Genomic DNA, 115,343 nt, shown 5'->3' with positions numbered 1-115,343 from the left:
CGGGTTCTTTTAAATTTCGAGGTGCATTTAATAAAATGTCACAGCTAACAGATCAGGAAAAAGAGAGAGGAGTAATTGCTTGTTCCGCTGGTAATCATGCACAAGGAATTGCTTTATCAGCTCATTTACTTGGTATTAAGAGTAAAATTGTGATGCCAATTTCTGCACCTCAGGCGAAAGTTGAAGCAACTAGAGGCTATGGATCAGAAGTGATTTTATATGGTGAAACTTTTGATGATGCGAAGGCAAAATGTGAGGAGATTATTAAGAAAACAGGTGAAACATACTTACATCCATATGACGATATAGAAGTAATGGCTGGTCAAGGTACAATTGGTTTGGACATTCTTGATGATATGTGGGATGTTGATACTGTCATTGTACCAATTGGCGGAGGTGGAATTATTTCTGGAATTGCTGTTGCATTAAAATCTTTTAATCCATCCATTAATATAATTGGTGTCCAAGCAGATAATGTTCATGGGATGAAAGCATCTTATGACAAAGGTACGATTGTAGAACATTATGAGGCACCTACTATAGCAGATGGTTGCGCAGTTAAAATACCAGGCGATTTAACTTTTGAAGTAGTAAAAGAATTAGTAGATGATATTGTAACTGTATCAGAAGGTGAATTAGAAGTAGCGATGAAAGACTTATTACAACGTGGTAAAGCTGTTGTAGAAGGGGCTGGCGCATTAGCTACTGCTGCTCTACTTGCAGGGAAAGTGGATCCATATATTAAAGGGAAAAAGGTAGTCGCGGTTATATCTGGTGGAAACGTAGACTTGCAGCGCATTTCCAGTGTTTGTGAGCAATTTTTTGTAGCTAATGAAGTGAAATAATCTTTAAAAAACATAAATTTTATGAAAGAAGAGCTAAGAAAACTAGTCTTAGCTCTTACTTTTTGTCTAATGTGTAGTACAAGTTTTAATACACATGCCTTATTTTCCGTAAAGTGAATTATTTTATTTAAGCGTCTATTTTCATTGATAACTCAAATAATTATATCAATATTGTCGAAACGGAAACATAAATTTAATATAATGGTCTTAACGTATGAATGAGCGGTTAGGAGGATAGACCATGAATAAGGAAGAACAGGTCATGAACGGTTTCAGGGAATTATATAATAAGATGGTTTGGCTTAATAAGGATAAGATGGAAGAAGGTCTTAAAGGTTTTAAGTCTTCTGAAGTACATTGCATTGAATATATTGAAAACAATGCAGATTCTAACGTGACACAACTTGCAGAGGCTTTTTATGTGACTCGCGGTGCAATAAGTAGAATGACTAAGAAGCTCATAAAAAAAGGCCTTATCGAAAGTTACCAGAAATCAGAGAATAAAAAAGAAATCTATTTTAGGCTTACTGAACAAGGGAAAGAAATATATAAAATTCACGAAGAGTTGCACAAGGAGTTTCAAGAGCGGGATAAAGCTGTATTTGAGCAAGTAACCGAGTCAGAATTCGACAGTATAATTAGCTTCGTGGAAAAGTATAGTAGGCATTTGGATGCAGAAATAAAGAAACAAGGTATACATATTAAGTCGTAATAAAGTTGAAGCATTCGGGCATTAACGGGTAGTTAATCCCGAAAACGAACTTAATTGCTCGTTAATCCGGGATACATTCAAATAATAAAAAGGTAGCCTGCTCACAGTAAGGCTACCTTTTTATTATTGTATTTTTGTTGACTAATCAACAAAACGGAGTTATTATTTTGTTGACAAAGCAACAAAATATTTTAAGAGGAGAAGTTAAATGTCTATATTTAGATCACAAAATGAAAGTGAAACTGAAAAAAATATTGATAAACATGCTTTAATATTCGGCCTTATTTCTGTATTTCTTTGTGGAATAGGTTTCAGTATCATACTGCCTGTTGTTCCATTCTTAGTGCAGCCTTATATAAGTAGTACAGAAGAACAAGCTCTAGTTGTTACCCTACTGACCTCTGTTTATGCGGTTTGCGTATTTTTCGCTGCTCCTGCACTCGGAGCTTTAAGCGATAAATATGGCCGTCGTCCATTACTTTTAATATGCCTTTTCGGTTCTGCAATTGGGTACTTAGTTTTTGGTGTAGGAGGTGCTTTATGGGTACTATTTGCTGGACGCATAATTGAAGGTATAACAGGCGGGAGTATAAGTACAATTTTTGCATATTTTGCAGATATCATTCCTCCAGAACAGAGAACGAAGTATTTTGGGTGGGTGAGTGCAGTGGTAGGTGCAGGAACCATTATCGGACCAACTCTTGGGGGATTGCTTGCAAAGTTTGGTCATTCTGTACCTTTATATTTCGGAGCGTTCATAACTTTATTAAATGTCTTATATGGGATGAAATATATGCCTGAGAGTCTTGACAAAAATAATAGGTTAAAAGAAATTACTTTTGTAAGGTTAAATCCTTTTGCTCAGCTGGCAAACATACTTTCCATGAAAAACTTAAAATGGTTACTTGTCTCAGCGTTTTTACTTTGGATACCTAACGGATCTTTACAAGCAATTTTTACACAATTTACGATGGATACTTTTAGCTGGAAACCTGCACTAATCGGACTTATGTTTTCAATTATGGGATTTCAAGATATCATTTCACAAGCTTTTATAATGCCAAAGCTATTAATCAAGCTTACTGATAAACAAATAGCTATACTTGGAATGGTTTCGGAAATTATTGGCTATAGTTTTATTGCAGCATCTGCTTTATTTTCCCTATTTCCTCTTCTAATCGTTGGGATGTTACTGTTTGGTTTTGGTGACTCAATTTTCGGGCCTTCATTCACTGGGATGCTTTCAAAGTCTGTCGATTCTAGTGAACAAGGAAGGATTCAAGGCGGTAGCCAATCTATTCAAGCTTTGGCAAGAATGATTGGTCCAATTATTGGAGGGCAAATCTATGTATTACTTGGTCATGCTGCACCTGCTTTTATGGGGATGATTCTTATAGTAGTGGCAATAGCAGTTTTGTATAGGGGGACGCATGTAACTGTATAAACTACATGCACTAATATGGTCTTTCTTTATATAAGGATGTCTCTAGGGGAATCTTTCCTGAATGAATTGAATAACAGATAAATATAAGAACAAATAATAGGGTGTCAGAACTTAGGAACAAGTACTGGCCCCTATTTGTTTACGGCTTGAGAGCTACGAGAAATTAAGAATTTATTCTGTAATGCTCTCATGATGAAGGTTAAATAGAACTATCAATAATTAAAGTTAGCTTTTTTGAAAGTAAAAAGCTAGGTAAATGACTAGATAGTTTCATTATGCTCGTGCTGAAGTAAATAATGACTCCATTTTTACTTTGCTCTTCTCTCGAATTTCAGCGTCCGCATGGCGCATTACAAATTTATGCGCTATAGCAATTGCCAAAACATCATCTAATAAACCAATCCCAATAATAGCAGCTATATCTGGAATGAAGTCGATTGTTAATACGTAATAGGATAAAGCGGCTAATATTATGAATTTTGCTTTAGTAGGTAACCCTTTTTTTCTCATTGTGTAGTATAAAATAATGCTTTCATATACGCTTGATTTCCCAAGGTTTGCTGAGCTTTTTTTGAATTTTTTCCAAAGTGTCTGTTTCTCCATATAAACACTCCTTTTACAAAAACATAGACTTTTTAAAAGGATAGACAAAAAAGTGAAGAAGTAATCAATTTTATTATTTATCTTATTGTATATTTCCATAAAAATAAGGAATTACCTGTTCAAAATAATAGAATGTTTGTTATGTAACGACTCATAGTGTTTCGTTACATAAGTATGTACAGTAAAATGTATGTGGATGATTTATTAGCAAACATCTAATAAAGGGTATGGGGGAAAAAAGGTGAAGATAATAGAACTACCAATTGAATTTGAATTTAATGGGGCAAAACAATGTATATATCCGAGCTTACTTATATTAAACAAGGGATTAACTTTAGTAGATACAGGTTATATAAACTTTTTACCTTTAATTGAAGATGCAATTGTAAAACATGGGTATGAGATGAAAAACTTAAAAAATATAATTATTACTCATTATGATAACGATCATATAGGATCTTTATATGATTTCAAAGTGAAATATCCTCACATTAATATTATTGCTAGTGAAATAGAATCTAACTACATTAGTGGTGAAATAAAATCGGAGAGACTAGTTCAAGCTGAAGAAATGTTAGAACATATGCCAATTGAAGAGAAAGAATTTGGTAAATGGTTTATACAGCAATTAAAAAATATAAGACATATTTGCGTCGATGAAAAAGTAAGTGATGGTCAAATGATTTTAAATGATGAATGTCAAATAGTAGCGACGCCAGGACATACTTCGGGGCATATTTCATTATATTTTCCGGACTTAGAGTGTGTAATCACAGGGGATGCGGCAGTTCAAGATAATTGTGAATTAGTAATAGCTAATCCGAATTTTTGTTTAAATATAGAAAAAGCGGAAGAATCTTTAAAGAGAATAAAAAACCTTAAAGCAGCAACGTATTATTGTTATCATGGAGGAAAGCTTACTGTATAAAATAATAAAAAACCGATCTTTCCTATATCGAAAAGATCGGTTTTTTTAATTCATAGATTCTGCAATTTGAATTAAATCCTTTACGTTATATTTTCCTTTTATATAGCGTTTGTTACCAATTGCAATTGTATATTGAAAACCATTCTGCTGAAAGATAAGCTCATATGCTGAATCAAAATGAGGATTATATAATGCTTTTATATTATTTTTTAAGCTGTAGAACTTAGCTCCCCTAAGTGAATAGAAGTATAATTTGTTTTGAACTGGTGAAACAGTGATTTTAAAAATCCCATTAATATCTTCATTGTAGTATTGGAGGTTTAAGTAATCGTTATAGATGTACCCTTGAAATTCGTGAATTTCGAACGGGAATTTTGTAGGAGTAAGTATATGTTCCTTACACTTGATTTCATATTCTTTTACAATAGTAGCTTCTTTCATAAGAGGATTCGTTCCATCATAAATTTGATTAATTTGAGATATTTTATTGTTTTTTGTTACAATTTCTAAAATGTAACCGAGAGTAAATCCATCATCAGTGTCTTTGAAATAAGAAATAAGAATTGTAGTATCTTCTTTTGGAGACGGTACTATTTTAATTTCATGAATATGTTTATTTGTTTGGAAAGTAGGTAGTTCAATCCCTTCTGTTACATATGACCGCATTAATTTTTTATCATTTTTGAGTAAAGCTTGTTTGAATTCACTTATTACATCTGTTTGAGATTTCGCCATTATAATTTTGGTGGATTGAAAATATAGTAAGAAAAATAAGCAAAAAATTTTTATGAATGTAGTAGTTAATTTTATTATCATATAACTATCTTTCCATAAATTTGAAATGTATATGTATAGGAGGAGAGAATATGAGTTTATTGCTTGATTTAATAACGGATATAATTTTATTTTACCCTCGAAATGACATGAAATTAAAGCATCATATTGCTAAATTAAGTGAATTTGAGTGGTTTCGAAATCTACATGAAGATCCGAAGTATACAAGATTAATTTGGAGTAATAGAAAAATTAAAAAGTTCATTTTGTCTACTACTAACATGGAAGCATTAATAAAATCAGAGAAAAAACAAAAAGAATTTGTCCAACTAGTACACGATGAATATAAAAAAAGAAGATAAGAATTTTTTTATTTTTCATATTTGGCGAAACAAATGGTACAATGAAAGCTAATGTGAAAAATAAGGAAAAGAAGTGGTCTATTTGAAAAACTTTTTAGAATTAGGAATTAGTGAAACTTTTAATCATACATTACGTGAAAATGGAATTACAGAAGCAACACCAATTCAAGAGCAGGCAATTCCAGTTATTATGTCAGGTAAAGATATTATTGGGCAGGCGAAAACAGGAACAGGTAAAACGTTAGCATTCGTGTTACCGATTTTAGAAAAAATCGATCCAGAGTCTAGTGATGTTCAAGCTTTAATTGTTGCACCAACAAGGGAACTAGCACTGCAAATTACAACTGAAATTAAAAAAATGCTTGTTCAAAGAGAAGATATTAATGTACTAGCGATTTATGGCGGGCAAGATGTAGCACAACAATTGAGAAAATTAAAAGGCAATACACATATTGTTGTTGCGACACCAGGACGATTATTAGATCATATACGTCGTGAAACAATTGATTTAAGTAATCTTTCAACAATTGTACTAGATGAAGCGGATCAAATGCTTTATTTCGGTTTCTTATACGATATTGAAGATATTTTAGATGAGACACCTGATAGTAAACAAACGATGTTATTCTCAGCAACGATGCCAAAAGATATTAAAAAATTGGCGAAACGTTATATGGATGAGCCGCAAATGATTCAAGTACAAAGTGAAGAAGTAACGGTAAATACAATTGAGCAGCGTGTCATTGAGACGACAGATCGTGCAAAGCCAGATGCACTTCGTTTTGTTATGGATCGTGATCAGCCATTTTTAGCTGTTATTTTCTGTCGTACAAAGGTTAGAGCAAGTAAGCTTTATGATAATTTAAAAGGACTAGGTTATAATTGTGCTGAACTTCATGGTGATATACCTCAAGCGAAACGTGAAAGAGTCATGAAGAGTTTCCGCGAAGCTAAAATTCAGTACTTAATTGCGACTGATGTAGCAGCTCGTGGACTTGATGTAGATGGTGTAACGCACGTATTTAACTTTGATATTCCTGAAGATGTGGAAAGTTATATTCACCGCATTGGCCGAACAGGACGTGCAGGTGGATCAGGTCTTGCAATTACGTTCGTTGCAGCGAAAGATGAAAAACATTTAGAAGAAATTGAAAAAACGCTTGGTGCACCAATACAAAGAGAAATAATCGAACAACCAAAGATAAAACGTGTAGATGAAAATGGAAAACCGGTACCAAAGCCGGCTCCGAAGAAATCAGGTCAAAATCGTCAAAGAGATAGCCGTGAAGGTTCAAGACGTGATTCGAGAAATAGCTCAAGAAGTGATTCAAGAAATAGTTCGAGAAATGAAAATAATCGATCATTTAATAAGCCAAGTAATAAAAAAGGTAGTACAAAACAAGGTCAGCAAAGACTTGGCCGTTAAATGGTTATAATTGTAAAAGAGTCGCAAAATATTGCGGCTCTTTTTTTGTTTGTATACAACAAGGATGATGGCAAGAAAAAAACAAAAATTTCATTCACCGTATTTAAAAGTGATAAAGGAAATTTTATAGTCCAAGACCAGTAGAGCAAGGGGATTACTACCATGTGGCAATTCAAGAACAAGTGCAACTTACATATGAACAATATTTAATCGAAAAAAATCGAGAGAAAGCAATTCGTACTAGCTCCCCTGATGATGATACGGATTATGAAAAAATCAATTGGTATAACGATATGAAAACATCTTTTGCAAACAAAGAATTGGACGATGGGGTGAAAGAAATTCGTAACACATCCAAATGGTACGGGAATGTTATGCTGCAGCAAAAAGAGAACGGAACTTATTATGTCTACTATTTAGGTAGAACACTTTTGTTGAAAGAAAAGGTATTGAAGCGAGCGAATATTTTTATTATACATTCCGCAATTATTGAAATGGAACAAGAGAAGTTTATGAAGGATTTAACTCATATTGGTAGATGGAAAAAATAAGGGCGGGCGAAGATTGAGCTTTCTTATTTACAAATTTTAAATTAACAACCATTTTCGAACATTGGCCGAACGAGAAAATTATTGTTGCTGAAATGGAAAGTAAAGCAAGTTATCTGTATTGGCAGCAAGTTCAGAACAAAAATGTATAACAATGTTGATAGCGGAATTTATGAAGTTTGTAAAGTGCGAGAATGAAGATGTTTTTGACATCAAGCGTATGTACAGAGCAGGGTTTCAAGAAAATGTAAAATTATCGTAACCTCCATTTCGCCTACACGGGTATGCGAGCAAATGTAGCTGACATGTGGGGTACGATCATCGGGAACTGGAAAACTCATTTGTTCGTTTTGTTCGATGGAGAAATTACTTATTACGATGATAAGGGTAATGTGGTTCGAAGCTACCAGAAGGGGAATTATGCGGTATAAGAAAAAAGGACTAGCAGTCGTATCTGCTGTCCTTTAATAGGAGAAAAATTATTCTGGATTAGAACTACGAATAACCAGAAAACGCGCTTTAAATCAGTGTTGTCAAAGATGTAATAATCTATGCAACAAAAAGCTTAGTCGGAATTCAAAACACCAAAATGGCTTGCATTGGTAACAGGCTCAAAACTAGTATATGTAAAATGAAAAATCTTATACAAAAAGCAGACAACAATTTTGGTTGTCTGCCAATGTGTTCAATGAGTTAGCTAATTGTGATAATTTGCATCCCCATTATGAGAAGAGTGAAGCTGCTAGTTCAAACAGCTTGTTGGTATTATTATCGATTTCATAAAAAATATACAGAGAAAGCAGATAAGTGAAGAACCTACCTGCTTCTGCTGTAACAAAAGAAAGAAGTATTAGCCGTGGACACGGCGGCTTGAAAATAGTATGTATTTTTATTTCAAAAATATTCAAGGGGTGAAGAAACATGGGATGTTTAATAAAAGGGGTTTGTGAAATTAATCAGCTAATTAGTAAAACAAAAGAGAAAAACAATGAGCAAATATAACAATAAAAGGATAAATGTTCAAAAGAGCGATGAGTATAAAGTAAAACAAAATAGTTATATTAAAGCTTGATTTTCATGAAAAATAAAGCACGCATATAAGTGTGCTCTTATGAACGCTTTAGATTAGTATGACTAGATAGTCACCATACAATAAAATATGCTTGTTTGATATAAATGTGTGTTAAATCTATAACATATATTTTGGGGTGTATAAGGAATATTAAATGTTAATTTGCCAAGCATATTGTTTTTATTAACGAATTTGTGCAACTGTTAAAGTGGCAGAACGAATATCTACTGTACCAATTACTTCAACCGGTACAATTTGAATTAAATCACCAGGGTTTTAGTTTATTAGAATGACACCGCTGGATACATCTACTTGACCAGTGCCAATGATATTAGAACGGACTGCGGTTCCAGATCCTGCAATAATATTAGTTGATGAGTTTAGTGTCAAGAAAAAGCGCGCTGCTTCCGGGGCTACTGGAACGTTATCGAGGCTGATTGTTAATGTATAACTGATTTGATAAATACCAGCTACTTGAATTCTAATTCCAGTTCCAGTACTAATTGTATCATTTATTACAGGGACAGTAATATTAGGGTTTGGGCCCGTACTAGGTAATAGTAATGGCGTGAATAGTGTTGCAAATTGAGGTGAAGTAGCATTGAAAGCAAAACCGAGAGCTGGTAGCGTACTAGGGGCTTGTGCTCCACAATTAAAGTTTGTGTGCTTACGACAAGATGAACGCATATTTTCACTCCTTTCTTTCATTTAGATTGCGTGAGTAATAACCTCACGTTTTGGACAAGCACAATACAATATATGAAAATTTATAATGAATAGTGCAGACGTGTACTGTTATGAATAAAACTAACTGTCTGTTGTACAAAAGGAAACACTATGCTTACAGAAATAGTTTGTAACCTAAAGTTGAAAAATAGTATGAACAGGGTTAAAAATGTTATTCAGAAATGAAAGGAAAAAAATAAAAAAGAGCACGCATATAAGCATGCTCTTTGGCAAGAAAGGTAGATTTTTATGAGTGGATTCCTCCATACAATAATATATACTTGTCCGGTTAATAGTTGAGAAAGGGAGAATGAATATGGAACAAATTGAAGCGTATAACAAAATAAAAATTTCATTTTGTAAAAAAGGGGAATGGATATTTGTACTTATTGGGAAAACGCAGTTAAAGAATTCTTAAAGAAGTAAGAGCAGGAACGAAATAAAAGAGCAGCTAGCAAAAGCTAACTGCTCAATACAAGGAGATACAGAGAAGACCACTTTAAATGAATGTTGGCATACAGCCTACATTCAATATGGACCAAATATTTATTTTAAATCCAATTTATCATCCCAACAGATAAAATGGCTGCGCCTGCTGCAGAACCTAGCCAGTCTCTCCAGCCTAATGTATTTAAAGATGCATCTGTTAAATCCATAATTAAGAAGATAGCAAACATTAATACACCAAATGCTAAGCATCCCCAAAATATTTGCAAATATTTAATCATCTTCTTTCGGAACTTGCTCATATAAATCACCCTTATTAATAATTTATATTTTTACAAATAAATTATCGCATGTGCAAAAATTAAACGTACAAAATATGCAATATTACATATTGGAACTCAAAAAAATAATCCATTCATAAGTACATAGATCGAACAGGGGGAACCGTATCGTATGAACCAATTTTCATTTTTTGAAATCATCGATGTAAAGGAGATGCGCTGACTTGTGGTGAAGGAGCTGAAAAACTACAAAGTATTGTGCGTCTGGATGAAGAATCGAGAAAATAGGATCAAGCGGAGGGCATCGTTCTTTTCCTAAAATGAAAGGTGACGATAAGAAACATGAGATACGTTTTAAACAAATTGAGCGGACGTTAAAAAATAAAAATTTATAAAGGAAATAGAAAGTAGGATGTTGTATATACAATAATAGGAAACTTTTTACTAATTAAACATATAATTAAAATAGACCGACAGTCGGTCTGGTGGGAAGGAGAACGTGAATGCGAATAATTAAGGAGTATGAGGAGCGTAGAAAAGAAATTTTAGAAACGGCTGAACGATTATTTGTTACGAAAGGTTATACGAAAACAACAGTAAATGACATTTTAAAAGAGATAGGGATAGCAAAGGGGACGTTTTATCATTATTTTAAGTCGAAAGAAGAAGTGATGGATGAAATCATTATGAGGATCATTAAAGATGATGTTGCTCAAGCGAAAGCAATCGTCTCTAATCCAAATATCCCAGTTTTAGAAAAGTTATTTCGAGTTTTAATGGCGCAATCACCAAAATCAGGAGATGTTAAAGATAAAATGATTGAACAATTTCATCAGCCAAATAATGCGGAAATGCATCAAAAAAGTATAGTGCAATCCATTATTCATTTATCTCCTGTTTTAGCAGAGATTTTAGAACAAGGAATCGATGAAGGCATATTTTCTACACCATACCCACAAGAAACGATTGAATTATTACTCTCTTCAGCACAAGTCATATTTGATGAAGGTTTATTCCAGTGGAAGCCGGAAGAAATGATTAGAAGAGCTAAAGCGTATATTAAAATGATGGAAGTATCTGTTGGAGCGAAAGAAGGATCTTTTGATTATATGGTTGAGGTTTTAATGAAACAGAAATAATGTTTTTCTGTTTGTTTATTATAGACCGACAGTCGGTCTAAATTAAAGGAAGGGTGTGATTATGATGTCTATTAGTATAAAACCTTCGATGAAAGATTTTTATTTAATGGTGAGTGGGCAAATTATTACTATTTTAGGTTCAACACTTTTACGTTTTGCTCTGTCGTTATATGTGCTAGATATAACAGGGCGTGCTGATATATTCGCAGGATTATATGCGGTTACGAGTATTCCGTTTTTGTTAGCTCCTGTTGGCGGAGCGATAGCAGATCGTTTCAATCGTCGTAATTTAATGGTTATTTTTGATTTTATAAACGCTGTGATTGTATTAAGCTTTATAGTTTTATTATTTACTGGATCTGTATCTATTATATTGATTGGAACTATTATGTTTTTACTTGCAGTCATTAGTGCAATGTACTCACCAGTTGTAATGGCGAGTATTCCTCAATTAGTTCCAGAGAAAAAGTTAGAACAAGCGAACGGTATCGTAAATGGTGTGCAAGCATTATCTAATATAGTAGCTCCTGTATTAGGAGGAATGTTGTACGGCATAATTGGTTTGAAAATACTTGTAATAATAAGTTGCCTTGCTTTCTTTTTATCTGCGATTTTAGAAATGTTTATTACAATACCTTTTATAAAAAGAGCAAAAGAAAACCATATTATACCGACAATTGTAAAGGATATGAAAGATGGCTTCGTATTCGTTTTAAAACAACCATTTATTTTGAAATCTATGCTTTTAGCTGCATTACTAAATTTAATACTAACACCGCTATTTGTAGTTGGTGCTCCAATTATTATACGAGTAACGATGGAAAGTAGCGACACGTTATACGGAATTGGAATGGGATTGATCGATTTTGCTACTATTTTAGGTGCATTATCAATAGGTTTTTTTGCGAAAAAGCTACAGATGAAAACATTGTATTATTGGATGCTGTTAATAGCTTTATTAGTAATACCGATGGCACTATCAGTTACGCCAGTTATTCTTAATTTAGGATACTATCCACCATTTATCCTCTTTATACTCTCTTCTATTCTAATTGCAATGATCATGACAATTGTATCTATTTATGTAATTACTGTAGTCCAAAAGAAAACACCGAATGAAAACCTAGGGAAAGTAATGGCAATTATAACAGCGGTATCTCAATGTATGGCACCAATTGGGCAAGTCATTTATGGTTTTATGTTTGAAGAATTCAATATGAAAATTTATTTACCTATATTAGCTATTAGTTTCATAATGATAATAATAGCGATAGTGACGAAGAAAATATTATGGAATGAGGGGAACTAGCTTAATATGATTAGGAGAATGTTAAAAAGAGATTTCTCTCAAAATAAAATGATGATTACCATCTTATTTATGTTTATCATGTTATCAAGCCTTTTAATGGCAAGTGCTTCAAGTAACGTTATAAATCTATTGAACTCGATGGATCAATTGTTTAAAGTATCAAACGCACCGCACTTCGTACAAATGCATGCCGGAGAAATAAATCAAAAGTCAATCGATTCATTTGTAGCGAAAACTCCTTTTGTAAAAAAACAGCAAACGGCTGAGATGGTTCAAATAGGCGGGTCTAACATTTTTATAAAGAAGAAAAATCAAGCGGAACATAATAGTGTAATGGACATTAGCTTCGTTAAACAAAATAGTAATTTTGACTTTTTATTAGATTTAAATAATGAAGTGATCGATGTTAGGAAAGGGGAAATAGGTGTACCAATTTATTATATGCAAAAATATAATTTGCGAATTGGAGATAAAATATGGGTTGTTAAAAATAATAATGAACTAGCATTGGCTATTTCGGCATTTGTTCGTGATGTTCAAATGAACCCATCACTTGTTAGTTCAAAACGATTTGTAATAAGCGATGAAGACTTCGAAAGAATAAAGGGGAATTTTGGAGAAAGTGAATATCTTATTGAATTCCAGCTAACAGATGTAAATAAAATAAAAGAATTTGAAAATCTATACCAGTCATCGAATTTACCTCAAAAAGGTCCCTCTATTACGTATTCACTCTTTAAAACACTCAATTCATTAACAGATGGAATAATAGCTGCAGTACTTATCATAATAAGTGCATTATTAATGTTAATCGCAATTTTATGTATAAGATTTACGATTATGACTTCTATGGAAGAAGATTATCGGGAAATTGGTGTTATGAAAGCTATCGGCATTACAAGCAAAGAGATCCAAAAATTATATGTAACAAAATATGTTGTTATTGCTGCTAGCGGGTGTATATGTGGATATATTCTTTCGTTATTTGTTACAAAAATATTTACCTCTAATATCTCACTTTATATGGGAACAGCAAATACAAGTGTTTTACATTTTATTGTACCATTAATAGTCACAACTCTGTTATTTCTAGCCGTTATCCTTTTCTGTCGTATTATTTTGCGGAATTTCAGGAGAATTACAGCAATAGATGCTTTACGATCAAGAGGTAATCTAGGAAAGGGAAAGGTGAAAAGTTCTTTTTCTCTCTCTCAAACTAAAATTACAAATGTAAATATATTTATTGGTATACAAGATGTCGTAAAACGCTTTAAGTTATATCGCGTATTAAGTATCGTTTTAATCATAGCCGTGTTCATGATTGTTGTACCTGTTAACTTTTTGTATACGATTCAGTCACCGAAGTTTGTAAATTACATGGGAACAGGAAAAAGTGATATTCGAATAGATTTACAGCAATCTGAAAATATAGAGAAACGATTTAAGGACGTAATTTCATATATACGAAATGATGAAGACGTAGAAAAATATGCAGCATTTGTAACGAGTACATTTAAAATGGTGAACGCTGAAGGTACACATGAAAACTTAAATGTAGAAGTAGGAGACTTCACTCAATTTCCATTAGATTACGTTCAAGGAATAGCACCAAAAAATGAAAAAGAGATTGCTCTATCTTATATGAATGCAAATGAATTAAAAAAGAATGTAGGGGATGAAATCGTTTTATTTGTAGAAGGAAAAGAAAAAGCACTAACTATTAGTGGGATATATCAAGATGTAACGAATGGTGGGAAAACAGCTAAAGCGAGCTTCTCTTATAATAGCGAAAATATATTATGGTATGTAGTAAACGTAGATATGAAGCCTACTGTGAATTTACAAGAAAAAGTGAAGAAGTATAAACATAATTTTAGTTCTGCAAAAATAACAGATACAGATGATTATTTAACGCAAACTTTAGGAGAGACAATTAAACAATTAAGACTCGTGACGCAAGTGGCAATTTTGATTGCTATATTGATATCAGTTTTAATTACTGCGATGTTTTTTAAAATGTTATTGGCAAAAGACTCTTCACAAATATTAATTATGAAAAGTATTGGTTTTTCTAACAAAGATATTCGTATACAGTATATAACTCGTTCTATTGTCATTGTATTAATAGGCATTGTAACAGGGACATTACTAGCTGCTACGTTTGGTGAAATGTTAGTAAGTTGGTTAGGCTCATTTATGGGAGCAGCTCATATAAAGTTTGTCGTGAATCCTATCGTTTCTTATGTAATATGTCCAGCTATATTATTTATATCTGTGGCCGCAACAACACTTTTCAGTAGTTTTACTATGAAACAAACAAACGATGTAAAGCCAAATGGAGAGTAGGGGTGTGTAACTTGAACAAAATTTTAGAAGTTAAACAATTAAACAAAAAATATTCAATAGATGGAAATACAGTTTATCAAGTACTAAAAAATATAGATTTAGATATTTATGAGGGAGAGTTTGTATCGGTCATGGGGCCTTCTGGTTCTGGGAAATCGACGTTACTATATAATATTAGTGGAATGGATCAAATGTCATCAGGAAGTGTGAAAGTTGATAGTAAAGAAATATCATGTATGAAAGAAGAAGCGTTAGCCAAATTGCGCCTTACTGAAATAGGATTTATTTTTCAGCAGAGCAACCTTCTTAGAAACTTGAATCTATTTGATAATATCATCTTGTCAGCATATTTAGCGAAATGTGAGAGTAAGAAAATAGTAAATCAACGTGCTCTGGAGCTAATGGGGAAAATGGGGATTAGTGATATAGCATCTCATTATATAACCGAAGCATCTGGAGGGCAATTACAAAGAGTTTCTATTTGTAGAGCGCTCATCAATAATCCAAATGTTATTTTTGCTGATGAGCCAACTGGTGCTCTAAATTTAAAATCAACAGAAGAGGTAATGCAAATATTATTAAATATTAACCGTGATGGAACGACCATTATGTTAGTGACTCATGATGTAAAAGTAGCAGCGAAAACAGAAAGAGTTCTTTTTATGGTGGATGGAGAAATTGTTAGCGAAATTCAGTTAGGTAAGCTTAGGAATAATGAGTTGAAAGTGCGAGAAGAGAAGCTGTTAAAATGGTTAGCTGTACTTGGATTTTAAAGAAAAAAACTCCTATTAAATGTAGGAGTTTTTTTCTTTGTCTGAAAGCTTAAAAAGATATATAATAATTTTCTGATTATTTAAAAATGGAGGAGTACAAATGAAAAATGAAACGTTGCACACGCAAGAAGATATTATTAAAATGCTTGATTCATTATTAAGACCAGCAGAACCATTTTGGAATGAATTTTATGAGAATAGGGAAAAGGATGTTCCGTTTTTTGCAAATGTTCCAGATGAAAATCTAGTTTCATATATAGAAACAGGATGGATTTCCAGAGGGAAAGTGCTGGAACTTGGATGCGGTCCAGGAAGAAATGCAATTTATTTAGCGAATGAAGGATTTGAAGTAACAGCAGTGGATTTATCGATAGAGGGTATTAATTGGGCGAAAGAGAGAGCGTTAGCAAAAGGAATAGAAATCGATTTTATTTGTGATTCGATTTTTAATTTAGATTGTCAAAATGATTTTGATTTTGTGTACGATTCAGGCTGTTTACATCATATTCCACCACATAGAAGGCTACATTATGTGGATTTAATTAAAAAATCATTGAAACCGGGTGGTTATTTTGGATTAACATGTTTTGCAGCAGGCGATTTAGATGAGCGAAATGGATCAGAAATAACGGATTGGGACGTATATAGAGGGTGGAGTTTACAAGGTGGACTTGCATATTCTGAAGAAAAATTAAGAGAGATATTTAAAGAATTTGAAGTGATTGAAATTAGAAAGATGAAGCAAATTGACCAACCAAATACTATGTTTGGAGAATCATTTCTTTGGACAGCATTATTTAAGAAGAAATAAACAGGGATTTAATTGACAAACTCATCTTTTTTATAGACAATACATTTATAAGAATGTACGTTCGGTTCTGGCTGGCCGATGTATGTTTTACATAAATACATAACAAGGGGCGGTCTCTATATGAGTAACACAAATCAAAAAATCACTACGTTTTTAATGTTCGAAGGTAAAGCTGAGGAAGCAATGAACTTTTACACGTCGCTATTCGATCAATCAGAAATTGTAAGTATCTCTCGCTACGATGAAAACGGACCAGGTAAAGAGGGTTCTGTCATTCATGCAACTTTTACGTTAAATGGTCAAGAATTCATGTGCATTGATAGTTATGTAAAGCATGGTTTTACATTTACACCATCTATGTCTCTTTATGTAAATTGTGAGACAGAAGAAGAAATTGAAGCGGTCTTTCATAAGTTAGCGCAGGATGGATCTGTACTAATGCCTTTAGGTTCTTATCCATTTAGTAAAAAATTTGGCTGGTTAAATGATAAATATGGTGTGTCTTGGCAGTTAACGCTTGCGGAATAAAAAATGTAATTTATTTGTTTAATGGGTTTAGTTCAGAGGGTGAAAATTTAAATAATATATAAAAAGGTGTTCCAACCGTCAACAGGTTTGGAATGCCTTTTTATATGTAATTGATTTGCTTAAATGAATTTATATTTTTTCTATTCAGAATATTTTATTTTTCTTACTACTTTTTTATCTGTTAATATAAATATAGAAAAATATGTATTAATTATTGGTTAGGTTAATAGAAAAAGGAAAGCATAAATAGTAAATGATCTTACACTTAAAATGTAACAAGATAGCTAGGGGGAATAGTTATAATGGATACAACTCAACAAAACAGTAATGCATGGGATAAAAAGGTTGAAGAAGGTTCTAGATATACGCAACCTGTAAGTAGCGAGGTTATTGAAAGAAGTAAATCAGGTGAATGGGAAATCACAGTTACCACAGAAAAATCAGTTCCTAGAGATTGGTTTCCAAAGTCATTAGAAGGATTAAAAATACTGTGCTTAGCATCAGGTGGAGGGCAACAAGCACCAGTTCTAGCTGCTGCTGGGGCGGATGTAACAGTTACTGATATATCAAGAAAGCAGTTGGAACAAGATAAAAAGGTGGCAGAACGGGATGGGTTAACTTTAAAAACAGTGCAAGGAGATATGTCAGACCTTAGTGATTTTGAAGATGAATATTTTGATATTGTCGTAAATCCCGTTTCTAATTTGTTTGTAAAAGATGTTCATCTTGTATGGAATGAGGTATCAAGGGTACTAAAGAATAGAGGTATTCTTATTTCTGGATTTACAAATCCATTACTATGGATTTTTGATGACAATCAAGAGCAAAAGGGTATTCTAGATGTTAAACATTCAATACCATCATCAACACTAGATTATTTACCAGAGAATGAAGTTCAAGATTATGTAAATTCTAATCAAACAATAGAATATGCACATACTCTTGAAGACCAAATTCAAGGTCAAGTTGAAGCTGGTTTAGTTATAACTGGTTTTTTTGAGGATGATTTTGGTGGAACTAGAATATTAGATAAGTATATTAAAACTTTTATTGCTACAAGAGCTGTAAAGTTAAAGCTAGATTGAAAGTTTTTGCTTGTTATACTGGGGTTAGTTGAAGAATGGTCTTAAAAATAGGGAAAGTTCAATATATATCAAAAAGGATGGCACTTGCCATCCTTTTCCTTGTGTATTTTGAGTATATAAACAAGTTTCATATCTCTTAGTTGAAGTTGTCATTATTTATAGTTACTCTTTTCTTTTTAAGAATTTTGCATGCCGAATCTTTCACCGAGTTTAGCTAACAATTCAGGCTGATCCCCTTGACTCATTACAACTTCAATAAAGATAAGTTGATTCTTATTTAAAGTTATATTAGTTAAGACTTCTGCTAACTCTATTTCATTTTCCACTTTATATGTTAGACTTTTTTCTTCTGATCCAAATACGTTTGCTAGTTTCGTGTAATCCCACATTTGTATGTCATTATACGGTTGATTTTCGCCGTGAATTGCACGTTCAACAGTGTATCCATTGTTATTAATTAAAAATATAATCGGTTTTAAATTTTGACGAAGTATAGTCGATAACTCTTGAACAGTTAATTGGAAAGAACCATCACCAATAATTAAAATATTACGTCGCGATAAATCAGCGAGCTGTGTACCGAGTAGAGCAGGTAATGTATAACCAATTGATCCCCATAATGGTTGTGCTACATATGTAGTGTTATTTGGTAAAGGGATAGCAGCACTACCGAAGAAAGGTGTTCCTTGCTCAGCAATTAAAACATCGTTTTCTTGTAAGAAATGGTATATTTGTTGCCAAAAACGTTTTTGTGTAACCATTTGAGCTTTTGGATTGAACTCTTCTGTCATAGATAGTAATTCTGAAATAAAGGGCTTAATTTCAAGTGTTTCCTCGTTGCGATGTTCGATTAAATCACTTAACTGTTGTAAAACATCTTTCATTACAACGGGTCCATATTTTTTATCTATAATTTTCACAGTATAGGGATGGAGTTCTATAACTTGCTCTTTCATAAAGCCTTGTGTAAAGCCACCAGTAATAGTATCAGTTAATTTCACGCCAATACTAATAATACAGTCAGATTCATCAATTCTTTTTCGTAAGTATGGAGAACTAACATCACCAGTATAAATTCCTATAAATTGAGGGTGTTGTTCAGGGAATATTCCTTTTCCCATACTTAATGTTGCGATAGGAAACCCAGTTTTTTCTACGAATTGATGCAAATATTCTTCCGCATGAAAACGAGCTACTTCAAAATCAGCTAAAATAACTGGTTTTTTGGCACTGTTTATTTTTGAAGTAGCATGTAGAAGCATTTTATCCAACGCATCTTTATTACTTAGAACTGGTCTATGTAAAATTGGTTCTGTAGGTTTATTAATTGGTTTATTATACACATCAATCGGTAATTGAATATGAACAGGGCGTTTCTCACTCCAACATGCACGTAACACACGATCGATTTCTTCAGCGGCATGCTCAGGTGTTAATTTTGATTGTGCCACCGTGATTTCTCTATACATATTGGAAAAATGATCGAACTTTCCATCACCTAACGTATGATGAACGAGTGCTCCATTTTCCATTACTGTTGTTGGTGGTGTCCCCGTGATTTTTATAACAGGTACGTTTTCTGCGTATGACCCAGCAACACCGTTAAGGGCGCTTAATTCTCCAACGCCAAAGGTCGTAATAAGAGCTGCAATTCCTTTTATACGAGCATATCCATCAGCGGTATATGCCGCATTTAATTCATTACAATTACCAATCCACTTTAGCTTTTCATGTGCTAGTACGTCATCTAAAAAAGCCAAATTATAATCACCAGGAACACCAAATATATGCTCAATTCCTAATTCGCTTAGTCGATCTAATAAATATGTACTTACAGTATATTGCGATTTCAAATGAATCATCTCCTAATTGTGCAATGTATATTTCAATAAATTAAAGAAGTTCTAATACGTTGATTAAAATATTGATTACTGGATTGTGGTATAATTTACATACAGGGGGAACGCAGATGACACAACATAAAGAAGAACAGATGAATGAAGCATTAGCATTATTTTACTTTGCATATAAAACATTTACTGAAAAGCCAGATGAAATTATAAAAGAGTATGGCATACAACGAGTACATCACCGAATTTTATTTTTTATCGCACGATTTCCAGGGATAAGTGTAAATGAGTTATTATCACTGTTAGAAATAAGTAAACAAGCTCTTCACGGACCACTACGACAACTTGTGGAAAAAGGCTTAATTGAGAGTAATGAAGCTACACATGATCGCCGTGTGAAACAGTTATCTTTAACAGAAATAGGTGTAGATTTAGAGAAAAAATTGAGCGATGTTCAAAGACAACAGATGAGTGCTATTTTTTCAAAATTTGGTGAATCATGTGAAGAAAATTGGCATCAAGTTATGAATGAAATGGCAAATAGTCGATCAGGTTTTGATGCTTGGATATCAAAACGAGCAGTTGTAATCGATCAGAAATAATAAGAAATATATCTGTTTTTATAGTTTGAAAAAGAACAAATTTTATCCATACATTTGGCAACTATGGATTGGTCATAGAGTGAATGGATAAAAAGATACATTACTAGATACTTTATACGTGTACGCAATGGAACAATAAAATTCACATTTCCGAGAGGGGAATTATTATGATAAAACTTGTACTTATTCGTCACGGACAAAGTTTATGGAATCTTGAAAATCGCTTTACAGGATGGACAGATGTAGATTTATCAGAGAATGGATTAAGTGAAGCGAGAGAAGCAGGAGGGATTTTAAAGAAAAATGGATATACTTTTGATGTCGCGTATACATCTGTATTAAAACGAGCAATCCGGACGTTATGGATTGTACTTCATGAGATGGATCTTGCTTGGGTACCAGTACATAAATCTTGGAAGCTAAATGAAAGACATTACGGTGCATTGCAAGGGTTGAATAAAGATGAAACTGCGAAAAAGTATGGTGAGGAGCAAGTTCATATTTGGAGAAGAAGTATTGATGTAAGACCACCTGCTCTTACTGAGGATGATCCTAGATATGAAATGAATGATCCAAAATATAAAACACTTAAAAAAGGTGAGTTTCCATTGACTGAATGTTTAGTGGATACGGAGAAAAGAGTACTTGATTATTGGCATTCAGAAATCGCGCCATCATTAAAAAGTGGTGAAAAGGTAATTATTTCATCACACGGTAATACGATTCGTTCGCTAGTGAAATACTTAGATAACCTTTCAAGCGATGGTGTTGTTTCATTAAATATTCCAACGAGCATTCCACTCGTTTATGAATTAGACGATGATTTACGTCCGATTCGTCATTATTACTTAAGTATGGACGGAGAAGTACCAAAAGGGAAAATTCCGAAACATATTTCTTTTTAACATGAAAATTTGAAACGCATGCTTGTCTACATATACAATGTAGATTCATGATAAAAGACGTGGTACCTTCTAATGTATATGCGATATTGCTAAATTTAGAAGCTTGTCCACGTCTTTTGTCATAAAGAGGGCTGCTTGTGCATGTAATGATATCGTGAGTAGTTTTTGAATGGAGGGTGATGTCATTGGTGATCTCTAACATTCGAATCGGCTTATTTATTTTAGCAATCGTTTTTCTCGTTCTTGTGTTCTTTTACTGGAGAAACGAAGAGTTGTACGAGGAGAAAAAGCAACGTATTAGAAAGACTTGGTATGGGTTGTTTATAATATCAGTCACTGTGTATTTCATGATAAAAGGAATTGATTTAACCCTCTGGAAAAACCTATTAATGTTCACTGCAATGGTTATTTTCGTTGATATCGCATTTATTTTAACACCTAATATTTCCGAAATATGGGGAGCGAAATTTAGCGATATCGGCAAGACTGTTCAATCGATAAAACGGTCTTTAATTGCTTCTAAAGCAAGAGGGGAAATATATACAACAATTATTCAAAATGTCAATCCAGCAATGTTCGGTACAATGGAATGGCATACGGAAGAAGAGTATACAAAAAGCTTAAACGCATTTTTAGATTCGTATGGGGAAAAGATTGGTGCGAAAATTGTCGTATTTGAAGCGGCAAAGGAATTAAATACTAACTTTCGCGGTATCCGTTCTCAATTTAGTATTATCGTTCCGTTTGAACACATTGAGCAGTTGAATGAGCAGAAAGCGGTACAAGTAGAAAATGTCGGCATTATACCAGCAAAAATTGTGAGTGATGTTTTCATTGTTATTGATGGGAAGAAAAATAATCTGCAAGATCGAGATTTTGAAAATGTATATAATTTAACAATACATCATAGTTATTTTAGTAAATAAGGACAGGATTTTCTTCTGTCCTTTTCACTTATACATAAAGGTAAAGCAAATTTAGACAAACTTGTATAAAATCGGACAATCATTCCTACACTAGCACGTAGAGGTGATTGTAGTGATAAAAGATTATGACAATGATTTTTTTAAAGAAGATAATGAAGATACAACAGATTTCTCGTTAATAAAAGGAGATACATTACAGCAAGTAGAAGAGTTAGAAGAAGAATTAAAAAGAAAATGATACGTGTACATGCTGTCTACATTTGCGATATAATATAAATAGAAGATTGTATCTTTTTGAAAAGGGGGAGAAGAGATGGCTGAAATAAATGTACAAAAGTCTTCATTTTTTAAAGAAAAAAAAGAGGAACCAAATACAGATTTCTCTCTTGTGAAAGGTGCATTAACAGAAAATATAAATCGTTTAGAGAAACTGATGAATAATAGCGGTTCAAAATATATACGAGTGAAAAAAACAAAAGAAAATGCATAGTGCATTTTCTTTTGTTTTTTATTTAGCATTTAACTTTTCTTTTACTTTTGCAGGTAAGTCAGCTTCCTGAACCTCTTCATATGACTTCACTTCAATTGATGATATTTCATTTTTACTCTTATCATCTTGATCTACATAAAGACATAAAAATGCATTTTCATTTAATTTATGTTCGTTTGATGCTTTCTTACTTCTAAATGTAATTTGTTTTTTTACTCCGTCTTCGTCATAAGCAGGCAGTGTGTAGTTTCTTAAGTTTTTACCTTCAACTTTTTCGATAGTTCCTTCGCCTTGTATCTGTACGTAATATACATCTTTACCAATTCGATTTAATGATGCTCTTTCACATCCAATAGTAAAACTAGAAAATAATAAACATAGTGTAATAATCGCTAAAAACCTTTTCATTTTCTTTATCTCCTTCAATTTGTTTCTTTACACAGTATACGGCTATTATGAAATGAGAAAAATCGATTTAGATTACAACCCCCTTACAATGTTGTAAGAGTGTTGTCCATAAAATGAACAATATATTAAAAAGTTAAAAGAAAGGTAAAATAATGAATCATGGTATAATGATAAAAGACTTACATATTATTTTGTCATTTTGAGAGGAGCTTAAAAATGTATTCTACTTTAGAACAATTAACAAAGCACCCTGTATTTTATCATTTTGCAGAAATTTCAAAGATTCCTAGAGGATCGGGTAATGAAAAAGAAATTAGTGATTATTTAGTGTGGTTTGCAAAAGAGCGTAACTTAGAAGTGATTCAAGATGAAGCAATGAATGTCATTATTAAAAAAGACGCAACTGCTGGCTATGAAAATGTACCAGCTATTATCATTCAAGGTCATATGGATATGGTATGTGAAAAAAATCAAGCAACCGTACATGATTTTGAAAAAGATCCAATTGAATTACGAATTATTGGGGACATGTTATATGCAAATCAAACGACTTTAGGAGCGGATAATGGTATTGCAGTTGCGTATGCAATGGCTTTATTAGATGCATCAAACATTTCGCATCCAGCACTTGAAGTAGTTATTACTACTGAAGAAGAAACGACAATGGGCGGGGCTTTCGCTGTTGATGCAAATCACTTTGAAGGAAAGATTTTTATAAATATCGATTCTGAAGAAGATCATAAATTACTTGTAAGTAGCGCAGGTGGTGCGAAAGCTGTAGAAACAATTCCAGTAATATGGGATGAAGCGCCAGCTAATACGGATGCATACCGTCTATATGTTGGTGGTTTAAAAGGCGGACATTCTGGTATGGAAATTGATAAACAACGTGGTAATGCGAACAAAGTATTAGGACGAGTATTACGTGATTTATTAGCAAATATTCAATTTGAAATAAGTGAAGTTCACGGCGGATTAAAAACAAATGCAATTCCGCGTGAAAGTGTAGCTACAATTGTATTAGCTACAGAAGATGTAGAGAAAGTAGAAGAAAAACTAGACTCATGGACAAGAGTATTACAAGAAGAAATGCGTGCTGTTGATCCAGATGTTCATGTTACAATTACAAAATTGGATGAAAAAGTAGAAAAAGTATTTGCTAAAGAGACACAAAAGCAACTTATTTCATCATTATTCTTAATTCCAAACGGCATTCAAAGTATGAGCATGGATATTAAAGGTCTTGTAGAAAGTTCAACAAATTTAGGCGTTATTGAAACGTTGCAAGATGAAATTAAATTACGTAACGAAGTGAGAAGTTCTGTCAGTAGTTTAAAACAACATGTTGCAGATGAGATTAAATGTATTGCCGAATTAGTTGGTGCAACATTTGAAATAGAGTCAGAGTATCCAGAATGGCCATACAATCCGAATTCACAAATTCGTAATTTGTTTGAAAAAGTGCATCAAGAAAAATACAACAAGGATGCTGAAATCTTCGCTGTACATGCAGGTATTGAATGTAGTGCATTCGTTCAAAAGATGCCTGACTTAGATGCGATTTCATTTGGTCCAGACATTTTTAACGTTCATACACCAGATGAACATATTAGTATTTCTTCTGTTGTGAATAACTGGGGATTCTTCGTTGATGTAATGAAGGGTACGAAAGAATTAGCTAAATAATATGGATGAAATGAAAAGTAGCCAATAAAACTTTATAGGCTACTTTTTTGTATAGAATTTTATTAGAAATTCTTTTTTACGTTAGTATTTAATTTTTACTTTTATTTCTAGAGGATATTGTACCAAAGATTGCTCCGGATACTGCTCCGATTAAAGTCATAAAAATTGCACTCCATGCTGCAAATGACATTATTACACCTCCAAATAATAAATTATTGTTTCTTAGCCTTTTGAATAGAAATGATAATTGCGACAACTATTAAGAAAATAAGAGGAGACCAAGAAAAGAAAGACATGTAATATTCTCCTTCCAATATTAATTTTAGACCTTTATATAAATAAATTATCGCATGTTTAAAGAATGAACATATAGAATATGCAATATTGCATATCGAATTGTAGGGCATAAAGAAGTGAAAACAGTTCGTGAATAAAAATGCTAATTTATAAAGAAAGTAAGGATTTTTTCTAACCTTAAAAAGGGCGGACAATCAAAAAGCTCTCTACCTTATATAAGGCAGAGAGCTTTTAAAATAGTTTTTGTCTAATAACAATGGTATCCAATGTTTATTGGTGAGATAAACGTAAATTATTTTGAGATTTTAAAGCTGCCCCCATAATAATAATTTTCTCCAAGTTTCATAACGGCTACATATGTTCCTGGATTATAAACCTTAGTAATAGGTGTTACAAATCTACCATAATTATGTTTTAGACCTGAGTCATAAATGGTTTTATATCTATGCAAGTTTATTTCATTATTTTCATTTTCACTCAATTGATATATTTTTACAATACCAGTATCCTTACCACCAGTATATATAGTAACATCGAATGTATCTCCATGCTTTAAGTCACCAACTGCTAACTCTTCTATAAAATCTGCATTATGATGTAATAAAAAATAGCTTTGCCACTGCCAATTATCTAAAAATCGTGATTCTTTTTGTGTAAGTTGCGATTCAGCAGACACAGGTGTGATTGTACCAATTGTATTCGAAAATAAAAATCCTCCAACAGTCAATGCACCAATAATTGTTGATTGCCTTAAAAGTTTCATGTTCTAAACCTCCTATTTACTTAAGGATTCAGAAATCGTTTTTGTGAAAAACTAGCTGTGAAATCTAATGGATGATAATATCTTCTATAATTATATTAACATTTATTGATTTATCAGACAAATTAATGAATAATAAAATTATATCGAGGAAGTGAAGGGTAATTTAAGAAAGAAGTTAGAGATATAGCTAATAAACCTTTATTATATGTAATTGCGATTTATTAATTGAAAACATGATTATTTTAAAACTGAAATTTCAATGCACATCTTAAGTTTGGGTATATAATTTTACAATTTGACTTATGTAAATTATCAAGTTATGATTTTTTATTATAAAAGAAAGGCTTGAATTTAATGGTTCGTCGTTTGAGAAAGCTAAAAAATGTAGCAGTCGTATTAAGCTTCTAAGTGAATTACAAAAATCTACAATACTTAGAAGCGAGGAATAAAGTTATGAAGCATCCATTATTTAATCATTGGTCAGAAACGAAGTATTTAAAAGATATAGTAACAAATCCACTCATTGAAGTAGGAGAGTACTCCTATTATTCAGGGTATTATAGTCATCAAAATTTTGAAGATGGCTGTGTAAGGTATTTGTGGGGGGATGCTAAGTCCCGTGCACTTTTCAATCCAATTGAACAGATGGGATGGCATCTTGATAGACTTATTATTGGGAAATATGTTTGTATTGCTAGTGGAGTAGTCATTTTAATGGGCGGTAATCATAATCATCACGCAGAATGGATTACAGTATATCCATTCGCTGAGCAAATTGAACATTCATATGAACCGAAGGGTGATACAGTCATTAAAAGTGATGCTTGGATTGGAATGAATGCAATAATAATGCCTGGCGTTACTATTGGTGAAGGAGCAATTGTTGCTGCAGGATCTGTCGTAAGTAAAGATGTTCCGCCGTATACAATAGTTGGTGGAAATCCTGCTAAGGAAATAAAGAAACGATTCACTGATATAGAGATAAATATATTAATGGAAATGCGTTGGTTTGATTGGGATAGGAAATTGATTGAGAAGGCAATCCCGCTGCTATCTAGTCCATCCATCGAACCATTATTTGCTTTTTATAAAAATCAAGTGAAAAATAAATAAATCAGTTAGAAAAACTACATCCAGTATAGGATGTAGTTTTTTATTTTTTGTAAATGTGGAACAAATGTATTACTTATATTGTCTATTAAGTGTAATCCTAAAAAATATGAAAGTACGAATCATTTTGAAAAATACAAAGGTATTAAAAAGAGGGATATGTGTGGGAATACTAAGTGTCAGTGTGTCTAAAAGGGTGGGATGAGATGTTCTATATGAAAGTGGTCCTAATGTCTTATATGTATATAGAATTTGATAACGCTGTCTATTTTTTGAAGGGTTATGTTAGAACAACGTTTTTTGAGTACAAAAATATTGGAGGTAACAGAAGTGAAAGATATGTTTTGCAAGGGATTTATTGCAATAGTAACAGTGCTTACACTATTTTGTAGCATGGTCGTTACATTTGGAAGAACATCAGCGGAAACAATTCCTGCTATAGACGTTGAAGCAGGATCAGCAATTTTAATAGAAGCAAATTCCGGAAAAATTTTATATGAAAAAAATGCAGATGAATCATTGGCAATTGCTAGTATGACAAAAATGATGAGCGAATACTTAGTTCATGAAGCGGTGGATAAAGGAAAACTTAAATGGGATCAAAAAGTTAAAATCTCTGAATATGCACATAAGATTTCGCAAGATCGTTCATTATCAAATGTTCCATTAGAAAATGGTGGCTCTTATACGGTAAAAGAGTTATATGAGGCAATGGCGATTTACTCTGCAAATGGTGCAACAATTGCTTTAGTTGAACAGATTGCTGGTAAAGAGATCAATTTTGTAAAAATGATGAACGATAAGTCGAAAGAGTTTGGAATGAAAGATTATAAGTTTGTAAACTCTACAGGCTTAACAAATCAAGATTTAAAAGGATATCACCTAGAAGGGACGACTCTAGACGAGAAAAATAAAATGTCTGCAAGGGATTGTGCAATTTTAGCACAACGTCTTATTCAAGATTTTCCCCAAATATTAAATACAGCAAAAATTCCTAAAAAAACATTCCAAGAGGGTGGTAAATATCCAATTGATATGGCGAACTTTAACTGGATGTTAAAAGGTTTAATTAAGCAATATGAAGGTGTAGATGGTTTGAAAACAGGAACGACTCCAGAAGCGGGAGATTGTTTCACTGGTACAGTAGAAAGAAACGGTATGCGCCTAATTTCTGTAGTGATAAAAGCAAAATCTCATACGGCACGTTTTGATGAAACAAAGAAATTATACGATTATGGATTTGCGAATTTTGAAGTGAAGAATGTCTATGGAAAAGATTCAGTAGTAAAAGGACATGAAACAGTTCGAGTGGCAAATGCAAAAGACAAAGATGTAGTAGTTCAAACGAAGCAAGCTGTTTCACTTCCAATGCCGAAGGGCAACAAAGACATTTATAAAAAAGAATTTAAAGTATTGAATACGGAACAAGAAGCGCCTATTAAAGAAGGTGTAACTATTAGTAAAATGATTATCTCTCCTAAAGATAATACAGATTCTGGGTTCTTATCAGGTAAATCATTACAAATAGACCTTGTAACAAAATCTGATGTGGAACAAGCAAATTGGTTTACACGTTTTATACGTAAAACAGGATCTTTTTTTAGCGGTATGTGGGATAGTACGGTTGATATAGTAAAAAGCTAATTTTATAGGATACAACTAAATATTAGTCTGAAACAAAACGTTTCAAAGTATTATAGATTCTTATGTGGATAGTTTGGAATGAAAGATTGTATTACATTTCAAATTTGGTCCTTCGGAACTTTTTGTATTTCTATCAAGCTAAAATAAATTTGTATCCATATACCCCAAAAACGCTATTCTTTTTGTAGAAATATACAGAAAGGATGGCGTTTATTATGAATCTTTCGATTTGAAGGATTCTGGTGCAAGGTTAGTTTAATAAAGTTACATGATGAAAAACCACCCATTATTCCATCAAATGACAATAAAAAAATAATATCCGGTAAGTATTTCTGTAATTAGATTTTATCCCGCATTAACGGGCAGTAAGACCCCCACTGATTAAAGTTTCACTTTATAAAAATTTAATAAAATCTTTTCTTTGTATTAAATATTTTGTTTTAAATTATGTATATAAAGAAATGGAGGTCAAATTAACTTTGTACTGCTTATATTAGAAATTTAAAGAAACAATATGTACAATTCTCCCACTACATTTGCATAGTGGCATTTATGAAAAGCAAAATCTACAATTTACAAGGAGAACATTTTATGAGTAAGAGAATAAAAGAATTAGATTCCATACGAGGGTTAGCGGCACTTACTGTGGTATTTGGACATTTTTGTTTAATGCTACCATCGTTGCCTAATTCTATTAAATTTTCCCCGCTTAGGTTTTTATGGGCGGGTGGGGAAGCTGTTATCGTTTTTTATGTACTAAGTGGTTTTGTGTTATCTATGGCACTTTATTATTCAAAAACAAATTATTGGGGATATTTAATTAAGAGATTTGTAAGAATCTATATTCCTTATTATTTTTGGATAATCGTTACCTTTGTTTTATTTATTTTATTTTCGCCATATGAAGTGGTAGGACTACGGGATTGGTTCTATGATAGGTGGCAAGGGTCTATAACAAAATTAGATATTATAAACCACTTTGTGCTTCTTAATAACTTTTTTACGGAAAATTATAATCCAGTTATTTGGTCATTGGCTCAAGAAATGCGTATATCTATTGTGTTTCCTTTGTTATTCCTTCTTTTTTATAAACTGAATTGGAAGAAAACGATACTATTTGCTTTGAGCTTTTCTTTAATTAGTGTTTTTCTTAATATGTTGCATATTGGGAAAGCTGAAGGATTTTATAATGGTTATGCCGATACACTGCATTTTACATCTATGTTTATGGTTGGAATGTTACTTTTTAAGCATCAGGAAAAACTTATCTACTCATATAGGAATATGAAAAAATTTAAAAAAGGATTTCTTATTGCCTTAGGAATTATTCTATATTTATATTCCATTTTAATTTATGGTTTTTCCCGTAATGATACTACTTTCTTATTAAAAGATTGGGGTGTCGTAATGGGGGTTAGTATATTTATTATAATGGCTATGAGTAACCTAAAAGTAAAAATACTTTTAAATAAGAGTGTGTTTGTATACTTAGGAGAAATTTCATACAGTATCTATTTGTGTCATTTTCCAATCATGATGGTACTATTTAAACTTTTGTATACAAAGATACCTATCTTTTTCCTTCTTACTTTGTGCATTACAATGACACTACTTTTTTCTATAGTTTCGTATCATTTAATCGAAAAGAAATGTATCAACTGGGCAAAACAAAGAACAACAAATTTATTGAAAAAAGTATAATACCTAGAGGGATTATATCCCGCTATTTGCCGGACAGTAAGATCCCTCACTTCAAAATTCAGCGAGAGCAAAGAAGTTAGGTGGGAAATTAACTGTCCGTAAAAGCCCAATTGGTTCAACTAATAATCAGTGAGGGATGAAGAAAACCTCTACTGATTAAAGTTTAACTTCATTTCTTTAGTAAATATATGAATATGACCGATTCCTAAGTATACTTAGGAATCGGTCAATTTTGGATTCTAAATGTAAATATAATAAAGTGGAATATAATTGAAATCAAAAACATTTAGAAAGAACAATTACATTGTGAGCTAATGTATAGTATAGATATGAATAATAAAAAGGGGGAATAGATATGTGGAAGCGATTTGTCTCGATTGGTGATAGTTTTACAGAGGGGATAGGGGATGAAGTTGAGGGAATTGCATTAAAAAGCTGGGTAGATCATTTGGTTCAACTGTGTGAAAAAGATATAGAATATGCCAATTTTGCAAAGCGTGGGTTAGTAACTAAAGAAATTCGCTCGCAGCAATTGGAAAAGGCATTAACTTTTAATCCAGATTTGGTTAGTCTCATTGCAGGGGCAAACGATGTTTTAAAAGGACGTTGGAATCATGATGCATATAAGAACGATATGGAATTTATGATAGATACATTAAGTAAAGCAGGGGCGGATATTATTATAGCAAACCTTCCCGATTTTACAGTTAGGCTTCCTTTTGCTTCTGAAAAAAAACAAGTAATAAAAGAACAATTATTAGAGGCAAATGAAGTTATACATTCACTGAGCAGAGAGTATAAGCTTCATCATGTTGATTTTTGGAATCATCATTTAGTTAATGACAATACGCTTTGGTCTAAGGATTTAATTCATCCAAACTCAAAAGGATATGTAAAAGTTGCTGAATTGATTTTTAGTAGTTTGCCTGTACAGAAGACAAAATAATAGTTTGCAATTTAACAAATATGATATTAATTGTATTAAGCTATGTTTTTTAATAAATGGAAAGAACTAAAAATTTAGCAAATAAAGTGTATCTACGATATATTTCTACAGTAGTGCACAAATACAGTATCACAAGAAAAGATCACCTACGGAAATAGGTGATCTTTAAACATTCTTATACCTAAATTAATATATTATATTACTAAATAAATTCGTACTACATAAAAATTAAGTTCTTTTATAGAAAAACTGATGTTACATTACCTTAAAATATATTCATAACAATATTATATAATAACATAGTCAAATCATATTTTGGGGATTTATCCCGATTGCGTATAATGTGTAATTTTTTTGAAGCAGTAATGTCCAATAAGTTAAGTAGGTAGTAAATGTAAAAAAATCAATACTATATATTATTCAATCTTTGTTATGAGTGCATTAGTAATTGTTAGTATTATATTTTTAATATCTATTTTAGTTATTGGAATTAATTTGAATAGAAAATATGTAGGATAGGGAAAGGTACATATACTTTATTGTATATGTACCTTTTTATTTAGTAGGATTTATAGTCTCTATAAACTATTATGTTAATAAAATTAAAAAACTTAATTCTTAATATTCTTATGGTTAAAGCTATCTATAAAATGAAAATATAACTAAATAATAGTTTGTTATGATTTGTGGATTTGGTTTTTTATCCGAATTTTCTGATTCAAATATTTCAACTTTATGAATATAGTAGGTGAAATATTTGTGTGATAGTATTTGAGATAGAAAAAAGCCAATTTTAAAAAGGATGTGAATTGAATGTGCAACAACTGTAAATGGTTATATTAAGTTAATGTTTAACTGTTTTTAGTGTAAGGTAAAGGTCTATTTTGTAACAGTTGATATAAAGACAAAGAAATAGGTGTACTCAAATTTATCTGACTATTTAAAATACGCTGAACCTTGAGATTAGTCTAGGTTTTGACGAAGTTAAATTCTAGGTGAAATCTTTATAATGATTAATTAGGTTTAATAAAGGGGTAACTTATACGCAAAAGCGTTTATATTAGTAACCTAAGGAGCTTGCTTTTATGAAAACTATTGATTCAAAAGGCCTATTAGGAAATAGGGTTTATTTACAAGTTTTCTCTGCCTATTCATTGCTTATGCTTGGTGTTTTTATTGATATGTTAGCGATTATGACTATAGTTGGGTTTGAATGGGAAGTAGATCCTACTATGATTGGATTGATTCCTGTTGCATATGCACTTCCAGGAATTATTTTTGGCTCATGGGCGGGTGTTATTGCAGATCGTTTTAGAAAAATTCCAATTATGATGTTCTGTAATCTAATGGTTGGTCTAATAACGATTGCTCTTTTATTTGTACAAGATATCCACTGGCTCTTAGTGGCATTAATGATTCGTTCCATTTTTATTGTTTTCTATTATCCTGCACAGCAAACACTAACAAGACAGATTGTCTCCCCGGATTTGCTTACTAAAGCAGTAAGTATCAACGGAATAGTAGAGCAGGGTACCAAGATAGTAGGCCCACTTATAGGGGGCATGTTGCTGAGCTGGTTTCAACCAGAGTTCTGCCTCATTATAAGAGCTATAAGTTGCTTATTAGCTACCTTAGTTCTGATACCCACAATAAAATTTAAAGAAACTATATCGAAAGAATTTGTTGAAAAGCAAAAACAAAGTACCTGGACCGCTTGGGTACAAGGGTGGGGTTATGTGTTATCTAATCGGATAATATTATCAACTATGATTTTTGTTACAATAGCCATGGCAGTATTACAATTAGTAGACTCACAATTCCCAACTTTATTTAAGAGCTTATTCCCACATGATAAAAGTAAAATGGGATATATCATTTCTATTATTGGTCTTGGCGGAATACTTGGTGCATTACTAACTCAGAAATTAAAACAATTTCAATATGGCTGGGTAGTATGTGGAGGTATGGTTTTAATGGGAATTGGTTTTGGGGGGATTGGTTTGATAACGCCCGGTACGGTCTTCGTTTTGGCCTATTTAATTAGTTTTATCGCTGGTATTGGAAGTGGGCTGATGCTTGTATCTAATCAAGTCATTTTACAAATAGAATCGGATCAAGATCAAGTAGGAAGAGTATTTGGTATTCAAAGCAGTTTAACAAACGCAGTTTTAATTATTTCTCCTGCTATGAGTGGCCCATTAGTGCATTTGTTCGGAGTAACTCAACTTTATGTTTATGGAGGGATTGGGCTTGTTATCATTGGAGTAATTGGAGTTTCACTGCAGAAATATTTATGGGCTAAACATAAACACGAACCTATAAGAGCAAATAATTTTTGAAGGGAAGATTTTTATGACCAATGAGGAATGTTATCCATTAAGCCATCCGCAGCGAAGAATATGGTATACAGAAGTTATTCATTCTGATAAAGGAATATGTAATTTAAGATTTTTATTTAAACTTCATCGAAAAATGAATTATTCAAAATTAAACCAAGTTGTGAATCGCGTCATTAGTGAAAATGACGGTCTGTGCATTAGGTTAAAAGAAAATGGGCATCAGGAACCGAAACAATATTTTATTAAACATGAAGAACAAGAATTTGAGTTTTTTGATTTCAGTAATGTGGAGAATACAAATTTACTTGAGGAATGGATTGAGCAGAAAACAAAAGAAACGTTTACATTATTTAATTCAAATTTATACTATTTCGCTTTAATAAAATTAAACGATAATGAATGTGCAGTCTTTGGAAATGTTCATCATATTATTATGGATGGTTTATCAATTCAAATATTTACTGAGCAGATTGCAAAATATTATTATGAAATGTATAACGAGAATGAGGAAGGCGAAAGTGAAAATTCATATGTTCAATTTCTGACTAATGAACAAACATACTTGAATAGTAGTCGCTTTCAAAAAGATCAAAAATTCTGGTTAGAGGAATTTAAAACACTGCCATCTGTGACCGGATTGAAGCCCTATAATACGTACCAAGTTAGTACCAAAGCATCACGTGAGACATTTATATTAACGGAGTATTTGAAGAGAAAGATAGAAAAATTTTCTGAAGATTACAAAATTAGTTTATACACTTTTTTTGTTGCTGCTTTCTCGTTATCCATGTATCGGTGGACCTCATCGCTTGATATTGGTTTAGGAATGGCTTACGGCAATCGTATGACTAAAATGGAGCGAAAATTGATTGGAATGATGGTGAGTACAGTTCCTTTAAGAATGGATATTGATCCGGAAGAAGAAGTACTTTCATTTATTAGTAGGGTATCCAGAAAACAAAGCAAATTATTGAGACACCAGAAATATCCATTTGATTTGTTATTAAAGCAGATTAATAAAGAGAATAATAGTAATGTGAGACTTTTCGGAACTACGATTGATTATAGGGATCGTGATGAAAGTGGTGACTCACTATGGATTCCAAACCATGAAGAGGTGCAAGATTTTGCAGTGCATATTGAAAATCTAATTGATATTGACTCTTTACATGTACATATTGATTATCGTGAGGAGCTATTTTCTAAGGAAGAGATAAAACGTTTTTTTAACGTGATGTTAGCGATAATGGAAAACACTTTTGAAAAACCAAAGCAGAAGGTAGCTGAAATCGAAATCATTTCTGATGAAGATAAAAGAAGAAGTTTAGTTGAGTTCAACAATCCTAAGCTGGATTTCCCATCTCAAGTAACTATTCATGAATTGTTCGAACAGCAAGCGTTGAACTATCCACGCGATATTGCAGTTACGTATGGAAAAGAAAAAGTTACTTATAGAGAGCTTAATGAACGCGCAAATCAGTTAGCTCATTATTTGCAGAAAAAGGGAGTAAGACCTGATACTTTAGTGGGACTGTGCGTTGAACGTTCCCTCGAAATGATTGTAGGTATTTTAGGGATTTTGAAGGCTGGTGGGGCTTATGTTCCACTTGATTCAACATATCCAGAGCAGCGACTTCAATATATTTTAGAAGATGCTAGCATTCAGTTATTCGTAACGCAAGAAAGTTTAAAAGAATTGAAATGTTTACCAGAAAATGTTGAGTCGATTTGCCTGGATCGTGATCAAGATGAGATTGGGAAAGAAAGTAAGACTTTACCGGTTTCTGATGTCAGTTCCCAAAATTTAGCATACGTGATCTATACTTCGGGATCAACGGGGAATCCAAAGGGTGTTATGATAGAGCATCACAATGTCATTCGGTTATTTAAATCAACGGATTGTTGGTATCAGTTTAATGAAAAAGATACTTGGACGCTTTTTCATTCTTATGCATTTGATTTCTCAGTATGGGAAATTTGGGGAGCATTATTATATGGTGGGAAATTAGTTGTTGTTCCGTACTGGATTAGTCGATCACCTAAGGATTTTTATCAATTATTGGTGGAGGAAGAAGTCACAGTTCTAAATCAGACACCTTCCGCATTTCGACAATTAATACAAGTGTGTGAACAAGAAGATATGAATAAAAATTTGCAACTGCGTTATGTCATATTTGGCGGAGAAGCGTTAGAACCTACTAGCTTGTTACCGTGGTTTCAAATGTATGGGGAGAAAAAACCACAGTTAATTAATATGTATGGAATTACAGAAACTACCGTTCATGTTACATATTATCCAATTACTCTAGAAGATGTGCAGCATGCTTCAAGAAGTAATATTGGCAAGCGGATTCCCGATTTAGAAGTGTATATACTGGACGCTTATCAACAACCTGTTCCTATAGGTGTTGATGGTGAACTTTATATTGGTGGGGCAGGACTGGCACGTGGGTATTTAAAGAGACCTGAATTAACAGCAGAGCGTTTTATATCTCATCCATTTAGTAGTGATCCGAAAGCGAGATTATACCGGACAGGAGACTTAGCGAGGTATTTGCCAGATGGAAATCTGGATTATCGTGGAAGAATTGATCATCAGGTTAAAATACGTGGTTTCCGAATTGAGATTGGGGAGATTGAGTCTACTTTACATACATATGCATCTGTAAAAGAGGCAGTTGTAATTGTAAGAGAAGATCAGCCAGGCGATAAAAGATTAGTAGCATATGTTGTAGGAGATGGAAATGTAGATGCGTGGAGAGAGTATCTTAAAGCGAAACTACCAAGTTATATGGTTCCTTCGGGATTTGTGGTGATGGAAGCTATTCCACTTACAGCTAACGGTAAAGTTGATCGTGAGGCCTTACCTATGCCGGAGGAAAAGCAGATTAATAGTGAATCTGTTGGCCCTCGGAATAGTAACGAACAGATACTGACTACCATTTGGAAGCAAGTATTAGGTGTTAAAAAGGTGGGAATCTATGATAATTTCTTTGAAATTGGTGGCGACTCGATTCTCAGTATTCAAATCATATCTCAAGCAAGTCAAGTGGGGTTAAAACTTACTCCAAAGCAAATGTTTGAATGCCCAACTATCGCTGAGCTGGCACAAGTGGCTATAAAAACGCAGGGAGTACAAGCGGAGCAGGGAATTGTGATAGGTGATGTGTCTCTTACTCCAATTCAGTGTTGGTTCTTCGAGCAAGAACATCCACATCTGGAGCATTGGAATCAATCAATGCTATTAAGAGTAAAAGAAAGATTCGATGTGAAGTTACTAGAGGGAGCGATAGTAACTTTACTCAAACATCATGATGCTTTACGTTTCCGGTACAAACAGTTACCAAACGGAACGTGGAGGCAGAGAAATGAAGGGACTGATGAGCTGTCAGTACTCCATGTTGTAAAACGGAATCAAGTTAATGAAAAAGAGTGGAATACAATAATACAAGAAGAGATGAACATTAATCAAGCTAGTTTCAATCTAGTTACTGGTCCGTTAATGAGGATAGTGTACTTTGAGGATAACTTGACTGGAAATGATCGAATATTCTGGGTGATTCATCATTTAGTAGTAGATGGAGTATCATGGAGGATTCTATTGGAAGATTTACAGACGGTATATAACCAGATGAAACAAGGTCAAGAAGTTCGCTTACCTGCGAAAAGTACATCTTTTAAAGATTGGTCTGAACGACTCCAGACGTACAGTGATTCGGGTATTTCGAAAGAAGTACAAGATTATTGGAATGAACAAGTAGAAAAAGAAACGATGAAAATTCCAATGGACTATCCAATACAAGAAACAACAGAAGAATCGATTGATCAAGTGACAGGGACTTTAGGAATAGAAGAAACATATGAATTGTTACACGAAGTCCCAGTAACTCATAAGACAAGGATTGATGAGGTACTATTAACGGCATTAGGACAAGCTATCGTCGATTGTACAAATCAGCAAACGGTTTCTATTCATCTAGAAGGACACGGAAGAGAAGAGGTAATTGAAGGTATTGATTTATCAAGGACAGTGGGCTGGTTCACGAGTATTTATCCCGTTCATCTCAATTTTCAAGGAACTCAAACACCTATTGAAGGGTTAAAGGCTGTCAAAGAACAATTGCGTCGAATTCCGAATCGTGGAGTTGACTATGGTATTTTACGTTACTTGAATAAAGGATTACTTCCGTTTTATCAGCAAAAGCCTTCAATAAGTTTTAACTATTTGGGCCAATTTGATCAGGTTTTCTCAAGGGAATCTTTGTTTATGCAAGAGACAGGATTTACATTTTTAGATCATGATCCAGATTCCAAACCATCTCATCTAATTGATGTTATCGGAATGGTGAAAGATGAAAAGTTACATTTTGTTTGGATGTATAGTAGAGAACAGTTTTCTAAATTAAAAATTCAATTGATAGCAGATGGTATGTTGAGGCATCTTCGTCAACTTATAAATAAACCAACAACAGAGTCTGCTTTTACGGTATCAGATTTTGCTGATGCAGAGGATCTTACGGAAGAAAGCTTGAGCAAAGTATTACTTAAATTAACAAAGAAGAGGGTGTAAAAATGGGAGACGTTATTGATATATATGGTTTATCACCTTTGCAAAAAGGAATACTGTTTCATACTTTATACGATCAAGATGATGAACATTCATTTTCCTATATTGTACAAGTAGGTTTCTTGCTCGGGGGGCAATTGGATATTGCTACTTTTGAAAAGGCCTGGGAATATGTTATTCATCGACATGAGGTTTTACGTTCAGTATTTGTGTGGGAGGAAGTAGAAAAACCACTACAAGCGGTTTACCAACGTCTTCCTTTTACTATTCATCAAGAGGATTGGAGCGCCCATTCACACAAGGAAAGGGCGAAGAAATTACAACAGTTTTTAAATGCAGATCGTAGAAAAGGATTTTTATTAGATGAAGCACCATTGATGAGAGTCACTGCGATTAAAGAGGCAAATGAGGAAACGAGGATTATTTGGACACATCATCATATTTTGCTAGATGGATGGAGTGTGTCATTGGTCTTTAGTGAAGTGATGGAAGTTTATCTCAAGATGATAAGGGGAGAATTATTGAATCTTCCTAAATCTCTTCCTTATAAAAAATATATCCAGTGGATAAATAAACAAGATCAAAGTCAAGCAGAGGAATTTTGGAAAGAAGAATTAAAAGGGTTCTATGCACCTACGCCATTAGCAATGGAAAGAAAGAACCAAGGACAAGAGAAGGGCTATGGAGAGTGTGTTTATCAAGTATCTGAGGAACTTACTGAGAATTTACAAGAGTGGGTACGAAATAGTCGATTAACGTTGAATACGTTAGTACAAGGTGCATGGGCTTATTTGATGAGTAGGTATAGCGGTGAAAGTGACATCGTATTTGGCGTAACTAGCTCTGGACGTCCTACTGATTTAATGGGAGCAGAGAATATGGTGGGGTTATTTATTAACACCTTACCTACTAGAATTCGATTAACGGATAATACATCAGTAGTAGATTGGCTTCGTAAAATACAAATGAAAGAAATGGAACGAAGACAATATGAGTATAATTCGTTGATAGATATTCAAGGATGGAGTGAGGTTCCACGAAATAGTTCCTTGTTTCATACCTTGTATGTGTTTGAAAATTATCCAATTCAAGGTGAGAGAAATGAAGATTTAAGATTATTAGATATTAAAAGCGCGGAACAAACCAATTATCCTTTAACACTCATTGTAATGCCCGGTAAGAAAATTACTTTAAAGTTAATGTATGATCGAAGCTATTTTAATGAAGGAACAATAAATCGGATTCAGAATCACTTATTGCAAATACTAATTCAGATGACGAAGAACCTAGATTCAAAACTCTTTGAAATTATTCATTTAACAGCGGAAGAACAGATACTGTTACTAGAGGAATGGAATCATACTCAAGTAAATTATTCGGCTGAAGGCATGATTCATACGATATTTGAGGCGCAAGTAAAAAAAACACCGGAAGCAATCGCGGCTATTTACGAAAATGAACAAATTACCTATAAAGAGTTAGAGAAGCGTGCGAATCAACTAGCTCATTATTTACAAAAGCATGGTGTAGGCCCAGAGTCTCTAGTTGGGGTATATATGGAACGTTCATTACAAATGATGATAGCGTTATTAGGGATTCTAAAATCAGGAGCAGCGTATGTTCCACTTGACCCTACTTATCCAGAGAGTCGGCTTCGATATATATTAGAGGATGCTGGGATCGAAGTACTAGTGATGGAAGATGATTCTAAAAATTCGTTTATATCTGAAAATATTGAAACGATTTGTATGAATAAAGATTACACTGCAATTGAAAAAGAAAAATCAACCCCATGTATAAGTGGTGTAACAGGAGAAAGTTTAGCGTATGTTATGTATACTTCAGGATCTACAGGGAATCCAAAGGGAGTAATGATTGAGCACCATTCAGTAATCAATTATCTAGAATGGATGCAACATAAATATCCACTTTCTGAAAAGGATGTGGTCTTGCAGAAAACGCCATTCTCATTTGATGTCTCTGTTTGGGAGTTGTTTTGGGGTATTCACGTTGGTGCAAGTGTATCTTTCCTACCTCCAGGTGGAGAAAAAGATCCTTCTATTATAGCTGAAGTGATTAAAAAACATCAGGTTACTATAGTTCAATTTGTACCTTCGATGTTATCAGTTTTCTTAGATCACTTCAATCGTATCGAATTGAACATGAATTGTTCGTCCATACGCCATGTATTTTCTGGTGGGGAAGAACTAAGTTCAGGGTTAGTTAGACGATTTCAGCAAAAATGGAATTATAGTGGACAAGTGAAATTAACCAACTTTTATGGACCAACTGAAGCCACTATTTATGTGAATGCATTTGATATTCAGCCTAATCAAGAATTTGTTTCTATTGGGCGGCCAATACAGAACACGCAATTATATGTATTAGACCAAAATCAACGCCTGCAATCAATAGGAATTGAGGGTGAGTTATATATTGGTGGTGCTGGTTTAGCGCGTGGATACTTAAATCGTCCGAATCTTACTGCTGAAAAATTCGTTTCACATCCATTTCGATTGGGGGAACGACTATATCGAACAGGAGATTCAGTAAGATATTTAACTGATGGAAATATAGAATTTATAGGTCGAATGGACCATCAAGTCAAAATGCGTGGTTTTAGGATTGAATTAGGAGAAATTGAAGCGACTTTAGAAAAATGTTCGTTTATTAAAGAGGCTGTTGTATTAGTTAGAGAAGATCGTCCAGGTGATCAACGATTGGTTGCATATGTAATAAGCGATGGAAATACCGAGGAGTGGAGAGAGTATTTACAAAACCAATTACCAAATCATATGATTCCAGCACACTTTGTAGAGCTAGAACACTTCCCGCTTACTCCGAATGGGAAAATTGATCGAAAGGCCTTGCCAGCACCTGATGATCAAGCTATTGGAGATTTAAATGTTCTACCTCGGACGCCATCGGAAGAGCTTATTGCCTCGGTTTGGGGTCAAGTGTTAGGGGTGGGGAATATTGGTATTCAGGATTCCTTTTTTGAACGTGGTGGACACTCACTACTTGCTACTCAAATTGTCTCTCGATTGCAAGAATTGTTCCAAATCAAAATTCCCTTACGTGAACTTTTCAAGCACGATACAGTGGCAGCGTTGGCGAAACGAGTAGATCAGTTACGAAAAGAAGATAAAAAACGAGAGATTGCCCCTCTTGTACCTATGAAACGGGAAGAAGCTATTCCACTTTCCTATGCGCAGAAACGTCTATGGTTTATTGATCAATTAATGCCAAATAGTGCTATGTACAATATTCATGCAGCGTGTCGCTTAACAGGTAAATGGTCAATTGAAGCATTGGAGGCCGGATGGAATCAATTGTTGGAGCGTCATGAATCATTACGAACGATAATTCTAGAACAAGAGGGTGAACCTTTTCAACAGGTTCAATCTCATGTATTCGGGCATATCCCTCAAACGAATCTAACAGATCTCTCTTTGGAAGATAGGGAAAGAGAAATGAAACGGCTCATTCAAAACGAAGCTGAGGAACCATTTTATTTTGGACAAGGTCCTCTAATTCGAACACGCATATTGAAAGTGGACAGTGAAGAGTGGATTCTCATTTGTACGATGCATCATATTATTTCAGATGGATGGTCAATGGGAATCTTACTTGAAGAATGGATGGCTTTTTATGAAGGAGCATTAAGCGGCAAACCGGTGGAATTGAAGGAGTTATCTATCCAATATGCAGATTTTGTCATGTGGCAGAAGGAATGGCAAAAAGAAGAGAATTTGAATCAGCACCTTCAATATTGGAAGGAAGAATTGTCTGGGGAACTACCGGTTTTACAATTACCGATGGATCGTCCTCGACCTGCAGTTCAAACCCATCGTGGTGCAAGTCAGTCTTTAATAGTGGTGAATTCCCTACAGGAAAAGCTCAAAGATTTAAGTCTGCAAGAAGGATGCACTTTATTTATGACATTGATGGCAGCGTATCAAAGCTTCCTTTCTCGTTATACAGGACAGGACGACATCATAGTTGGAAGCCCGATTGCTAATCGAAATGTGAAAGAGATTGAGGGATTAATAGGTCTCTTTGCAAATACGTTAGTTTATCGAGCTGATTTCAGTGAAAACCCGACGTTCCAAGAACTTTTGTCGCAGGTAAGAAAAAAAGCACTAAAAGCATACGAGTATCAGGATATTCCATTTGAGAAAGTGGTAGAATCCGTAAAGCCGGAACGGAATACAAGTCATTCACCAATATTCCAAACCATGTTTACTTTACAGAATACGAAACAAGAGTTTCTTCAGCTATCTGAAAGACAAATGGAACTCATGGAAAGCCATGTTTCTGTTGCAAAATTTGATTTGAGTTTATTTGCTTCTGAGACGGAAGAAGGATTATCACTAACCTTTGAATATAATACTGATTTGTTTAATGATACAACCATTGAACGTATGGTAAGTCATTTTGAACATTGGCTAAATCAAATTGCCTCTTATCCAAAATGTTTATTATCAGAATTGAATATGTTATCGAAAATAGAATATAAGCAACTACTAGAGGAATGGAATGAATTAGCTGTTATTGATATAGAAGATAGCATGATTCATACAATGTTTGAAGAACAAGTGGAAAAAACACCAGAAGCAATTGCAGTAGTGTGCGAAGATGAAGAACTAACATATCGAGAGTTGGACGAACGCTCGAATCAGTTGGCACATTATTTACAAAAAAATGGTGTTACATGCGAATCATTAGTTGGGATTTGTGTTACACGTTCATCCGAGATGATTGTCGGTCTCTTAGGAATTATGAAGGCAGGAGGAGCATATGTCCCAATTGATCCAGCATATCCGGAAAGTCGACTGCAGTACATTTTAGAAGATGCTCAAATAAAGGTACTGGTGACACAGGAAAAGTTACAACAAAAAATGGTTATACCTACATTCGTCAACGTCATTTGTATTGATCGTAATCGATCAGAAATAGAACAAGAAGTTACTACGGTATGCACGAGTGAAGTGACGGGCGATAACTTAGCCTATATTATCTATACTTCAGGTTCCACTGGAAATCCAAAGGGAGTAATGATTGAGCACAGGAATACAGTAACAATGATTCATTGGGCGCATCACACGTATTCCCGAAAGGCATTAGCGGGAGTATTAGCTTCAACTTCACTATCTTTTGATTTATCCGTTTTTGAAGTATTTGTTCCCTTAACGATGGGGGGGAAGGTGATTGTCGCTGAAAATGCTCTACATCTAGACAAGTTGTCTACCAAAGGTGTGACTTTGGTTAATACTGTGCCATCGGCAGCAAAGGAACTGGTTCGAGCAAAGACAATTCCTTCTTCAGTAAAGGTAATGAATTTGGCTGGAGAACCGTTACCATATCCGCTTGTTCAAGATTTATACGAGAGAAGTACGATTGAGAAGGTATACAACTTATATGGACCGTCTGAAGATACTACGTATTCCACGTATATGGAATTAGAAAAGGGTGTCATGCATAGGGTACCACCAATTGGTAAACCAATCTTCAATACAGAAGTATATGTACTGAGTGCTGAACAAAAAATGGTTCCAATTGGTGTAGTTGGTGAGCTGTACATTGGTGGATCAGGGTTAGCACGTGGATATTTAAAACGCCCTGACTTAACGAAAAATCGATTTATACCGCATCCGTTTAAAGAAAACGAGCGAGTATACCGGACTGGAGATCTAGTAAGGTATTTGCCAGATGGAAATTTGGAGTATGTTGGACGAATTGATCATCAGGTGAAAATTCGTGGGTTCCGGATTGAACTAGGAGAAATTGAAGCGGTATTACAAAAGCATACATTAGTTAACGAAGCTATTGTGATGGTGCGGGAAGATTATCCTGGCGATCCACATTTGATTGCCTATGTTGTAGGAGACGGGGATGCTCAAAAGTGGCGTGATTATCTCAAGGACCAACTACCAAATTATATGATTCCATCCTATTTTGTTGGATTAAATGCATTTCCACTCACTCCTAATGGGAAAATTGATAGGAAGGTTTTACCAACACCAGAGAAACAGGAGATAGCAAGTGGTTATATTGCTCCTCGTACGTCTACGGAAAAAACAATTGTTTCGATATGGCATGAAGTTTTAGGTATGGAAAACATCGGAATTCAAGATTCGTTTTTTGAAATTGGTGGACATTCATTACTTGCTACGCAAGCCGTTTCTAATCTTAAAGAGGCTTTTGGAATCGAGATACCATTGCATGATTTATTTATGTTTCATACGGTGCAGCAATTGGCAGAACAGATTGATCAATTGCTCGATAACAAAAATCAAGAAATGCAGAATGATAGTAAGGAGAATGTAAGTCTTCAAGACTATATTCAAAAAGAAGCAGAAGTGAGTAATGATGAAGAATTACTGGAACTGCTTAAGCAATTAGAAGAGTTATCAGAGGAAGAAGCACAAGGGATATTCGAGAGTAATTTGATTGAGGAAGGGGTAAAAAAATGAGAAGTGATTTACTTGCAAAGCTGAGTTCACTTTCTCCTGAGAAGAGAGCATGGCTTCAGAAGCAAATGCAAAAAAAGGAGAATAAAGAAGCACTCCCGTTGTCTTATGCGCAACAACGTTTGTGGTTTATGGACAGATTTAATCCAAACAGTTCTTTATATAATATTCCAACGGTATGGCATCTAAAAGGAAATTGGATACCTGAAGCATTAGAAAAGGGATTCAATCGACTCATTGAACGCCATGAATCATTACGAACTGTTTTTAAAGAAGTAGGAGAACAACCTGTGCAACAAATTGTCGAATTCCTTCCTAGAGCATTACCTGTAAGAGATTACTCTCAACTTCCTCTAGAAGTAAAAGAAAAAGAGGTAGATAGTTTAATTGCGAGAGAAGCGCAAGAACCATTTGATTTAATGAATGGTCCTTTAATTCGTAATCAGCTTGTTCAATTAGAGAAGGATGAATGGTTATTACTGTGTACGATGCATCATATTATTTCTGATGCTTGGTCCATTGGTATATTCATGAATGAATTACTTGCTTTCTATGAAGAAGAAACGGGCGGAAATCCTGCTAAATTAAGCTCATTATCCATTCAATATGCAGACTTTGCGAAGTGGCAAAAGGAGTGGTTGCAAGGTGATGTGCTAAATCGTCAGCTTACGTATTGGCAGGAAGAATTGTCTGGTGAGCTTCCTATCTTACAACTGCCAGTGGATCGACCTCGACCGGTTAAGCAGACTTACTCTGGGGCTACGCATCACGTAATTTTCCCTTATAAATTGCTTAGTCAATTGAAGGATATAAGCCGACAAGAAGGATCTACTTTATTTATGACTTTAATGGCTGCATACCAGAGCTTTCTTGCTCGTTATACGGGACAAAAAGATATTCTAGTTGGTAGTCCGATTGCAAATCGGAACCACAAGGGAGTAGAAGGATTAATTGGTTTCTTTGTTAATACGTTGGTTTACCGATCAGATTTGAGTGGCACCCCTACTTTTCGGGAGATTTTGAGCCAAACAAAGAAAAAGGCGTTAAAAGCTTACGAATATCAAGATATACCATTTGAAAAAGTGGTAGAAGCTGTGCAACCTGAACGAAGCATGAGTCATTCGCCTATCTTTCAGACCATGTTTACGCTACAGAATATAAAACAAGAACGACTAGATTTGTCTGGTAAAAGTATTGAAATGGTAGAAAGTAATATGTCTATTGCTAAATTTGATTTGAGCTTAACTGCCTATGAAGTGGAAGAAGGTCTATTTGTCTCATTTGAATACAATACGGATTTATTTGATAGTAGTACCATTGCACGTATGGCAGGCCATTTTGAGAACTGGCTAAATGAAATCACGTATCATCCAGATGAATCATATACAAAGCTGTCAATGTTATCGGACACTGAGCAAAAACAACTCCTAGAAGAATGGAATGATACGGACGTAGTTTATGGTCATGATTGTATGATTCATGAGCTATTTGAGCAGCAAGTTTCACGGACACCTGATGCAGTGGCGGTAGTTTATGAGGGTGGAAAGCTAACGTATCAAGAACTCGATGAAAAATCGAACCAATTGGCACATTTTCTACAAAAACGAGGTATCGGACCTGAATCATTAGTCGGTATATGTATTGAACGTTCTCCTGATATGATTATTGGTCTCTTTGGGATTTTGAAAGCAGGTGGGGCTTATGTCCCACTGGACCCAAGTTACCCCGAAAACCGCCTGAGATACATTTTGGAGAATTCACAAATTCAAGTGCTGTTAACAAAAGAGGCACTACAGGACTGGTTACCTAAAGGTATTCAAGCAATTTGTTTAGACCGGGATCGAGTAATGATTTCTAAAGAGAGTAATTTAGCTCCAGTGAGTGGAGTGACAGCAAATAACTTAGCTTATATCATATACACTTCGGGTTCGACGGGAAATCCAAAGGGAGTAATGATTGAACATCATTCCGTTATAAACCGCTTACAGTGGATGCAGAAAAAATATCCATTATCCGAGGAGGATACAATCCTACAAAAGACACCGTTTTCGTTTGATGTTTCTGTCTGGGAATTATTTTGGTGGTCATTTGTAGGGGCGCAGGTTTGTTTGCTTCCACCAGGAGGAGAGAAAGATCCTGCGGTGATTGAGGAATACATTGAACGATATCGTGTGTCCACCATGCACTTTGTTCCGTCGATGTTATCTACTTTCTTAGATTATATGAAACTATATAATTCGAAAAGGGATCTATCGTCTTTAATTCAAGTTTTTACTAGTGGAGAAGCGTTAAACACTGAGCAGGTTCGACGATTTAAGGGGATCTTTTACAATGTTCAACAAACAAAGTTAATTAACTTGTATGGTCCTACTGAAGCGACTGTGGATGTGACTTATTATGATTGTGATTTAGAAAAAGAACCAATGCTTATTCCGATTGGTCGTCCGATTGATAATACAGAGTTGTATGTGTTAGATCAATATCAACAAGTGGTCCCGATTGGTGTGGCAGGGGAACTTTACCTTGGGGGAGTAGGATTGGCACGTGGCTACTTCAATCGACCAGATTTAACTACTGAACGTTTTATTTCGCACCCCTTTAAGAATGGGGAACGATTATATCGAACGGGTGACCTGGTGAGATATATGAATGATCGTAACTTAGAATATATTGGAAGAATAGATAATCAAGTCAAAATTAGAGGATTCCGAATTGAATTGGGGGAAATTGAAGCAGCTTTACATGATCACCCATCTGTAAAAGAGGCTGTTGTGTTGGTGAGGGAAGATCGACCAGGAGATAAGCAGTTAGTAGCGTATGTAGTGGGTGAAGGAGATACTGGAGAGTGGCGTAAATATCTCAAGAAGCAATTGCCACATTATATGGTTCCAGCATACTTCTTCAAAATTGAAGGGATGCCACTCACTCCAAATGGTAAAGTGAATCGGAAAGCCTTATTGGAATTGGAAGAACAGTTCATAAGTGAAGATATTACTTCATCACGAACACCAGTGGAGGAGCTCATCGTTTCCGTATGGAGCCAAGTGTTAGGAATAAAAAATATTAGTGTACAGGATTCCTTTTTTGAAATCGGTGGTCACTCACTATTAGCTACTCAAGTAGTTTCACGTTTACAGGAAATCTTTCAAATCGAATTACCAGTACGTGAACTATTTGAATGTACGACGGTGGAGTCACTGGCAAAGCGAGTAGATCAGTTACGTAAAGGAGATAGAAAACGAGAGATTCCGCCACTAATACCGATGGAACGAGGAGAAACTATTCCACTATCTTATGCTCAACAACGCTTATGGTTTATTGATCAATTTACACCTAATAGTGCCCTTTACAATATGCCAATGGTATGTCGCCTTACAGGGAATTGGCTACTTGAAGCATTGGAAATGGGATGGAATCAACTAATAGAACGTCATGAATCACTGCGGACGGTCTTTCACGAAGTGAACGGTCAACCCGTACAGCAAATTAAACCGTATGCTTTTCAATCAATTCCGAAAACGGATTTAACTATGCTTTCTTCTGAAGACCGAGAAGAAGAGGTTAAACGTTTCATTCAACAAGAAACAGAAGTGCCATTTGATTTAACAGAGGGGCCGTTAATCAGGACAAGTATTTTGCACGTGGGAGAGGAAGAATGGATACTCCTTTGTACTTTACATCATATCATTTCAGATGGATGGTCAATGGGAATCCTACTTGAAGAATGGATGGCATTTTATGAGGAAGCAACGGATGGAAAGGTAGCGGAACTTGAACCATTACCGGTTCAATACGCCGACTTCGCTCAGTGGCAAAAAGGATGGCTAAAGGAGGAAGTGCTTGATCAACAACTCCAATATTGGAGGGAAGAATTGTCTGGGGAGCTTCCTGTACTCCAACTTCCTATGGATCGCCCGCGTCCTGCAATACAAACTCATCACGGGTCGACATACACTCTGGTTCTGCCAAGCACGCTACATGATAAATTGAATGAACTTAGCCGAAAAGAAGGGGCTACACTCTTCATGACGCTGTTGGCTGCATATCAAAGTTTTCTATCTCGTTATACGGGACAAGAAGATATTTTGGTCGGAAGCCCAATTGCGAATCGGAATTATAGAGAAATTGAAGGACTAATTGGTTTCTTTGTTAACACGCTAGTTTATCGAGCTAATTTGAGTGGTGGACCGACATTTCAAGATGTACTGTATCAGGTTCGTCAAAAGGCATTGAAGGCGTATGAATATCAAGATATCCCATTTGAAAAAATTGTAGAAGTTGTGCAACCGGAGCGAAGTACAAGTCATTCGCCAATCTTCCAGACTATGTTCATCTTGCAAAATATGAAACAAGAGTTTCCGGTGTTATCTAGTAGAAGTATTGAAATGATAGAAAGCCATAGTCCAATTGCAAAGTTTGATTTAAGTGTGATGGCAGTTGAGACAGAAGAGGGATTACTTTTTACTTTTGAGTATAATAAGGATTTATTCAATGCTACTACTATTGAACGGATGGCAGGACACTTTGAGAAATGGCTACATGAAGTTTCTCATCGCCCACAAAATCCGTTGCATGGCCTGAGCATGCTATCGGAACACGAACGTACATTGTTATTAGAAACATGGAATGACACTGTAATGGAAATGTCTCATCAGGGTCTTATTTGCGACAGATTTGAGGAGCAAGTAGCGAGGCGTCCTGATGCGATTGCGGTAGTCGATCAAACAAAACAGTGGACTTATGGTGAGCTGGATACACAAGCAAATCAGTTGGCAAATGTTTTACAGCGAAAGGGAGTAGCCCCAGAGTCAGTGGTGGGAGTTTATCTTCCGAGGTCAGCTGAGCTAATGGCAAGTTTACTAGGCATTTTAAAAGCTGGTGGAGCTTATGTTGTTTTAGATCCGTTGTATCCAAAATCAAGGTTAGAATACATGATTGAAGATGCAGGAATTCAATTTGTAGTGACGGCGGATGGACAAGAAGGACATTTTGCACACGTCGAAATGGTGAGGTTAGAAGAATTAACGGTGGAAAGCGTAATCGCACCTACACGTCAAATAAATCCAGAGAACTTAGCCTATATTGTCTATACCTCTGGTTCTACAGGAAAACCGAAGGGTGTCATGGTTGAACATCGCTCATTAATAAATATGGTTTCTTGGCATCAAGAAGTTTATCGTATTTCAGCAGAGGATCGTGCGACTCAGATTGCAGGTGTTGCTTTTGATTCGGCTGTTCAGGAGATTTGGCCGTATCTAACTGCTGGTGCAGCACTCTACTTGTCAACAGAGGAACTGAGAATTAATCCAGAAGCACTAAGGGACTGGCTCATTGATTCACGAATAACAGCTAGCTTTGCACCTACGCCTATTCTGGAAAGACTCTTGAAATTATCTTGGCCAGATAAAACGGATCTTCGTTTTATCATTACTGGTGGGGATCAATTAACGCAGTATCCATCTAACGATATTCCTTTTGCGGTAATTAATCAGTATGGTCCATCGGAAAATACAGTCGTTACCACAGATTGTTATGTACCTGTAGGAGTGACAACAGGTACGCCATCGATTGGTCGACCGATTGCGAATACAGAAGTTTATGTATTAGATTCTCATCTTCAGCTAGTACCAATTGGTGTAATTGGAGATCTCTATATTGGAGGGAAGAGTCTTGCACGTGGATATGCTAATCGTCCGGATCTTACAAAGGAAAAATTTATTCCACATCCTTTCAAGTCAGGAGAACGTCTCTATTACACAGGAGACAAAGCAAGTTATCTTTCTGATGGTAATCTCCAGTTCCATGGACGTATAGATGACCAAGTGAAAATTCGTGGTTTCCGAATTGAATTGGGAGAAATAGAAGCTGTTTTGCAGGCGCATTCTTCTGTGAAAGAAGCAGTTGTATTGGTACGAGAGGATAATCAAGGCGATAAGAGATTAGTAGCTTATGTAGTTGGTGAAGGAAGTGTCCATGAATGGCGAGAATATCTACAAACACATTTACCTAATTACATGGTTCCAACAAACTTTATTGAGATGGAATTTTTACCACTTACACCGAATGGAAAACTTGATTTGAAGGCATTGCCTATACTTAGTGAACAATCCGAAGAAAATACTGTTTACCCACGAAATCCGCTGGAAGAACTTATCGCTTCAGTGTGGAGTCAGGTGCTAGGAATAGGAGACATTGGTGTTCAGGATTCTTTCTTTGAGCTTGGTGGTCACTCTCTACTTGCTACACAAGTGGTCTCACGCTTACAGGAAGTCTTTCAAATCAAATTGCCAGTACGTGAACTGTTCGAATATTCAACGGTCGAGGCATTATCGAAACGAATCGATCAGTTACGTAAGGGGAGCGAAAAACGAGAAATTCCACCACTGGTGCCGATGGAACGAGGAAATAATATTCCACTATCTTATGCCCAACAGCGCTTATGGTTTATTGATCAATTTGCACCTAATAGTGCACTTTATAATATGCCAATGGCATGCCGCCTTACAGGGAGTTGGTTACCTGAGGCATTGGAGTTGGGATGGAATCAGTTGATAGAGCGTCATGAATCTTTGCGGACTGTATTTTATGAAGAGGATGGCCATCCTGTGCAGCAGATTCAACCGTATATTTTCCGTCCGCTTCTGCAAATGGACTTAACTAAGCTTTCATTAGAGGAGCGAGAAAGAAAGTTGGAGCAATGGATTCAAACTGAAGTAGAATCTCCATTTGATTTAGAACAAGGGCCGTTATTCCGTGGGAAACTCATAAGAATTTCAGAAGAAGAATGGGTTCTTCTGTGTAATATGCATCATATTATCTCGGATGGATGGTCGATGGAAATCTTGCTTCAAGAATGGATGGCATTTTATGAGAATGCGATTGGTGAGAAACAAGCAGAGCTGGAACCACTACCAGTTCAATATGCCGATTTTGCTCAGTGGCAAAGAGAATGGTTGAAAGATGAAGTACTAAATCAACAGCTTGCATATTGGAAGGAAGAATTATCTGGTGAGTTACCAGTCTTAATGTTGCCAATGGATCGTCCGCGTCCGCCAGTGCAAACCCACCATGGATTAACTCATAGTGTTTTGTTGTCACGCTCATTACTGGATAAATTAAACGAACTAAGTCGTCAAGAAGGGGCCACACTTTTCATGACCTTATTGGCATCGTATCAAAGTTTCCTTGCTCGTTATACGGGACAAACGGATATTATTGTTGGCAGCCCAATTGCAAATCGAAATTATCGAGAAATTGAGGGGCTGATTGGTTTCTTTGTCAACACCTTGGTTTATCGAGCTGATTTAAGTAATGCACCGGCATTTCAAGAGTTGTTGTCCCAAGTGCGGATAAAAGCATTGAAGGCGTATGAGTATCAAGATGTTCCGTTTGAGAAAATTGTAGAGGTTATCCAACCTGAACGAAATACAAGCTATTCTCCAATTTTCCAAACCATGTTTACTTTGCAAAATATGGGACAAGAGCTACCAGAACTACATGGAAGAAATATAGAAGTAATGGAAAGTAACGCTCCAATCGCTAAGTTTGATTTAAGTTTAACTGCTGCAGAAGTGGAAGAGGGTTTATTACTTACTTTTGTTTATAGGACTGATTTATTTGACAGCTTAACTATTGAATCTATGGCCGAACATTTTAGAAACTGGTTGAATGTAATCGTGAAAAATCCGGATAAATCATTAGCTAAGTTGCCTATATTATCAGGATTACAGCAAAAACAGTTGGAAGAGTGGAATAATGATGCTGTAGCATATCTACAGGAAAGTACGATTCATCAGCTGTTTGAAGAGCAAGTAAATCGTACACCTGACGCGATAGCAGTGGTAGATGAAAAACAGCAGTTAACGTATCGAGAGCTCAATGAAAAAGCTAATCAATTGGCCCACTATCTTCAGCAATGCGGGATTGGGAATGAATCATTGGTTGGACTTTGTTTTGAGCGTTCAGTTGAGATGATTGTTAGTATTATGGGAGCTTGGAAGGCTGGAGCAGCATATGTTCCATTGGACCCATCATATCCAGAAAGTCGTCTAAGATATATTTTGGAGGACACTGGAATTCAAGTATTAGTTACGAATGAGTCATTAGAAGACTGGATACCTAAAGAGGTCAAGATAGTTTGTCTAGATCGGGATCAAACAATGATTTTACAAGAAAGCATTCTTTCACCAAAATGTGAAGTAACAGGAGAAAATTTAGCGTATGTTATTTATACTTCGGGATCGACGGGGAACCCAAAGGGTGTCTTGATACAGCATCATTCTGTAATAAACTTGTCGCATGGCTTACAAAAAGAGGTTTTCGAACATGAGATACCATCTAACATGCATGTCGGTTTAAATGCGTCAATTGCCTTTGATGCATCTATTCAGCAATTACAAATGCTGCTTTATGGTTCAAGTTTGTATATTATTCCGAATGAAGTACGAAGTGATCCGGAGCAGTTTGTAGCTTATATTAGGGAGAACAAGTTAGAAATCTTTGATATAACACCTTCATTGCTTCAATTACTTATAGATGTCGGATTGTTAGAAACGTGCGATGGCGTTCATGTTCCAAGTAAGGTACTGGTTGGTGGTGAAGCGATTATGCCGTCATTATGGGAACAGCTAGTAGAGACTGATAAAATACAGTTTTATAATGTATATGGTCCTACAGAATGTACGGTTGATGCAACATGCTATCATATCAAAAAAGATAGCAAGAGAGTAACAATTGGGCGTCCATTGCCTAACGTCCAAACTTATGTATTAGATAGAAATAGGTTGCCAGTTCCAGTTGGTGTGATGGGGGAACTTTATATCGGAGGAGCAGGTCTAGCAAGGGGATACTTGAATCGTCCAGAATTAACGTCCGAGCGATTTATTTCAAATCCATTCAAAGAAGGCGAGAGGTTATATAGAACAGGAGACCTCGTGAGATATCTTCCTGACGGTAATATAGACTATTTAGGAAGAATAGATAACCAAGTGAAGATTAGAGGATTTCGAATTGAACTTGGAGAGATTGAGTCCACCTTACAGGAGCATTACTTGGTAAAAGAGGCAGTTGTAATAGTTAGGGAAAATCAGTCGGGAGATAAGAGGCTGGTAGCTTATGTAGTGGGCGAAGGCAGTTTAGAAGAATGGCGAGAGTATCTTAAAACAAAACTGCCAATCCATATGATACCTTCCTACTTTGTCGAAATGAAAGAATTACCGCTAACCATAAATGGAAAGATTGATCGGAAATCGTTACCTATATCAGATTATCAAGGAACACAAGAAGGATACGTGGCCCCAAGAAATGAACATGAACGTAAGCTTTCTATCATTTGGGAACGTGTGCTGGGTTCAAAACGTATTGGTATGAATGATAACTTCTTTGAAATTGGTGGAGATTCAATTCTTAGCATTCAGATTGTCTCTCGTGCGAAGCAAGTTGGTTTACAATTGACACCAAAACAAATATTTGAACACCAAACGATTGCTGAGTTGGCGCAAGTAGTCAAAGAAGAACAAGGTGTACAAGCTGAACAGGAAATTATAACTGGAGAGACGATACTTACACCTATTCAGCAAAGGTTTTTTGCACAAAATCATCCTAACCCACATCATTGGAATCAATCCATGTTCTTTAGAACGAAAGAGAAATTGGACATAGGATCACTTGAAAAGGCAGCGGGTAACCTTCTACTTCATCATGATGCCCTGCGTTTAAGATATGAACGTTTACCTAATGGGGTTTGGAAACAGTGGAATGAAGGAATAGAAGAGCAATTGATGCTTACTGTCATTTCATTAGACGAAGTGCCGGAAGCTGATTGGCATCAGGTTATTCAAAAAGAGATTAATATTGCACAAGAAAGTTTGAATTTACATGATGGTCCGTTAATGAGAATGGTGTATTTTGATGAAGGTGAGCACGCTGGCCGATTATTTTGGACAATTCATCATTTAGCCGTTGATGGTGTTTCTTGGCGAATTTTATTGGAAGATTTGCAAACAGCGTATACGCAAGCAGTCCAAGGGCAGAAAATTCAATTACCTATGAAAAGTACATCCTTTAAAGAGTGGTCGGAGAGATTACATCATTACGCTGAATCTGGAATATCACAAGAAGTGCTGCATTACTGGGAGGAGCAGGCGGAACAAGACGTAGTTATACTGCCGGTAGATGGTACTATAAGTAATCCAGTAAGCGCAGTAACTGAGGAAATTACTGTGGTGTTAAATGAGAATGAAACCCGTATGTTATTGCAAGAGACTTTAAGCACTCACCGTGTCCAAATCAATGAAGTATTATTAGCAGCATTGGTACAAGCTACGGCAGCATGTACGGGGCAGCCGATATTGAGCGTAGATTTAGAGGGACATGGTCGAGAAGAGATTATAGAAGATGTTGATTTATCGAGAACCGTGGGATGGTTTACAAGCATTTACCCAGTTCATTTAAATATTACTAGTGCTCATACGCCAATTGCAGCATTAAAAGCAGTTAAAGAACAAATTCGCAAAATTCCTAATAAGGGTGTTGATTATGGGGTGTTGCGTTACATGAACGCAACAATGTGTGAGCAATTAAGCTCGCAATATACACCGTCTATTAGTTTTAACTATCTTGGACAATTTGATCAAATGTTTTCTAGCGATGCAATGTTTATTCCAGAGAACAAATTTAAGCGTTTAGATCATGCTGCCGGTTCCAAGCGCTCGCATGTAATTGATGTAATTGGGGTTGTAACGGATGGAAAACTTCAGTTCACTTGGGTATACAATGTTGGGCAATTTGCCAAATCAACGATTCAAAGTATTGCACAGAATATGCTTTATCAACTGAGTACATTGATTCAATCTTCAGATAGAGAATCTGCATTGACCATTTCGGATTTTGCAATGACTAATCTTAGCCAAGAAGGTTTGATAAATGTACTAAACAAAATGCATCGCGGAAAGAACAATCAGATTACTGATTTATATCCACTATCACCTTTGCAAGAAGGTATGATTTTCCACACATTGCATGACCAAGGGGATGAACATGTTGCACCGTATATAGTGCAATTGAGTTTTATGATTCGAGGAAAAATGAATATTCCTACTTTTGAGCAGGCGTGGAAATCTGTAATTCAGCGACATGAAATTTTTCGTACAGCATTTGTATGGGACGAAATTGAAGAACCTGTACAAGTGGTGTATGAAAATATCCCATTTAAAGTGAACAAAGAAGACTGGCGTACAATGACAAGTGAAGAGATAGAGGGAAAAAGAAAAGTCTTTTTGGCATTAGATCGAAAACAAGCCTTCCAATTTGATGAAGCGCCATTGATGCGGGTAACAGTCATTCAAGAAGGTGAGGAAGAATATCGGATTGTTTGGACCCATCACCATATTTTACTGGATGGATGGAGTTTACCATTAGTATTTAATGAATTACTTACAGTCTATCAGAAGAGAATGAATGGAGAAGCTGTGAAGTTACCTAAGTCTTCACCATATAAGAAATATATCCAATGGTTAAGAGAGCAAGATAAGGAGCAGGCGGAACAATTCTGGAGGGAGAAGCTAAAAGGTTTTACTGCACCAACTTTGCTGGGCTTAGAAAGTAAAGAGGAAGAAAAAGGTTACACAGAGAAGGTTACGTATTTATCAGAAGAGCAGACTCAAGCGTTACAAGGATGGGCGAAACGCAATAAACTTACTTTGAGCACAGTAATTCAAGGTGCATGGGCATATCTCATGAGCCGATATAGTGGAGAAAATGACATTGTCTTTGGTGTAACAAGCTCAGGGCGTTCTACGGAGATTATTGATGTTGAAAACATCGTAGGTCCTTTTATTACAACGTCACCGACGCGAATTCAATTGATGGATGATATAAAAGTAATGGATTGGTTGCAGAAGATACAAGAGGAAGAGATAGAAAGAAGACAATATGAGTATGCTTCTTTGACAGAAATTCAGGGGTGGAGTGAAGTTCCTAGAGGAACACCTCTGTTCAATAGTTTATATGTGTTTGAAAATTATCCAGTGAAAGAAGAGGCTTCAGAAAATCTGGAAATTGGTGAATTGGAAGGAGTAGAACAAACCCACTACCCATTAGGGTTGGCTGTAGTTCCAGGAATCCAATTATCGTTAAAGTTAATGTATGACCGTAGTAAGTTTAATAGAGTAACCATTGAACGAATGCTGGGTCATTTACAACAAGTGTTAATGCAAATGCTCAAAAACATTGATCAAAATCTATCGGAGCTAGTATATATTACGGAAGCTGAACAAAGAAAGCTATTGGAAGAATGGAATAATAATGCTATATCCTATCCACGTGAGAATGTAATTCATCAACTATTCGAAGAGCAAGTAAATCGTACACCTGACGCGTTGGCAGTGGTAGATGAAAAACAGCAACTAACGTATCGAGAGCTGAATGAAAGAGCTAATCAATTAGCCCATCATTTACAGAAATGTGGAATTAGGACAGAGTCATTAGTTGGCCTCTGCTTTGATCGATCAGTTGAGATGGTTGTTGGTCTCATGGGAATTTGGAAGGCTGGAGCAGCCTATGTTCCGTTGGATCCATCGAATCCGGAAAGCCGCCTGCAATATATTTTAGAAGACACAGGAATTAAAGTGTTAGTTACGAATGAGGTATTACTAGGATGGATACCTAAAGAAATCAAGACAGTTTGCCTAGATAGGGACCAAGCAATGCTTTCTCAAGAAAGCAAACTTTCACCAATATGTGAGGTAACAGGGGAAAACTTAGCGTATGTTATCTATACTTCTGGTTCGACAGGGAATCCAAAGGGGGCTTTAGTACAGCACCATTCTGTAATAAACCTATCATATGGTTTACAAAAAGAAGTTTTCTCACATGAGATACCTAGTAATATGCGTGTCGGTTTGAATGCGTCAATTGCCTTTGATGTATCTATTCAGCAATTACAAATGTTGCTTTATGGTTCAAGTTTATATATTATCCCAAGTGAAGTTCGCACTAATCCGGAACAATTTGTGTCCTATATTAGGGAGAATAAATTGGAAATGTTTGATATGACACCTTCATTACTTCAATTACTTATAGATGGAGGATTGCTAGAAATAAGTGCTGATGTTCATGTACCAAGTAAGATATTAGTCGGTGGTGAAGCAATCATGCCGTCATTATGGGAACAGCTAGTAGAGACCGGAAAAATTGATTTTTATAACGTATACGGTCCTACAGAATGTACAGTTGATGCAACGTGTTATCATATTCAAACAGATAGTAAGAGAGTTACAATTGGACGTCCGTTGCCGAACGTTCAAACTTATGTATTGGATAAAAATTTGTTACCTGTTCCAGTTGGTGTAACAGGTGAGCTATATATTGGTGGTGCAGGTATAGCGAGAGGATACTTGAATCGCCCAGAATTAACAGCAGAGCGATTCATCCGTCATCCATTTAATGAAGAAGAGCGTTTATATCGTACGGGAGATTTGGTTCGTTATTTACCTGATGGTAATTTAGATTACTTGAGAAGAATTGATAATCAAGTGAAAATTAGGGGCTTTCGTATTGAACTTGAAGAGATTGAAGCGAATCTAAAGAGGCATCCATTGGTAAAAGAAGCAGTAGTTTTGGTAACAGAGGATAAATTAGGAGAGCAGAGATTGGTTGCTTATGTAGTTGGAGATGGTAGTATGCATGATTGGCGTGAATATCTCAAGACACAAGTACCGAATTATATGGTTCCCGCACACTTTATTAAGGTAGACGAGATTCCTCTTACAACGAATGGCAAAGTTGATCGAAAGGCATTGAACAATTTAACTATTCAAAGAGAAAATAACTTCTCTACACCAATCATTCCAAGGGATGAAATTGAATATCAGTTGATTAAAATCTGGCAGGATGTCTTACAGATAGAAGATGTGTATGTAAATGATGATTTCTTTAATAGAGGAGGACACTCTCTCCTTGTAATTAAATTAGTTTCAAAAATTAGGGAGAAGTTTGGAAAAGAAATTAAGGTGTCTACATTGATTAAGAATCCAACAGTGGAAGGAATCGCATGCCTTATTCGTGATAAGCATGATATGACGAAATCAGTAGCAGCGCTAGTTCCACTACAAGAATCAGAAAAAAGACCTTTCTTCTGCGTTCATCCGTTTATGGGGAATGTATTCTGTTACATTCAACTAGCAAGATTACTTAAGAACCATTGTTCATTTTACGGTTTACAGAATCCTCTTATAGAAAAGGGAGAAATTGACGAGTTGACCTTGCCGGAACTAATTCAACTTTACATTGAAGAAATAAAACATGTTCAGCCAGAAGGCCCATATCGTCTTGGAGGATGGTCTTTAGGCGGTGCAATTGCTTATGAAATCGCAACTGTACTAAAGAATCAAGGTGAGGAAGTTGAGTTGTTGGTACTCATGGATACAAAAGTACCTTCAAAGCAGGACTATAAAACGAGTGAGGATATGCTCTCATATATATATGAGCATTTCATTCCTAGAGATCTTACTGAGCAGGAAGGAGACCTTGTCCATAAACAAGATATGCTTGTGGAGCAATTAATTATGGAAGGAGTACTCCCGCCTGATGCAGATCTTATCAATTTGAAGCAAGTTATCAATGCACATAGGAAATGCCTGAACATAATGGCAGAGCATGATTTAATACCATACTCTGGAGAACTTCTCTACTTTAGTGCTGAGGAAGGAAAAGAGTTGTTTACAGATTGGGGACCTTTATTAAAAGGAAGAGTAAATAGATATTCAGTCCCTGGATTACATGAAGAAATAGTGGGTTCCCCTGCAGTTGAAAAAATAGCTATGTATCTATTAAAGGAATTTGAAGGAATAAAAGAGAGATCCATTTTATTAACGGAAAATTAGAGAGTACAAAAGATGCAAGGCTATGAACGAAAAGGGCAGCCCAATACCTGCATATCAAGTGTAGGGAATAATGAATATATTAAGAGCATTACTTTTTAAGGGGATAATGTAAAAAGAAATTGGTAGAGACATAGAAATCTTAATGAGTTACCCATAGTAAGATGTAAATGCTCTGAAATCTTTGTAATAGAAGCGAATACCTGATGATATTACTGAGGAAAGGTGCATATTTTCATTGATATGTAAATATACACCTTTCCTATTGTATATGCAATTTAATAAAGTGAATTTGAATTTCTGTAACGTTCATATATGAAGTAATTCTTTAAAAAAGGAAGTGATTTATCATACAAATTCAAGCTGTGAAAATACCAAAGAATATTGAAAGTCATTTGTTTAAGCAACTTAGTAACTTAGTTTCAAATGAGAAGAAAGAACGAATGAAGCGTTTATTAAATTCATGCGACATTAATAGGACCCTGATAGGAGATTTACTAATCCGATCTCTAATCTGCCAAAAGTATAAAATTAATAATGAAGAAATTAGATTTATATATAATGAGTTTGGAAAACCTTTTGTTGAAAATTTTTCTGACTTTCATTTTAATTTGTCACATTCAGGAGAATGGGTGGTTTGTACTACTGCTAATTTTAATGTGGGTATTGATATAGAAAAAGTTTCAGAAATAGAGGCTTTTAAATTAGCACATGAATTTTTTTCAGAGGAAGAATTTTATGAAATATCTAATATGAATTCTGATGAACAAATTAATTATTTTTATGATTTATGGACATTAAAAGAAAGTTATATCAAAACGATTGGAAAAGGGCTTTATATCCCGTTAAATTCATTCTCTATAAAAAAAGAGTCACGAACTTTAATTTCATACAAGAATATACCTAAAAACTTTTACTTTAAACAATATAACATTGATCCAAATTATAAGTTATCTGCTTGTGCAACAAGAGATGAATTTCCACAAGAGATAATAATTAAAGACATTTATACAATTTTCCAAAATATATACAAATTTGAAAGTAAGGAGAAAATCAATGCAGAAGACTAAACTTTTTTGCTTTCCACATGCTGGGGGATCTGCGTTTAGTTACGCAAAATGGAAAAATTACTTTAATCCATATATTGAGGTAGTCCCGATAGAGTTAGCTGGTAGAGGATATAGAATTGAAGAAAGTTTGCACCAAAGTATGGAAGAGGTGGTGAATGATGTCTATAATAATATCGTTATGCAGATAGATGATTCGCCATATATTTTATTTGGGCATAGTATGGGAAGTTTGATTGCCTATGAAGTAGCTAGAAAAATACAAGATTCTAAAAATGTGTTGCCTAAATTTCTTGTTTTGTCCGGTAGAAATCATCCAAATAGTAAAATAAAAAATATTCGACATAATCTTTCTAATGAACAATTTAAAAGAGAAGTTATTGCAATGGGAGGTACACCATCTGGGGTACTTGAATCAGAAGAATTAATAGAGATTTTTCTACCTATTCTAAGAGCAGATTTTAAAATTGTCGAGACATATATTCATGACAATAATACACAACCATGTGATATTGATTTTCTTATATTTAATGCGGAAAAGGATGAGTTTACTACATATGATCAAGTAATAAAATGGAAGCAATACACAAGTAAAACGTGTACTTTTCATTCTTTTGAAGGTAATCATTTCTTTCTAAATGAAAATATTGAAGAAATAGCAAATAGTATTATAAGAAAGTTAGATTCTAAAAGATTATCAAATAGTTTTTAGAGATTTTCTAACTATACTCATGGCTAAGAAACAAAAATATTAAAGATGAAAAATACAGGCATTGCTGAAATATCTTTGAACAAAGGCAGGGCAGTTTAAACGAACTATTTAAAGGTAGGTGTTGATGGAATTTTAAGTGAAATATATGAAGTAACTTTAGTTTAAGTTGACTTTACCTGAAGGTGAAGTTTTCTTTCTTCATCAGACAGTCATTGGATAACTGATGAGTTAATCGATGCAAGTAGCGGATCTTGCTTATAATGCTAATTGTAAGTACTATGTACTTTAAAAGCCCAAATCATCAGGCTAAGAAAAATAAATCTATCATTTTCTACTGTAGAATCCTTACTATAAGGATTCTATTTTTTGTATCAAAAATCTATAAAGATAATATCGACGAAAACGAATTAAAAGGTATTTTAAATGAATTTTTTAAAACAACACTAATACTTATAACGTTCGCTAAATATATTCGCTCCTTATGTTTGCAAGAAGCTTACAAACTTTCCTCTTCCAATGCAACTTAAGCGTAAATGAAATTTTTTGTAAATGTGGAACAATCTCATTACTTACACTGTCTATTAAGCGTTACAACATTTTTTATTTAATATATCAAGAAAGGAATAAATATTTTTAACAAAGGGAGAAGATTGAATTGAAAAAATTATGGATGCTGGTTTTCTTTTGTTTTGCAGTTATGTTGGTAGGGTGTAATAAAAACGAACCGCCAAAACAAACATTTGAAGAATATATCAATTTATGGAATGATAAAAAATTTGCAAATATGTATGATCATTTATCAGAGCGTGCCAAAAAAACGATTTCTAAAAAGGATTTCACAGAGAAATATCAAAAAATCTATGAGGGAATTGGAGTTAAGAATTTAAAAATTAAAACGAAAGGAGAGAATGCTAAAGATAAAGAGCTTTTTCTTTTTGAAGTTAAGATGGATACGGATGGAGGAACAGTTTCATTTATCCATGAAGCAAAACTCGTGAGAGAAAAGGAATCTTGGAAAATAGATTGGACACCAGATTTCATTTTTCCAGCTATGAAAAAAGATTACAAAGTACGTATGCAAATAGAACAAGGAAAACGCGGAGAAATATATGATCGAAATGGGAAAGCTCTTGCAACGAATGGTAAAGCGACTGAGGTTGGAATTATTCCAGAGAAACTAGGCGAAACGGCAGCGCAAACAAAAGAAATAGTAGCACAATTACTTGATATGTCTATAGAAGAGGTCGATCAGAAGCTTACAGCGAAATGGATAAAACCAGACTCCTTTGTACCAATTGGTATTTTAAAAGAGGGAACTAGACAGAATGATTATATTGAATTAGAAGGAGTTGCATCTCGCCCAGTAAATATTCGGACGTATCCATTAGGAGAAGCGGCGGCACACTTAACTGGTTATATAGGAAAGGTGAATGCAGAGGAGTTAAAATCGCTTCAAAAAAAAGGGTATCAAGCAGATGATTTAGTAGGTAAGACAGGTTTAGAGAAAGTATTAGAGAATAAATTGCGTGGCGAAAAAGGTGGATGCGTATTTATAGAAGATGAGAATGGAAAAGAGATTAAAAATGTAGCAAAAAAAGAAGCAAAAGAAGGGGAAAACGTTACGTTAACAATTGATGCTGCAATTCAAGAAAAAATCTTTAATGAGATGAAAAATGAAGCAGGATCTAGTGCAGCGGTCAATCCTAAAACAGGTGAAACTATTGCACTTGTAAGTAGCCCTGCTTATAATCCAAATACAATAGTTAGAGGAGCATCAAAAGCCCAACGAGAAGCATGGAATAACGACTCGAAACTACCAATGATGAATCGTTTCACACAAGCATTTGTACCAGGTTCCGTATTTAAAACGATTACTGGTGCAATTGGTTTGGAAACAAACACTATAAACCCGAAGGAAGAATTTAAAATTCAAGGATTAAAGTGGGCAAAAGATTCATCTTGGGGAAATTATTATGTAACACGTGTGAAGGAAGCTAGTCCAATTGATTTTGATAAGGCAATGAAGTACTCTGATAATATTTATTTTGCTCAACAAGCTTTGAAAATGGGAAAAGATCAGTATGTAAATGAATTTAAGAAATACGGATTTCATGAAAAATTACCAATCGAATACGAATTTCCTATTTCAATCATTGCAAGAGATGGGATAAAAAATGATATTCAACTAGCAGACACGGGATATGGACAAGGTCAAGTATTAATGACACCACTTCATTTAGCATTAACATATGCACCGATTGTGAATGAAGGGAATATTCCGTCGCCTCATCTTTTAAAAGAAGCAAAAGTAGCGGGGAATTGGAAAGAAAATGTGGTTTCTAAAAAGAATCAAGAGATATTAAAGAGCGCATTAATAAAAGTCATTAATGACCCTGATGGCGCGGGGAGAATTGCTAAGGTTGATGGTATAACTCTTGCTGGTAAAACCGGTACAGCAGAACTGAAGGAGTCGAAAGAAGCAGACGGAAAAGAACTTGGATGGTTTGCAGCTTTTGATGCAAATGCGCCCGACATGATCATTACCATGATGATCGAAGATGTAAAAGGAAGAGGGGGGAGTAACGTTCCAGGGGAAAAAGTAAAACATGTTTTTCAGAAAAAATAAGTAACTATAAGGTGAAATCTTTTACTACATTCATTGTTTGCTTAACACGAAGGTATAAATTGAGCGATACAAAGAACAATTAAGTTTCGAAAAAGCATTCTCCGTAATCGAGAATGCTTTTTTGTTGTGGCTGAATAAAGATGATAACTTATCTATGTTTTCATTTTTGAAAGGTTGGTATTGCTAATAGTAAATAGAAGAGTAAAACAAATTGAAAGGGACAAGTGAGGGGGGGTTAAACTTTAATAAAACAGTTATTTAGTAAAACATAAATAGAGCACACAAATAAGTATGCTCTAAGAAAAAAGGTGATACAAGTGGAGTGTTGCGTGAAATGCACAAATAATAATCAGATTTTTTATGAGTGTATTTTTAACATTGTATGCTTTACTTGTTTTTTCGGAGCCTGTCATGTAAAAGAATGTATAGATGATTATTTTATGAAGGTAATTGCACACCTTTACATTTTTAGGAGGATTTTTTTATCAAAAAAAGATAAAGAACGGAACAAATGAAACTTGTATCTTGTCTATATATTGAAACCATAATAAAAGTGAGGGCAGTTTTATCTTTATTCAAATAAGTTCGAGGTGTGGAAATGGAAGAGACGTTTATTGAAAAGTGTATTCATGATGAGCTTGACTATGTTATAAAAGACTATTGGCAAGATGTATGGAATTATTCATTTATTATTACGAAAGATCCACACTTATCAGATGATATCACGCAAGATGTGTTTATAAAGGTATTTAAAAATTGGAATTCATTTCGAAAGGAGTCATCTATTAAAACGTGGATATTAAAAATTACAAGAAATACAGCAATAAACTATTTGAAATCCTCCTATTTTAAAAGGATATCATTAGTAGGTTTTTTTAGTGACGATAAGCAATCTCCATCGGCAGAACGAGAGTTTTTCAAGCAAGAGGAAATGAATGAAGTGTGGGATGTTGTCTTAAAACTACCTAAAAAACACCGTGAAATAATAATTTTAGACGCGAAATATGAATTATCTTATGAAGAAATGGCTGAAACACTGGGAGTATCCATTGGAACTGTTAAATCTAGATTAAGCCGAGCGAGAAGTAAGGTTTCAAAATTAATAGGGGAGGGTAGTAGTGATGAACAATAAAAAAAATCCTGACTGGTATAGTAAATTAAAAAAAGGTCCAATGGAGAATCGTAAAGATGAAGAAGAATTTATTTTTAAAATAAAGCAGTCTATATATGAAAATAATGAAGTGAATTCTGTAAAACATAAAAGACCGTTTCGTAAAAAAGCTCTGCCAATTATAGTTGTTTTTGTTTGTACAATGTTATTTGTTATCGTTCAACAACCATGGCTTGATGATAATAAATCACCGGTCCAAAGTAGTACACAAATTAAGCCTAAAACTAAAGATGAGTCTGCTCAAGATCCAACATTAAAACAATTTATGAATGAATTATATCAAAGTACAAATTCAAAAAATGAAAATGACTTGTATAGAGCGTTAAATGATGAAGTTCTATTTAAAGGGAAGAGTTATAAGAAGGATGAATTGAAATTTGATGAAGATATTTTTCATGAGTTGCAAGTTGCTCTTACCATGGGGGGAGAATTTACAAATGATTCAAAGCAAGCATACAAAGTACCAAGTGGATTGACAGAAAGTAACGAACCAAAGCAAGCGCATTATGTATATGCAACTGTTACTGGAAATAAAACGAAAATTTTAGCTGAACCAAAGCGAGAATCACAAGTTTTATATGAAGTATCTAATGAAATGGTAAAAGCTTGGATTCCAGAAAAAGTGCAGAATAATGGATATATAAAAGTATCGACAATTAGCGGTAATACTGGATATGTACAAAAAGAGTATGTTTTAACTGATATTAAATATTCTTTCATGTTCGAAAGGGATCATGAAGGTAAATGGAAAATAACGAATATAGATTCTATATGGTAAAGAGGAAGGTTCACTTTAATGAACCTTCCTCTATGTTTTTATTCTCTTATTGAAGAGTATTCCAGTACTCTAAAATTTCTGATGTAACGAGAGCAGCAATGTTTTTTTCTGAATTACTACCAGGAATAACGACAGAAACGGCAATTTGTGGATCTTCGGTAGGAGCATATGCAATGAAAAGAGAATGGTTTATCATTCTTTCTTGCTCATTCGGAGCACCTGTTATGCCTGTTTTACCTGCGACATGAAAGGGTAAGTTTTTAATTTCCTCTATATTTTGGCTCATCCCACCTTGCACGACACTCCAAAATTTCACCGGGTAACAATTTGAACTTTCTAAAATTGGTTTAAACTTTTTTGTTTCCTTACCATTTTGATCAATAATAGCACTTACGATTTGAGGTTTATATTTATCACCTTTACTTGCTAAAGTTGCTGCATATTGAGCAAGTTGAAGAGGAGTGTGTACTTCATTTCCTCCCCAAGAGGCATTTAATAAGGCGGAGATACCATTTTCAAACTTGTTTGTTGGATGAAATTCATATTGTCCGTCTTCTTCAAAAGGTAAATCAATCCCAGTTTTAGAACGAAGGCCGAATTGCTTTAAATACTCTGTCCATATATGTGCAACTTTTTCTATATTCCCATTATTTTGGTTGAATAAGGGTAGAGCTACTTTTGCTGTCATAAATGTGTTAGATGAATTAATGATAGCCTGCCTCGGTGTAATCTCACCTGTTGGCGTTCCAGGTGCATTCGTAATGTTATTTTGATTATCATATTGAAAAGTACCTTTATCTAAATAAGTATCTTCAGGTTGAAAAAGCTTTTCGTTTAATCCAATTAAAATAGTAAGTGGCTTTATAGTTGAGGCCATATTTACATAAGATTCACCATACTTTAATTTTTGAATTGCTTTATTTTGCGAAAGTGATTTGATGTTTTCTTTTTTAGATGATACTTGTTCATATAATGTATTTGGATCAAACACTGTTGAGTTGGCCATAGTTAAAATTGCGCCAGTTTTCACATCGGTTACCACAACATAACCAGCATTAACATCAGTTATTTTCTTGATTTGAGATCTTAATGCTTCCTCTGTTTTTTGCTGCAACTTAGAGTCTAAAGCTAGCCAGATATCTTTTCCTTTTTGTACTTTTTGAATGTTCCATAAGAACTTTTTATTATTCATTTTAAAAATAAGAGTTTTTCCGGGTTTTCCTTTTAAATCATTTTCATATTGCAGCTCAATCCCGCTTTTTCCAACGGGTACATTAAGGTCATTTTCTACATACCCAATTACCTGTGAACCAATTTCACGTTTAGGATAATATCGAATCACTTCATCTTTGATTATTACATTATTGGGTTTGTTTTTGTTTATGAATGCAAGTTCATTCTCAGTTATGTCAGAGTATAACGGTATATCATTCATAGTCTGCTTTTTACAAGATTGTTGTAATTGAGATTTTATGTCCTCTGTAGAAATGTCATGTTGAAATTCGCTTGAAAATTGATTGAAAAAAGCTAATGTGTTTGCTGTATCTTGTTTCGATAGCTTCTCATCATTAAAAGTGCAATATAAAGACTTAACTTTCTTATTTGTAGCTAGTATTACACCATTTCGATCAAGTATTTGTCCTCTTTCGGCCGAAGAAGTTTCGATAGTAATTGAAAAGAAATGGCTTTTTAACAAAATTATTAATATCAAACCTACAATAGAAAGAATCGCTATAAATCTCCATCTTTTTATTTTTGTATGTAACATAAAACCCTCCCTTTTTAGCTTATTTCATCTTATAGTTAATTATTTTTTTTGTAAATGTGGAACAACTTTATTATTTAGATTGTCTATTAAGTATTACAGCATGAAGAAAGGAATAATCAGTATGAAAAGTTTTTAGCAAATCTATGTGTAAGTTTTATATGGGCCAGTATATAGTTTAGCATTTCTAATGCTAGCGACAAAAAATAGAGAGAAAATAGGAAAGGAGAGTTATGAATTACGTAGCTAAACGAAAAGGTATGAATGCTAACAAGGATTTAGCAAAAAAGTCGAAACGATATTTATAACCGGCCATCGGTATGTAACATATAAGGAATTAAATGGAGGATTTATGGGGAATCAAAAAGGAAAGAACAAGACGTATATATCTATTCGATTAAATATAATGTTCCTTTGCATATTTTTACTATTCTCAGCTATTATTGTTCAGCTAGGAAAGGTGCAAATCGTAGAGGGAGAGGCTTATAAGAATCAAATAGAAAGCAGTCAAAATGCAACAACTAGCATTCCAGTTCCACGTGGACAAATACTAGATCGAGAAGGGAAAACAGTTGTTAATAATAAATCTCTTCGCACAATTACGTATACAAGGGTAAAGGGAATTACTAATGAAGATATTTTAAAAACAGCAACAGACTTAGCGAAAGTGCTTGAAATGTCTGAACAAGATATAAATAAATTAACAGATATCGATAAAAAAGATTTTTGGATGCAGTTGAATACGAAACGTGCGGAGACAATGATTACTAAAAAAGATATAAAAAAGTTAAAAGATAAGGGAATAGAGGGAAAAGAGTTAGATAAAAAAATAGAAGACTTAAGACGAAGTCGTGTTACAGAATTAGAATTGGCAGAATTAACAGCACAAGATTTAAAGGTGTTAGCTATTAAAAGCAAAATGAGTTCAGGTTATCAACTAACACCACAAATTATAAAAAAAGATGTAACAGATCAAGAGTATGCGCGAATAAGTGAAAACCTTGCTGAGTTTCCAGGAGTAGATGCAACAGTTGATTGGGAACGTAATTATGTAAATGGTAATTTATTTCGTTCCGTGTTAGGTAATATTACGAGTAGTGAAGAAGGATTACCGAAAGAAAACTTAGATTCTTATTTGGTACGTGGATATAACCGAAATGATCGTGTAGGAAAAAGTTATATTGAACAACGATATGAAGATGTCTTGCACGGTGCAAAAGAAGAAGTGAAAAACATTACTGATAAATCAGGAAACATTATAAACACAGAAATAATCTCTAAAGGAAAAAGTGGTAATAGTTTAACATTAACGATTGATATGGAATTACAAAAGAAAGTGGAAGAAAGTATAGAGAAAAATTTGAGAGCGTTTAAGAGTTCAGAGCCACTGTTGGACCGAGCTTTTGTCGTCATGACGAATCCAAATAACGGACAGATTCTATCTATGGCAGGCAAAAAGATTGTAGAAAAAGAAGGGAAATTAGAGATTGAGGATTTGGCATTAGGTAACATGACAACTTCGTATGAGCTAGGGTCAGCTGTAAAAGGTGCAACTTTATTAACTGGATATGAGACAGGGGCAATACAGCCAGGAGATCAATTTTATGATGCACCCATGAAATTTAAAGGTACACAAGCTAAGAAATCGTGGAATGTATCCGGATTTGGTAATATTAATGATTTACGAGCGCTACAAGTATCTTCGAATGTATACATGTTCCAGACAGCTTTAAAAATTGCGGGAGTTAATTACGTACCAAATGGTTCGTTGGATATAAAACAAGGAGCATTTGATACGATGCGCTATTATTTTAAACAATTTGGATTAGGAGTTCCAACAGGTATTGATTTACCGAATGAAATAATTGGACAAACTAGAAAAGTAGATAGTCAGCCTGGTTTTTTACTAGATTTTTCTATCGGGCAGTATGATACGTATACACCGTTGCAATTGGCGCAATATATTTCAACGATTGCTAATGGGGGGTATAGAATGCAACCTCAAATTGTACAAGAAATACGAGAGCAATCAATAAAAGAAGAAGAGGTTGGCAAAGTTATACGCTCTATAGAGCCTGTCGTATTAAATCGAATTGATATGAAGACAGAACATATTGATCGGATAAAAGAAGGGTTTAGATGGGTATTCCAAGAAGGTGATGGAACTGGCGTGAAGTATTTCAAAAACGCGCCATATAAACCAGCAGGAAAGACAGGGACAGCTCAAACTGTATATGGTGGAGATGATCCAATTGGTAGAAATGCAAAAGGAGAACGTATGGAATGCTACAACTTAACGTTAGTTGGATATGCTCCATATGATAATCCAGAAGTAGCATTTTCTGTAGTAGTTCCATGGCTTCATAACGATAAAAGTGGAATTAATTCTATAATTGGAAAAGAAGTTTTAGATGTATACTTTGATTTGAAAAAGCAGCGTATAAATGGTGAAGTTGCTGGTATAGATGCTTCGAATCAAAACGAGTAAAATTTGTGCACTTTTCTCAGGTGAAGAGCCCTTGTATATATAAAGGCACTAATAAGTAAAAAGATGAGATGTGAAATAAGCGATAGTGGCGATCATAGTTGCTATCACTTATTTTGTTAATACCTCTGATACTAGTTATAAAGTTTTTTAAGTTTATGGAACAGATTTGTTTCGGTGATTGTCTATTATGTGTACGTATAAAAGGGTATTAAGAATTTGAAAGGAATGATGATCTTGAAAAACAAGAGGATGCTAAAAATAGGTATATGCGTTGGTATATTAGGTTTAAGTCTTACAAGCTTAGAAGCTTTTAAAGGAGGGCCATTGCAAGTTGAGGCGAAAGAAAAGACAGGACAAGTGAAGCATAAACATCAGGCGACGTATAAAGAGTTCTCTCAACTTGAGAAAAAATTCGATGCACGATTAGGTGTATATGCGATTGATACTGGTACAAATCAAACAATTTCTTATCGACCTAACGAAAGGTTTGCCTTTGCATCAACCTACAAGGCGTTAGCGGCAGGGGTATTACTACAGCAAAACTCTACTGAGAAATTAAATGAAGTTATTACTTATACGAAAGAAGACTTAGTGGATTATTCACCTGTTACCGAGAAACATGTAGATACTGGAATGAAACTAGGAGAAATTGCTGAGGCTGCTGTTCGTAACAGTGATAATACTGCAGGGAACATTTTATTTAACAAAATAGGCGGACCAAAAGGATATGAAAAAGCGCTTAGACAGATGGGTGATCGGGTTACTATGTCTGATCGCTTTGAAACAGAATTAAACGAGGCTATTCCAGGAGACATTCGTGATACTAGTACAGCGAAAGCAATTGCTACGAATCTGAAAGCCTTTACGGTCGGAAATGTGCTTCCGGTTCATAAACGTAACATTTTTACAGGGTGGATGAAAGGAAATGCTACAGGAGACAAACTAATTCGTGCAGGCGTACCAACTGACTGGATAGTTGCAGATAAATCCGGTGCTGGAAGTTATGGGACACGAAATGATATTGCTATCGTTTGCCCGCCAAATAGAGCACCAATTATTATCGCAATTTTATCTAGTAAAGATGAGAAAGAAGCTACTTATGATAATCAACTCATTGCAGAGGCAACTGAAGTTATAGTTAAGGCTCTTAAGTGATAATCTCTCAATTCATTATGTAATAAAATATGAACTTGGAAAGTGATTCTTTTTAATGTGAAAAGCATTTTGATGGATTAATTTAATTTGATATAAAAAGAGGACGCATTATTATTTACGTCCTCTTTTTATTTTTATTTATTAGATAAGTTTAAGCAGAAACTTTTGTTTTAATTATGTCGATTCACGGATAATTAAGTTTGTAGGATATTCAATAATTTTACGTTTAATAGATTCATCTGTATTTATATATAGTAGAATCTCGTTAACGGTACGTTTACTCAGTTCAACAATTGGAATATCGATGGTACTAATTGTTGGAGTTGTAACTGTACAAATTAATTGATTATCATAACCACAAACAGCTAAGTCAGTTGGAATAGAATATCCTTTTATAGTAGCTCCTTTAATGACTCCAGCAGCAACTTGATCATTTCCAGTAAATAATGCAGTAGGTCTATCTTTTAATTTATCTAATTTCTCAAAAATTCTAAATCCATCTTCAATAGTAATTGCATCTCCAAACAGCCAATTTTTATTGAATGGTAATTGCTTTTCTTTTAAGGCATGCAAATATCCTTGTTGGCGTTTTAATTGTGCTTGACTATTAAGAGAATCAAAACAAAAGCCAATTTTTTTATGATCTTTGTTTATTAAATGTTTAACAGCTTTGTATCCAGCCTCAAATTCATCGTAACAAATTATTGGAATAGGTGCATTTTCCTCATACTCATTACAAAGTAATATGGGCCCATATGCTAAATAATGCTCTATATTTTCCCAACTATTTTCTAGGGATGCGAGAATTACACCATCTACAGCTTTATTCTTTAGTAATGAAAGTAATTCTAGCTCTATTTTTTTCTCATAAAAAGTCTGATAAATTAGCAATTTGTAATTGTGTTTTAATAATTCTTTAGAAATTTCTCTAGCTAATTTTCCGAAAAAAGGATGATCTATATTTGGAATTGATAGAGCAATGGTTTGTGTCTTATTTATCCTAAGATTCCTAGCAATAGAACTAGGAGTATAGTTGAATTCTTGCATTACTTTTATTATTTTCTCACGTTTTTCTGAATTTACATATGGATGATTATTTAGAACTCTTGAAACCGTAGCATTTGATACATTACATAATTTAGCTATTTCGTTAATTGTTACCATAGAGAAACCCTCCGTAAAAAAAATGTTGACATGTAATCGATAACATAAAATATAGTCTACTCATGATTTTCAAAATAATTTCTTAGAGGTGATTTAACGTGAAAACTCTTACTACAATTTCTGGACATAGTAAAGACAATTTAGCTTTATTAAAGTGCCTACAGGGGGAAACAAAAGAAAAAGAATTTGAAATTAGTAATATATTGCCGAATCACAAGATGAAAGAGAAATTATTTAGGGAAAATAAATTGAAAATAGATATTGATATAGAAAAAGATATTTTCAATTATAGCAGAAAAAATATACAGAAAATAGAATTTATGCCAGTTAATCGGTTGATTTCTCAAGATGAGGTTGAAAAAATTATAGGAGTTTTAAAAGATGTCTTACCGACAGGTCAATTTACAAGTGGACCATTTTCAAAAAAGCTAGAAGAAGTAATCGGAAATTATTTAAATAAAAAGTTTGTAATTGCAACAAGTAGTGGTACAGATGCCCTTATGGTGTCATTGTTATCTATTGGTATTCAGCCGGGAGATGAAGTAATTATGCCAGCTAATAGTTTTGCTGCTACTGAAAATGCCGTGTTAGCAGTCGGAGCAAAACCTATATTTGTAGATATAGATCAGCAGAGTTATTGTATTGATCCATCTAAAATAGAAGAAGCTATAACCAAAAAAACTAAATGCATTTTACCTGTACATTTGTATGGTAAACAATGTGAAATGAAAAAAATTCGTGAAATTGCGGATCTATATCAATTAACAGTTATTGAAGATGCATGTCAAGCTATTGGTTCTTCAAATCTTGGAGAATATGGAGATATAATTGTCCTTAGTTTTAATCCATATAAGAATTTTGGTGTATGTGGTAAGGCAGGTGCAATAGTTACTAATAATGAAACTCTTGCAATTCGTTGCAATCAATATAGTTATCATGGATTTGAGATTGATAAAAAAAATAAAAAGGTATTAGACTTTGGATTCAATTCTAAAATTGATAATTTGCAAGCAGCTATTGGTTTGGAAAGAATTAAGTACTTATCATATAACAATTTAAAAAGAGCGTATTTAGCTCAACGATATATACGTGATTTAAAGGAATTAGAGGATAGAGAATTAATTAAGCTACCTATGATGACAGAAGATAATGTCTGGCACCTTTTTCCGATTAGAGTTGAAAATGGAAGAAGAGACGAGTTGAAAAATAAATTGTACCAAATGTATAACATTGAAACAGATATTTATTATCCGGTATTATCTCATAAACAAAATACTAAGTGGATAAAGGAAAATGATTTGCAAAACAATATATTAAATACAGAGCAAGTTCATAAAGGAATATTACATTTACCTTTACACCCAAATATGATGTTAGAAGAGCAAAATTTCGTTTTGGAGGGATTATTCAATGTCAATAAGTAATGAAGTTTTAAAGTCTTTAAATTTTGAAAGACTACCACAGGTTAAAAAGCCTAAATATGTAGTGTTCTGTGATTTTGATGAAACTTATTATCCTCATAACATGGATGATTCTAAAAGAAGCAATATGAAATTGTTAGAAAAGTATTTGTATGAACAAGGAAGTAAAGGGGATCTAGTAATTGGTTGGGTAACGGGAAGTAGTTTAGAATCAATTGTTGAAAAAATGAAAAAGGGTGGTATTCAGTATTTCCCTCATTTTGTGGCGAGTGGGTTAGGTACAGAAATAACGTACTTTGATAGTAATGGGACTACTATAGATGATCAAATTTGGGAGGAGAGAATTATAGGGGGTGGTTTTGATTCTTCAAAGATTGAAAGAATTCTTAAATTGCTAGAATCAAAATATGAAATTTTTTTAAGACCTCAGACACAATTAGGAAGTTCTAAGTACAAATTTAATTTTTATTATGAAGAGCAAAATGAATTTATTGATGCAAAGAATTTAGAAAAGATAGAAGAAATCGGAGAAATATTCCAAGTGGGAGTTAATATTAACAAATGTAATCCACTAGCTGGTGATCCAGAAAATTGCTATGATGTAGATTTTATTCCACTTGGAACAGGTAAAGATGAGATAGTGAAGTTTATTTTAGACAAGTACGAACTAGATAAAACAAATGCCATTGCTTTTGGAGATAGTGGGAATGATTTAAGAATGCTACAAGCTGTAAGACATGGTTATTTAGTAGAAAATGCAACAGAAGAAGCCAAAAACACACACTCAATGTTAGCTGAAGGTGAATACTCGATTGGAATTTTAAATACTCTAAAGCACATTATTAATTAAAAGGGGATGTTCATATAATGAATATTGGGATTATAGGTGCAGGAAGTATTGCAAGAGCTCATTCTAGAGCATTATCAACTGTTGATAGTTGTAAATTAGTTGGAGTGTATGATGTTAATAATGAGAATGCCCAAAAGTTGGTAGGGAATTTTGGTGGGAAGGTTTTTAATAGCTATGAAGAGTTACTTGAAGTAGTTGATGGGGTAATAATATCTTCACCGAATTTTTGTCATAGATCTCAAGCTGTTCAAGCGTTATTAAAAAACAAACATGTGTTATGTGAAAAGCCAATGGCAATTTCTTGTGAAGAAGCAAAATACATGATGACAATAGCAAAAAATACTAATTTAGTCGCTTCAATGGGGTTTAACTATCGCCACCTTTCTTATGTTAAGGCTTTAAAACAATTAATTCAAAATGAAGAATTAGGGGAAATAGTAGTGGTAAGATTGCATTTTAAAAAGAATAGCGCTTTTAGGAGAACTTCGTTTACTTGGCGAGATGATTTTCAAAGTAATAGAACTAGCGGGGCCTTGGGAGATTTAGGAATTCATCTAATAGATTTATTATGGTTTTTATTTGAGAGTGATTTCAGAGAGGATACTGTTCGAACTAAAATTAAAACAAATGTTAAGGAAAAAGAAAGTAAACCAGTTTTTGTTGATGACTATGCTGAGGTTTATGGCCAATTGAAAAATAAGGTTTTTGTTAATATTACAACATCTAAAAGTTCATTTCTTGACGATTGTGGTTTTAGTATAGAGGTAATAGGTACGAAGAAAGAATATAAGTATTCTTCTAAAGAGCCAAATAAATATATACTCTTTGATGGATTGGAAAAACATGAAATCCCGTTACCATTACCTTTACTAGTCGATCCAGAAAACGAGATTTTTGAATGGTCTGATTCTTTTAGAAGTGAAATTATAGAATGGGCTAAGGCTGCGGAAGGTGGGCAAAATAAGTCTGTAGCAACATTTGAAGATGGATTTCGTTCACAAGTAATATTGGATATGTTTTTTGATAAAAGCAGTAGTAATAAAGAACGATCTGTAGCAACTATTTAGTTTTATGGTAAAAACAGGGGTTTAAAACTTTTACTTAAATCCCTGTTTTTATTTTGGATTGGAGTTGAGAAAAGGTGCGGTTAATATTTTATTATGGTTGCTTGTTTTATTTTATTGTAGGAATAATACATGTTTGCATAGGTAGTTTAATTCCTTCATTAATACAATATTATGGAAGAACTCCTGATCAATTAGGTGTTTTAATATTTTTTCAATTTACGGGTTTTTTATTTGGTGTTCTAAGTTCACCCATACTAGTAAGAAAGTATCATTATTTTAAAACAATAACATTAGGTGTTTTAGTAATGTCCATCGTCCTAGGAGGTTTTATATATATTAAAGAATGGGCATATTTAGCCGTTATTTGCTTTGTATTAGGCTATGGAGCAGGTTTGTTAGAAACTACGGTGGGTTCCTTTATTATTTCAGCAGAAAGGAATAGTGCTGCTAAATTTAGTATTCTCGAAGTATGGTTTGGGGTTGGGGCGCTAGGATTTCCGTTACTAGTTAATTATATTACAAAATTTTATGAATGGTATTTTATTCTTTATGGGATATTACTATTCTTTATTTTTACACTATTTGTTTGGTACATGCTTGGACGTACAAAATTTCTAAATTTTTCTCCTCAAAAAAATGAAAAGGGAGGAGCATCCCTTTCCTCATTCACTCTTAAATTTAAAAGTGAAAAGATGAAAGTTATAGTATTTATTTCACTTTTTGCATTCTTATATGCAGGCATAGAAACCAATCTTGCAAATTTTTTATCTACAATAATGATTCTTACCAATAATGAATTAATCAGTTCAGTAAGTATATCTTGTTTTTGGCTAGCCATAGTTATAGGAAGAATACTTGTAGGTAAGTTTGCTCATAAATTTAATTATTGGACATACATTACATCTAGTTGCTTTACATTAGTGATTCTATTATTTCTATTCCCCTTTGTTCAAGGTACAGGTATGTATTTGTTTATCATCTTCATTATTGGTTTAGTTATAGCGGGTGTTTTTCCAATAACATTAATCTTAGCTTCCCGTATTATGGAAAATAATATTGATGAAGTGACTAGTTTATTTATTGCATCGGCCAGTTTAGGGGGGGCACTAGTATCTTTTCTAATTAGCTGGAGTCTGTCCTTAAATACTATAAAGGTTACTTTTGGGATATTTTCACTTTTCGCATTTAGTTTAGGTTGTATTATTTTAAAAATGAGAAAAATTTCCACTTACAGTAATGAAAGTGCCAAAAAAGTAGAAAATATGAAAAATTTATAGAAAAATTTTTAAAATGTGAAAAAGATAATTATATTTGGAATTTCCAAAAAGATTGATGAAGTTAAAAATTCTGTAAATACAACATTGGAGTTCATTAAAGACGAAGGCTTCGAAAGTGTAACAATAAGAAAAATTGTGGCATTGTCGGATACAAATATTGCGCTTGTAAATTACCATTTTGGCTCAAAAGAAAAATTGATTAGTGAAACAATTAAAATCTTATTAATTAGCTTTCAAGACACCTTTTCTATTTTAGATGATATTAAAGTGCCAGCAAAAGAAAGATTAAAAATATTTTTACTTGATTATGTACTGGTAATTCGGCAATACCCTGAGTTAGTTAGGAAAATTATTGCAATGGGAACTACGGTATTTACATCTCAATACGAATATGGAGATTTTTTGAAGAGGCTCGGTTTTAGTAAAGTGAAGAATATTTTGAGTGAAATAACAAATGAAACGGATCAGGAAATTTTAATGATGATGACGGTGCAAATATTCGGATCCATTTTTCTTCCAGCATTAATGATGCCAATTCTTGAATCAGGGGCAGATATAAGAATACAGCCTGTAGAAAAGCAAATTGATTTTCTATTTGAACGCTATTTTTATAAAAATTGAGAGAGTGGGTGATAGAGATGATTAGTTTCTTTAGAAAGCACTGGTGTGATGTAGGGTTAGTTATGGCTATTGTTGTCTTAGGTTATTTAGTCGCGAATTTTGGGAAAATGAGTGAAATAAAGGTACTGTTAGCGTTAAGCTTTGTAGCCATTTTAGTGCATCAATTTGAAGAGTATCGTTGGCCAGGTTATTTCGCTGGTCTATTTAATGTAGTTATATTTAAAAGTGATATACCAGATCGCTATCCATTAAATACGCAATCTGCTATGGTAATAAATATTTTGATTGCGTATGTTTTTTATTTACTTCCGGTTTTCTTTCCAAATATTATATGGCTTGGGTTGGCACCTATTTTAATGGGATTTTTTCAATTCATATGGCATGGTATTTTTGCGAATATAAAAGCTAAAACAATATACAACCCAGGATTAGGTGCTGTTGTATTACTACATGTTCCGATTGGTTATGCATATATGAGATATGTTCTTTTACACAATTTAGCTACAAATTTGGATTGGATATTAGGGATAATCTATTTTCTAGTAGCTACCTATTTTTTAATTATAAAAGGAAATATGTTACTGAAAAATAAGGAGACAATTCATTATTTTTCTAAAAAGCAATTAGGTCCGTACAATGCTACGTTAAAGTGATTCAGATTTTGGATGCTGAAGAGAGTACAAGTGAATTACAAAAGAAAGGTGCTTAGTCGCCTTTCTTTTTTTGATAGAGATTTTTGTGTTTTGGGTTAGCGCCACATGCCCATCAACTTAAGAATTTCATAATGCCCCCCAAAAAAAAATTGTACATTTTCACCTGGAGATGCTAATCTTCTCGTTTTGGGCATTTGCTTTTCTTAGGTTGCTTGACTTGGACTAGCAATTGTATTTGCCGAACCGCCAAAAACTGCTAATATTTTAAAAAACTTTTTACATAACAATTTAACCCTTCGTAGAAAACTACGAAGGGTTAAATTGTTCAAAGGGTATTCCATTTGAGGTTTAATCAAATTATGTTCTTAAATGAAATTTTGAGGTACACATTCACGAACACCGGAATTTTTCAATGAGTTAAATAAAGCTGCACTGATTCTTAATAGGACGTTGTTATCAGTTCCATTTTCTAAATCATAGATTACAAAGTATGCATTATCGACTGTAAAAATACATTTTCGTTCTAATTTAAATCCAGGTGGTACAGTTGGAAATTCATCACTTGGTACAATTATAGGTGTATCACCTTCATCTCTGATAAGATTGAAAGTTTGCTCGTCAATTTCGTAGATATTAACTGGATCAATTTCTACACCTTTATCTGGAATTGTAATTTCATCTTCAACTAATAAGAAAAAACGTTGGTTTCGAAAATTGAAAAGAGATCTTGCTCCAATTTCAAATGATGCCACTTTATATTCACCTCCTTTACAACTTTTTTATCGATTTAAAGTTACCTTCATATGGTATGTCAGATCAATAGATTTGGTTACGGCTTGTACTACGCAAATTACTAAATTAAGAGTCTTACCTATGTCTATCAAGTTAAAATTAAAGGATATCCCCAGAACGATAAGATTTTCGTTCTGGGGATTCCTCACATTCTTGTTCCCATTAAAAAAATGTATTAGACTAAACCTAGTTAATTTAAAAGTGTTCCTTATCCCTCATCTTTCTAATTTATTGAATATTAAAATGTAGACTAATCATGAGGTTTCATATTATAAAATAGTTTTTATTAAAATAAAGTATTAGACTCAATAGTAGCTATGCAATTATTTTACAGTTAATAAGAACAATTCTGAGAAGATGTACGTAATAAAATGGGAGAGGGATAATTTGAATCAAAATAAACCAATAGAAACAGAAGAAAAACTATCCACCATACAAAAAATGAAAAAACAACAAACTAACTGTTTTCTTTTACATTAATAGAAAACTACTGCAAAAGTTATAATTATAGTTTTATGTTTTCATATCCCTTTTGGCATTTATCTTTTAATAAGATGAATGCTTTTTTAGTACATAACAAAAAAATAATCAGAAAAACTGTCACAAAATCCGTTTTTCTGGTTTCTCTATAATATAGGCATCAAATTGAAAGTGAGGTTTAAACTAACATGTTAACAATAGAAAATGAAGAAAGTCCTGCTTCTGATATGAATTTTGAAGATTTATTTAAGCAGTACTATGCTTACGCTTTAAAACAGATCATATGGATTGTTAAAAATCAATCTATCGCTGAAGAGTTAGCACAAGAAGTATTTTTACAATTATATCGTAGCGATTGGAAAGTAATTGAAAACATACCGGGATGGTTGATTAAATCTTCTACCTATGTAGCTTATAACCATTTGCGATCTGAAAAAAGGTATCAAGCGAAGATTGATAAAGAAATACAATACCATGAAGTACAAAATGTTTCATCATTAGACGATGATTGGATAAGAAAAGAAGAGATTACAAAGGTCCAAACAATACTAAATAAAATGAATGATCGAGAACGAACCCTTTTACTAATGAAATTCTCTGGTTTTCAATATAAAGAAATTGCAGAAATACTTCAAACTGAAATATCTTCTATTGGAACATTATTAGTCCGAGCCAAAATGAAATTCCGCAAGATTTATAAACAAATAGAGGAGGCGTAACAAATGAAATGTTATGATATCGGATTTATTCAAACATATATTGATGGAGAACTTTCTCATGATACAAGAAAGGAATTCACAAAGCACCTAGATACATGTGAAGCATGCCAAGATTTATTAGTAGAAATCAGTAAATTAAACAACTGGGAAAACATAATGCTAGATGGAGAATCTTCAAATTCACCACAAGAAATCAAAATTGATGTAGAACAAGCATGGAAAACATTTGAAAGTCGTTCCAAGCTAGACAATGTTTCTAATATAAATCATAAAAAACAACAGAAGAAGGGACTATTTACAAACATGAGTAAAAAATCAAAACGTTTCATTTATACAGCAGTAGCTGCAGGAGCACTTTTCACAACAGCAATGATTCCACAAGTACAAGTGGCGGCTACAAATGTTGCCTCATATTTTTCTGATGCAATTACAAATGATAAAGTTGTAAATGAAGGAATAACAGATGAAAATGGTGTCACACAAGATATGATGAAGAATGGTAAATATATTCCTATTGATGAAAAAATTACAGATCAAGGTATTACTGTACATCTCAAAGAATTATATATATCAGATTTACGTATATCAGTTCATTATAGAATGGAAAAAGCTGACGGAAGTTTAGTACCATTTGAATTTGATACATCAGGATTAGAGCTCGCAAGTGATGGTAAAATTAATGGGCAACAAGAGGAAAACCCTGAGATTAAAAATGATGGGAGACTATCATTTATCCATGATTCAGATGATCATCTTCCTTTTGAACTTATGGCAGCAGGTAAAAAATTAAATGATATAGGTATTCGTGATAATGATAGACCCGAAGGTGTTTCTACATTTGTTATAGTTAATGAAGGAAGAGACGAGTTTAAACAGCCCCTTACTTTAGATGTAAATATAAATAGAATTGGAAAAGTAATTGGATCTTGGAAAGGTCAATTTCAAATTGATACTTCACATTTGATAAATAAAACTAATTAAAATGAAAAAAAGAATAGAACAATATGTATCTAATGCTCAGTTTATATGTTTTCTTGTTTTCGTTACATTTATTTCTTATACAGTTTTTACTCTATCTTTTATTTATGATTTAAGTTTATAACCTTAAATCATAAATAAAAGATCATTACAAGAAAAAACTCCCTAAAACAGTAGGAAAATAAATAACCGGTTCCTTAACATATAAGGAATCGGTTATTTTGTATCTAAAATATGTCTAAACGTACAATTTTCTTTTTTTGATATGGTGACCCCATCGCCATCAACTTAAGAAAACAAGTCACCACAAAACGAAATTTTGTGCTAACTTGTGACAAAAAAGCTCATTTTTTCGTTTTGGGGTTATTTTAAAATCTTAGCTTGACGGGCATGTGATGGTACCCCTTTATGCGGTTTCAAAAGGAATATTTATCTGTAGCAATACTAAGTAACTATGATGGATTTGACTTTAAAAAATATGCTAACGAAATAGCAAAAATTGTTTTAGGAAAAGTAAAAAACAATAGAGCTTAGTTTTGCAATGATAAATGCTTTTTTTATTAGATAATTACTTTACCAATAATCGAGATGTTTGCGGATACATTTATTTTTGGGATACATAATTATATTTAGAGAATACCCAGTTGCAGTATTTGAGTTTTTAATAAGAAGGGATGCGAAGGAATGAACTCACAGAGACAAGGCTATGCAGGCTGGTGGCAAGGTGGACATGGTGGTTGGCCGGGTGGACACGGTGGTTGGCAAGGCGGACACGGTGGTTGGCAAGGCGGACACGGTGGTTGGCAAGGCGGACACGGTGGTTGGCAAGGCGGACATGGTGGTTGGCAAGGTGGACATGGGTATTAAAAAGATGCTATAAAATCATCTTTTATACAAGGTTTGTACATTTAGTCTCTTATTAGATTATATATTTTTTAAAAGCACTCTTTGAAAAGGAGTGTTTTTTTATTTTCCTTTGATTTAATTAAATCAAAGAAGTATCTTGTACTCCCTGTTTAACTTTTTCTAAATAGAAGTTTTCTATAAGACAATGAACTTGTCTTCCAAACAAATCGTTATTGTAACGCTTTTATCAAAGAAAAGTTCTTGTGACATTATTTTTATATTCGAAAATATTAATAATATATTGTGTGAAATTTTTGATGATTTAGGTTTAACATCTTTGATATAGGTGTATCACATATTGCATAACAACTAAATAAAGAAATAAAAAATTTAAAGGAGGAAAGATACCATGCACAAGAGTGAAAGGAAACCAATGGTTCATGAATATCAAAATTGATGCTATCCGTACGGACGATGCTACATTGGCAAGGGCCCGCGGATGGGTCGTATCACAGGCAGTTGCAATCCTTACCTACTACACGCCGCAAAACAATCCAATTTTGTACAATGAGGCGAAACCCTGGCTAGACCTAGTGCTAGTTCAAAAGTAATTCAGTGATTTTAAGAGTGAAACATATCTCAGTTATTCATATTCAACGGGCTTATTCAGAAAGCGAGAGAACCATAAAAACCGTTATCCTTTCAAGTATTTCACTGAAAGAATAACGGTTTTTTCATTTTTGGGGAAATTCGTCTCCTTAACTTGATGGGCATGTGGTGCTACCCCATCGCTATCAAGCAAAGGTTTTGAAATACCCCCTAAATAAAAATTTTCTTTATCTACAGGTGATTCCTTTGAAAAGTCTGCTTATTTTTTCTTAAGCTAATGAGGTATGTGGTGGTATTTCGCTATTTAGATATGCAATTAGGCATATTCTATTTATTTTAATTTCTTCTATGATAATATATAATCTGTATATTATCATATTAAATAAATAATGGGAATGATTAATGAAGAAACAGTCTCAATATATGTATCATTTAATTATTAGCATACTATCACTTTTAGCTATACTATTTTTGTTTTTTGGAAACTATAAAAGTACTATTTTTAAGTACTCATTTATCTTTATATGTTTAATTAATATGATAATAAATTTCCTTTCTTATTATAAAAAAAGAAATAATTAGTTCTCCATAAAATGAAAAAATACGCTATTCTTTCTGTAGAATCATAGGAAAGGATGGCGTTTTTTATGTCTGTTTCTGTGTCTGATGAATTACAACTATTTGCTCAAGAGATTCAAAGGTTTTTATCTCCAAATACCTTACGGAATCTTGCTAGAGATGTTGGTTTCGTTATGGGGGTACTTTAAAATCTTAGCTTGATAGACATGCGATAAGACCCCCAATTAAATATAAAAAAGAGCACTGATTTTTAGTGCTCTTTTTGTAAGCATTAAATAATGAAATTTGAAATATTCTTTAGAATAGCGAATAATTCAAATCTGTTTATTTTTAAGATTAATCAATACAGCAATACTTATGCATTTATTATATTTAAAAGGGCTATTTTATTGAAAGCAAATAATAGATAATTCTACTTTACCAATAAGGTTTACTTCTCCTTTTTCAACATCAGCATATATTATCTTCGGTAACCTCAATAATTTCACTCAATTGAATTTGGATCGTTGCTAATTTCCATGTAATTAGTAATTTTTTACATGAATACTTAGCGCGATATAAAAACCTTCCATATTTAAATGGAATTCCCTCTATCCGATTATATAAATCTATACAATTAAGAAAAACTATTCGAACTTTTAAATTCCAATTACAAGTAACGAGGTATTCTTCGAAAAAGAAGATAAAGATAGCTTTGAGTGTAGAGAGAAACTGTAATAAAAGTAAGATAGGGCAAAGACTAGTATTGAAAAATATAAAAGATGGAAGTAGCATAGGGGATTTACGCATAAAGTAAAATTGATGGTAAAGTTAACAAAATTTTCAATTAAGTCAGATAAAAGGGTGGTGTTTTTAACTTATAATAATGTTAATACAATGAAAATACGGCTGCGAATTAGTTGTTTTAAAAATCAAATTTAGATGGGAAGAGGATAATGAAGACCAGAGATAGTTATAAAATTATTGTAATTGGTGCTGGGACTGCAGGAATATCTTCTACTGCACATTTGTTACGAAATGTACCCCTATTGAAAGAAGATATAGCAATTATTGATCCATCAAAAAAACATTATTTCCAACCACTATGGAGTTTAGTGGGGGGAGGAATTGTTTCAAAGGAAAGTACGATGCGTGATCAAGAAGTGCTTATTCCAAAAGGTGCAACGTGGATTCCTAAAAGTGTTGTTAAGTTGTTTCCGGATGAAAATAAGCTGCTTTTAGATGATGGACTGCTGCTTGAGTATGAAATTCTTATTGTAGCAGCCGGTATACAAATAAATTGGAACGGCATTAAAGGCTTAAAGGAATCTATTGGGACTAATGGGGTTTGTAGCAATTACTCTTATAAATATGTTGATTCTACTTGGAGAGAAATTGAAAAATTTAAAGGAGGAAATGCAGTTTTTACCCACCCAAACACTCCTATTAAATGCGGTGGTGCTCCACAAAAGATTATGTATTTAGCAGAAGAGTATTTTTCTAATAGCGGTGTAAGAAACAAAAGTGAAGTAATGTTTTATACGGCGAACGCTAATATATTTCAGGTTCCACGTTATGCTAATACATTAGAACAAGTACTAGAAAGAAAGCAAATTATAACGAATTATAATAAAAACTTAGTAGAAATTATTGCCGAAAAAAGAGAAGCAATTTTTGAAGATACGCAAACACTGAAAAGAGAAACTGTACCATACAGTATGATCCATGTTGTTCCACCAATGGGGCCACCTAATTTTATTAAAGAGAGTGAGATAAGTGATTCTCAGGGGTGGGTAGATATAAGCCCTTATACTTTGCAGCATATACAGTATAAGAATATTTTCGGACTTGGAGATTGTACCAATTTACCCACCTCTAAAACTGGAGCGGCAATTCGAAAACAAATACCTGTCTTAAAACAAAATATTATGGACGTACTTAACGGAAGAGACTTGCATGCTAAATATGATGGATATACATCCTGCCCGATTGTTACAGGTTATAAAAGTCTTATACTCGCTGAATTTAACTATGAACATGAGCCTCAAGAAACATTTCCGTTTAATCAAGCGAAAGAACGATATAGTATGTTTTTACTTAAAAGATATATGTTGCCCTATATGTATTGGAATTTTATGTTGAAAGGGATGCTATAGGAGAAGATAGAAAGCAGTTATACAAATTGAAAAGTAATTTGAAATAACTATTTGGAGGGAATAGCTATGCTTTTAAAATATTTTTATGATGAAAAATTAGCACATGCTTCCTATTTGGTCGGTTGTCAGAAGGAAGGCGTAGCAATTGTAATTGATCCAGATCGCTATATAGAACAATATATAGAATTTGCTAAGAAAGAGGGAATGGAAGTAATTGCTGCGGCTGAAACTCACATTCATGCAGATTTTCTTTCTGGGTCTAGAGAACTTTCTAATCTTTATCATGCAAAGTTATATGTATCTGATGAAGGAAATTGTGATTGGAAATATCAATATCTTAACGAAGGTCGATACAAATTGGTTAGAGAGGGCACAGAGTTTAAAATAGGTCATATAAAATTTAATGTAATTCACACCCCAGGGCATACGCCTGAAAGTATTTCTTTTTTAGTAACTGATACAAGTCAAAATAATTATACGAATGATAAGCCAATGGGAATATTCACAGGTGATTTTATATTTGTAGGAGATATAGGAAGACCGGATTTATTAGAAACTGCTGTAGGTATGAAAAATACTGCAAAAATAGGAGCGAAACAATTATTTAATTCTATACAAAAAATAAAAATACTCCCTGATTATTTGCAAATATGGCCATCACATGGTGCAGGAAGCGCATGTGGAAAAGCATTAGGAGCAATTCCAACTTCTACATTAGGTTATGAAAAGATGTTCAATTGGGCATTTCAGTGTAATGAAGAAAGTGATTTTGTATCGACTTTATTGAGGGGACAACCAGAGCCTCCAAAGTATTTTTCATTAATGAAGAATTTAAATAAGTCTGGTCCTCCAATTCGTAAGAAGAGAGAAGTTATTGCTATTGATACAGTAGAAAAACTTCAAGAAGTTATGAGGAGTGTTCAGCAAATAGTTGATATAAGGGATGTAGAGAGTTTTGCTTCTGGTCACATCGAGAAATCAATTAACATACCTTATAACAATTCCTTTACAACTTGGTGTGGATGGTTACTAGATTATAAAACAGAAACTTTAATCATTCTAGATGAGGAAAAGGTTAGAGTGGAGGAAGTTATTAGAGACTTTGAATCTATTGGGCTAGATAATATTATTGCTTTTGTACCTGTAAAGGTAATACAAAGATTTAATAGATTAGAAAGTTACAAAGAAGACACATCAATCGAATTATATCCGCATATAAAAAGTGGAAGTGTTAAGGTAATCGACGTGCGTAGTAAAAAAGAGTGGGAGGAAGGACATCTTCATGATGCAATACATATCCCTTTAGGAAATCTATTTAAGCAGCTAGATTGTATACCAAAAGATTGCCCAATAGTTTTACAATGTCGAACCGGATTGCGTTCCGCTATAGCAGCTAGTATTTTACAAAGAGCAGGTATAAAGGGAGTAGTGAATTTAAAGGGAGGATTTCTTGCATGGAAAAAAGAAGAGCTTCCTTATATAACATGTAATCGCAATGTGTAGGGAAATAATTTTTATTAATTTATCCGATAAGGAAAATTGCGGATTACATAGGGGTATATCTATATATAGGAGCAATACAGTTAGATAGTGTATTAAAATAGGAGAAATAGATGATTTATTCTATAGACCTGAATTTATTCAGAATTATGCTGATGAGCAAATAGATATAGTTTTATCAGGACACGCTCATGGTGGACAATTTAGGTTACCATTTATCAGCAAATTAGTGGCTCCAAATCAAGGTGTTTTACCTAAATATACAACCAGTTTATATGAAAAACAAAATACGTCTATGGTAGTAAGTATAGGATTAGGCAATAGTATCATTCCGCAAAGAATTTTTAATAGGCCAGAACTTGTAGTCGTACAGTTAAATTGAACTGTACGACTTTTTGTACAGAAAAAATAGGCCATATGCATTTTATACAAGTTAACATTACAGTTTTGTTAAAAATTTTCTACGTTACATAAAGTAACAAAATTTGACCCGGAGAGTTTGTTATAGTGTAAATAATCAAAAAACTTAAAAATTAGTCGAGTGAAAAGTGTGATAAGCAATTCAGTAAAAAACTTAAAGGGGTGTACACATGCATAAAGAATATGAAATTGAAGAGTATACGGCGATTGAGGAACAAATACATTATTATTGTAAATGTTTATTAGTAAGTCATCCTGATCAAATTATAAAGTATTTAGAAAAAAGGTTAGAAAAATATGCAGAAACATTACAATATGCACATTTATATCCTGATACAGTTATTTTACCGTTACAGCAATTAGTTATCGAATATTCTTTAGATGTTGCTAGAATTAGAAAATATATGAATTTAAAAACGTAAAATGAAATATATAATTTAAATGAAACAGAGTCGACTTTAAGAAATGAAATTCTAATGTCGACTCTGTTTCATTGTTTAAGATTGAAAATACATACTAATCAATGAAGTTTGACATATAATTACGCAAGAGTAAAATGAAAGTGAGTACTCACTCATTTTGAAAAGGGGGAAGAATACATGCAGCAACCTGCTATTATTTTACGAACCGTGTCAAAAAGTTTTTGGAAAAAAGAAGTTTTACACAATCTTTCATTGCAAGTTGAAAAAGCAGAGATATTTGGTTTAGTTGGGCCTTCAGGTTCAGGGAAAACGACTCTTATTAAATTGATTGCAGGTATTAATGAGGCAACGAAAGGTGAAGTGCTTGTATACAACACGAACATGCCTAATTTAAATGAAATGAAAAGAATTGGTTATATGGCTCAGGCTGATGCATTATATGAAGAACTATCAGCATATGAAAATGCAGATTTTATTGCAACGATGTATGGATTAAAAGGAAAACATAAAAAAGAAAGAATCGAAGAGGTTTTTGACCTTGTACAATTATCAAAACATATAAGACAGCAAGTGCAGCATTTTTCAGGTGGGATGAAGAAGCGTTTATCATTAGCGATAGCACTCCTTCATGAACCTGAAATATTAATTTTAGATGAGCCAACAGTGGGGATAGATCCACTTCTTAGAAAAACAATCTGGGAAAAATTTTATGATTTGAAAAAGAAAGGCACAACTATTATTGTAACGACGCACATTATGGATGAAGCTGAGTTTTGTGAGCGTTTAGGGTTGATTAGAGAAGGAAAGCTAGTTGCGACTGGAACACCTGAAGAATTGAAAAAACGGGTATCATCAGGACGGATTGAAGATGTCTTTTTGTTGGAAGAGGTGGCCCTATCATGAGAGTTACTGGTGTAATCATTCGTATTATTCGCCAATTTTTTCGAGATAAACGTTCGTTAGCGATGATGTTTGGGGCACCAATGTTATTACTTTGGTTATTGTCTCTAGTGTTTACACAAAAAGACTATGTACCGCATATTGCTGTAGTTGATGTGCCTGCTCCTATTGTAAAAACAATGAAAACTCAAGAAGCCTCAATTTATGAATATGGCAAAGAGAAAGCAATTTCAGAGTTAGAACAGCAAAAGGTAGATGCAGTAATTTATTTAGAGAATGGGAAAATGAATGTTTTATTAGAAGGAAGTGATTCATCAAAAAATCGTGCTGTACTTCAAGTTTTACAAAAGAGTTCAGAAAAGAATGATGTATCAGTTATGAAGCCTGAAGTAAATTACTTACATGGCTCTAAAGACTTTACAATGTTTGATGGGCTTGGCCCCGTATTGATTGGTTTCTTTACATTTTTCTTTGTATTTATATTATCTGGAGTTTCTTTTGTTAGAGAACGTTTAAGTGGTACATTAGAGAGGTTATTGTCCACTCCAGTGAGAAGATGGGAAATAGTTGTAGGATATATTATTGGTTTTGGAATCTTTGCATTTATACAATCAATTATAATCGTGAATTTTTCAGTTTATATTTTAGACTTGTATGTAGCTGGCTCCATATGGCTAACGCTACTTATTACATGTATGCTTTCTTTAACAGCACTAACTTTAGGGACATTTTTATCAGCATACGCAAATAATGAATTTCAAATGATTCAATTTATACCGCTTGTCATTGTGCCACAAATTTTCTTTTCTGGGTTGTTTCCAATTGAATCTATGAATAAGTGGCTACAAATGTTAGGGAAATTATTTCCGCTCACATATGGAGCTGACGCAATGAGACAAGTGATGATTCGAAATCAAGGATTTACAGAGATTGCGTTAGATCTAACTGTATTACTACTTTTTTCTCTATTATTTGCAATAGGGAATGTATTTGCATTAAAGAAACATCGGAAAATATAATGATGATACAAAGGGGTATTATAGATGAAGAAGGATTGGTTGGATGAATTAATTGCCGCAACTAATACGGATAAACGAAATGAACGTCAAATGCGTATTTTAGAGGCAGCTGTTGATATGTTTGGAGAAAAAGGATATGCATCAACTTCTACAAGTGAAATTGCAAAGCGTGCTGGTGTAGCGGAAGGAACAATCTTCCGCTACTATAAAACGAAAAAAGATTTATTGTTAGCAGTCGTCATGCCGACATTAACAAAGTTTGCTGCACCATTTTTCGTACAAGCCTTTGCAAAGGAAATATTTAAATCGAAGTATGAATCATATGAGGGACTTTTACGAGTTGTCATTCATAATAGATTTGAATTTGCTCAAAAGCACTTTCCTATGATTAAAATATTAATTCAAGAAGTACCATTTCAACCAGAGCTAAAAAATGAAATACAACAATTAGTAGAAACGGAACTGTTTTCACATTTCAAAAAGTTGATTGTGAAGTTTCAAGATAAAGGAGAAATTATTGAGATACCACCATCTTCTGTATTACGTCTTACTTTATCAGCTGTATTAGGTTTACTATTAACACGATTTTTATTATTGCCTGAAGAAAAATGGGATGATGAAGTGGAAATTGAAAATACGATTCAATTTATATTGTATGGATTAACGCCACGAATCTAACTATAACAACATTTTAGGGGTTTGATTTTTGGTATTTAAATAAATGTAATTTAATAGGTTTAATCATAAGTAAAAATATGTTGATGTGTGAATTACATATACTATTTTTAAGCAAATAATAAATCGCCTTTAAAAAGGCGATTTATATTCATTATACAATTTTGATAAATAAGTACTTGTTTACGAAAAACATTCTAGATTAACGTACTTCTTTGTCTCTTCTTCTAAGACCTAATAATCCTGCTAGACCTAATAAACCCAGCCAAGCCCAATTATTATTTCTATCATGATTATTATTTAAATCATTTGTCGTATTTACATTTCGAGTTCTCACATCATTATTAACTCTGTTCAAGTTATTATCATTAACTCTGTTCAAGTTATTATCATTAACTCTGTTCAAGTTATTATCATTAACTCTGTTCAAGTTATTGTCATTAACTCGAGTTGACATATCAGTGTTATTAACTCTATTCATATGATTTCCATCGTATTCAGCTTGGGCAGATGTGCCTAAAAATATAATAGATAGTGCTAAAACACTTAAAATAGATGATAATTTTTTCTTCATAAATTTCCCCTCCTTTCTTATGTATTAATTTCTCCATTGCTTTTGTACATTATTCGTATCACAGTATCTAAATCATAAAGTTAAAATTATTAGAACTATCTTTAATCTCCATTATTAAAAGGACAGGTAAATACAACGAAGCGGTTAACAAAAGTTAACCGCTTACGCCATGTTATGCTTGATCAGATTGAAGAACATGTAAAGGAGGAGGAATAATCCAGCCTTTTTTCTTATTTAACCGTAGTAAGGTAGCACCTGCTTGTGCCTTTTTCATATGGAATTGTCCAAACATCATTCCTACGTCTTCTCGAAGTGATTGTCCCATCGCTTGGCTACATGCTACTAGTCCAGCAGCAAGATCCATAGAAACTTTAGCTGCAATTTCTGCGTCATTAATACGAGCACCAGGAGGGATTGTTTCAATAGATGCAACTGGACGCTCTGGAGGTGCCGGTGGTAATGCCACACCGTTTGATTTTAACAAGTTTTTTAGTTCTTCAACTTCTGATTGGATATCATTTTCTATAAGATTTTCTAAAAACTTTTTTAAGTCCTCGTCTCCAGAATGATTGACAAGAACTTGGTAACCAGCAATTGCACCTTGTGCCCCTGCAAGATAACTCCAAATTGCAAAGACTTCTCCGTAATGCATTGGTTCATTTTGGGGATTACCACTTAATACTCCCATTTTAATATGCCTCCTTAAAATGAATGGATTTTTTGAAATATTTTTTACCAAAGAAAAAATGCTTCTGAAAATGTTCCGTAATAAAGAAAGTAGGTTTCTAAAATTCATTTGGAACACCCTAACTACAAGTAATACTTTCTCAGTCTATAATGTACAAATATAAAGAATATATTCCAAATAACTTGGGATTAAAATTCGTATTAAGACTTATTTTAATTTAAATGTAAAGAGGAGAGGAAAGAATCTGTAACTATGCTAGTAAAGATGGATTGTGTTTAGACAAAAATGTATTAACAAGTTTGTACAAGAACTTGTTAATACATATACGAAATAGATTTGAATTGCAGTTGATATGGCATTAAATTTATAGTTATTATAAAAATAATCAATATAAACAGACTTTGCTTAAGATACTAATATCAGTACAATTTAGATTGTATGGATTGATACCATGGAGGTAATGAAATGCGGCAATTTGCAAAACCAACAATAGTTGTAAGTAAATGTTTAGAATTTGATGCCTGTCGTTATAATGCAGAGATGATACCAGATGTAACAATACGAAATTTGCAGCCATTTGTTACATTTATACCTGTTTGTCCAGAAGTCGAGATCGGATTGGGGACTCCTCGTGAAACGATACGAATTGTAGAAGAAAATGGTGTGAATAGGCTTGTACAGCCGTCGACACGAGAAGATGTAACTGAAAAAATGGAGCAATTTTCATATGTCTTTTTACAAACGGTATCTGATGTGGATGGTTTTATTTTAAAGAATCGTTCGCCGAGTTGTGGTACGCGTGATGTGAAAATTTATTCTGGTTTTGAAAAAGCACCAGCAAAAGGAAAGGGATCTGGCTTATTTGGCGGAGCAGTAATAAAAAATTTTTCGCATCTTCCAATTGAAGAAGAGGGTAGATTGTCGAATTTTATTATTAGAGAACATTTCTTTACAAGGCTGTTTACAATCGCGCATTACAAAATGATTAAACATACTAAAAACATAAAAGAACTCGTATCATTTCAATCAGACTATAAGTATTTATTTATGGCATATAATCAGGTAAAACAAAAGGAATTGGGGCGTATTATTGCAAACCAAAAAAATGAAACGATTGAAGTGGTATTTGAAAACTATGAGAAGACTTTATATGAATTATTTATGCGCACACCCCGCTATACATCGAATGTAAATGTATGTGAGCATATTTTTGGATATTTTAAAACTAAGCTGAAAAAACAAGAAAAAGATCATTTTTTAGATTTGATACAAAAGTATATAGAAAAGAAAGTCCCGCTTAGTAGCTTACTTGCAATTTTAAAATCATGGGCCATTCGATTTGACGAAAAGTATTTATTAAGACAAACATATTTTGAACCTTACCCTGAAGCTTTAGTAGAAATTTCTGATTCGGGAAAAGGTAGAGATTATTAAACAATAAATTACATAATTCGACAAGAAAACTCCTATGTTGTTGTAGAACAATGTAGGAATTTTTTTGTGCATTAGTACAGAATCTGTTTTAAAATTAAGTTATGACAGAATTATAGCAATTGTCTAACTAATATTCGTGTCTTTTAATTCGTAATGTTTGTAGTAGAAACTCGCACGCTGTCGAAACTCAATATTCGATAAGGGGTGTGTAGCGGAATGGAATTTACTCTAACTCGCGAAAAACAAATGATTAAAGAAATGGTACGTGACTTTGCTGAAAAGGAAATCGCACCGAAAGCTGTATATTATGACAAAACTGCGGAATTTCCATATGAAACATTTCAAAAAATGGGCGAACTAGGATTATTAGGAATCCCATTCCCTGAAGAGTATGGAGGTTCAGGTGGCGATACTGTATCGTACGCGTTAGCAGTTGAAGAAATTGGTCGTGCTTGTGGTGGGACAGGATTAAGTTACGCTGCAACAATTTCTTTAGGTGCTTCTCCAATTTATTATTTCGGTACAGAAGAACAAAAACAGAAATATTTAATTCCAATGGCATCAGGTAAAACTTTAGGTGCTTTCGGATTAACTGAGCCGAATGCTGGATCTGATGCAGGTGGTACACAAACGAAAGCTGTATTAGATGGAGACGAGTATGTTATTAGTGGTGAAAAGTGTTGGATTACAAATGCAGAGTATGCAAATACAATTATTGTAACCGCTATCAACGGTGTTGAAGATAATGGTAGAAAGCGTATTTCGGCATTTATCGTACCGACTACAAGTGAAGGATTAACGATTTCAAGTCCTTACGATAAGATGGGTGTTCGTGCTTCTAATACATGTGAAATCGTACTTGATGGTGTACGTGTACCGAAAGAAAATATTCTTGGTGATGTAAATAAAGGATTTAAACAATTCTTATATACACTTGATGGAGGACGTATTTCAATCGCAGCATTAGCAGTAGGTATTGCACAATCTGCATTTGAACGTGCGCTGCAATATGCGAAAGAACGTCAACAATTTGGAAAGTCAATCTCTAATTTCCAAGCGATTCAATTTAAATTAGCTGATATGGCGACTGAAGTAGAACTTGCACGTAATTTAGTACATAAAGCGGCTTGGTTAAAAGATAATGATAAACCTTTCGGTAAAGAAGCGGCTATGGCAAAGTTATTTGCATCTGAGGCTGCTAGTCGTATTGCAAATCAAGCGGTACAAATTCACGGTGGATACGGCTATATGCGTGAATATGAAGTGGAACGACATATTCGTGATGCAAAACTATTAGAAATTGGTGAAGGAACTTCTGAAATTCAACGTCTCGTAATTGCAAGACATTTAGGATGTAGATAAAAAGGAGGAATCACTATGTTTCAAAAAATATTAATTGCTAATCGCGGGGAAATCGCAGTTCGTATTATGAAAACTTGTCAAAAACTTGGCATTCGCACTGTTGCTATTTATTCTGAGGCTGATGAAAATGCCCTACATGTAAAAATGGCAAATGAAGCTTACTTAGTAGGTGGACCGCGTGTCCAAGAAAGCTATTTAAACCTTGAAAAAATTATTGAAATAGCTAAGAAGACAAATGCTGAAGCAATCCATCCGGGATATGGATTATTATCAGAGAATCCATCTTTTCCGGTTCGCTGTAGAGAAGAAGGAATTGTATTTATCGGTCCATCTGAAGAAATTATTACGAAGATGGGAAGTAAAATCGAATCTCGTATTGCAATGCAAGCTGCAGATGTCCCAGTAGTTCCAGGTATTACTACAAATATTGAAACTGCTGAAGAAGCAATTGAAATTGCAAAACAAATTGGTTATCCATTAATGCTGAAGGCATCCGCAGGCGGCGGAGGCATTGGAATGCAGTTGATGGAAACTGAGCAAACGCTCACCAAAGCATTTGAAAGTAACAAAACAAGAGCACAAAACTTCTTCGGTAACGGAGAAATGTATTTAGAGCGCTATATTGCAGATGCACATCATATTGAAATTCAGCTTTTAGCAGATACACATGGTAACACAGTGTATTTATGGGAGCGTGAATGTTCCGTGCAGCGCCGAAATCAAAAAGTAATTGAAGAAGCACCTTCACCATTTTTAGATGAAGGTACGCGAAAAGCGATGGGGGAAGTTGCTGTACAAGCTGCCAAAGCTCTAGGCTATACAAATGCAGGTACAGTTGAGTTTCTTGTAGATGATCAGAAGAACTTTTATTTCTTAGAGATGAATACGAGATTACAAGTAGAGCATCCAGTTACAGAAGAAATTACAGGTTTAGATCTTGTAGAACAACAACTTCTAATTGCATACGGTGAGAAACTATCATTTACACAAGATGATGTAAAACGTAGTGGTCATGCCATTGAGGCACGTATTTATGCAGAGGATCCGAAAACTTTCTTCCCATCACCTGGAAAGATTACAGATTTAACGCTTCCATCAAATGTACGTATTGATCACTTTTTGGAGAATCAAGTCACGATTACACCTTTCTACGATCCAATGATTGCGAAAGTCATTGCTCATGGTGAAACTCGTGAAGAAGCAATTTCAAAATTACATGATGCTTTAGAAGAGTTAAAAGTAGAAGGTATTAAAACGAACACGCCAATGTTACTTCAAGTATTGGAAGACGATGTGTTCAAAAGTGGTATTTATACAACAGGTTTTGTAACGAAACAACTTGTTAAAAAATAAGGTTTAACAATATTAAGGGGGAAAAAATGATGACGAAGGTATATGCATCGATGGCAGGAAATGTATGGAAGATTGTTGTAGGAGTAGGAGATACAGTAGAGGAAGAGCAGGATGTCGTCATTTTAGAATCTATGAAAATGGAAATTCCAATCATTTCAGAAGAAGCTGGCACAGTTATGAAAATTAATGTGCAAGAAGGCGATTTTGTAAATGAAGGAGATGTATTACTAGAAATTGAATAGGGAGATATAGGGGGAAGCGAATTGAAACTACCTAATTTTGCTGTCATTAAAGAAGTCGGGCCACGTGATGGCTTACAAAATGAAAAAAAGATTGTTGGCACAAAAGATAAAGTAAAATGGATTCAACTACTTACAGAGGCGGGATTATCGTACGTTGAAGTTTCCTCATTCGTTCACCCTAAATGGGTCCCTGCATTAGCAGATGCAAATGATGTGTTTTCTGAGCTGAAAAGGGATCCCAATGTTACTTATGCAGCGCTTGTTCCAAATCAAAATGGTTTGGAACGAGCTTTTTTGCAAAATGTAGATGAGGTGAATGTTTTTTTATCAGCAAGTGAATCTCATAATAAAAGTAATATTAATAAATCAATTAAAGAAGCATTAGTTGTAATTGAAGATATAACAAAACAGGCATTATTCGAAGGAAAAAAGGTAAGAGGCTATGTTTCTACTGTATTTGGATGTCCTTATGAAGGGGATATAAGTGCCACAGCAGTTGACGAATTATGTAATCAACTATTTTCATACGGCATTTATGAAGTATCTCTTGGTGACACGATTGGTGTAGCGAATCCACTACAAGTAGAGCGAGTATTAGAACATTTATTAAAGAAATATGATGCTTCGCAGTTTGCAATGCACTTCCATAATACGTATGGAATGGCTCTGGCGAATGTAGTTAAGTCATTAGAATATGGTATTACAACATTTGATAGTTCTTGTGGTGGTCTTGGGGGCTGTCCATATGCACCAGGAGCATCAGGCAATGTTGCAACCGATGACTTAGTTCATATGCTTCATAAGTTAGGGGTCCAAACGAATATTGATGAAGAGAAGTTATTGAAAGCGAGTCAATTCATTCAAAGTAAATTAAATATCCAATTACCGAGTCATGTGTATAGAGCGCTTCAACATAAAACGATAAGTAGGTGAGAAGATGCTACAATTACAAAACATTTCAGTTGATTATGTAACACCTCACGTTGTAAAGATTTCATTATATCGTGAAAGACAAGCAAACTCATTATCTTTAGCGTTATTAGAAGAGTTACAAAACATATTAACTCAAATAAGTGAAGAGTCCAATACTCGTGTAGTTATTTTAACAGGTGCTGGTGAAAAAGCGTTTTGTGCTGGTGCTGATTTAAAAGAACGTGCTGGTATGAATGAGGAACAAGTTCGCCATGCTGTTAGTATGATTCGCACTACTATGGAGATGGTTGAACAATTACCACAGCCAGTTATTGCTGCTATAAACGGAATCGCCCTTGGTGGTGGTACGGAATTAAGTTTAGCTTGTGATTTTAGAATTGCGGCTAAATCTGCAAGTCTTGGTCTTACTGAAACTACACTTGCAATTATACCAGGAGCAGGTGGTACGCAGCGTTTACCAAGATTAATTGGTGTTGGTAGAGCGAAAGAATTAATTTATACAGGCAGACGTATTTCAGCGCAAGAAGCAAAAGAATATGGTTTAGTAGAATTTGTTGTACCAGCTCATTTACTTGAAGAGAAAGCGATTGAAATAGCAGAGAAAATTGCTAGTAATGGTCCTATTGCTGTTCGATTAGCAAAAGAAGCAATTTCAAACGGTATTCAAGTTGATTTACATACCGGATTACAAATGGAAAAACAAGCGTATGAAGGTGTAATCCATACGAAAGATAGATTAGAAGGATTACAAGCATTCAAGGAAAAACGCACACCAATGTATAAGGGGGAGTAAATATGTTAGACCAAAAACAACAATCGAATACATTTGAAGAACGAGTTGAAGCGATTAAACAAGGCGGCGCACCAAAGTATCATGAACAAAACAAAGCAAAAGGAAAACTATTCGTTCGAGATCGCTTAGCTCTTTTATTTGATAATGGTGAATATGTAGAAGATGCATTATTTGCAAATTGTGAACAAACAGGATTACCTGCTGATGGTGTTATAACGGCAACGGGTAAAATACATGGTCGTACTGCATGCGTAATGGCAAATGATTCAACGGTAAAGGCTGGATCATGGGGCGCACGTACAGTTGAAAAGATTTTACGTATTCAAGAAACGGCAGAAAAATTACGTGTTCCGTTATTTTATTTAGTTGACTCTGCTGGAGCGCGTATTACAGATCAAGTAGAAATGTTCCCAGGGCGCCGCGGTGCAGGAAGAATCTTCTACAATCAAGTGAAATTATCAGGTAAAGTTCCTCAAGTATGCTTATTATTTGGACCTTCGGCAGCTGGTGGCGCATATATTCCAGCCTTTTGTGACATTGTTATGATGGTAGAAGGAAATGCATCTATGTACTTAGGTTCTCCTCGTATGGCGGAGATGGTTATCGGCGAGAAGGTAACTTTAGAGGAGATGGGTGGAGCTCGTATGCATTGCTCTGTATCAGGATGCGGAGATGTTTTATGTAAAACAGAAGAAGACGCGATTACACAAGCAAGACAATACATTTCATATTTTCCAAACAACTACTTAGAGAAGACTCCATTGGTTACACCTCAAGAACCGAAACAATTCGAAAAAACGTTAGAACAAATCATTCCAGAAAATCAAAATGCTCCTTTCAATATGAAAGATCTCATTAATAGAGTTATTGATGAAGGTTCTTTCTATGAAGTGAAAAAATTATTTGCTCAAGAACTAATTACAGGCTTGGCACGTATTGATGGTAAGCCAGTTGGTATTATTGCAAATCAACCGCGTATGAAAGGCGGCGTATTATTCCACGATTCAGCGGATAAAGCAGCGAAGTTTATTAATTTATGTGATGCATATCATATTCCATTGTTATTCCTTGCAGATGTACCTGGATTTATGATTGGTACAAAAGTAGAGCGTGCTGGTATTATTCGTCATGGTGCAAAGATGATTTCTGCAATGAGTGAAGCAACTGTACCGAAAATTTCTATCGTTGTTCGTAAAGCATACGGTGCTGGTTTATATGCAATGGCAGGTCCAGCCTTTGAACCAGATTGCTGCCTAGCATTACCGACAGCTTCTATTGCAGTAATGGGTCCAGAAGCGGCAGTCAATGCTGTATATGCAAATAAGATTGCAGCTTTACCAGAAGAAGAGCGTGATAGCTTCATTGCTGAAAAACGCGAAGAGTATAAGAAAGATATTGATATTTACCATTTGGCATCAGAGATGGTTATTGATGGTATTGTTCATCCAAACAATTTAAGAGAAGAGTTAAAAGGACGATTCGAAATGTATATGAGTAAATATCAAGTATTTACAGATCGTAAACATCCTGTTTATCCAGTTTAAAGCCCTATTTAGGGCTTTCTTGCTCAAAAAGTCAAGGAGGGGAAAACATTGAAACAAGCAGTTTGGTTTCCAACAGAAGAATATAAAGAAAAAACGCGTTTATATGGTTGGATGAAATCATTGGGCTATGAAGATTATGAAACGTTTTATAATAAATCTATTGAAGAAACAGCATGGTTTTGGGGAGAAGCTGAGAAAGCGGTTGGCTATCAATGGATGAAGCCTTATACAGAAGTGCTAGATTTAGAAAATGGTACACCGTTTGCACAGTGGTATAATGGTGGAACATGTAACGTTGTAGAATCAGTTTTATCACGCTGGCTTGCGGATGATGAAACAAGAATGCAACCAGCACTACAGTATGAGGGAGAAAATGGAACTTCAAAATCATTTACATATGAAGATCTTGACAACTGGGTAAGTCGCGTTGCAAACGGTTTGAAACATGCGGGTATTGAAAAAGGTGACCGTGTAACAATTTATATGCCGATGATTCCAGAAACAGTTGTTGCAATGCTAGCTGTTATGAAAATCGGAGCAATTATTTCACCAATATTCTCAGGATTTGCGTCTGATGCAGTCATGACTCGTGTACAAGCGGCAGGGTCAAAAATGATTATTACTGCAGATGGTTTTTCACGCCGAGGTAAAGTTGTTTCATTAAAAGACGAAGTAGATAAAGCTTGCGAACATTGTCCAACTGTTGAAAAAGTTGTTATTGTTCGTCATGCAGGAAATGATTTTACACCACATAATTATGATTTCCCATGGAGTGCGCTAGAAAAAGAAAAACCATTTACGCACGCTGAAGAGATGAATAGTGATGATCCGTTAATGCTCATTTATACATCAGGTACAACTGGGAAACCGAAAGGAACAGTACATACACATGCTGGTTTCCCTTTGAAATCTGCATTTGATGCAGGATTTGGAATGAACATCAAACAAGGTGACCGCGTATTATGGGTAACTGATATGGGCTGGATGATGGGACCGTTTTTATTATTCGGCTCTCTCATTAATGGAGCAACGATGGTTATGTACGAAGGTGTTCCAGATTTCCCAGAAGCAGATCGTTTATGGGAGACCGTTGATAAATATGAAATTACACATCTCGGTATATCACCAACATTAATTCGTGCGTTAATGGCAAAGGGTGATGAGTATGTAAATAAACATTCGCTCAAGAGTTTAGAAGTATTCGCATCAACAGGTGAACCTTGGAATCCAGATCCTTGGATGTGGCTATTTGAAACAGTTGGAAAAAATAATGTACCAATTTGTAACTATTCAGGCGGAACTGAAATTTCTGGTGGGATTTTCGGAAACGTCCTTATTAAACCAATTGCACCGATTAGTTTTAACGCATCTTTACCAGGAATGGCAGCGGTTGTGCTCGATGATCAAGGCAATCCAATTCGTGATGAAGTTGGAGAATTATGTTTAGAGAAACCTTGGGTTGGTATGACGAAAAGTTTCTGGGAAGACGATGAGCGTTATGTGAACACGTATTGGTCACGTTTTGAAAATAAATGGGTTCATGGTGACTGGGTGATTTATGATGGTGAGCAATATATTATTACAGGACGCTCAGATGATACGTTAAACATTGCTGGAAAACGTATTGGACCTGCAGAATATGAATCTATTCTTGTGAAGCATAATGATGTCATAGAAGCTGCCGCGATTGGTGTACCTGATGATGTAAAAGGTGAAGTTTGTCATTGTTTTGTAGTATTTAGGGACAATGTAACATTCACAGGAGAGTTAAAGAAAGAATTAATGAGTTTAGTAAACTCTCATATCGGAAAAGCATTGTGTCCAAAAGATATTCACGTTGTAGAAGATTTACCAAAAACACGTAATTCTAAAGTAATGCGACGCGTCATTAAAGCTGCTTACTTAGGAAAAGAGTTAGGAGATTTATCGTCACTTGTAAATCCTGAAGTAGTTCCGTTTATTCAGGGGTTACAGTCTAGCAAACTATAAAATTACGAATGAGCTCTATTTACATAGAGCTCATTTTTAATGTTTACAAAAAGATAAGAGAGAAAAAGTAAATTTAAAGTTAAAAAATCTACTATTAGTGTTAAGTATATCTGTTTGTTTTTAGTTTTTATCAAAATAGGATACTATGGCTGTCTATTCAATGGAGTGATTGAATTTTGTTAAGAATGAAAATTTAGTGAAGAAAAAAGTAATGAATAAAAGGAGAAATCCCTGGGGGACAGGGATTCAATAAGGGAGATATCATTGTCGTTCAATGTCGAAATTTGGCGTATCCGACAAATTAATATTATCACGAATTTTCAGGAGATTGTGATAGTGGATGTGTCAAAAATGTGTACGGGTTTCATATAAAAGTGTTATTTAAATAGGAAAAGGGAAAAGAATTAAGTTCACTGGTTCTTAAGATTTTTCCCTTTTAAATTTACTGTTTGTTCGTTGTTCTATATACATCTGAAATTGGTAAATCTTCGCCATGTAAAGCTTGAGTACTGTCCTTTTTGTTTGAATCATGTGCCTCCTGAGATGTTTCTTGCATTTGCTCTTGGGCCTTACTAGGAGTATTCAGCGCATCTGATGACACATGATCAAGTTGTTGACTTAATAAATCTTTTTTATCCATGTTATGTAGCTCCTTTTTGAACTTAGATATAAAAACGAAGTGCTTTTAAATAGTTACGTGGGTATTATGTATCTTTGAATGGAATTATATACATAAACTATATTGAGAATTTAACTAATTATAAAAATTACTTGTGATGACAAGCTTAAGAAATATAAAGATCATTAGTTCTTAATAAAAGCGTTATTTTAGTAGGGTGTTACGAAATTTTATTTGAAAGGAACATCCCAATGATAAAAAAGAGCACTGTAAATCAGTGCTCATCTTATTAGATATTGCTTAGTCCTTAAAAATAAAACCATTATGGACAATTCACAATGGTAATAGTGACGCTAGCCATTGTTCCAGGAGAATCAAGAAGTGAAGCAGTAACGGTTACTGTTCCAGGCCCATTAGCGGCTAGAAATACAGCGTTAAAGTTACCTGAAGCATTGGTAATGACCGCAAGAGGAACCATGAAAGCAAGAGAAGGGTTACTGAATGAAAAACTGACCACTACTCCTGGAGTAGGACTACCGTTTACTAATACTTGACCCGAAAAAAATAAAGTATTATTTCCTTGAGTGGATACACATGCTGTGGTTTCGTTAGAAGTCAAGGTAATAGAGGCAGGCCCAGCAGGAAGATTAAATCCAGTTGGTCCAGTTGGTCCAGTTGGTCCAGTTGGTCCGGTAGAACCGGTTGATCCGGTTGATCCGGTTGGTCCGGTTGATCCGGTTGGTCCAGTTGGTCCGGTAGAACCAGTTGATCCGGTTGAGCCAGTTGATCCTGTAGAACCGGTGGGACCAGTAGGGAATTGAAAGGGTTGAACAGGTGGAAGTGTAGGTCCAATAGAACCCGGATTAAGTGCAGCAAAATATAAAAACTCGTCCATTATTTATCACCTCTAAAAATCGTATTACTAATAGTAAATGTAATGATAGAGCAATGTGAAATGGACAAGCGGTTGTATTTTAATAAATTAAACAAAATAGTTATTTGATAGAAAAAGAAATTAGTATGTTTATTTTAGAAATTAAATATAAAAAGGCGATTATCGTCAAATCGCCTTTTTGGGTAATGCAGTGTAATTTTATTCAGTTATTTGAAATATAGTTTCATTCGGTTTGGAAAATCCATACAGTTTCCTTGCGAATTTTAAAATCTCTTCTTCACTACCTGTTAAAGCCTTAACATCATTTTTAAGGGAATGACCATCCTTCTTTAAAGAAGATAATTTTTGTTGCTCCGTATTAACCGTGATTTGTTTTTCTTTAATCATTTCTTGTTGGTTATTAAGAGAATATTGAAGGACAAAAATTACAGATAATATAAAAGCCAAAGTAGTTATAATACGGCGTCTTGTTTTTTTATTATTACCTTGTTGGGTGTTAGGGTTCACTTGCTGTGAGGGTATCTTAGGATTTGATTGTTGTGATGATATTTTTGGGATGTTTCCCATTAAAATGCCTCCATTACTGATTGTAGAATTTAAACTGTTTAAAAGTATTATAAATGTTCAATGGGAATTTTAGAAGATAGTTTAATATAGGTGAGTTTTGTAAAGTTTAAACAAAATCCTTATTTAAATAAAAGGAACCCCGATTGTCTGCAGGGCTCCTAAGGGTAATCGTCAAGTAATGACGTACTCGACTAGTTAACGATATCATGAATTTTTTGGTAAATATACTGGTAAATGCGTCCAAATTAATGAGAGCATTATTTGAAACAAAAACGCTATTTTAATAGGGAGGGGAATAATGATGATTCCATGGGACAAGCGAGTATACATTGTATTAAGGTGATCATTTTATTACAGAGGGGACAATTTTAGAGGTTAGTGAAAAGGCGAATAAATCATTATATTGGCTTTGGTGCATGTTAGCTCCAAGCTATGAAAAAGTGTGCGGTAATAGTACAAAGCGACTTCGGTTGATTCGGATAGATGATGATGAAGAATGATATAAAAATTTCATTTTGTAGAGAAATGAGGTGATTAAGGATGGGCATAGAATATGCCATGTTTGTATTAAAAAAGAGCAGAATTTAGCCTATATATAAAGATGTTGGAATTGTTCTAAAGGGGGGAATATCTGAAATATAAATAATTGAGGGGAGTGAACTAATAATGGAAACTAGTACTTTTTTAGGATTGTTTTGGGGATGGATAACGGTTATCGTATCGGGAATACTTTTCGTACGTCCATCGGTACTACGTGAATTGAAAAAATTAGTGGTTGAAGACAGAGGATTTGGTATTATGTATGGTTTTCTATCGATTTTCCTAGGGTTAGGTAGTGTAATCCTACATAATGTATGGGTATTCAATTGGCAGGGGTTCCTAACGGTTATTGCATGGCTTGCATTATTAAAGGGAATCTACATAATTGCATATCCTGAACCCTCCAAGAAAACAGACTTTGAATTAAGGGTACTATCTACACGTATAGCGCTCGCTATCATTGGCGCCTTGGCTTTATGGATGCTTATAGTAATCTATATAAAATAATCCTTTTCTAATAAGAACTATATTAAAATAAATCTCTACGTGTTCATTGACAAAAAGCTGACTATACTTAGTCAGCTTTTTGTATATTACATTCTAGTATTTATCGGTCACAAAAGACATGTTCTCTCTTTTAAGTCGATATTGAAAATATTACCAATTTCTTCTTTTACAATGACAACAAATAAAGAAACATTTACAACGACACTTATTTCGTTTAGAACTCCAATCATCATCACAATGATTCTTTTCTTTAGATTTCCACCAATCATCATTACAATGCTTTTCCTTAGAACTCCAATCATCATCACAATGATTCTTTTCTTTAGATTTCCACCAGTCATCACAACAATGCTTTTTCTTAGAACTCCAGCAATCATTTTTCCAGGACATTCTTTTATACCTCCCTTCAATAGGATTCATACTATTCTATGTTTTAGTAAAAGAATGGCTTGTTTATTAACCTATTATTTTACCTTTATATGATAGAGTGCTTTCTACTAGATATAGAATTCATACAAACTATGCTAATTTTCAGGAGATAGTTGAGAGAACTACTGGTTATGATATTAATCAACAAACACTTGTTGAAGGAAACGTTAAGATTTTAAATAATATCTTATTTTGGAGTACGCTTTTTTGAATGTATATTTCACAACAGCAAAGGTACTATATTAATGCAAACAAAGCCTATGTATATGGTATATGTGAAGTAATAGGAAAAGCTGGGGACTCTTAAAGGAGCTGACTTATAAGAGGTTGTCTAAACTTTAAATTCAGCAGAATTAAATCCAATTCCCCTCATTAAACAAGCTTCAAATTGTTAGAGGCCTGTTTTTATAGTTAATAAAGAAAAGAATGTCTAATACAATTGTTTGTTTTTTCCTTTCTATGTGTTTGTCTCTTACACTTTTAAGCTTGTGGACATACTTTACTAATAGAAAGGATTAGGGGGTGAGGTTTTGGGTTCTCGATTTAATAATTGTAAAAAGAAGTGTACATGTAAACAGGATGATTGTTGGGATGCTTTCGAAGAATGTAAAAAAGAACAAGAAGAACAAAATAAAAAATGCGATTGTTGCTGTGTACAAGGAATTAGAGATGAGCTTAAAAAATTAGTAAACAGAGCCGTGCGAATTACTACAGTAGGAAATAATTATGCAGGAACTGTTTCTTCAGTAACTTGCGATGTTGTAAAGCTTGCTAATAGTGCTGGGGTAGTTACGGTAATTATTTCTGTTTGTAAAATTGAAGCGATTGAACTTTTGTTGACATAGGAAAATAGCATAATTATGCCGTTTTTTGTAAAGCCATTCTTATGAATGGCTTTATTTTAATTTCGTATAAAAGGAGAATATATTCTTTATATAGAAATAGGTTTGAGGCTATAAAGAGTGATGTACGAACGGAGAATGAGAGTGATTAAATTAGTACCCTTTAAAAGATCTGATTTCAAACAATTAATAAATTGGATTAATTCCGAAGAATTTTTAATACAATGGTCGGGAAATGCATTTACATATCCTTTAAATGAACAGCAATTAGAGAAATATACAGAATGTGCAAACACACTGGCATTCAAAATAATGGATGAAGAGACTAAAGCAGTTATTGGTCATATTTCTCTTGGACAAATAGATAATATAAATAAGTCTGCTAGAATTGGAAAAGTGCTAGTTGGTAATACGAAAATGAGAGGGCGTTCTATAGGGAAACATATGATGAAAGCCGTACTTTGTATTGCTTTTGATGAATTAAAACTACATAGAGTAACTCTTGGTGTTTATGACTTTAATAAGTCAGCTATTTCTTGTTACGAAAAAATAGGTTTTGTAAAAGAAGGTTTATTAAGAGAGTCAAAAAGAGTAGGAGAAACGTATTGGAATTTATGGGAAATGAGTATGTTAGAATATGAATGGAGCGGTAAAAAATAATAGTTATCTATAACTATGTTATGTTAATTAAAAGGGGTATGGTGGGAAATTATGAATAAAAAAACGAAAATCATTACAGTTGCAGCTGTTTCAGGAGGAGGTAAAACTACTGTTACAGAAAAATTAACTCAAAAGTTAACAAATTCAAAAGCACTATATTTTGATAGCTATCACTTTAAAAACTGTCCTAGTGATATTTGTAAATGGATTGATGATGGAGCAAATTATGATGAATGGGTACTTACGCCATTAATTCATGATATTCAGCACCTTAAACGAGAGGGTAATGTAGATTATATTATTGTAGATTATCCTTTTGCATACTTAAATAGTGAAATGCGAGAGTTTATTGATGTAACTATATTTATCGATACACCTTTAGATATTGCGATGGCTAGAAGAATTTTGCGAGATTTTAAAGAAGATACAATAGATGAAATACATAATGATTTGAAACATTACATGACATTTGCGAGAAAAGCATATTTAGAGGCAATTCATACTGTTAAGCCGAATTCGGATATTGTATTGGATGGCTCTTTATCTGTAAGTAAAATAATTAATCATGCTGTAGAGGAACTTGGCCTGAGAGAAGTGATTGTCAATGGTTAAATGTATAGAGGAATATGTGCAAGTTGATGATTTTAAAATGTATACGAAAAAGTTTCAAGGAAAGAAGCTGCAGCCAGTTATTATAATGGAGGCAGGTTATGGCGATTATTCAAAGGCGTGGGACCATATTGCTGAAGAGTTGATGGAATATGGGACGGTACTTACATATGATCGAGCGGGATTAGGGAAAAGTGGGAACAGTTCCAAGAGACGTATTAGTTCTGAAATGGTAAAAGATTTAAGAAGTTGCTTAGCGCAACTACAATTGAAACCACCTTATATTTTTGTAGGACATTCTTTTGGCGGTATAAATGCACGTTTATTTGCGACTTCTTATCCCAAAGATTTGTTGGGAATCGTTTTGGTTGATTCGACACCGGAAAATTATAAAGAAGATTTTCTGCCAATCATGTCTCCAGAATTTCAAGAAGCTTACTATAAACAGTTTGTATATGAAAGTTCTTATGAAGAGTTTACATTTAGTTTAAGTGAAGTAGATAGACATTGTAAATCAATGAATGATATTCCACTTGTCGTGTTAGCTGCGGGTAAAAAAGCTTTTTATTCGCCAGATGCACAAATGAAATGGTTACAATTGCAAGAAGAATTATTAAGCCTATCAAGCAATAATAAATTTGTAATTGCAGAGCAAAGCGGCCATTATATTCAAAAAGATGATCCGTATTATGTAATAGGTTCTATTAAATGGATTATTGAGGTAGGGGAGAGATAAAAATGTACCCTTTATTTCAATACAATTGGCAAGTAAGAGATGATTGGTTTAAGTGGTGTGAACAACTTTCAGAGGAAGAATTACTCCGCAAGCGTGTAGGGGGTGTTGGGAGTGTTTTAGAAACATTATTCCATATTGTCGATGTTGAGTACAGCTGGATTAGTGCGCTTCAAGGAAAAGAAGATAATGAACCGCAGTTTAAAGATTATCAATCAATCCAAAAAGTGAAAGCGTTATCTGATTTATATAAACGAGAATTAGAAGATTTTTTACAAGAATGGTCATCTACCGTAGAATGTAAGATATTAAAAGCTTCGTGGACCGATAAAACATATACATACGGTGAAGTTTTAAGACATGTAATTGTGCATGAAATTCATCATATCGGTCAGCTATCTATATGGGCGAGAGAGTTAGATCTTCAGCCTGTTTCAGCGAATTTAATTGGAAGAGGATTATAAATTTAGAAACCGGCTTGCACTGTAAATGCAAGCCGGTTTTTATATAAAAGAAGATTTCCTAGTTGAAATCCTCGGATTTTTTCTGACGTATATGTAAAAACATTAAAATTGTAATGATGAAGAAAATCAACAATGTTTGTATGATCAAATTTTTAAATTGAAGCAAAACTGTCCACGATGTAACAGCATCTTTAAAAGCTTGGAGTGCAGAGTACGAGGAAGGATCAAAACCGTACTGTAGTAACTTTTTTGTTTCAATAAAAGTACTGTTTTCTTCATTGGAGTCTAATATTACGGAAATAAGTCTAGTATCTCCTCGTTTTGCTGTACTAACAAAACTATAATTACCATTAGTTGAAAAACTAGTTTGTAAGCCGTCAACACCTTGGAGTTTAATGTTTTTATTAAGAGAATAAATCATTTTATTTGTGTTGAAAACTTTTGAGTCTTTGAAGGTAAATTGGTAAGAGGTTAGTTTCGTAACATTCAATACATCTGGAAAGTCTTTTACTAATTGTGTCGCTAGTTTAGCTACGTCTATAGCTGTTGTAGTTGATTGTTTATTTGTATCGTTATTCATTCCAGTAGCATTTAGAAACGGGGATGGTTGTGATAACTTTAGTTGTTTTGCTTTCTCATTCATTAAAAGTGTAAAGTTATCTTCGTTTCCAGCAATGTGTTCTGCAATGGCAAGTGCGGAACGATTATTCCCTGTCAAAAACAATGCATGAAGTAAATCACGAACTGTCGTTTTATCTTTCGAAGTTACTTGTATAGGACTCGTTTCTGCTCGGAAAACTTCGTTACTTATTTTTACTAATTCATCTAACTGTATTTTTCCTTCATTCAGTTGTTCCAGTGTGATATACTCTGTCATTAATTTAGATAAAGTGGCTGATTGTATAGGAGTTTCTTCATTTTTTTTATAAACAACTTCACTTGAATTAGCATCTATTAAAATAGCTGATTTAGCTTGAATAATTGGACCATTTACATAGAGGTAAAAATATAAAACGATAAGTGCTGTAATAACAAAAGATAAGAATAAAATTGTGAACTTTTTCAAGAATTGCATAAGCGATCCTCCTACTATGACATCAATAATACTATTGTAAAAAGGAATGCTTAATTAGGAAGAAAGAAAAGGTAAAGAATTTCTAAAGAATTATAAAGGATTATTAAATTTGGATTTTAATGGAAAATAAAAGATCCAATTTCTTATATGGTAAGAAATTGGACCTAAAATTAAGTTGTATTAACATTTATATGGTTGTAGTTTTACAGTGAAAGTTGTTTTTTTATCATCACTATATACTTCAATAGTTCCTTTATGCAATTCCACAATACTTTTTGCAATTGCCAATCCGAGTCCAGATCCACCAGTGTTCGTAGAGCGAGATTTTTCAACGCGATAAAAACGTTCAAAAATATGAGGTAAATCCGTACTAGGAATAGGTTGGCCGTAATTTGTTATATCTATAGTAATCATATTATTGCTTTCATAGGCAGCAAGGTCGATATATCCACCGTCGTTTCCATAAGCGATAGCATTTATAATAAGATTTTCAAACACTCGTACTAATTTGTCTCCATCAGCTAATACCATGAGTTTTTGAGATGGGAAAGAAGGTCGACATTCTATATTAGCTTCTTGAACTTGTATGCGGAATTGAACAGTTAATTGCCCAAGTAGCTCTACAATATCAATGGGAACAGAATATAAGCTTAACTCTTTATTTTGAACACGTGTATATTCAAACAAATCATTCATTAATGCGTTAAGACGGGTTACTTTATCGTAAATGACTTGTATATAATGGCGTAATTCCACTTCATCTCTATAATTATCATGGTGGATTAAATTTACGTATCCAACTATAGAGGTAAGAGGAGTACGTAAATCATGCGATACATTTGTAATAAGTTCACTTTTTGCTTGTTCAGCCTGTCTTTCTTCATCAATCGAAACTTTCAATTGTTCAACAATGTGATTAACCCCGCTTGCTAACTCTTCCAGATAATTATGGTTTACGATAGAGACTTTATGATTGAAGTTTCCATTTGCAATATAACGAATTTCTTCTATCATTTTTTTAATACAAGTTTCATAATAAATCTTTCTTTCATGACGATAAAAAATGTATAGGTAGGATGAGAAAATAGAAAATAAAAACAAATAAGATACAATCATCATCCATAGAGATTCCTTTATTCCTTTATATTTTTCATATCCAAAAATTCTAATGAATTCTTTTCCGAGCTCGCTTAACGTAAGTGAACTTTCAATTACACTTGTAACAAGGCGATATATAATTAATTCAGTAATAGGAGTAAGTGTGATGGCTAACATAAACCAAAAAATTAACTTCCATTTTGGGATATCTTTTAATATATCAAATGCTTCATTTCTCAATTTTATAGCCTACTCCCCAAACAGTATGAATAAACTTTTCTCCATTCATTCCTGTTTCAAGTTTATCTCGTAAATTACTAATGTGAACCATTACAGTTTTATTTGAACCATAACCATCTTCGTTCCATACGCGTTCAAAAATTTCTTCGGAACTAAATACTCTTCCGGTATTACTCGCAAGTAAATATAAAATATCAAATTCAATAGATGTAAGTTTAATATATTCTCCATTTACTTTAACAGTATGATTATGTTTGTGTATTTCAGCAGAACGAATACGAATAATACCATCTTCATTTTTGGAGGAAGTGGCATTTTGGAAAGATGATCTTCGTAACAAAGCTTTCACTCTAGCTACTAATTCTAATGGATTGAATGGCTTAATCATATAATCATCTGCACCTGTCATAAGACCTAATATTTTATCCATATCTTCTGCTTTTGCACTCAGCATAAGAATAGGTACAGTATTATTCTCACGAACTTCCTGGCAAACTTCTAATCCATTGCGTTTTGGCATCATAATATCCAAAACCATAAGGTCAACATCATATGTAGAAATCATTTGCAATGCCTCATCGCCATCGTATGCTTTATAAATGTTATAGCCTTCATTTCGCAAATAAACAGCAAGTAACTCAACAATTTCTTTATCATCATCAATAATTAATATGTTTTTATTCATTATGTAGTTCCTTTCCTTACAAATCATTAACATTACTATAATATCAAACATTTATGTATTTTGTAGCAATGATTCACCATAAAATTTCATGTAACGTATAAAAAAGGGATTAAAACATTCATAACGAATACAAATAAAAAGGATATTAAAATACAGCGTTATATTGAAAGTTAGGAAGAAAGGTGACTTGAGATGTTATATAAGGATATATATTCATTTACTCCAACTGGAAAAATTGAAAATGATATAAAATCATTTCTATTAAAATACAATAAAGGACTTACTTATAAACATTCAATTCGGGTGGCAAAAGAAGCCCGTAAAATTGCGATTACGTATCATGTAAATGAAGAAAAGGCAGCGATTGCAGGATATTTACATGATATTAGTGCAATCTTTCCAAATGAAGATCGGGTTGCAGTTGCTGAAGAATTTGGAATAGAGATATTACAAGAAGAACGAGAATTTCCAATGATTATTCATCAAAAGTTATCGAAAGTAATTGCAAAAGAGATATTTAAAGTGGATGATGAAGAAATCTTAAATGCAATTTGCTGCCATACTACACTACGTAAACTTGCAACGAAAATGGATTTAGTGTTATTTGTTGCTGATAAAATAGAATGGGATCAAAATGGAGCACCACCATATTTAGTAGAAGTAAAAAAAGAATTAGAAAAATCTTTAGAACATGCTGCTTTTGCATATATTTCATATTTGTGGGATAGAAAAGACACGTTGAAAGTTATACATCCATGGCTAGAAGATGCATATTGGCAGTTAAAAGAAATTGTAGAGTAGAAAGGAATTAAGAATGCAATTAAAAGAATATATGAATGAAACATTCCCTGGAGTTACATTAGTACCACATATATACTTTCAATGGGAAAATCATTTGCATTTTCATTTTGGGAAAGGGAAAGACCTATTTGTAGAAAGAACCGACGATGTAAATAGGGAATACTTCACTCAGCTTTATACATATAATAAATACTTATTTGAAGATATATTTTCAAAAGAAGATGAAGTTTTTTTAGTAACAAATGTTTATCGATTTAAAAAGGAAAATGTGAAAAATCCGCAGAAAATTAATATATATAGACGTTTTATTCATAATAGAGATTTAAAGTATCATATAAGGCAAGAAACAATACCTTTTTTATTTGAAGAAGAAGCTGACTTGTATTGTACTTATCAATTTTCATTAAAATGTTTTGCTTGTGATATAAAGTATACACCGCTTATTCAAGCTGCAAATCATGAAGATTTTCTAGGTCTTTATCCTCGTTTTGGACGCAAAAAAGAAATTTCTTATCCAGATGTATTTCTCATAAATGCAACAAAAGATATTATCATGTTTATTTACGATGATAGAGGATGTGAAGTAATTGCGAAGAATAAAGAAACAATACGAAATTTATATGAGAAATATAAAGAGTGGATTCCAGATTATGAATGAGAAAGTATAGATAAAGTATTTACATGATAACAATAGGGGAAGTGAAGCATGTAATGAAACGTATTGCAATCGTATCCGCATGGGAACCAGAACTTACGTATTTGCATCAATATTATCCAAGTGAACGTATTGAAAAACGAGCAGCTTGGGAATTTCATTTTCATTATATTAATAATATGGAAGTTATCTCCGTAATAACTGGAGTTGGGAAAGTAAGTTGTGCTAGTTGTGTGCAATTATTAATTAGTGAGTTTCAGCCAGATGAGTTGTTTATGACAGGAATATGCGGAAGTCTATCAAATAAGGTGAAAAATGGACATATTGTAGTAGCCCTTAATGCAATACAACACGACGTTACTGCTGCTGGTTCAGGGGAAGATATTTTTAATTTATATAATGGTAGGACAGCACCTATTGAAACAACAAAGTCACTTGTAAGAAGAATAAAAAAGATACGATCTTATGATCCGATTCATTATGGTACATTTTTATCTGGAGATCAACGTATCCGTAGTTCAGAAATGAGATATTTACTCCATACTGTATATGGAGCATTAGCGGTTGATCAAGAAGTGGCAGCTTTTGCTTATGTGTGTCAAATCAATAACAAACCTTTTCTTAGTTTAAAAGCTGCATCAGATCAAGCAAATGATAAAACGAAAGAGGAACAAAAAATCTTTAAAATGTTAGCGTGTGAACGAGCGTGCGAGCATTTAATTGCTTTTTTACGTGTACATGAGATTAATGTAGTAAATAACAGATAGTAAGAGGGGTTAATATTGGAAAGTACAAATAAAATAGCTATTCTGGGTGCAAACGGAAACGCAGGGAAATTCCTTGTAAACGAAGCGTTAGAAAAGGGATATCAAGTAAAAATATTAACAAGAAATTCTAATAATATCAAAATAACAAATGAAAATTTAGAGATTATTAATGGAGATGCACGTGATTTTGTTTCAATACGCAAATTACTTAAAGGGTGTCGAGCTGTAATTAATGCGGTAGGTCAACCAAAAAATGAATCTTATATTTTTAGCACAGTAACGAAGCATATTTTAGAAGCAATGAAAGAATTTGAAATAAAAAGATATATACTAATTTCTGGAGGTTCTTTAGATGTTACAGGAGATCAAAAGGGAATTGTAAATAAAATAGGAGCTACCTTGTTTAAAGTATTTTTATCAAAGATGATGCAAGATAAATATAAAGAATTGCAAACTATTCAAGGTAGTGATGTAGATTGGACAATTGTTAGATTACCATTTGTTATGGAAGGGAAGAGCATTGGAAATATAAAAGAGAGTTTAGTAGATATGCCAGGAATCAAAATTCAAAATAGTGATATTGCACCATTTGTTATAAAACAAATTAACAGTGAGAGATATCTAGGGAAGTGCCCGTTTATTTCAAATTAAATGTTAAAGAATGATGGGTAGAGTGAAACTAGTACATTTTACGTATTTGAATGCTAAGTTTAACACGAGTAAGTGGGGGAGAATTTTATATGATTCAATACAAAAGATGCAGTGAAGTAAGTATAGATTTAGTGTATGAAGCTTTTAAAGATGGATTTTCAGATTACATTATTAAAATGGAAGTTTCAAAAGAAGATTTTATAAAAAGGTTTTTGGGACCAGAAGGGAATTCACTAAAACATTCCTTTCTTGCTTTAGACGGTAACAAATCTGTTGGTGTAATACTTGGCGGGATAAAGGATTATGAAAACATAAAAACAATGCGTTGTGGAACATTAGCGGTTCATCCTAATTACCGCGGTATTGGTGTGAGTCAAAAATTATTTGAACTGCATAAGGAAGAGGCGCTTCAAAATGAGTGTAAGCAACTTTTTCTTGAAGTCATTGTAGGCAATGACCGAGCGATTCATTTTTATACGAAATTAGGCTATGAAAAAATGTACGATCTATCTTATTATAATTTAAAAGATATGACTAAAATAATAAATAAAGATTGTAAGGGAATTGAAGTAAAACAATTAGAATTTCCAGCTTTTAAAGTTGAAATTCAGAAATGGTTACACTTCCATATAAATTGGCACAATGATATGGATTATATCGGAAAAACAAACAATACATTTTATGGTGCATATGTCGATAATGATTTAAAAGGTTCTATATGTATGAATGAACAAGGTAAAATTAGTTTTCTTTTCGTAGACAAAGACTATAGAAATTGTGGTATTGGATCAAAATTATTACAAGTAGCAACAGAAAACTTAAATGTATCAAGTTTATCAATTGGGTTTCCAAACAACAATTTACTGGAAGGGTTTTTAAAGAAAACTGGATTTGAAAAGAATTCATTAGCACAATATGAAATGTATGTATTATTATAAAAAGCGAAAGGAGTCATTCTTT

At 33.8% G+C, this 115,343-nt stretch carries 88 protein-coding genes and 4 pseudogenes (1 of these 92 only partly in view); 73 read left to right on the top strand and 19 right to left on the bottom strand.

Annotated features, from left to right (window positions below; genetic code table 11):
* The 3 genes from tdcB to AC1DMU_RS07610 form a co-directional block, all read left to right on the top strand.
* Positions 1–845, top strand: the 3' portion of a protein-coding gene (tdcB, locus tag AC1DMU_RS07620) for a bifunctional threonine ammonia-lyase/L-serine ammonia-lyase TdcB (RefSeq protein WP_088063363.1). Its footprint begins 157 nt before the window's first position; only the last 845 of its 1,002 coding nucleotides appear in the window; its start codon lies off the left edge, out of view; it ends in the stop codon at positions 843–845.
* 241 nt (positions 846–1,086) lie between these two features.
* Positions 1,087–1,557 (top strand): MarR family transcriptional regulator, encoded by a 471-nt coding sequence (locus tag AC1DMU_RS07615; protein WP_088063364.1) that lies wholly within the window; start codon positions 1,087–1,089, stop codon positions 1,555–1,557.
* 208 nt (positions 1,558–1,765) lie between these two features.
* Positions 1,766–3,001 (top strand): MFS transporter, encoded by a 1,236-nt coding sequence (locus tag AC1DMU_RS07610; RefSeq protein ID WP_088063365.1) that lies wholly within the window; start codon positions 1,766–1,768, stop codon positions 2,999–3,001.
* 273 nt (positions 3,002–3,274) lie between these two features.
* Here the strand turns inward: AC1DMU_RS07610 and AC1DMU_RS07605 are convergent, their stop codons facing one another.
* Complete coding sequence (locus AC1DMU_RS07605) at positions 3,275–3,604, bottom strand: YkvA family protein (protein ID WP_088063366.1); 330 nt, start codon at positions 3,602–3,604, stop codon at positions 3,275–3,277.
* A 241-nt stretch (positions 3,605–3,845) separates the two neighbouring features.
* Here AC1DMU_RS07605 and AC1DMU_RS07600 point away from each other — a divergent pair, with 241 nt between their 5' ends.
* Positions 3,846–4,532, top strand: a complete 687-nt coding sequence (locus AC1DMU_RS07600) for an MBL fold metallo-hydrolase (RefSeq protein ID WP_088063367.1) — start codon at positions 3,846–3,848, stop codon at positions 4,530–4,532.
* 45 nt (positions 4,533–4,577) lie between these two features.
* Here the strand turns inward: AC1DMU_RS07600 and AC1DMU_RS07595 are convergent, their stop codons facing one another.
* A complete protein-coding gene (locus AC1DMU_RS07595) occupies positions 4,578–5,348 on the bottom strand; it encodes a hypothetical protein (protein WP_088063368.1) in 771 nt (256 codons plus the stop codon).
* Positions 5,349–5,398: 50 nt separating this feature from the next.
* Between AC1DMU_RS07595 and AC1DMU_RS07590 the strand changes: the two genes are divergently transcribed.
* The 3 genes from AC1DMU_RS07590 (at position 5,399) to AC1DMU_RS07580 (ending at position 7,645) form a co-directional block, all read left to right on the top strand.
* The gene (locus AC1DMU_RS07590; protein WP_088063369.1) at positions 5,399–5,668 is read left to right on the top strand and encodes a hypothetical protein; all 270 of its coding nucleotides are present in this window, start codon (positions 5,399–5,401) and stop codon (positions 5,666–5,668) included.
* 73 nt (positions 5,669–5,741) lie between these two features.
* On the top strand, positions 5,742–7,094 hold the full coding sequence (locus AC1DMU_RS07585; RefSeq protein WP_088063370.1) for a DEAD/DEAH box helicase: 1,353 nt from the start codon (positions 5,742–5,744) through the stop codon (positions 7,092–7,094).
* Positions 7,095–7,258: 164 nt separating this feature from the next.
* Positions 7,259–7,645: a hypothetical protein gene (locus AC1DMU_RS07580; RefSeq protein WP_176551468.1), complete on the top strand. Its 387-nt coding sequence runs from the start codon at positions 7,259–7,261 to the stop codon at positions 7,643–7,645.
* Between the two features lie 1,252 nt (positions 7,646–8,897).
* Here AC1DMU_RS07580 and exsF read toward each other — a convergent pair.
* A pseudogene (gene exsF, locus AC1DMU_RS07575) lies at positions 8,898–9,401 on the bottom strand (exosporium protein ExsF).
* 590 nt (positions 9,402–9,991) lie between these two features.
* Positions 9,992–10,189, bottom strand: a complete 198-nt coding sequence (locus tag AC1DMU_RS07570; RefSeq protein WP_088063371.1) for a hypothetical protein — start codon at positions 10,187–10,189, stop codon at positions 9,992–9,994.
* 482 nt (positions 10,190–10,671) lie between these two features.
* Here AC1DMU_RS07570 and AC1DMU_RS07565 point away from each other — a divergent pair, with 482 nt between their 5' ends.
* The 7 genes from AC1DMU_RS07565 to AC1DMU_RS07535 all read left to right on the top strand — a co-directional run bounded on the left by AC1DMU_RS07565 (position 10,672) and on the right by AC1DMU_RS07535 (position 18,159).
* Positions 10,672–11,307: a TetR/AcrR family transcriptional regulator gene (locus AC1DMU_RS07565; RefSeq protein WP_088063372.1), complete on the top strand. Its 636-nt coding sequence runs from the start codon at positions 10,672–10,674 to the stop codon at positions 11,305–11,307.
* Between the two features lie 61 nt (positions 11,308–11,368).
* The gene (locus AC1DMU_RS07560; protein ID WP_088063373.1) at positions 11,369–12,616 is read left to right on the top strand and encodes an MFS transporter; all 1,248 of its coding nucleotides are present in this window, start codon (positions 11,369–11,371) and stop codon (positions 12,614–12,616) included.
* A 6-nt stretch (positions 12,617–12,622) separates the two neighbouring features.
* On the top strand, positions 12,623–14,962 hold the full coding sequence (locus AC1DMU_RS07555; RefSeq protein WP_088063374.1) for an ABC transporter permease: 2,340 nt from the start codon (positions 12,623–12,625) through the stop codon (positions 14,960–14,962).
* Between the two features lie 11 nt (positions 14,963–14,973).
* Complete coding sequence (locus AC1DMU_RS07550) at positions 14,974–15,735, top strand: ABC transporter ATP-binding protein (RefSeq protein WP_476941488.1); 762 nt, start codon at positions 14,974–14,976, stop codon at positions 15,733–15,735.
* A gap of 100 nt (positions 15,736–15,835) precedes the next feature.
* Positions 15,836–16,546, top strand: coding sequence for a class I SAM-dependent methyltransferase (locus AC1DMU_RS07545; RefSeq protein WP_088063376.1), 711 nt, complete (start codon positions 15,836–15,838; stop codon positions 16,544–16,546).
* 120 nt (positions 16,547–16,666) lie between these two features.
* The gene (locus tag AC1DMU_RS07540) at positions 16,667–17,074 is read left to right on the top strand and encodes a VOC family protein (protein ID WP_088063377.1); all 408 of its coding nucleotides are present in this window, start codon (positions 16,667–16,669) and stop codon (positions 17,072–17,074) included.
* A gap of 302 nt (positions 17,075–17,376) precedes the next feature.
* Positions 17,377–18,159, top strand: a complete 783-nt coding sequence (locus AC1DMU_RS07535; protein WP_088063378.1) for a class I SAM-dependent methyltransferase — start codon at positions 17,377–17,379, stop codon at positions 18,157–18,159.
* A 176-nt stretch (positions 18,160–18,335) separates the two neighbouring features.
* Here AC1DMU_RS07535 and AC1DMU_RS07530 read toward each other — a convergent pair whose 3' ends face one another.
* Positions 18,336–20,021, bottom strand: a complete 1,686-nt coding sequence (locus AC1DMU_RS07530) for an alpha-keto acid decarboxylase family protein (protein ID WP_088063379.1) — start codon at positions 20,019–20,021, stop codon at positions 18,336–18,338.
* Between the two features lie 107 nt (positions 20,022–20,128).
* Between AC1DMU_RS07530 and AC1DMU_RS07525 the strand changes: the two genes are divergently transcribed.
* The 5 genes from AC1DMU_RS07525 to spoIISB all read left to right on the top strand — a co-directional run bounded on the left by AC1DMU_RS07525 (position 20,129) and on the right by spoIISB (position 22,932).
* Positions 20,129–20,611: a MarR family winged helix-turn-helix transcriptional regulator gene (locus tag AC1DMU_RS07525; RefSeq protein ID WP_088063380.1), complete on the top strand. Its 483-nt coding sequence runs from the start codon at positions 20,129–20,131 to the stop codon at positions 20,609–20,611.
* Between the two features lie 167 nt (positions 20,612–20,778).
* Positions 20,779–21,516 carry a 2,3-diphosphoglycerate-dependent phosphoglycerate mutase gene (gpmA, locus tag AC1DMU_RS07520; RefSeq protein WP_088063381.1) on the top strand — a complete coding sequence of 246 codons (738 nt, stop codon included), beginning with the start codon at positions 20,779–20,781 and terminating at the stop codon, positions 21,514–21,516.
* A 188-nt stretch (positions 21,517–21,704) separates the two neighbouring features.
* Positions 21,705–22,442 (top strand): type II toxin-antitoxin system SpoIISA family toxin, encoded by a 738-nt coding sequence (locus AC1DMU_RS07515; RefSeq protein WP_142291738.1) that lies wholly within the window; start codon positions 21,705–21,707, stop codon positions 22,440–22,442.
* Positions 22,443–22,554: 112 nt separating this feature from the next.
* Positions 22,555–22,680 (top strand): hypothetical protein, encoded by a 126-nt coding sequence (locus AC1DMU_RS07510; protein WP_000588712.1) that lies wholly within the window; start codon positions 22,555–22,557, stop codon positions 22,678–22,680.
* Positions 22,681–22,755: 75 nt separating this feature from the next.
* Positions 22,756–22,932 carry a stage II sporulation protein SB gene (spoIISB, locus tag AC1DMU_RS07505; protein WP_046959435.1) on the top strand — a complete coding sequence of 59 codons (177 nt, stop codon included), beginning with the start codon at positions 22,756–22,758 and terminating at the stop codon, positions 22,930–22,932.
* Between the two features lie 18 nt (positions 22,933–22,950).
* Here spoIISB and AC1DMU_RS07500 read toward each other — a convergent pair whose 3' ends face one another.
* A complete protein-coding gene (locus tag AC1DMU_RS07500) occupies positions 22,951–23,340 on the bottom strand; it encodes a YxeA family protein (protein ID WP_060488821.1) in 390 nt (129 codons plus the stop codon).
* A 216-nt stretch (positions 23,341–23,556) separates the two neighbouring features.
* On the opposite strand from AC1DMU_RS07500, the gene pepD reads away from it, so the two are divergent.
* Positions 23,557–25,026, top strand: coding sequence for a beta-Ala-His dipeptidase (pepD, locus tag AC1DMU_RS07495; protein ID WP_088063383.1), 1,470 nt, complete (start codon positions 23,557–23,559; stop codon positions 25,024–25,026).
* 589 nt (positions 25,027–25,615) lie between these two features.
* On the opposite strand, the gene AC1DMU_RS07490 is transcribed toward pepD, so the two are convergent.
* Positions 25,616–26,086 (bottom strand): DUF5065 family protein, encoded by a 471-nt coding sequence (locus tag AC1DMU_RS07490; RefSeq protein ID WP_088063384.1) that lies wholly within the window; start codon positions 26,084–26,086, stop codon positions 25,616–25,618.
* Positions 26,087–26,539: 453 nt separating this feature from the next.
* Between AC1DMU_RS07490 and AC1DMU_RS07485 the strand changes: the two genes are divergently transcribed.
* The 13 genes from AC1DMU_RS07485 to AC1DMU_RS07425 all read left to right on the top strand — a co-directional run bounded on the left by AC1DMU_RS07485 (position 26,540) and on the right by AC1DMU_RS07425 (position 66,099).
* Positions 26,540–27,199 (top strand): CatB-related O-acetyltransferase, encoded by a 660-nt coding sequence (locus AC1DMU_RS07485; RefSeq protein WP_088063385.1) that lies wholly within the window; start codon positions 26,540–26,542, stop codon positions 27,197–27,199.
* A 327-nt stretch (positions 27,200–27,526) separates the two neighbouring features.
* Positions 27,527–28,840 carry a D-alanyl-D-alanine carboxypeptidase family protein gene (locus tag AC1DMU_RS07480; RefSeq protein ID WP_098134232.1) on the top strand — a complete coding sequence of 438 codons (1,314 nt, stop codon included), beginning with the start codon at positions 27,527–27,529 and terminating at the stop codon, positions 28,838–28,840.
* Positions 28,841–29,392: 552 nt separating this feature from the next.
* Complete coding sequence (locus AC1DMU_RS07475; RefSeq protein WP_088063387.1) at positions 29,393–30,541, top strand: acyltransferase family protein; 1,149 nt, start codon at positions 29,393–29,395, stop codon at positions 30,539–30,541.
* 355 nt (positions 30,542–30,896) lie between these two features.
* A complete protein-coding gene (locus AC1DMU_RS07470; RefSeq protein ID WP_088063388.1) occupies positions 30,897–31,487 on the top strand; it encodes an SGNH/GDSL hydrolase family protein in 591 nt (196 codons plus the stop codon).
* 1,085 nt (positions 31,488–32,572) lie between these two features.
* Complete coding sequence (locus AC1DMU_RS07465) at positions 32,573–33,826, top strand: MFS transporter (RefSeq protein WP_000848289.1); 1,254 nt, start codon at positions 32,573–32,575, stop codon at positions 33,824–33,826.
* 13 nt (positions 33,827–33,839) lie between these two features.
* Positions 33,840–38,396, top strand: a complete 4,557-nt coding sequence (locus tag AC1DMU_RS07460; RefSeq protein ID WP_088063389.1) for a non-ribosomal peptide synthetase — start codon at positions 33,840–33,842, stop codon at positions 38,394–38,396.
* Between the two features lie 2 nt (positions 38,397–38,398).
* Positions 38,399–44,869: a non-ribosomal peptide synthetase gene (locus AC1DMU_RS07455; protein WP_088063390.1), complete on the top strand. Its 6,471-nt coding sequence runs from the start codon at positions 38,399–38,401 to the stop codon at positions 44,867–44,869.
* A complete protein-coding gene (locus AC1DMU_RS07450) occupies positions 44,866–59,748 on the top strand; it encodes a non-ribosomal peptide synthetase (RefSeq protein ID WP_476941487.1) in 14,883 nt (4,960 codons plus the stop codon). Before AC1DMU_RS07455 ends, AC1DMU_RS07450 begins: the two co-directional genes overlap by 4 nt.
* Before the next feature lie 362 nt (positions 59,749–60,110).
* On the top strand, positions 60,111–60,815 hold the full coding sequence (locus tag AC1DMU_RS07445) for a 4'-phosphopantetheinyl transferase family protein (RefSeq protein ID WP_088063391.1): 705 nt from the start codon (positions 60,111–60,113) through the stop codon (positions 60,813–60,815).
* Positions 60,802–61,524: a thioesterase II family protein gene (locus tag AC1DMU_RS07440; protein WP_088063392.1), complete on the top strand. Its 723-nt coding sequence runs from the start codon at positions 60,802–60,804 to the stop codon at positions 61,522–61,524. Before AC1DMU_RS07445 ends, AC1DMU_RS07440 begins: the two co-directional genes overlap by 14 nt.
* Before the next feature lie 655 nt (positions 61,525–62,179).
* The gene (locus AC1DMU_RS07435; RefSeq protein ID WP_088063393.1) at positions 62,180–64,150 is read left to right on the top strand and encodes a penicillin-binding transpeptidase domain-containing protein; all 1,971 of its coding nucleotides are present in this window, start codon (positions 62,180–62,182) and stop codon (positions 64,148–64,150) included.
* Between the two features lie 598 nt (positions 64,151–64,748).
* Complete coding sequence (locus AC1DMU_RS07430) at positions 64,749–65,282, top strand: RNA polymerase sigma factor (RefSeq protein ID WP_060488847.1); 534 nt, start codon at positions 64,749–64,751, stop codon at positions 65,280–65,282.
* Complete coding sequence (locus AC1DMU_RS07425) at positions 65,272–66,099, top strand: anti-sigma factor (RefSeq protein ID WP_088063395.1); 828 nt, start codon at positions 65,272–65,274, stop codon at positions 66,097–66,099. The genes AC1DMU_RS07430 and AC1DMU_RS07425 overlap by 11 nt, the downstream gene beginning before the upstream one ends.
* 46 nt (positions 66,100–66,145) lie before the next feature.
* On the opposite strand, the gene AC1DMU_RS07420 is transcribed toward AC1DMU_RS07425, so the two are convergent.
* Positions 66,146–67,867 carry a peptidoglycan D,D-transpeptidase FtsI family protein gene (locus AC1DMU_RS07420; RefSeq protein ID WP_088063396.1) on the bottom strand — a complete coding sequence of 574 codons (1,722 nt, stop codon included), beginning with the start codon at positions 67,865–67,867 and terminating at the stop codon, positions 66,146–66,148.
* Positions 67,868–68,216: 349 nt separating this feature from the next.
* Here AC1DMU_RS07420 and AC1DMU_RS07415 point away from each other — a divergent pair, with 349 nt between their 5' ends.
* A complete protein-coding gene (locus AC1DMU_RS07415) occupies positions 68,217–70,352 on the top strand; it encodes a peptidoglycan D,D-transpeptidase FtsI family protein (RefSeq protein ID WP_088063397.1) in 2,136 nt (711 codons plus the stop codon).
* A 207-nt stretch (positions 70,353–70,559) separates the two neighbouring features.
* Positions 70,560–71,507, top strand: a complete 948-nt coding sequence (gene bla, locus AC1DMU_RS07410) for a class A beta-lactamase Bla1 (protein WP_370513124.1) — start codon at positions 70,560–70,562, stop codon at positions 71,505–71,507.
* A 174-nt stretch (positions 71,508–71,681) separates the two neighbouring features.
* On the opposite strand, the gene AC1DMU_RS07405 is transcribed toward bla, so the two are convergent.
* Complete coding sequence (locus AC1DMU_RS07405; RefSeq protein WP_088063399.1) at positions 71,682–72,671, bottom strand: LacI family DNA-binding transcriptional regulator; 990 nt, start codon at positions 72,669–72,671, stop codon at positions 71,682–71,684.
* A 98-nt stretch (positions 72,672–72,769) separates the two neighbouring features.
* On the opposite strand from AC1DMU_RS07405, the gene AC1DMU_RS07400 reads away from it, so the two are divergent.
* The 6 genes from AC1DMU_RS07400 to AC1DMU_RS07375 all read left to right on the top strand — a co-directional run bounded on the left by AC1DMU_RS07400 (position 72,770) and on the right by AC1DMU_RS07375 (position 78,560).
* Positions 72,770–74,095 (top strand): DegT/DnrJ/EryC1/StrS aminotransferase family protein, encoded by a 1,326-nt coding sequence (locus AC1DMU_RS07400; protein ID WP_088063400.1) that lies wholly within the window; start codon positions 72,770–72,772, stop codon positions 74,093–74,095.
* On the top strand, positions 74,082–74,942 hold the full coding sequence (locus AC1DMU_RS07395) for an HAD-IIB family hydrolase (protein ID WP_088063401.1): 861 nt from the start codon (positions 74,082–74,084) through the stop codon (positions 74,940–74,942). Before AC1DMU_RS07400 ends, AC1DMU_RS07395 begins: the two co-directional genes overlap by 14 nt.
* 17 nt (positions 74,943–74,959) lie before the next feature.
* The gene (locus AC1DMU_RS07390; protein ID WP_088063402.1) at positions 74,960–76,009 is read left to right on the top strand and encodes a Gfo/Idh/MocA family protein; all 1,050 of its coding nucleotides are present in this window, start codon (positions 74,960–74,962) and stop codon (positions 76,007–76,009) included.
* A 74-nt stretch (positions 76,010–76,083) separates the two neighbouring features.
* The gene (locus AC1DMU_RS07385; protein ID WP_060488895.1) at positions 76,084–77,286 is read left to right on the top strand and encodes an MFS transporter; all 1,203 of its coding nucleotides are present in this window, start codon (positions 76,084–76,086) and stop codon (positions 77,284–77,286) included.
* Between the two features lie 39 nt (positions 77,287–77,325).
* On the top strand, positions 77,326–77,907 hold the full coding sequence (locus AC1DMU_RS07380; RefSeq protein WP_088063432.1) for a TetR/AcrR family transcriptional regulator: 582 nt from the start codon (positions 77,326–77,328) through the stop codon (positions 77,905–77,907).
* A gap of 8 nt (positions 77,908–77,915) precedes the next feature.
* Entirely contained in the window at positions 77,916–78,560 is a 645-nt protein-coding gene (locus tag AC1DMU_RS07375) for an HXXEE domain-containing protein (protein ID WP_088063403.1), read from the top strand.
* A 365-nt stretch (positions 78,561–78,925) separates the two neighbouring features.
* Here AC1DMU_RS07375 and AC1DMU_RS07370 read toward each other — a convergent pair whose 3' ends face one another.
* On the bottom strand, positions 78,926–79,312 hold the full coding sequence (locus AC1DMU_RS07370) for a spore coat protein (RefSeq protein WP_088063404.1): 387 nt from the start codon (positions 79,310–79,312) through the stop codon (positions 78,926–78,928).
* Positions 79,313–80,020: 708 nt separating this feature from the next.
* Between AC1DMU_RS07370 and AC1DMU_RS07365 the strand changes: the two genes are divergently transcribed.
* From AC1DMU_RS07365 to AC1DMU_RS07315, 11 genes and pseudogenes are all read left to right on the top strand, one after another.
* The gene (locus AC1DMU_RS07365) at positions 80,021–80,551 is read left to right on the top strand and encodes an RNA polymerase sigma factor SigX (RefSeq protein ID WP_088063405.1); all 531 of its coding nucleotides are present in this window, start codon (positions 80,021–80,023) and stop codon (positions 80,549–80,551) included.
* 3 nt (positions 80,552–80,554) lie between these two features.
* A complete protein-coding gene (locus AC1DMU_RS07360) occupies positions 80,555–81,532 on the top strand; it encodes a DUF4179 domain-containing protein (protein WP_088610471.1) in 978 nt (325 codons plus the stop codon).
* A gap of 402 nt (positions 81,533–81,934) precedes the next feature.
* Positions 81,935–82,063, top strand: a pseudogene (locus AC1DMU_RS07355) (D-alanyl-D-alanine carboxypeptidase); the annotation flags it as partial.
* 150 nt (positions 82,064–82,213) lie between these two features.
* Positions 82,214–82,396, top strand: coding sequence for a hypothetical protein (locus AC1DMU_RS07350; protein WP_073540906.1), 183 nt, complete (start codon positions 82,214–82,216; stop codon positions 82,394–82,396).
* 2,102 nt (positions 82,397–84,498) lie between these two features.
* A complete protein-coding gene (locus tag AC1DMU_RS07345) occupies positions 84,499–85,698 on the top strand; it encodes an FAD/NAD(P)-binding oxidoreductase (protein ID WP_088063508.1) in 1,200 nt (399 codons plus the stop codon).
* A gap of 66 nt (positions 85,699–85,764) precedes the next feature.
* Positions 85,765–87,201 carry an MBL fold metallo-hydrolase gene (locus AC1DMU_RS07340; protein WP_088063509.1) on the top strand — a complete coding sequence of 479 codons (1,437 nt, stop codon included), beginning with the start codon at positions 85,765–85,767 and terminating at the stop codon, positions 87,199–87,201.
* Between the two features lie 115 nt (positions 87,202–87,316).
* Positions 87,317–87,580, top strand: a pseudogene (locus tag AC1DMU_RS07335) (metallophosphoesterase); the annotation flags it as partial.
* A 208-nt stretch (positions 87,581–87,788) separates the two neighbouring features.
* On the top strand, positions 87,789–88,040 hold the full coding sequence (locus AC1DMU_RS07330; protein ID WP_000548621.1) for a hypothetical protein: 252 nt from the start codon (positions 87,789–87,791) through the stop codon (positions 88,038–88,040).
* Positions 88,041–88,217: 177 nt separating this feature from the next.
* Positions 88,218–88,943, top strand: coding sequence for an ABC transporter ATP-binding protein (locus AC1DMU_RS07325; RefSeq protein ID WP_048546950.1), 726 nt, complete (start codon positions 88,218–88,220; stop codon positions 88,941–88,943).
* On the top strand, positions 88,940–89,959 hold the full coding sequence (locus AC1DMU_RS07320) for an ABC transporter permease (protein ID WP_088063510.1): 1,020 nt from the start codon (positions 88,940–88,942) through the stop codon (positions 89,957–89,959). The genes AC1DMU_RS07325 and AC1DMU_RS07320 overlap by 4 nt, the downstream gene beginning before the upstream one ends.
* A gap of 24 nt (positions 89,960–89,983) precedes the next feature.
* The gene (locus tag AC1DMU_RS07315; RefSeq protein ID WP_060488911.1) at positions 89,984–90,637 is read left to right on the top strand and encodes a TetR/AcrR family transcriptional regulator; all 654 of its coding nucleotides are present in this window, start codon (positions 89,984–89,986) and stop codon (positions 90,635–90,637) included.
* 199 nt (positions 90,638–90,836) lie between these two features.
* Here the strand turns inward: AC1DMU_RS07315 and AC1DMU_RS07310 are convergent, their stop codons facing one another.
* Both AC1DMU_RS07310 and AC1DMU_RS07305 read right to left on the bottom strand, forming a co-directional pair.
* Positions 90,837–91,208, bottom strand: a complete 372-nt coding sequence (locus AC1DMU_RS07310; protein ID WP_476941486.1) for a WGxxGxxG family protein — start codon at positions 91,206–91,208, stop codon at positions 90,837–90,839.
* Positions 91,209–91,380: 172 nt separating this feature from the next.
* Positions 91,381–91,896: a DUF3231 family protein gene (locus tag AC1DMU_RS07305; protein ID WP_087986148.1), complete on the bottom strand. Its 516-nt coding sequence runs from the start codon at positions 91,894–91,896 to the stop codon at positions 91,381–91,383.
* A gap of 465 nt (positions 91,897–92,361) precedes the next feature.
* On the opposite strand from AC1DMU_RS07305, the gene AC1DMU_RS07300 reads away from it, so the two are divergent.
* The 8 genes from AC1DMU_RS07300 to AC1DMU_RS07265 all read left to right on the top strand — a co-directional run bounded on the left by AC1DMU_RS07300 (position 92,362) and on the right by AC1DMU_RS07265 (position 101,546).
* Positions 92,362–93,330, top strand: a complete 969-nt coding sequence (locus AC1DMU_RS07300; protein ID WP_088063512.1) for a YbgA family protein — start codon at positions 92,362–92,364, stop codon at positions 93,328–93,330.
* Positions 93,331–93,546: 216 nt separating this feature from the next.
* Entirely contained in the window at positions 93,547–94,692 is a 1,146-nt protein-coding gene (locus AC1DMU_RS07295) for an acyl-CoA dehydrogenase (RefSeq protein WP_000397260.1), read from the top strand.
* A gap of 15 nt (positions 94,693–94,707) precedes the next feature.
* Complete coding sequence (locus tag AC1DMU_RS07290) at positions 94,708–96,045, top strand: acetyl-CoA carboxylase biotin carboxylase subunit (RefSeq protein ID WP_000486754.1); 1,338 nt, start codon at positions 94,708–94,710, stop codon at positions 96,043–96,045.
* Positions 96,046–96,071: 26 nt separating this feature from the next.
* Positions 96,072–96,287 carry an acetyl-CoA carboxylase biotin carboxyl carrier protein subunit gene (locus AC1DMU_RS07285; RefSeq protein ID WP_001987345.1) on the top strand — a complete coding sequence of 72 codons (216 nt, stop codon included), beginning with the start codon at positions 96,072–96,074 and terminating at the stop codon, positions 96,285–96,287.
* Between the two features lie 21 nt (positions 96,288–96,308).
* Positions 96,309–97,220: a hydroxymethylglutaryl-CoA lyase gene (gene mvaB / locus AC1DMU_RS07280; RefSeq protein ID WP_088063513.1), complete on the top strand. Its 912-nt coding sequence runs from the start codon at positions 96,309–96,311 to the stop codon at positions 97,218–97,220.
* A gap of 4 nt (positions 97,221–97,224) precedes the next feature.
* Positions 97,225–98,013, top strand: coding sequence for an enoyl-CoA hydratase (locus AC1DMU_RS07275; protein WP_088063514.1), 789 nt, complete (start codon positions 97,225–97,227; stop codon positions 98,011–98,013).
* A 2-nt stretch (positions 98,014–98,015) separates the two neighbouring features.
* The gene (locus AC1DMU_RS07270; RefSeq protein ID WP_075306983.1) at positions 98,016–99,557 is read left to right on the top strand and encodes an acyl-CoA carboxylase subunit beta; all 1,542 of its coding nucleotides are present in this window, start codon (positions 98,016–98,018) and stop codon (positions 99,555–99,557) included.
* Positions 99,558–99,605: 48 nt separating this feature from the next.
* Positions 99,606–101,546 carry an AMP-binding protein gene (locus AC1DMU_RS07265; protein ID WP_088063515.1) on the top strand — a complete coding sequence of 647 codons (1,941 nt, stop codon included), beginning with the start codon at positions 99,606–99,608 and terminating at the stop codon, positions 101,544–101,546.
* Positions 101,547–101,988: 442 nt separating this feature from the next.
* On the opposite strand, the gene AC1DMU_RS07260 is transcribed toward AC1DMU_RS07265, so the two are convergent.
* Positions 101,989–102,186 (bottom strand): hypothetical protein, encoded by a 198-nt coding sequence (locus tag AC1DMU_RS07260; protein ID WP_044440827.1) that lies wholly within the window; start codon positions 102,184–102,186, stop codon positions 101,989–101,991.
* Positions 102,187–102,503: 317 nt separating this feature from the next.
* Between AC1DMU_RS07260 and AC1DMU_RS07255 the strand changes: the two genes are divergently transcribed.
* Both AC1DMU_RS07255 and AC1DMU_RS07250 read left to right on the top strand, forming a co-directional pair.
* Positions 102,504–102,719 (top strand): hypothetical protein, encoded by a 216-nt coding sequence (locus tag AC1DMU_RS07255; RefSeq protein ID WP_242475704.1) that lies wholly within the window; start codon positions 102,504–102,506, stop codon positions 102,717–102,719.
* Between the two features lie 45 nt (positions 102,720–102,764).
* A complete protein-coding gene (locus tag AC1DMU_RS07250; protein ID WP_252196030.1) occupies positions 102,765–102,986 on the top strand; it encodes a hypothetical protein in 222 nt (73 codons plus the stop codon).
* Positions 102,987–103,003: 17 nt separating this feature from the next.
* Here the strand turns inward: AC1DMU_RS07250 and AC1DMU_RS07245 are convergent.
* Positions 103,004–103,060, bottom strand: a pseudogene (locus AC1DMU_RS07245) (exosporium leader peptide-containing protein); the annotation flags it as partial.
* Between the two features lie 198 nt (positions 103,061–103,258).
* Entirely contained in the window at positions 103,259–103,627 is a 369-nt protein-coding gene (locus AC1DMU_RS07240) for an FtsB family cell division protein (RefSeq protein ID WP_088063517.1), read from the bottom strand.
* 666 nt (positions 103,628–104,293) lie between these two features.
* Between AC1DMU_RS07240 and AC1DMU_RS07235 the strand changes: the two genes are divergently transcribed.
* Complete coding sequence (locus tag AC1DMU_RS07235; RefSeq protein WP_002127497.1) at positions 104,294–104,674, top strand: hypothetical protein; 381 nt, start codon at positions 104,294–104,296, stop codon at positions 104,672–104,674.
* A gap of 107 nt (positions 104,675–104,781) precedes the next feature.
* On the opposite strand, the gene AC1DMU_RS07230 is transcribed toward AC1DMU_RS07235, so the two are convergent.
* A complete protein-coding gene (locus tag AC1DMU_RS07230) occupies positions 104,782–105,084 on the bottom strand; it encodes a hypothetical protein (RefSeq protein ID WP_316245557.1) in 303 nt (100 codons plus the stop codon).
* A 549-nt stretch (positions 105,085–105,633) separates the two neighbouring features.
* Here AC1DMU_RS07230 and exsK point away from each other — a divergent pair.
* The 5 genes from exsK to AC1DMU_RS07205 all read left to right on the top strand — a co-directional run bounded on the left by exsK (position 105,634) and on the right by AC1DMU_RS07205 (position 108,411).
* On the top strand, positions 105,634–105,948 hold the full coding sequence (gene exsK / locus AC1DMU_RS07225; RefSeq protein WP_000535565.1) for an exosporium protein ExsK: 315 nt from the start codon (positions 105,634–105,636) through the stop codon (positions 105,946–105,948).
* A 141-nt stretch (positions 105,949–106,089) separates the two neighbouring features.
* Positions 106,090–106,605 carry a GNAT family N-acetyltransferase gene (locus tag AC1DMU_RS07220; protein WP_142291743.1) on the top strand — a complete coding sequence of 172 codons (516 nt, stop codon included), beginning with the start codon at positions 106,090–106,092 and terminating at the stop codon, positions 106,603–106,605.
* 51 nt (positions 106,606–106,656) lie between these two features.
* Positions 106,657–107,217: a nucleoside/nucleotide kinase family protein gene (locus tag AC1DMU_RS07215; protein WP_088063519.1), complete on the top strand. Its 561-nt coding sequence runs from the start codon at positions 106,657–106,659 to the stop codon at positions 107,215–107,217.
* Positions 107,210–107,950, top strand: coding sequence for an alpha/beta fold hydrolase (locus tag AC1DMU_RS07210; RefSeq protein WP_088063520.1), 741 nt, complete (start codon positions 107,210–107,212; stop codon positions 107,948–107,950). The genes AC1DMU_RS07215 and AC1DMU_RS07210 overlap by 8 nt, the downstream gene beginning before the upstream one ends.
* A gap of 2 nt (positions 107,951–107,952) precedes the next feature.
* The gene (locus tag AC1DMU_RS07205; RefSeq protein ID WP_088063521.1) at positions 107,953–108,411 is read left to right on the top strand and encodes a DinB family protein; all 459 of its coding nucleotides are present in this window, start codon (positions 107,953–107,955) and stop codon (positions 108,409–108,411) included.
* 58 nt (positions 108,412–108,469) lie between these two features.
* Here AC1DMU_RS07205 and AC1DMU_RS07200 read toward each other — a convergent pair whose 3' ends face one another.
* The 3 genes from AC1DMU_RS07200 to AC1DMU_RS07190 form a co-directional block, all read right to left on the bottom strand.
* Positions 108,470–109,486: a D-alanyl-D-alanine carboxypeptidase family protein gene (locus AC1DMU_RS07200; RefSeq protein WP_088063522.1), complete on the bottom strand. Its 1,017-nt coding sequence runs from the start codon at positions 109,484–109,486 to the stop codon at positions 108,470–108,472.
* A gap of 180 nt (positions 109,487–109,666) precedes the next feature.
* Positions 109,667–110,824 (bottom strand): sensor histidine kinase, encoded by a 1,158-nt coding sequence (locus AC1DMU_RS07195; RefSeq protein WP_060488935.1) that lies wholly within the window; start codon positions 110,822–110,824, stop codon positions 109,667–109,669.
* Entirely contained in the window at positions 110,814–111,509 is a 696-nt protein-coding gene (locus tag AC1DMU_RS07190; protein ID WP_087986134.1) for a response regulator transcription factor, read from the bottom strand. Before AC1DMU_RS07190 ends, AC1DMU_RS07195 begins: the two co-directional genes overlap by 11 nt.
* Positions 111,510–111,701: 192 nt before the next feature.
* Between AC1DMU_RS07190 and yqeK the strand changes: the two genes are divergently transcribed.
* From yqeK to AC1DMU_RS07165, 5 genes are all read left to right on the top strand, one after another.
* Entirely contained in the window at positions 111,702–112,310 is a 609-nt protein-coding gene (yqeK, locus tag AC1DMU_RS07185) for a bis(5'-nucleosyl)-tetraphosphatase (symmetrical) YqeK (RefSeq protein ID WP_088063523.1), read from the top strand.
* Between the two features lie 13 nt (positions 112,311–112,323).
* Positions 112,324–112,968, top strand: a complete 645-nt coding sequence (locus tag AC1DMU_RS07180; RefSeq protein ID WP_142291744.1) for a DUF3885 domain-containing protein — start codon at positions 112,324–112,326, stop codon at positions 112,966–112,968.
* 26 nt (positions 112,969–112,994) lie between these two features.
* Complete coding sequence (gene mtnN / locus AC1DMU_RS07175) at positions 112,995–113,732, top strand: 5'-methylthioadenosine/S-adenosylhomocysteine nucleosidase (protein WP_137015065.1); 738 nt, start codon at positions 112,995–112,997, stop codon at positions 113,730–113,732.
* Between the two features lie 15 nt (positions 113,733–113,747).
* The gene (locus AC1DMU_RS07170) at positions 113,748–114,383 is read left to right on the top strand and encodes an SDR family oxidoreductase (RefSeq protein ID WP_088063525.1); all 636 of its coding nucleotides are present in this window, start codon (positions 113,748–113,750) and stop codon (positions 114,381–114,383) included.
* Between the two features lie 89 nt (positions 114,384–114,472).
* Positions 114,473–115,321 (top strand): GNAT family N-acetyltransferase, encoded by an 849-nt coding sequence (locus tag AC1DMU_RS07165; RefSeq protein ID WP_215559068.1) that lies wholly within the window; start codon positions 114,473–114,475, stop codon positions 115,319–115,321.
* The last annotated feature ends 22 nt before the right edge of the window (positions 115,322–115,343 follow it).

The organism is Bacillus sp. 01N45 (assembly GCF_056399205.1).
This window is presented reverse-complemented; position numbering and strand designations above follow the sequence as displayed.

Coding starts and splice junctions, on each gene's coding strand:
- AC1DMU_RS07440 (WP_088063392.1), top strand. CDS start 60,802: ATGCAGAAGACTAAACTTTTTTGCTTTCCACATGCTGGGGGATCTGCG.
- AC1DMU_RS07430 (WP_060488847.1), top strand. CDS start 64,749: ATGGAAGAGACGTTTATTGAAAAGTGTATTCATGATGAGCTTGACTAT.
- AC1DMU_RS07180 (WP_142291744.1), top strand. CDS start 112,324: ATGCAATTAAAAGAATATATGAATGAAACATTCCCTGGAGTTACATTA.
- AC1DMU_RS07290 (WP_000486754.1), top strand. CDS start 94,708: ATGTTTCAAAAAATATTAATTGCTAATCGCGGGGAAATCGCAGTTCGT.
- AC1DMU_RS07390 (WP_088063402.1), top strand. CDS start 74,960: ATGAATATTGGGATTATAGGTGCAGGAAGTATTGCAAGAGCTCATTCT.
- AC1DMU_RS07605 (WP_088063366.1), bottom strand. CDS start 3,604: ATGGAGAAACAGACACTTTGGAAAAAATTCAAAAAAAGCTCAGCAAAC.
- AC1DMU_RS07200 (WP_088063522.1), bottom strand. CDS start 109,486: ATGCAATTCTTGAAAAAGTTCACAATTTTATTCTTATCTTTTGTTATT.
- AC1DMU_RS07270 (WP_075306983.1), top strand. CDS start 98,016: ATGTTAGACCAAAAACAACAATCGAATACATTTGAAGAACGAGTTGAA.
- spoIISB (WP_046959435.1), top strand. CDS start 22,756: ATGGCTGAAATAAATGTACAAAAGTCTTCATTTTTTAAAGAAAAAAAA.
- AC1DMU_RS07500 (WP_060488821.1), bottom strand. CDS start 23,340: ATGAAAAGGTTTTTAGCGATTATTACACTATGTTTATTATTTTCTAGT.
- AC1DMU_RS07570 (WP_088063371.1), bottom strand. CDS start 10,189: ATGAGCAAGTTCCGAAAGAAGATGATTAAATATTTGCAAATATTTTGG.
- AC1DMU_RS07460 (WP_088063389.1), top strand. CDS start 33,840: ATGACCAATGAGGAATGTTATCCATTAAGCCATCCGCAGCGAAGAATA.
- AC1DMU_RS07285 (WP_001987345.1), top strand. CDS start 96,072: ATGATGACGAAGGTATATGCATCGATGGCAGGAAATGTATGGAAGATT.
- yqeK (WP_088063523.1), top strand. CDS start 111,702: ATGTTATATAAGGATATATATTCATTTACTCCAACTGGAAAAATTGAA.
- AC1DMU_RS07315 (WP_060488911.1), top strand. CDS start 89,984: ATGAAGAAGGATTGGTTGGATGAATTAATTGCCGCAACTAATACGGAT.
- AC1DMU_RS07165 (WP_215559068.1), top strand. CDS start 114,473: ATGATTCAATACAAAAGATGCAGTGAAGTAAGTATAGATTTAGTGTAT.
- AC1DMU_RS07465 (WP_000848289.1), top strand. CDS start 32,573: ATGAAAACTATTGATTCAAAAGGCCTATTAGGAAATAGGGTTTATTTA.
- AC1DMU_RS07320 (WP_088063510.1), top strand. CDS start 88,940: ATGAGAGTTACTGGTGTAATCATTCGTATTATTCGCCAATTTTTTCGA.
- AC1DMU_RS07485 (WP_088063385.1), top strand. CDS start 26,540: ATGAAGCATCCATTATTTAATCATTGGTCAGAAACGAAGTATTTAAAA.
- AC1DMU_RS07325 (WP_048546950.1), top strand. CDS start 88,218: ATGCAGCAACCTGCTATTATTTTACGAACCGTGTCAAAAAGTTTTTGG.
- pepD (WP_088063383.1), top strand. CDS start 23,557: ATGTATTCTACTTTAGAACAATTAACAAAGCACCCTGTATTTTATCAT.
- AC1DMU_RS07350 (WP_073540906.1), top strand. CDS start 82,214: ATGAACTCACAGAGACAAGGCTATGCAGGCTGGTGGCAAGGTGGACAT.
- AC1DMU_RS07235 (WP_002127497.1), top strand. CDS start 104,294: ATGGAAACTAGTACTTTTTTAGGATTGTTTTGGGGATGGATAACGGTT.
- AC1DMU_RS07610 (WP_088063365.1), top strand. CDS start 1,766: ATGTCTATATTTAGATCACAAAATGAAAGTGAAACTGAAAAAAATATT.
- AC1DMU_RS07490 (WP_088063384.1), bottom strand. CDS start 26,086: ATGAAACTTTTAAGGCAATCAACAATTATTGGTGCATTGACTGTTGGA.
- AC1DMU_RS07330 (WP_000548621.1), top strand. CDS start 87,789: ATGCATAAAGAATATGAAATTGAAGAGTATACGGCGATTGAGGAACAA.
- AC1DMU_RS07215 (WP_088063519.1), top strand. CDS start 106,657: ATGAATAAAAAAACGAAAATCATTACAGTTGCAGCTGTTTCAGGAGGA.
- AC1DMU_RS07300 (WP_088063512.1), top strand. CDS start 92,362: ATGCGGCAATTTGCAAAACCAACAATAGTTGTAAGTAAATGTTTAGAA.
- AC1DMU_RS07595 (WP_088063368.1), bottom strand. CDS start 5,348: ATGATAATAAAATTAACTACTACATTCATAAAAATTTTTTGCTTATTT.
- AC1DMU_RS07275 (WP_088063514.1), top strand. CDS start 97,225: ATGCTACAATTACAAAACATTTCAGTTGATTATGTAACACCTCACGTT.
- AC1DMU_RS07530 (WP_088063379.1), bottom strand. CDS start 20,021: ATGATTCATTTGAAATCGCAATATACTGTAAGTACATATTTATTAGAT.
- AC1DMU_RS07470 (WP_088063388.1), top strand. CDS start 30,897: ATGTGGAAGCGATTTGTCTCGATTGGTGATAGTTTTACAGAGGGGATA.
- AC1DMU_RS07190 (WP_087986134.1), bottom strand. CDS start 111,509: ATGAATAAAAACATATTAATTATTGATGATGATAAAGAAATTGTTGAG.
- AC1DMU_RS07340 (WP_088063509.1), top strand. CDS start 85,765: ATGCTTTTAAAATATTTTTATGATGAAAAATTAGCACATGCTTCCTAT.
- AC1DMU_RS07305 (WP_087986148.1), bottom strand. CDS start 91,896: ATGGGAGTATTAAGTGGTAATCCCCAAAATGAACCAATGCATTACGGA.
- AC1DMU_RS07345 (WP_088063508.1), top strand. CDS start 84,499: ATGAAGACCAGAGATAGTTATAAAATTATTGTAATTGGTGCTGGGACT.
- AC1DMU_RS07560 (WP_088063373.1), top strand. CDS start 11,369: ATGATGTCTATTAGTATAAAACCTTCGATGAAAGATTTTTATTTAATG.
- AC1DMU_RS07360 (WP_088610471.1), top strand. CDS start 80,555: ATGAAATGTTATGATATCGGATTTATTCAAACATATATTGATGGAGAA.
- AC1DMU_RS07545 (WP_088063376.1), top strand. CDS start 15,836: ATGAAAAATGAAACGTTGCACACGCAAGAAGATATTATTAAAATGCTT.
- AC1DMU_RS07310 (WP_476941486.1), bottom strand. CDS start 91,208: ATGAAGAAAAAATTATCATCTATTTTAAGTGTTTTAGCACTATCTATT.
- AC1DMU_RS07450 (WP_476941487.1), top strand. CDS start 44,866: ATGAGAAGTGATTTACTTGCAAAGCTGAGTTCACTTTCTCCTGAGAAG.
- AC1DMU_RS07420 (WP_088063396.1), bottom strand. CDS start 67,867: ATGTTACATACAAAAATAAAAAGATGGAGATTTATAGCGATTCTTTCT.
- AC1DMU_RS07205 (WP_088063521.1), top strand. CDS start 107,953: ATGTACCCTTTATTTCAATACAATTGGCAAGTAAGAGATGATTGGTTT.
- AC1DMU_RS07255 (WP_242475704.1), top strand. CDS start 102,504: ATGGTAATAGTGACGCTAGCCATTGTTCCAGGAGAATCAAGAAGTGAA.
- AC1DMU_RS07540 (WP_088063377.1), top strand. CDS start 16,667: ATGAGTAACACAAATCAAAAAATCACTACGTTTTTAATGTTCGAAGGT.
- AC1DMU_RS07590 (WP_088063369.1), top strand. CDS start 5,399: ATGAGTTTATTGCTTGATTTAATAACGGATATAATTTTATTTTACCCT.
- AC1DMU_RS07240 (WP_088063517.1), bottom strand. CDS start 103,627: ATGGGAAACATCCCAAAAATATCATCACAACAATCAAATCCTAAGATA.
- AC1DMU_RS07365 (WP_088063405.1), top strand. CDS start 80,021: ATGTTAACAATAGAAAATGAAGAAAGTCCTGCTTCTGATATGAATTTT.
- AC1DMU_RS07565 (WP_088063372.1), top strand. CDS start 10,672: ATGCGAATAATTAAGGAGTATGAGGAGCGTAGAAAAGAAATTTTAGAA.
- AC1DMU_RS07455 (WP_088063390.1), top strand. CDS start 38,399: ATGGGAGACGTTATTGATATATATGGTTTATCACCTTTGCAAAAAGGA.
- AC1DMU_RS07405 (WP_088063399.1), bottom strand. CDS start 72,671: ATGGTAACAATTAACGAAATAGCTAAATTATGTAATGTATCAAATGCT.
- AC1DMU_RS07475 (WP_088063387.1), top strand. CDS start 29,393: ATGAAAAGCAAAATCTACAATTTACAAGGAGAACATTTTATGAGTAAG.
- gpmA (WP_088063381.1), top strand. CDS start 20,779: ATGATAAAACTTGTACTTATTCGTCACGGACAAAGTTTATGGAATCTT.
- AC1DMU_RS07295 (WP_000397260.1), top strand. CDS start 93,547: ATGGAATTTACTCTAACTCGCGAAAAACAAATGATTAAAGAAATGGTA.
- AC1DMU_RS07535 (WP_088063378.1), top strand. CDS start 17,377: ATGGATACAACTCAACAAAACAGTAATGCATGGGATAAAAAGGTTGAA.
- AC1DMU_RS07525 (WP_088063380.1), top strand. CDS start 20,129: ATGACACAACATAAAGAAGAACAGATGAATGAAGCATTAGCATTATTT.
- AC1DMU_RS07260 (WP_044440827.1), bottom strand. CDS start 102,186: ATGGATAAAAAAGATTTATTAAGTCAACAACTTGATCATGTGTCATCA.
- AC1DMU_RS07415 (WP_088063397.1), top strand. CDS start 68,217: ATGGGGAATCAAAAAGGAAAGAACAAGACGTATATATCTATTCGATTA.
- AC1DMU_RS07395 (WP_088063401.1), top strand. CDS start 74,082: ATGTCAATAAGTAATGAAGTTTTAAAGTCTTTAAATTTTGAAAGACTA.
- AC1DMU_RS07615 (WP_088063364.1), top strand. CDS start 1,087: ATGAATAAGGAAGAACAGGTCATGAACGGTTTCAGGGAATTATATAAT.
- AC1DMU_RS07425 (WP_088063395.1), top strand. CDS start 65,272: ATGAACAATAAAAAAAATCCTGACTGGTATAGTAAATTAAAAAAAGGT.
- AC1DMU_RS07555 (WP_088063374.1), top strand. CDS start 12,623: ATGATTAGGAGAATGTTAAAAAGAGATTTCTCTCAAAATAAAATGATG.
- AC1DMU_RS07210 (WP_088063520.1), top strand. CDS start 107,210: ATGGTTAAATGTATAGAGGAATATGTGCAAGTTGATGATTTTAAAATG.